Annotated in this window: 83 protein-coding genes (1 of these 83 cut by a window edge); 35 read left to right on the top strand and 48 right to left on the bottom strand. The window is 72.2% G+C overall.

Annotated features, from left to right (window positions below; translation table 11 throughout):
* Positions 1 to 152: 152 nt before the first annotated feature.
* Complete coding sequence (locus ASE27_RS10895) at positions 153 to 1,349, bottom strand: acetoin utilization protein AcuC (RefSeq protein ID WP_235534330.1); 1,197 nt, start codon at positions 1,347 to 1,349, stop codon at positions 153 to 155.
* Positions 1,350 to 1,621: 272 nt separating this feature from the next.
* Here ASE27_RS10895 and ASE27_RS10890 point away from each other — a divergent pair, with 272 nt between their 5' ends.
* Complete coding sequence (locus ASE27_RS10890; RefSeq protein WP_056649729.1) at positions 1,622 to 2,998, top strand: TrkH family potassium uptake protein; 1,377 nt, start codon at positions 1,622 to 1,624, stop codon at positions 2,996 to 2,998.
* A gap of 72 nt (positions 2,999 to 3,070) precedes the next feature.
* A complete protein-coding gene (locus tag ASE27_RS10885; protein WP_056649726.1) occupies positions 3,071 to 3,742 on the top strand; it encodes a TrkA family potassium uptake protein in 672 nt (223 codons plus the stop codon).
* Between the two features lie 164 nt (positions 3,743 to 3,906).
* Here ASE27_RS10885 and ASE27_RS10880 read toward each other — a convergent pair whose 3' ends face one another.
* The 22 genes from ASE27_RS10880 to ASE27_RS10775 form a co-directional block, all read right to left on the bottom strand.
* A complete protein-coding gene (locus ASE27_RS10880) occupies positions 3,907 to 4,554 on the bottom strand; it encodes a hypothetical protein (RefSeq protein ID WP_157257540.1) in 648 nt (215 codons plus the stop codon).
* A gap of 133 nt (positions 4,555 to 4,687) precedes the next feature.
* Positions 4,688 to 5,419 (bottom strand): ABC transporter permease, encoded by a 732-nt coding sequence (locus ASE27_RS10875; RefSeq protein ID WP_056650029.1) that lies wholly within the window; start codon positions 5,417 to 5,419, stop codon positions 4,688 to 4,690.
* A 95-nt stretch (positions 5,420 to 5,514) separates the two neighbouring features.
* The gene (locus tag ASE27_RS10870; RefSeq protein WP_056649720.1) at positions 5,515 to 6,291 is read right to left on the bottom strand and encodes an ABC transporter ATP-binding protein; all 777 of its coding nucleotides are present in this window, start codon (positions 6,289 to 6,291) and stop codon (positions 5,515 to 5,517) included.
* On the bottom strand, positions 6,278 to 6,931 hold the full coding sequence (locus ASE27_RS10865) for a TetR family transcriptional regulator (protein WP_082608805.1): 654 nt from the start codon (positions 6,929 to 6,931) through the stop codon (positions 6,278 to 6,280). The genes ASE27_RS10870 and ASE27_RS10865 overlap by 14 nt, the downstream gene beginning before the upstream one ends.
* A 280-nt stretch (positions 6,932 to 7,211) precedes the next feature.
* A complete protein-coding gene (locus ASE27_RS10860) occupies positions 7,212 to 9,035 on the bottom strand; it encodes an Ig-like domain-containing protein (protein ID WP_056649713.1) in 1,824 nt (607 codons plus the stop codon).
* 89 nt (positions 9,036 to 9,124) lie between these two features.
* A complete protein-coding gene (locus tag ASE27_RS10855; RefSeq protein ID WP_056649710.1) occupies positions 9,125 to 11,401 on the bottom strand; it encodes a glycoside hydrolase family 127 protein in 2,277 nt (758 codons plus the stop codon).
* 170 nt (positions 11,402 to 11,571) lie between these two features.
* A complete protein-coding gene (locus tag ASE27_RS10850; RefSeq protein ID WP_082608804.1) occupies positions 11,572 to 14,292 on the bottom strand; it encodes an immunoglobulin-like domain-containing protein in 2,721 nt (906 codons plus the stop codon).
* Positions 14,293 to 14,528: 236 nt separating this feature from the next.
* Positions 14,529 to 19,406, bottom strand: coding sequence for a family 43 glycosylhydrolase (locus tag ASE27_RS20900; protein WP_162259225.1), 4,878 nt, complete (start codon positions 19,404 to 19,406; stop codon positions 14,529 to 14,531).
* A gap of 334 nt (positions 19,407 to 19,740) precedes the next feature.
* The gene (locus ASE27_RS10840; protein WP_157257536.1) at positions 19,741 to 23,640 is read right to left on the bottom strand and encodes an alpha-L-arabinofuranosidase C-terminal domain-containing protein; all 3,900 of its coding nucleotides are present in this window, start codon (positions 23,638 to 23,640) and stop codon (positions 19,741 to 19,743) included.
* 261 nt (positions 23,641 to 23,901) lie between these two features.
* Positions 23,902 to 25,011: a sugar ABC transporter permease YjfF gene (locus ASE27_RS10835; RefSeq protein ID WP_231907654.1), complete on the bottom strand. Its 1,110-nt coding sequence runs from the start codon at positions 25,009 to 25,011 to the stop codon at positions 23,902 to 23,904.
* Complete coding sequence (locus tag ASE27_RS10830) at positions 25,008 to 26,150, bottom strand: ABC transporter permease (protein WP_082608803.1); 1,143 nt, start codon at positions 26,148 to 26,150, stop codon at positions 25,008 to 25,010. Before ASE27_RS10830 ends, ASE27_RS10835 begins: the two co-directional genes overlap by 4 nt.
* Positions 26,147 to 27,685 (bottom strand): sugar ABC transporter ATP-binding protein, encoded by a 1,539-nt coding sequence (locus ASE27_RS10825; RefSeq protein ID WP_056649702.1) that lies wholly within the window; start codon positions 27,683 to 27,685, stop codon positions 26,147 to 26,149. The genes ASE27_RS10830 and ASE27_RS10825 overlap by 4 nt, the downstream gene beginning before the upstream one ends.
* A 149-nt stretch (positions 27,686 to 27,834) precedes the next feature.
* Positions 27,835 to 28,824 carry an ABC transporter substrate-binding protein gene (locus tag ASE27_RS10820; protein WP_056649699.1) on the bottom strand — a complete coding sequence of 330 codons (990 nt, stop codon included), beginning with the start codon at positions 28,822 to 28,824 and terminating at the stop codon, positions 27,835 to 27,837.
* A 557-nt stretch (positions 28,825 to 29,381) separates the two neighbouring features.
* Positions 29,382 to 30,890: an L-arabinose isomerase gene (gene araA, locus ASE27_RS10815; RefSeq protein ID WP_056649696.1), complete on the bottom strand. Its 1,509-nt coding sequence runs from the start codon at positions 30,888 to 30,890 to the stop codon at positions 29,382 to 29,384.
* 93 nt (positions 30,891 to 30,983) lie between these two features.
* Entirely contained in the window at positions 30,984 to 31,814 is an 831-nt protein-coding gene (locus ASE27_RS10810; protein ID WP_082608802.1) for an L-ribulose-5-phosphate 4-epimerase, read from the bottom strand.
* A gap of 22 nt (positions 31,815 to 31,836) precedes the next feature.
* On the bottom strand, positions 31,837 to 33,450 hold the full coding sequence (locus ASE27_RS10805) for a xylulokinase (RefSeq protein WP_056649692.1): 1,614 nt from the start codon (positions 33,448 to 33,450) through the stop codon (positions 31,837 to 31,839).
* A gap of 164 nt (positions 33,451 to 33,614) precedes the next feature.
* The gene (locus tag ASE27_RS10800) at positions 33,615 to 34,685 is read right to left on the bottom strand and encodes a LacI family DNA-binding transcriptional regulator (RefSeq protein ID WP_235534328.1); all 1,071 of its coding nucleotides are present in this window, start codon (positions 34,683 to 34,685) and stop codon (positions 33,615 to 33,617) included.
* Positions 34,682 to 35,539, bottom strand: a complete 858-nt coding sequence (gene proC / locus ASE27_RS10795) for a pyrroline-5-carboxylate reductase (RefSeq protein ID WP_056649686.1) — start codon at positions 35,537 to 35,539, stop codon at positions 34,682 to 34,684. The genes ASE27_RS10800 and proC overlap by 4 nt, the downstream gene beginning before the upstream one ends.
* Positions 35,540 to 35,664: 125 nt before the next feature.
* The gene (locus tag ASE27_RS20240; protein ID WP_056649683.1) at positions 35,665 to 36,354 is read right to left on the bottom strand and encodes a hypothetical protein; all 690 of its coding nucleotides are present in this window, start codon (positions 36,352 to 36,354) and stop codon (positions 35,665 to 35,667) included.
* A 123-nt stretch (positions 36,355 to 36,477) separates the two neighbouring features.
* On the bottom strand, positions 36,478 to 39,720 hold the full coding sequence (locus ASE27_RS10785) for a family 43 glycosylhydrolase (RefSeq protein WP_235535417.1): 3,243 nt from the start codon (positions 39,718 to 39,720) through the stop codon (positions 36,478 to 36,480).
* Positions 39,721 to 39,915: 195 nt separating this feature from the next.
* The gene (locus tag ASE27_RS10780) at positions 39,916 to 44,484 is read right to left on the bottom strand and encodes an Ig-like domain-containing protein (protein WP_235535416.1); all 4,569 of its coding nucleotides are present in this window, start codon (positions 44,482 to 44,484) and stop codon (positions 39,916 to 39,918) included.
* A gap of 243 nt (positions 44,485 to 44,727) precedes the next feature.
* Positions 44,728 to 45,282 carry a potassium channel family protein gene (locus ASE27_RS10775; protein WP_082608800.1) on the bottom strand — a complete coding sequence of 185 codons (555 nt, stop codon included), beginning with the start codon at positions 45,280 to 45,282 and terminating at the stop codon, positions 44,728 to 44,730.
* A gap of 115 nt (positions 45,283 to 45,397) precedes the next feature.
* On the opposite strand from ASE27_RS10775, the gene radA reads away from it, so the two are divergent.
* Together radA and disA are read left to right on the top strand one after the other, a co-directional pair.
* On the top strand, positions 45,398 to 46,894 hold the full coding sequence (radA, locus tag ASE27_RS10770; protein WP_056650016.1) for a DNA repair protein RadA: 1,497 nt from the start codon (positions 45,398 to 45,400) through the stop codon (positions 46,892 to 46,894).
* A gap of 76 nt (positions 46,895 to 46,970) precedes the next feature.
* The gene (gene disA, locus ASE27_RS10765; RefSeq protein ID WP_056649680.1) at positions 46,971 to 48,056 is read left to right on the top strand and encodes a DNA integrity scanning diadenylate cyclase DisA; all 1,086 of its coding nucleotides are present in this window, start codon (positions 46,971 to 46,973) and stop codon (positions 48,054 to 48,056) included.
* 430 nt (positions 48,057 to 48,486) lie between these two features.
* On the opposite strand, the gene ASE27_RS10760 is transcribed toward disA, so the two are convergent.
* Positions 48,487 to 49,335, bottom strand: coding sequence for a hypothetical protein (locus ASE27_RS10760; RefSeq protein ID WP_157257534.1), 849 nt, complete (start codon positions 49,333 to 49,335; stop codon positions 48,487 to 48,489).
* Between the two features lie 122 nt (positions 49,336 to 49,457).
* Between ASE27_RS10760 and ASE27_RS10755 the strand changes: the two genes are divergently transcribed.
* Positions 49,458 to 50,414, top strand: a complete 957-nt coding sequence (locus ASE27_RS10755) for an A/G-specific adenine glycosylase (protein WP_082608799.1) — start codon at positions 49,458 to 49,460, stop codon at positions 50,412 to 50,414.
* A 58-nt stretch (positions 50,415 to 50,472) separates the two neighbouring features.
* On the opposite strand, the gene ASE27_RS10750 is transcribed toward ASE27_RS10755, so the two are convergent.
* Both ASE27_RS10750 and ASE27_RS10745 read right to left on the bottom strand, forming a co-directional pair.
* Positions 50,473 to 51,000 (bottom strand): amino-acid N-acetyltransferase, encoded by a 528-nt coding sequence (locus tag ASE27_RS10750; protein ID WP_056649671.1) that lies wholly within the window; start codon positions 50,998 to 51,000, stop codon positions 50,473 to 50,475.
* A gap of 37 nt (positions 51,001 to 51,037) precedes the next feature.
* Positions 51,038 to 52,042 (bottom strand): sugar-binding transcriptional regulator, encoded by a 1,005-nt coding sequence (locus ASE27_RS10745; RefSeq protein ID WP_056649669.1) that lies wholly within the window; start codon positions 52,040 to 52,042, stop codon positions 51,038 to 51,040.
* Between the two features lie 240 nt (positions 52,043 to 52,282).
* Between ASE27_RS10745 and ASE27_RS10740 the strand changes: the two genes are divergently transcribed.
* The 3 genes from ASE27_RS10740 (at position 52,283) to glpK (ending at position 56,667) form a co-directional block, all read left to right on the top strand.
* Positions 52,283 to 54,031, top strand: coding sequence for a glycerol-3-phosphate dehydrogenase/oxidase (locus ASE27_RS10740; protein ID WP_056649666.1), 1,749 nt, complete (start codon positions 52,283 to 52,285; stop codon positions 54,029 to 54,031).
* Positions 54,032 to 54,245: 214 nt separating this feature from the next.
* Positions 54,246 to 55,007 (top strand): MIP/aquaporin family protein, encoded by a 762-nt coding sequence (locus ASE27_RS10735; protein WP_056649663.1) that lies wholly within the window; start codon positions 54,246 to 54,248, stop codon positions 55,005 to 55,007.
* 142 nt (positions 55,008 to 55,149) lie between these two features.
* Positions 55,150 to 56,667, top strand: a complete 1,518-nt coding sequence (gene glpK, locus ASE27_RS10730) for a glycerol kinase GlpK (protein ID WP_056649659.1) — start codon at positions 55,150 to 55,152, stop codon at positions 56,665 to 56,667.
* 84 nt (positions 56,668 to 56,751) lie between these two features.
* Here the strand turns inward: glpK and ASE27_RS10725 are convergent, their stop codons facing one another.
* On the bottom strand, positions 56,752 to 57,144 hold the full coding sequence (locus ASE27_RS10725) for a hypothetical protein (RefSeq protein WP_056649656.1): 393 nt from the start codon (positions 57,142 to 57,144) through the stop codon (positions 56,752 to 56,754).
* 95 nt (positions 57,145 to 57,239) lie between these two features.
* Between ASE27_RS10725 and ASE27_RS10720 the strand changes: the two genes are divergently transcribed.
* A complete protein-coding gene (locus ASE27_RS10720; protein ID WP_056649653.1) occupies positions 57,240 to 58,538 on the top strand; it encodes an alpha/beta fold hydrolase in 1,299 nt (432 codons plus the stop codon).
* A gap of 79 nt (positions 58,539 to 58,617) precedes the next feature.
* On the opposite strand, the gene ASE27_RS10715 is transcribed toward ASE27_RS10720, so the two are convergent.
* Positions 58,618 to 60,117 carry an XRE family transcriptional regulator gene (locus ASE27_RS10715; protein ID WP_082608798.1) on the bottom strand — a complete coding sequence of 500 codons (1,500 nt, stop codon included), beginning with the start codon at positions 60,115 to 60,117 and terminating at the stop codon, positions 58,618 to 58,620.
* Positions 60,118 to 60,254: 137 nt separating this feature from the next.
* Here ASE27_RS10715 and ASE27_RS10710 point away from each other — a divergent pair, with 137 nt between their 5' ends.
* Complete coding sequence (locus tag ASE27_RS10710; protein ID WP_082608797.1) at positions 60,255 to 62,210, top strand: phosphoenolpyruvate carboxykinase (GTP); 1,956 nt, start codon at positions 60,255 to 60,257, stop codon at positions 62,208 to 62,210.
* A gap of 103 nt (positions 62,211 to 62,313) precedes the next feature.
* Here ASE27_RS10710 and trpS read toward each other — a convergent pair whose 3' ends face one another.
* Entirely contained in the window at positions 62,314 to 63,450 is a 1,137-nt protein-coding gene (gene trpS, locus ASE27_RS10705) for a tryptophan--tRNA ligase (protein ID WP_056649650.1), read from the bottom strand.
* A gap of 322 nt (positions 63,451 to 63,772) precedes the next feature.
* Here trpS and ASE27_RS10700 point away from each other — a divergent pair, with 322 nt between their 5' ends.
* Positions 63,773 to 64,642 carry an SMP-30/gluconolactonase/LRE family protein gene (locus tag ASE27_RS10700; RefSeq protein ID WP_056649648.1) on the top strand — a complete coding sequence of 290 codons (870 nt, stop codon included), beginning with the start codon at positions 63,773 to 63,775 and terminating at the stop codon, positions 64,640 to 64,642.
* Between the two features lie 123 nt (positions 64,643 to 64,765).
* On the opposite strand, the gene ASE27_RS10695 is transcribed toward ASE27_RS10700, so the two are convergent.
* Together ASE27_RS10695 and ASE27_RS10690 are read right to left on the bottom strand one after the other, a co-directional pair.
* Positions 64,766 to 65,623: a fumarylacetoacetate hydrolase family protein gene (locus tag ASE27_RS10695; protein ID WP_056650003.1), complete on the bottom strand. Its 858-nt coding sequence runs from the start codon at positions 65,621 to 65,623 to the stop codon at positions 64,766 to 64,768.
* Positions 65,624 to 65,672: 49 nt separating this feature from the next.
* Positions 65,673 to 66,677, bottom strand: a complete 1,005-nt coding sequence (locus ASE27_RS10690) for a C-terminal binding protein (protein WP_056649645.1) — start codon at positions 66,675 to 66,677, stop codon at positions 65,673 to 65,675.
* A gap of 90 nt (positions 66,678 to 66,767) precedes the next feature.
* Between ASE27_RS10690 and ASE27_RS10685 the strand changes: the two genes are divergently transcribed.
* The gene (locus tag ASE27_RS10685) at positions 66,768 to 67,535 is read left to right on the top strand and encodes an SDR family NAD(P)-dependent oxidoreductase (protein WP_056649641.1); all 768 of its coding nucleotides are present in this window, start codon (positions 66,768 to 66,770) and stop codon (positions 67,533 to 67,535) included.
* 51 nt (positions 67,536 to 67,586) lie between these two features.
* Positions 67,587 to 67,940, top strand: coding sequence for a nuclear transport factor 2 family protein (locus ASE27_RS10680; RefSeq protein ID WP_056649638.1), 354 nt, complete (start codon positions 67,587 to 67,589; stop codon positions 67,938 to 67,940).
* A gap of 71 nt (positions 67,941 to 68,011) precedes the next feature.
* Here ASE27_RS10680 and ASE27_RS10675 read toward each other — a convergent pair whose 3' ends face one another.
* The 9 genes from ASE27_RS10675 to ASE27_RS10635 form a co-directional block, all read right to left on the bottom strand.
* A complete protein-coding gene (locus ASE27_RS10675; protein WP_235535415.1) occupies positions 68,012 to 69,040 on the bottom strand; it encodes an acyl-CoA desaturase in 1,029 nt (342 codons plus the stop codon).
* 72 nt (positions 69,041 to 69,112) lie between these two features.
* Complete coding sequence (locus ASE27_RS10670) at positions 69,113 to 69,733, bottom strand: hypothetical protein (RefSeq protein ID WP_056649633.1); 621 nt, start codon at positions 69,731 to 69,733, stop codon at positions 69,113 to 69,115.
* Positions 69,734 to 69,875: 142 nt separating this feature from the next.
* Positions 69,876 to 70,373, bottom strand: a complete 498-nt coding sequence (locus tag ASE27_RS10665) for a DUF1269 domain-containing protein (RefSeq protein ID WP_056650000.1) — start codon at positions 70,371 to 70,373, stop codon at positions 69,876 to 69,878.
* 111 nt (positions 70,374 to 70,484) lie between these two features.
* Complete coding sequence (locus ASE27_RS10660; RefSeq protein ID WP_056649997.1) at positions 70,485 to 71,234, bottom strand: cation transporter; 750 nt, start codon at positions 71,232 to 71,234, stop codon at positions 70,485 to 70,487.
* A 5-nt stretch (positions 71,235 to 71,239) separates the two neighbouring features.
* Entirely contained in the window at positions 71,240 to 71,572 is a 333-nt protein-coding gene (locus ASE27_RS10655; RefSeq protein WP_056649628.1) for a helix-turn-helix transcriptional regulator, read from the bottom strand.
* A gap of 83 nt (positions 71,573 to 71,655) precedes the next feature.
* Positions 71,656 to 72,579 carry an SDR family NAD(P)-dependent oxidoreductase gene (locus ASE27_RS10650; protein WP_082608796.1) on the bottom strand — a complete coding sequence of 308 codons (924 nt, stop codon included), beginning with the start codon at positions 72,577 to 72,579 and terminating at the stop codon, positions 71,656 to 71,658.
* On the bottom strand, positions 72,576 to 73,901 hold the full coding sequence (locus tag ASE27_RS10645) for an enolase C-terminal domain-like protein (protein ID WP_235534321.1): 1,326 nt from the start codon (positions 73,899 to 73,901) through the stop codon (positions 72,576 to 72,578). The genes ASE27_RS10650 and ASE27_RS10645 overlap by 4 nt, the downstream gene beginning before the upstream one ends.
* Positions 73,898 to 74,716 carry an SDR family NAD(P)-dependent oxidoreductase gene (locus ASE27_RS10640; protein ID WP_235535414.1) on the bottom strand — a complete coding sequence of 273 codons (819 nt, stop codon included), beginning with the start codon at positions 74,714 to 74,716 and terminating at the stop codon, positions 73,898 to 73,900. Before ASE27_RS10640 ends, ASE27_RS10645 begins: the two co-directional genes overlap by 4 nt.
* Positions 74,713 to 76,461 (bottom strand): hypothetical protein, encoded by a 1,749-nt coding sequence (locus ASE27_RS10635; RefSeq protein WP_056649626.1) that lies wholly within the window; start codon positions 76,459 to 76,461, stop codon positions 74,713 to 74,715. The genes ASE27_RS10640 and ASE27_RS10635 overlap by 4 nt, the downstream gene beginning before the upstream one ends.
* Before the next feature lie 219 nt (positions 76,462 to 76,680).
* Here ASE27_RS10635 and ASE27_RS10630 point away from each other — a divergent pair, with 219 nt between their 5' ends.
* Positions 76,681 to 77,409: a GntR family transcriptional regulator gene (locus ASE27_RS10630; protein WP_082608794.1), complete on the top strand. Its 729-nt coding sequence runs from the start codon at positions 76,681 to 76,683 to the stop codon at positions 77,407 to 77,409.
* 19 nt (positions 77,410 to 77,428) lie between these two features.
* On the opposite strand, the gene ASE27_RS10625 is transcribed toward ASE27_RS10630, so the two are convergent.
* Positions 77,429 to 77,920 (bottom strand): hypothetical protein, encoded by a 492-nt coding sequence (locus ASE27_RS10625; RefSeq protein ID WP_056649623.1) that lies wholly within the window; start codon positions 77,918 to 77,920, stop codon positions 77,429 to 77,431.
* The gene (locus tag ASE27_RS10620) at positions 77,917 to 78,468 is read right to left on the bottom strand and encodes a hypothetical protein (RefSeq protein ID WP_056649620.1); all 552 of its coding nucleotides are present in this window, start codon (positions 78,466 to 78,468) and stop codon (positions 77,917 to 77,919) included. Before ASE27_RS10620 ends, ASE27_RS10625 begins: the two co-directional genes overlap by 4 nt.
* A 285-nt stretch (positions 78,469 to 78,753) precedes the next feature.
* On the opposite strand from ASE27_RS10620, the gene ASE27_RS10615 reads away from it, so the two are divergent.
* From ASE27_RS10615 to ASE27_RS10565, 11 genes are all read left to right on the top strand, one after another.
* Positions 78,754 to 79,815, top strand: a complete 1,062-nt coding sequence (locus tag ASE27_RS10615; RefSeq protein WP_056649617.1) for a GNAT family N-acetyltransferase — start codon at positions 78,754 to 78,756, stop codon at positions 79,813 to 79,815.
* Between the two features lie 433 nt (positions 79,816 to 80,248).
* Entirely contained in the window at positions 80,249 to 82,528 is a 2,280-nt protein-coding gene (locus tag ASE27_RS10610) for a peptidase C14 (RefSeq protein ID WP_235535413.1), read from the top strand.
* 62 nt (positions 82,529 to 82,590) lie between these two features.
* On the top strand, positions 82,591 to 84,858 hold the full coding sequence (locus tag ASE27_RS10605) for a peptidase C14 (RefSeq protein WP_235535412.1): 2,268 nt from the start codon (positions 82,591 to 82,593) through the stop codon (positions 84,856 to 84,858).
* A 703-nt stretch (positions 84,859 to 85,561) separates the two neighbouring features.
* A complete protein-coding gene (locus tag ASE27_RS10600) occupies positions 85,562 to 86,869 on the top strand; it encodes a Gfo/Idh/MocA family protein (RefSeq protein WP_056649614.1) in 1,308 nt (435 codons plus the stop codon).
* Between the two features lie 156 nt (positions 86,870 to 87,025).
* Entirely contained in the window at positions 87,026 to 88,297 is a 1,272-nt protein-coding gene (locus ASE27_RS10595) for a sugar ABC transporter substrate-binding protein (protein WP_056649611.1), read from the top strand.
* A gap of 78 nt (positions 88,298 to 88,375) precedes the next feature.
* Positions 88,376 to 89,389: a carbohydrate ABC transporter permease gene (locus ASE27_RS10590; RefSeq protein WP_235535411.1), complete on the top strand. Its 1,014-nt coding sequence runs from the start codon at positions 88,376 to 88,378 to the stop codon at positions 89,387 to 89,389.
* Positions 89,386 to 90,318 carry a carbohydrate ABC transporter permease gene (locus ASE27_RS10585; RefSeq protein ID WP_231907789.1) on the top strand — a complete coding sequence of 311 codons (933 nt, stop codon included), beginning with the start codon at positions 89,386 to 89,388 and terminating at the stop codon, positions 90,316 to 90,318. Before ASE27_RS10590 ends, ASE27_RS10585 begins: the two co-directional genes overlap by 4 nt.
* 5 nt (positions 90,319 to 90,323) lie before the next feature.
* Positions 90,324 to 91,430: an NAD(P)-dependent oxidoreductase gene (locus ASE27_RS10580; RefSeq protein WP_235534315.1), complete on the top strand. Its 1,107-nt coding sequence runs from the start codon at positions 90,324 to 90,326 to the stop codon at positions 91,428 to 91,430.
* A complete protein-coding gene (locus tag ASE27_RS10575) occupies positions 91,430 to 92,584 on the top strand; it encodes a dihydrodipicolinate synthase family protein (RefSeq protein ID WP_235535410.1) in 1,155 nt (384 codons plus the stop codon). The genes ASE27_RS10580 and ASE27_RS10575 overlap by 1 nt, the downstream gene beginning before the upstream one ends.
* A gap of 7 nt (positions 92,585 to 92,591) precedes the next feature.
* Complete coding sequence (locus tag ASE27_RS10570; protein WP_056649608.1) at positions 92,592 to 93,617, top strand: hydroxyacid dehydrogenase; 1,026 nt, start codon at positions 92,592 to 92,594, stop codon at positions 93,615 to 93,617.
* 159 nt (positions 93,618 to 93,776) lie between these two features.
* On the top strand, positions 93,777 to 94,352 hold the full coding sequence (locus ASE27_RS10565; protein ID WP_082608792.1) for a tRNA (cytidine(34)-2'-O)-methyltransferase: 576 nt from the start codon (positions 93,777 to 93,779) through the stop codon (positions 94,350 to 94,352).
* Between the two features lie 44 nt (positions 94,353 to 94,396).
* On the opposite strand, the gene ASE27_RS10560 is transcribed toward ASE27_RS10565, so the two are convergent.
* Positions 94,397 to 94,816, bottom strand: coding sequence for a hypothetical protein (locus ASE27_RS10560; protein ID WP_056649605.1), 420 nt, complete (start codon positions 94,814 to 94,816; stop codon positions 94,397 to 94,399).
* A 237-nt stretch (positions 94,817 to 95,053) separates the two neighbouring features.
* Here ASE27_RS10560 and helR point away from each other — a divergent pair, with 237 nt between their 5' ends.
* The 6 genes from helR (at position 95,054) to ASE27_RS10530 (ending at position 102,190) form a co-directional block, all read left to right on the top strand.
* Positions 95,054 to 97,213, top strand: coding sequence for an RNA polymerase recycling motor ATPase HelR (helR, locus tag ASE27_RS10555; RefSeq protein WP_056649602.1), 2,160 nt, complete (start codon positions 95,054 to 95,056; stop codon positions 97,211 to 97,213).
* A 118-nt stretch (positions 97,214 to 97,331) separates the two neighbouring features.
* Positions 97,332 to 98,318 carry an aldo/keto reductase gene (locus ASE27_RS10550; protein ID WP_056649599.1) on the top strand — a complete coding sequence of 329 codons (987 nt, stop codon included), beginning with the start codon at positions 97,332 to 97,334 and terminating at the stop codon, positions 98,316 to 98,318.
* A 144-nt stretch (positions 98,319 to 98,462) separates the two neighbouring features.
* The gene (locus ASE27_RS10545; RefSeq protein ID WP_139107608.1) at positions 98,463 to 99,020 is read left to right on the top strand and encodes a hypothetical protein; all 558 of its coding nucleotides are present in this window, start codon (positions 98,463 to 98,465) and stop codon (positions 99,018 to 99,020) included.
* A 139-nt stretch (positions 99,021 to 99,159) separates the two neighbouring features.
* Complete coding sequence (locus ASE27_RS10540; protein WP_082608833.1) at positions 99,160 to 99,879, top strand: YcnI family protein; 720 nt, start codon at positions 99,160 to 99,162, stop codon at positions 99,877 to 99,879.
* An 8-nt stretch (positions 99,880 to 99,887) separates the two neighbouring features.
* Positions 99,888 to 101,567: a copper resistance CopC/CopD family protein gene (locus tag ASE27_RS10535; protein WP_056649594.1), complete on the top strand. Its 1,680-nt coding sequence runs from the start codon at positions 99,888 to 99,890 to the stop codon at positions 101,565 to 101,567.
* Positions 101,564 to 102,190 carry a DUF1775 domain-containing protein gene (locus ASE27_RS10530; RefSeq protein ID WP_056649591.1) on the top strand — a complete coding sequence of 209 codons (627 nt, stop codon included), beginning with the start codon at positions 101,564 to 101,566 and terminating at the stop codon, positions 102,188 to 102,190. The genes ASE27_RS10535 and ASE27_RS10530 overlap by 4 nt, the downstream gene beginning before the upstream one ends.
* A 68-nt stretch (positions 102,191 to 102,258) precedes the next feature.
* Here ASE27_RS10530 and ASE27_RS10525 read toward each other — a convergent pair whose 3' ends face one another.
* Both ASE27_RS10525 and xylA read right to left on the bottom strand, forming a co-directional pair.
* Entirely contained in the window at positions 102,259 to 103,734 is a 1,476-nt protein-coding gene (locus ASE27_RS10525; protein WP_056649588.1) for a xylulokinase, read from the bottom strand.
* Between the two features lie 46 nt (positions 103,735 to 103,780).
* Complete coding sequence (xylA, locus tag ASE27_RS10520) at positions 103,781 to 104,962, bottom strand: xylose isomerase (RefSeq protein ID WP_056649586.1); 1,182 nt, start codon at positions 104,960 to 104,962, stop codon at positions 103,781 to 103,783.
* 93 nt (positions 104,963 to 105,055) lie between these two features.
* On the opposite strand from xylA, the gene ASE27_RS10515 reads away from it, so the two are divergent.
* A complete protein-coding gene (locus ASE27_RS10515) occupies positions 105,056 to 106,363 on the top strand; it encodes an ROK family protein (protein WP_056649582.1) in 1,308 nt (435 codons plus the stop codon).
* 144 nt (positions 106,364 to 106,507) lie between these two features.
* Positions 106,508 to 107,281: an ABC transporter ATP-binding protein gene (locus ASE27_RS10510; protein WP_056649579.1), complete on the top strand. Its 774-nt coding sequence runs from the start codon at positions 106,508 to 106,510 to the stop codon at positions 107,279 to 107,281.
* A gap of 95 nt (positions 107,282 to 107,376) precedes the next feature.
* Here the strand turns inward: ASE27_RS10510 and mgrA are convergent, their stop codons facing one another.
* Both mgrA and ASE27_RS10500 read right to left on the bottom strand, forming a co-directional pair.
* Entirely contained in the window at positions 107,377 to 108,420 is a 1,044-nt protein-coding gene (gene mgrA, locus ASE27_RS10505; RefSeq protein WP_056649576.1) for an L-glyceraldehyde 3-phosphate reductase, read from the bottom strand.
* A gap of 44 nt (positions 108,421 to 108,464) precedes the next feature.
* Positions 108,465 to 109,514 carry a LacI family DNA-binding transcriptional regulator gene (locus tag ASE27_RS10500; protein WP_056649573.1) on the bottom strand — a complete coding sequence of 350 codons (1,050 nt, stop codon included), beginning with the start codon at positions 109,512 to 109,514 and terminating at the stop codon, positions 108,465 to 108,467.
* A 238-nt stretch (positions 109,515 to 109,752) separates the two neighbouring features.
* Here ASE27_RS10500 and ASE27_RS10495 point away from each other — a divergent pair, with 238 nt between their 5' ends.
* Positions 109,753 to 112,755 (top strand): discoidin domain-containing protein, encoded by a 3,003-nt coding sequence (locus ASE27_RS10495; RefSeq protein WP_082608790.1) that lies wholly within the window; start codon positions 109,753 to 109,755, stop codon positions 112,753 to 112,755.
* Between the two features lie 80 nt (positions 112,756 to 112,835).
* Here the strand turns inward: ASE27_RS10495 and ASE27_RS10490 are convergent, their stop codons facing one another.
* A complete protein-coding gene (locus tag ASE27_RS10490) occupies positions 112,836 to 113,906 on the bottom strand; it encodes a LacI family DNA-binding transcriptional regulator (RefSeq protein WP_056649570.1) in 1,071 nt (356 codons plus the stop codon).
* A gap of 295 nt (positions 113,907 to 114,201) precedes the next feature.
* Between ASE27_RS10490 and ASE27_RS10485 the strand changes: the two genes are divergently transcribed.
* A protein-coding gene (locus ASE27_RS10485) for a discoidin domain-containing protein (protein ID WP_056649567.1) crosses the window boundary here: on the top strand, positions 114,202 to 115,343 show its 5' portion. 1,096 nt of this gene lie beyond the right edge of the window; the window shows 1,142 of its 2,238 coding nt (coding positions 1–1,142); the start codon lies at positions 114,202 to 114,204; its stop codon lies off the right edge, out of view.

Raw genomic sequence — 115,343 nt, 5'->3', positions numbered from 1 at the left:
GAACCGACCAACACGAGAAAAAGTCCGTCCCTTAGCCTACCTGCTCCCAGGCTGTCGCCAGAAATCGAGCGAGGGTGACGTCGTCGGGCGGGGGGCGGAACACCCTGGCGGGCGCTCGCCCGCCGCCCGGTTCCGGGGCTCCCCGAACCGCCTCAGTCGAAGTGCGCGTCCAGTCCCAGCAGGGGAAACACGGCCTTGCGCGTCGCGACGACCGCGCGGTCGACCTCGTCCTCGGGGTCGTAACCCCGCCCCCACGACGTGAACGCGACCTCGCCGTCCCCCATGAGCGCGGCGGTCTCGCGGTGGGCTACCGCGGTGATGTGGTCGCGCCACGCGACCGGCACGGGCGTGGACGGCGCCACGGGCGCGTGGACGACCTCCGCGACGACGTTGGACCACGCGAACGGGACGACCGACGTGACCGAGTAGCCCCCGCCGCCCAGGGCGACCCAGCGCCCCTCGGCGAGCTCGTGCGTCAGCTCGTGGATCCAGCGCACCGCCGTGCGCTGGGCGTCGATGCTCACGTCGAGGTCGCTCAACGGGTCGTGGCCGTGCGCGTCGCAGCCGTGCTGGGACACGATCACCTGCGGCCGGAACGCGCGCAGGACGGGCGGGACGACCGCGTCGACGGCCCGCAGCCAGCGCGAGCCGTCGGTCCGGCGCGGCAGGCCGAGGTTGACCGCGGTGCCCGACGCCGTGGCGCCGCCCGTGTCCGTCGCGTGGCCCGTGCCGGGGAACAGCGTCGCGCCGCTCTGGTGGACCGAGACCGTCAGGACGCGCGGGTCGTCCCAGAAGATCGACTCGACGCCGTCGCCGTGGTGCGCGTCGAGGTCGACGTACGCGACGCGCTCGGCGCCGTCGTCGAGGAGGCGCCGGACCGCCGCCGCGGCGTCGTTGTAGATGCAGAAGCCGGACGCTGCCCCGCGCTGGGCGTGGTGCATGCCGCCCGCGATGTTCACGGCGTGCAGCGCGTGCCCCGACCAGACCGCGCCCGCGGCCTCGTACGAGCCGGACAGGATGCGTGCCGCGGCCTCGTGCATCCCGGCGAAGACCGGGTCGTCCTCGGTGCCCAGCCCCAGCGCGGCGTTCTCCACCCCTTGCTCCGAGGCCGCGTGCACCGCGGCGACGTATGCCGGGTCGTGCACCAGGTCGAGCACCTCGTCGGTGGCGGGCGACGTCCCGACGACCTCGACCCCCGGGGCGTCGAGCAGACCCAGCGCGCGCACCAGGCGCATGGTCAGGTCCAGACGCGTCGGGGACATGGGGTGCCCGTGCCCGAAGTCGTACCCCAGCAGGTCCGGGCTCCACACGACCTGCGCGACGAACGGCACGGTGTCGGTTCCGGTCACGTGCGCTCCTCGGTCGGCGGTCCTCGTCCGGACGGCGGGTGCTCCGTCGCACGGCCCGTACCGCGGCACGCGTGGTGTCGGCGGCAGGCAGGAAACACGGTAGCGCCCGCACGGCCCGACGGCGCCACGCGGTTCAGCCGGTGGGCAGGGGCCGTCCTGTGGCAGAGTTGGGCGACACATCGGCACGCACGGCGACCGGACGACCCCGCAAGGGCCTCCCCCGCCACCCGTCCACCCGGACGAGGACGCACGGACAGCGAGACGGAGGACCGATGCCCCAGGGGGTTTCCGGGCGCTTCTTCGCAGGACGAGAGCTGGTCGACCGCCTCGCCCGCCACTCCCCGGCCCGCCTCGCGGTCACGGTCTTCGCGGCGGTGATCTCGCTCTTCACGCTGCTCCTCATGGCCCCCTGGGCCACGACGTCCGGGAAGTCGGCGCCGCTGATCGACGCGCTCTTCACCGCGACGTCGGCCGTGTGCGTCACGGGCCTCGTGGTCGTCCCGACGGGGACCTACTGGTCCACGTACGGGCAGGTCGTGATCCTCGTGGGCATCAAGATCGGTGGTCTGGGCGTCATGACGCTCGCCTCGATCCTCGGCATGGCCGTCTCGCGGCGCATCGGCCTGACGCAGAAGCTGCTCACGGCCTCGGAGACCAAGACGACCCGGCTCGGCGAGGTCGGTTCGCTCGTGCGCGTCGTCATCATCACCTCGACCAGCATCGAGCTGCTCATCGCGCTGCTGCTCCTGCCGCGCTTCATCGTGCTCGAGGAGACGTTCGGCGAGGCCGCCTGGCACGGCCTGTTCTACGGGATCTCGGCGTTCAACAACGCGGGCTTCATCCCCACGGCCGAGGGCCTGACGCCCTACGTGGGCGACTGGATGCTGCTCATGCCGATCATCATCGGCGTGTTCATCGGCTCGCTGGGCTTCCCCGTGATCCTCAACATCATGCGCAACCGGCGGCGCGCCTCGAAGTGGAACCTGCACACCAAGCTGACGCTCACCACGAGCGCGGTCCTGGTCGTGGTGGCCGTGGTCCTGTTCGCGGCGTTCGAGTGGACCAACGCCAAGACGCTCGGCCCGCTGAGCCTCAACGAGAAGATCCTCGCGTCGCTGTTCGCCGGGGTCATGCCACGGTCCGCGGGCTTCTCGACGATCGACATCAACGGCATGCACGAGTCGAGCTGGCTCATCACCGACGCGCTCATGTTCGTCGGTGGCGGCAGCGCCTCGACGGCGGGCGGCATCAAGGTCACGACGCTCGCGGTCATGCTGCTCGCGATCGTGTCCGAGGCGCGCGGCGACCGCGACCTCGAGGCGTTCGGTCGGCGCATCCCGCGCGAGACCCTGCGCCTGGCCGTGGCCGTGTCGTTCATCGGCGCGACGGCCGTGCTCGTGGCGAGCCTGCTGCTGCTCGAGATCACGGGCTGGACGCTCGACGTGATCCTCTTCGAGACCATCTCGGCGTTCGCGACCGTGGGCCTCTCGACGGGCGTGACGGCCGACCTCCCGACCGCCGGCAAGTACGTCCTCGTCGTGCTCATGTTCATCGGCCGCACCGGGACCATGACGCTCGCGGCCGCGCTCGCGCTGCGCGACCGGCGCCGCGTCATCCGCTACCCCGAGGAACGCCCGATCATCGGCTGACCCCGCCCCCTGCTCCCCCTGGTGCGGTCCCGGCTCACGGCCGGCCCGCGCCTCCCGACGAAAGGTCCCCAGGTGCCCGACAAGAAGGCCCCCGAGAAGAACGCCGGCGTGCTCGTGATCGGGCTCGGCCGGTTCGGCTCCGCGATCGCCGCGACCCTCGACCGGCTCGGCCAGGACGTGCTCGCGGTCGAGCGCTCACCCGAGCTCATCGCGCAGTGGTCGGGCCGCATCCCTCTCGTCGAGGCCGACGCCTCGAACCCCACCGCCCTGGAGCAGCTCGGCGCGCGCGACTTCCCGGTCGCGGTCGTGGGCGTGGGCACCTCGCTCGAGGCGAGCGTGCTCATCACGGGCAACCTGGTGGACCTGGGCACGCCCCAGATCTGGGCCAAGGCCATCTCGGCCGAGCACGGGCGCATCCTGCAGCGCATCGGCGCGCACCACGTGGTGTTCCCCGAGGCCGACGCGGGCAGCCGCGTGGCGCACCTGGTCTCGGGCAAGCTGCTCGACTACATCGAGGTCGAGGACGGCTTCACGATCGTCAAGATGCGGCCCCCGAAGGAGACGCAGGGCTTCACGATCGAGCAGACCAAGGTCCGCGACCGCTACGGCGTGACCATCATCGGCGTGAAGTCGCCCGGCCAGGACTTCGTCTACGCCGAGCCGACCACGCGCATCTCCGCGAACGACCTGCTCATCGTCTCGGGGCACGCGGAGCTGCTGGAACGGTTCGCGGCGCGTCCGTAGCCACGCACGGGGCCCGCGTTCTCCCCACCGAGCGATCAGTTGTCAGAAGCCCACCAGGGTATGTCCCGGTGGGCTTCTGACAACTGATCGCTCGGCGTCGTCCGGGTCACGTGCCGGCGGACCGGTCCTGGGGCCGCGAGGGCACGCAGGCCCGACGACGTCGCTCAGCTCGCGCGGGTCCGGCGCCGTCTCAGGGCCGCGCCTCCCGCGACGAGGCCACCGGCGATCGCCAGGGTGCCCACGACCGTGACGCCCGTGGAGGCCAGCGGGCCGGGAACCGTGCCGGGGGTCCCGCCCTCGGCCGTCGTGCCGTTGCCCGTGGTCGTCCCTCCGCCCGTTCCGCCGCCGTCCGTGCCGCCGACGGCGCTCCGGACGTCGAACGACGCCGACCGGACCGAGGCTCCGCTCACGGGGTCGGTCACCACGACGTAGTGGGGGCCCGGGACCGTCGAGAGCGGGACGGTCGTGACGAGCTCGATGGTCCCGTCGGCGCGCGCCGTCACGGTCCCGAGGAACGTGGGCGTCGAGTGGAGGTGCACGTCGTACGTCACGAAGGGCACGAATGCCCGGCCCCGGACCACGAGCGTCCCGCCCGGGACGGGGTTCTCCGCGACCGCGTCGACCGCAGAGAGCGTGGTGATCCCCGTGATGCCGACCTGGAGGCTCACGCCCTCCGGTCCGTGGTCCCCGACCGGGACCGGCGGGGAGGCGACCGCGGGAAGCCCTCCGAGGACGATCCCGCCTGCCACGACCAGTCCTGCCACAGCCCCTGCGAACGTGCGGGCTCCAGCCCGCGGGTCCACGATCCGCACTTGCGCACTCCCTTGTCGCCTCGCGCCCCCGAGCGCGCCCATCCTCCCACGTCCTGGGGCCCCTGCGGGCGCCTCAGCGGGTGAGATTCGGCGAACCGTGGTACAGGGCAGCGCCGAGGCCTCCCGGCCAGGCCTACGCGGTCCGGCGCCTCAGCGTGAGCGTCCCCAGGACGATCGCGCCCAGGATGAACCCGACGATGACCGCGACGGCACCGCGCACGTCGGCGAACCCGCCGCCCGCAGCCACGTCCTGGAGCGCCGAGACGCCGTACGTCAGGGGCAGGACACGACTGATGGCCTCGAGCACCGCGGGCATCTCGTCCCGCGGCATGAGCAGGCCGCACGTGATGAGCTGCGGGAACAGGATCACGGGCATGAGCTGCACGGCCTGGAACTCCGAGCGGGCGAGCGCCGAGGCCGCGAGCCCCAGGCACGACCCGAGGATCGCGTCGAGCACCGCGACGAGCACCACGAGGCCCACGGGCCCCGCGACGTCCATGCCGCACACCCACACCGCGAACGCCACCACGACCAGGGCCTGCACGGTCGCGAGGAGCGCGAACGCGAGCGCGTACCCACCCACGAAGTCGCCCTTGCCGAGCGGCATGGTCATGAGGCGCTCGAGCGTCCCCGACTGCCGTTCGCGCAGCGTCGTGACGCTCGTGACGAGGAACATGATGATCATGGGGAACAGCCCCACGAGGATGGGGCCGAACTGGTCCAGGACGGGCGTCCCGTCGAACATCCAGGCGATGAGCCCGAGCAGCACGCACGGCAGCACGACGAGCAGCGCGATGGTGCGCGGGTCGTTGCGGATCTGCCGCAGGACCCGGCCCGCGGTCGCGAGGGTCAGGCCCGGGCTCAGGGCACGGGGTGCGTGCTGCACCGGCGCAGCACGCTCGCCCTCTCGCCTCGACGTGCCCGTCGCGAGCGTCGCCGCTTCCCGTGCGTCGGGCGCGCTCATGACGCCTCCCCTCCGAGGTGACGCGGACTCCTGGCGGCCGCTGCGCCGTCGGGCACGGGGGTCTCCTCCACGAGGCGCAGGAACGCGTGCTCGACGTCGTGTGCGCCCGTGCGCTCGAGCAGGCCCGGCAGGGTGTCGTCCGCGAGCAGGCGACCGTCGCGCAGCAGGAGGAGCCGGTCGCAGCGCGTCGCCTCGTCCATGACGTGCGACGACACGAGCAGCGAGGTCCCGGCGTCACGCAGGCGCGCGAACAGGTCCCACAGGTCGCGGCGCAGCACGGGGTCGAGCCCGACGGTCGGCTCGTCGAGCACGAGCAGCTGCGGGTCTCCGAGCAGCGCGGCCGCCAGCGAGACACGCGAGCGCTCACCGCCCGAGAGCGTGCCGACCCGGCGCCGGGCGTGCCGCGCGAGGTCCACGGCGTCGGTCACGCGCGCGACGTCGCGCGGACCCACGCCCAGGATCGTCGCGAAGTAGCGCAGGTTCTCGGTCACGCTGAGGTCCGCGTAGACGCTGGGCGACTGGGTCACGTACCCGACCCGGCGCCGCAGCACGGGGTCGCCGGCCGCGCGGCCCAGGACCTCGACCTCGCCGCCCGTGATCTGCTGGACCCCGACGAGCGCGCGCATGAGTGTGGTCTTGCCGCTGCCGCTCGGCCCGAGCAGGCCGACGATCTGACGGTCGGGAACCGTGAGGTCGAGCCCGTGCAGGACCGTGGTCCCGCCGCGGTCGACGCGGAGGCTGCGAACGCTGATGACCGGGTCAGTATTCCCCATGTGAGGAATTCTGCTCCTCGGGAGGTCCCGGCGCAAGACCCTCGTCCACGCCCTCGAGATACCGCTGGATCGTCGGGGCGATCGACCGCACCAGCTCGTCGGGGGACATCGACGCCACGGGCTCGAGGCGCAGGAGGTGCCGGGCGACCAGCACCCCGAGCACCTGGCTCGCGACCAGCCCCACGCGCCGCGCCGCGACCTCGCGCGGCAGGAGCGCGGCGACCTGGTCGAACACCGTGCGCTGGAGATAGCGCGGCAGCTCCTGCACGTGCCCGTCGGCCGACAGCAGCCCGGACAGCACGAGCCGGAGCTGGACCTGCCCGTCGGGCGCGTCCCAGACCGCGAGCACGGTCCGCGCGAGCCGCTCCCCCAGGCCCTCGATCCCGCCCTCGGCGAACCGGCCGGCGAGCGCCTGCGGGTCGGCCCCCGCGGGGACGAGCGAGGCCGCGAAGAGCTCGCCCTTGCCGTCGAAGTAGTGCCGGATCAGCCCGGGATCCACCCCGGCCGCGCGTGCCACGCCGCGCATGCTCACGGCGTCGTAGCCCTTGGCGGCGAACTCCTCGCGCGCCGCGGCCACGATCGACGCCCGGGTGTCCTCGCCCGCGGGCCGTCGGCCCCGCCGCACCGCACCAGCACTCATGCCTCGATTCTGCCCGACGGCGGAGCGCACCCGCGCTCCCGGGTGCGCTGCGGCGTCGGGCGGGAGAGGACGACGACGCCCGGCCCGCCGCGACGCAAGGAGACGTCGCGGCGGGCCGGGCGTGGCCCCGGTGCACCGGCCGGCCAGAGCACGGCCCGGGGCAGCCGCGGGACGAGACAGCACCGCCTCGCCCCGCGGCGGTCATCGGGTCGTCGGGTCAGCCGGTCACCCGCAGTCGAGGGCCGCGTACGGCGCCTCGAACGTCGCGGAGGTGCCGTCGTCACCACCCGTGCTCGCGGTGATCGTGACGACCCCGGCCTCGACCGAGCCCGTCGACCGGCACGTCCTCACCGTTCACCGCACGCACCGAGACCGTGACCTTGCCCGCCACGCACTTCGCCGTGGCCGAGACCTCGACCGCGAGGTCGGGGTCGGGCTCGCCCAGGGCGGGCAGCTCGATCCGCTGTCGGACCTCCTGGTTGCCCGCGGCGTCGGTCGCAGCGAACTCGATGACCTGCGGCTCCTCGGTCAGGGCACGCGTGAACGGCTCCTGGTAGGTGCCCCAGAACGTGCCCGGCCCCTCCCACTGGATCCGGTCCACGCCCGACCCGGCGTCCGTGGCGGTGAGCGTCACCTCGACGCTCGACCCGAGGTTCTTGACCGTGGCGACCGTGACCGGCGCGGTCGCGTCGACCTTGAGCTCGCGCGTCGCCTCGCCCACGTTGCCCGACGCGTCGGTCGCGCGGGCCGCGACCGTGCGCACCCCGTCCGTGTCGACCGTGACCGGACCCGTGTACGCGGCCCAGGCACCGCCGTCGACCGAGACCTCGACCGCGGGGGCCGGGTCGCGGTTGTCGCTCGCCGCGACCGTCACCCGCACGGGCTCGACGTACCAGCCCGAGGTCGCCGACCCCGGCTCGACCGACAGGAAGACCGTGGGTGCGATGGTGTCCTCGGCGTCGTCCGGGGCCACGACAAACACGGTCGCCTCGGCCGGCAGGTCGGTCCCCTCGACGTCCCCCTCCACGAAGAAGAGCCCGCCCGCCTCGGCGTACTGCGACGGCTCGACGGCGTCCCACTCGACTCCCGTGCGGCTGTCGCGCGAGCCGTCCTCGAACGCGGCCGTGACGCTCGACGGCAAGGTCGGCGCGGTGCCCGCGAGCGTCACGACGCTCACGTAGTCGACCTCGGTCACGTCGCCGGGCTCGCCGTCGCGCACGTAGACCGTGCCCTGGACGGGCTCGACGATCCCCTCGGCCACCCCCGTGACGCCGAAGCTGCCCTTCTCGGCGACCTGCTCGGCCGTGACGTCGGCCCAGTCGACAGCGACGGACGCGACGCGCCCGTCCTCGTAGATCGCGTCGACGTCCTCGGGCAGGTCCGGCAGCTCGCCCACGAGCGTGGGGACGTGCACGGGCGAGACGTCGATGGGCGCGTTGGGGTCGACCGGCTCGGGCTCCTCGGTGCCGCCCGTGCCCCACAGCTCCCACTCGGTGACCCCGACGGCCGAGTACGTCGCGACCGTGGCTCCCTTGAGCGCGTTGAACGTCGCCCTCACCTTGGTCGTGGTCACGGGCTCGAAGGTCGTCTCGTTCGGCGCGAGGCGCGCCGTCCCGTAGGTGCTGGGGTTGACGACGTCCTTGTACGTCGAGGTCGCCTCGTCCCAGTACTGGATCTTCCACGACCCCGGGACCCGGACGTTGTCGCCGTTGGCCCCCTCGCCGTCCGACCAGAACGACAGGACCGAGCGGTCGACCCGGACGGGTGCCTCCCACGCGTACTCGAGCCACTGCGTCGCGGGGCGGTTGCCGTCCCACGTGGCCCACGCCTTGTCGTACGAGCCCGTGTGCGCGACCTCTCCGTCGTTGACCGCGTCGATCGCGTGCCAGCTCGCTGTGTAGCTCGCCTCGGGAGTGCCGAGGAGGGCCACGTTGGCCGGAGCCTCCGCGGCGGCCGTCACGGCCGGGAGGGAGGAGCCCACCGCGGCGACCGCGATCCCTGCGCCGCCCAGCGCCCCGGCCCCCACGAGCACGCCCGCGAGCGTCGCCGCCGTCCACCGTCGCGGACGGGAGAACCCGGCCGCCCCTCGTCCTGCTCGTGCCATGACCGTCCCTCGTCCCGGGGCCCGCAGGCCCGTTGCGTCGTGCCTGTGCGTGGTGTCCGGCGCCGCGTCGCGGCGCCCCTCGTGGGCGCTCACGCGATCTTCGCCTTGCCTGCCGCGACCAGGACCTTCTGGCTGTCGCGGCGCGTCAGCAGGCCCTCGGCCACGAAGGTCTCGGCCGTGCGCTGGACCGTCGCGAGGAACGCCGCACGGTCCGCGAACGAGCCCTCGGCCCAGACGACGTCGAGGAACGACGTACCGTTCGCGCGGCGCGCGTTGGCCACGCCCGAGTCGGTGCCCGCGAACACGATCCTGGGCTCGGAGCGCTCGAAGTACATGTGGTAGAGCGCGCTGCCGCCCGAGTACGCCGGCTCGAAGGTCAGGTCGCCGAGCTGGAACACGTTGTCCCCGAGTGCCTTGGCCGCGGTGTCCAGGCTCCCGTCGAGCCGCATGCTGGCGTACAGCGAGAGCTTGAGGAATTTCGTGGCCGCGCTGCGGGCCAGCAGGACCACCGGTCCGTAGTGCAGGACCTGGATCGCCGGGTTGTCGATCGTGGGCTCGACGCGCAGGGAGAGCGGCATCGAGATCTCGACGCGGTCGCCGCTCGTCCACGTGCGGCTCACCGTGACGTAGGTGCCGGGCGTGGCCGCGAGGTCCTGCGCCTCACCGTTGACCTTCACGGTGAACCCGCGCTGGATCCAGCGCGGGACCCGCAGCCGCAGGTCGAGCGGACCCGAGCCGTTGACCACGAGCGTGCTCGCCCCGACCTTGGGGTACTCGGTCTGCTGCACGATCTCGAAGCCCTGCTCGGACCAGTCGAGCGTCGAGGCGACGTAGAGGTTGACGTGCAGCACGGGGTTGCCGGGGGCGTCCTCGGCCGACCGGAAGTAGATCGAGTCGCGGTACTTGACGTGGTTCTCGAGGCCCGTGCCCCCGCAGCACGTGCCCGTGTTGTCGTACTCGCGGCGCGCCCCGGGGTGGACCGGGTACATGTACGTGACCTCGGGGCTCGTCGAGGACTCGGCGTTCTTGCGCGAGCCCAGGATGTGGTTGAGCACCCCGGTCTCGTAGTAGTCCATGTACTTCGGGTCGAGCGTGTGGAAGTAGAGCAGGCGCGAGACCTTGAGCATGTTGTACGTCGCGCAGGTCTCGGCGTTGCGCGTGCCGATGTCCCCCGCGACGGTGTTCGCGGGGCCCCACAGCTCGCCCTCGCCGTTGCCGCCGTGCGCGTAGGTGCGCCCCGGGACGACCATGCCCCAGAAGTTCTTCACGGCGTCGAAGTACTTCTGCTCGTGCGTGTGCGAGTAGACCTTGAGGTAGCCCGGGAACTGCGGGATGTGCTGGTTGGCGTGCTTGCCGTTGAGCGTGTCGGTGCCTGCGGCCGAGGCGTTCACGAGCGCGTTGAGGTCGAACAGCTTCGCGGTCGCGAGGAAGTCCTCACGACCGGTGATCTGGTGGAGGTCGGCCATGACCTCGTTCATGCCGCCGTACTCGCCCGCGATGTAGATGGCCCACATGCGCTCGAGCTGGTCCGCGGGGAGCTTGCTCAGGCGGCTGTGGACCCACTCGCCCATCGACGTGACGATCTCGAGCGCCTGGGCCGAGCCCGTGAGGTGGTAGGCCTCGAGCAGTCCGGCCATGATCTTGTGGCACGTGTAGTACGGCGCCCAGATCTCGCCGTACGGCGCGTACTTCTCGAGCTGGCTGAACTGCCACTCGCCGTACGCGGCGAGGAAGCCCGGGTGGCTGTAGCGGCCCGTGGCCGCGAGCGCGGCCTGGACCTCGCCCAGCCCCGCGACGATCGCGTCGACCTTGTCCTTGAAGACGGCCTCGCCCGTGCTCCCGTAGGCGAGCGCGACCATCGACAGGAAGTGGCCAGCGTAGTGACCGCGCAGCAGGTTCGCGGTCTGGGTGTTCGCCCGGCCCGGGTAGTCGTCAGGACCCCAGGCGTCCTCGTTGGCGTGCCCGAACCCCTCCCACCCGCCGGGGGCGTTGGCCCCCTTGGTGTCGAGCCCTGCGGTCCGACGGAAGACCGCGAGGATCCGGTCGACCGGGTAGGCCCGGGCGAGGTTGAGCGCCTGGTCCTGCGCCCGCGTGAAGACGCTCGGCTCGAGTGTGACCTGCGACATCGAGAACGGCTGTGCCGTCCATCCGTCGAGGGCGACGCTGCGGTCGAGCGACCGCAGGAAGCGCCGGCTGACCGGCGGGGCGGGGTTGACGAACGGTGCCGGTGCGGCGACGGCTGGTGCCGCGACCGCGAGGTTCCCTCCTGCTCCGGCAAGGGTCGCAGCACCGGCTGCGGCCCCGAACGTCAGCGCGCCGAGCCGTAGGACGGATCGGCGCGAGTAGGTCGAGTCGTGCTCTGACATGTCGTGTCACTCCTCATCGAGTTTCGATTCTTCGAGCTGGTGGTGCTGCAGGACCCGACCGCCGGTGGCATCGAGCAGACGACGGGCGCAGGAGGGAAACCTCGCCCACTGCCGGTCAGGCCCTGTCCGGGCCGGGCGGGGGCACGTCGCCCCCGCCCGGCCCGGAAGTGCTAGCCGCAGTCGAGGGCCGCGTACGGCGCCTCGAACGTGGCGGTGACGGGCGAGGCACCCGTCGTGCTCGCGGTGATCGTGACGACCCCGGCCTCGACCGAGCCCGCACGCGTCGCGTCGACCGGCACGTCCTCACCGTTCACCGCACGCACCGAGACCGTGACCTTGCCCGCCACGCACTTCGCCGTGGCCGAGACCTCGACCGCGAGGTCGGGCTCGGGCTCGGGGTCGACGGGGGCCGTCACGGTGACCGTGGCGGTGGCCCGCGTCGTGATCGACGGGCCGAACGACCCGCTGACCGCGAACGTGCCGGCCTGCGCCCAGGATGCGGGGTCGACCGCGTCCCACGTGACCGCGAGGTCCTTGGTCGCACCGTCGCCGTACGTCGCGGCGACCGTGGCCGGCAGCACGGGCGCGGTGCCCGCGGCCGTCGTGACCGTGACGGGGGCGGCCGAGGCCACGAACGCGTCGGGCTGGTAGTGCGCGAGCAGGCGGTCGTACTCGGCCTGCGTGACCGGGAGCACCGTGCCGTGGCGAGGGCTCACGGGCAGCGTCGCGGGCTCGGACTTGGTCCAGACCCCCGAGTCGAGGTCCGTCGACTCGAACGGGACGTAGCCCTTGCCGCCGTGGTAGCTGGGCTGATCCATGAAGACGTACCACTTCTCCTCGGTGTTGGACTTGAAGACCGTGGGTCCCTCGCCCGCCGTGAAGGTGCCGCCGTAGCCGTTGGGCTGCCCCACGCCGATGTTCTCGGTGATGAGGTCCCAGCTCGTGGCGCGCAGGTCCGTGGACTTCTCGCTCCGGACCGTCATGTACTTCTCGTCCTTGATGAAGCGGTAGTACGTGTCGCCCACCTTGGTCACCGAGGCGTCGATGATGCCGAGGCCCGTGCCGCGCTTGTTGTCGACCCAGATCCGCGGCTCGCTGAAGGTCACGAAGTCACGCGTCGTGGCGTACATCATGCGCTGGTAGCTCGTGGCGATCTTGCGGTCGCTGCTGTCGGTCGTCGGGTAGAGGGCCGAGGCCCAGTACACGACGTACTCGCCCGCGGCCTCGTCGTAGAACGCCTCGGGGGCCCAGGTGTTGCCCGCGTAGTCGCTCGAGACCTTGACCATGCGCTGGTCGGACCAGCTCACGAGGTCGGTCGACTCCCAGACCATGAGGCTCAGCGAGCCGCGCTCCTGCGCGTTGCCGAAGTTGTTGCCGCCGTAGATCTTGAGGTCGGTCGCGACGAGGAAGAACTTGTCGCCCTCGGGCGAGCGGATGACGAACGGGTCGCGCAGACCCTTCTCCCCCAGGCCCGAGCGCAGGACGGTCTTGTCGTCGTTCAGCTCCTGCCACTTGAGCGGGTCGTTGCCCTGGCTCGCGGCGAAGTAGATCTCCTCGCCGTCGGCCGTGCTCTCGCCCTTGAAGTAGGGGAAGAAGTACGCCGCGGGCTCCTGGGCCTCGGGGGCCCGGCGGACCGTCGCGGTGCGGGGCTGGGTCGAGGTCGCGGTGCCCTTGGTCGCGGTGACCGTGAGGGTCACCTCGGTGTCGCCCGCGCCGTGCGCGGGGCGGTGCACCACTCCCGTGTCGCTCACGGTGCCGGGCGCCGAGGACGTCCACGTCAGGGTCGAGCCCTGCGCACCCTTGGTCGGGAGCGTGAGGTTGCCACGGACGTCGGCGATGTTGGTCACGACGGCGTGCTGCGCGTCCCAGGCGGCCGCCTGGGCGTCGTCGAGCGCCGGGGGGACGACCACGGTGAAGGTCCGCGGGAGCGTCACGGCGCCGCGCGTGACCGAGGCCGTCAGGGTCACGCTCGCGGCCGGCCGCCCGGCGGCGGGCTGGGTGACCTTGCCCGACGACGTCACGACGTCCGCGTGCGAGGTCGCCCACGCGATGGTCGAGCCCTGCGCGCCCGTGACCGGGAGCGTGAGGTTGCTCGTGACGGCGCTCGTGTCGCCCAGGTCGAGGGCGGCGGCGTCGGCTCCCGCGGCCGCTGCCGAGGTCTTCTGCGCGAGGGCCGCGACGTCGTTCGCGGGCAGCGCCCGGTCGTAGACGCGGAAGTCGCGGACCTGGCCCTTGAGGTACTTGTCGCCCGAGTAGAGCGACCGGCCGATGTAGTTGGCGGTCGTCGTCCCGGCGCCGATCGAGGCGGGGGTCGTGGTGACCGCGGTGTTCTGCGCGACCTGGACGCCGTCCTCGTAGAGGGTCCCGGTCGTGCCGGTCTGCGTGTAGGTCAGGTGCTTCCAGACCCCGCGCGCGAGGTTGGTGCCCTTGGTCGTGTTCTGCTCGGTCGACCAGTTGCCGGACGCGATGCCGGTCCGGTAGGCGTTGCCCGTGGTGAACAGGTAGCCGTTGCCGTTCGAGCCGCTCGTGTTGCCCATACCCCAGATGAAGTAGGGCGTGGCCTGGGCCGTGTCGACCAGGACGTCGAGGTCGACCGTGACCGAGGTCAGGTTCTTGAGCAGGCTGTCGGGGAGCCGGACGTGGTCGTCGGCCCCGTCGAGCGTGATGCCGTTCGCGCTGCGCGCGGCCCCGTTGACCGTGGCGGCCCCGAAGGTCGAGCCCGGCGCCGAGTTCGCGGCCGACGTGCCGCTCGCCTCGTCGAGCTTGTACCAGGCGACCAGCCCGGCCTCGGGCAGGACGGGATCGGCGGCTGCCACAGCGGTGGTCGTCAGCCCGGTGGTCAGGGCGACGGCGACGCTCGCTGCAACGAGACGTCCCCTGGTTCTTCTCACGATGTGCTCCTTCGGTTCGTGGTGCGGCGGTGCGTGTGGTGCGGGCAGGGCGTGTGGTGCGGGCAGGGCGTGTGGTGCGGGCAGGGCGTGTGGTGCGGGCAGGGCGTGTGGTGCGGGCGATGCGGGTCGTGCGGGCAGGGCGGGCGCCGTCGGCGCCCTGACCGAGAAGTGAGCAGACGCCCCTGATCGGCCCTCAGGAGGGGCACCTGCTCACTTCTCGGCGGGGGCCAGGTGGGTCAGCCGCAGCTGGTCGCTGCGTAGGTGACGTCGTAGGCCGTGGTGACCGGGGCGCCGTCGAGCACGGCCTGGGCCGTGACCGTGACCTTCCCGGCCGCGAGCGTCACCGCGCGGGCCGAGAACGTCTGCGACGCGAGCTTGCCCGGCGCGACCTGGAGGAAGGTCTTGGTCCCGAGCGGCGTGGTGACGACCACGTCGACGGGCACCTCCTCGGTGTTCCGCACGAGCACCGTGAGCGCGGCCTTGCCGGCCACGCACTTGGGCGCGACCGTGACGTCGACCTCGACCTGGGCGGGCTCGGTCACATCGAGCGGCGGCACGCTCTCGAGCGTCGGGACGACCTTCTGGATGAGGCCGTCCTCACCGAACGTGAGCCGGTCGATGGTCGTCTCGCGGTGGTTCCCGTCGCCGCCGGGGATCGCGAAGCGGTGGTAGGCGATGTACCACTCGTCGGTCCCGGGGACCTGGACGATCGAGCTGTGCCCGGTCCCGAGGATGCCCTGGGACACGTCCTTCTCGAGGATCACGCCGCGGTAGGTCCACGGCCCGTCGATGCTCGTCGACGTCGCGTACCCGACCCGGTAGTTCTCCGAGCCCGTGTCGTCGATCGAGTAGGTCAGGTGGTAGGTCCCCTCGCGGTAGTTGAGGAACAGGCCCTCGCGGAAGTTCGTCAGACCACCGAACTTCGTGATGGTGTCCTGCTTGACCGAGACCATGTCGTCGTTCAGCTCGGCGTACAGCGGCGCGTTGCTGCCGTTGCCCCAGAACAGGTAGAACGTGCCGGTCTGCGGGTCCTCGAACGCCGCCGGGTCGATCGCCTGCCCCGTCGTGACGGCCTCCCCGTTGGTGATCATGGCCGTCGGCTGCGCGGTGAAGGGCCCCTCGGGGCTGTCCGCGACCGCGACACCGATCGTCTTGCGGTTGTAGGTCGGGTTGTGCCCCGAGAAGTAGAAGTAGTACTTCCCGTCGCGCTCGATGATGGTCGGCGCCCACGCGTTGCCCGTGGCCCACGGGACGTCGCCCGCTGCGCCGTCGAGCGTGAGGAACGGCTCGGCCGAGCGCTCCCAGCTCGCGAGGTCGGTCGACTTCCACACGTAGAAGTCCTTGCCGCCCCAGCCGGGGGTGCCGTCCGTGGTCGCGTAGATGTAGTACACGCCGTCGAAGACCGCGATGTTCGGGTCCGCGTACAGGCCGGGCAGGACCGGGCTCCGCATCTCCTTGGCCTGGACGGTCCACGTGCGCGCGGCCCCGTCGGGGCCCGTCACGGTGTAGGTCACGGGCTGCGTGAGGTCCTGGACCGAGCCGTTGGCGGGTGTCACGGTCGCACGGTCGGACACGACCAGGCGAGGTGCGAGCGCGGAGCGGTCCGTGCCGGGCACCACCGGGAGCGTGACCGTGCTGGACCCGCCGTCGACGATCGCGGCGACCTTGAGCTCGGCGAGCTCGGCTCCCGTGACGGCCGAGTGGTCCTGACCGAGGTCCTTGACCTCGTCGGCGCTCAGGGCGTGGTCGTAGACGCGGAAGTCGCGGACGTCGCCCTTGAGGTACTTGTCGCCCGAGTAGAGCGAGCGGCCGATGTAGTTCGCGGCCGTGGTGCCGTTACCGATCGACCCGGGGGTCGTGGTCACGTTGGTGTTCCGCGCGACCTGGATCCCGTCCTCGTAGAGGGTGCCGGTGGTGCCCGACTGCGTGTACGTCAGGTGCTTCCACACGCCGCGGGCGAGGTTCGAGCCCTTGGTCGTGTTCTGCTCGGTCGTGTAGTTCCCCGAGGCGATGGCCGTGCGGTACGCGTCCCCCGTCGTGAAGAGGTAGCCGTTGCCGCTCGACCCGCTCGTGTTGCCCAGGCCGTAGATGAAGTAGGGCGTGGACTGGGCGGTGTCGATGCGCACGTCGAGCGAGACGGTGATCTCCGTCAGGCCCTTGAGCACGTCGTTGGGCAGCTTGACGTGGTCGTCGACCCCGTCGAGACGCACGCCGTCCGTGCCGTTGCGCGCGGCCCCGCCCACGACGGTCGCGGGACCGACGGCGCTGCTCGGCGCCGAGTTCACGGCCTGCGTGCCGCTCGTCTCGTCCAGGCGGTACTGGACCACCAGGCCCGGGATCTCCTTCGTCACGTCGATCGTGACGGTCGCGGTGCGCGACCCGTCGGCCGTCGTGGCGGTCACGGTCGTGCTGCCCGCCGCGACGCCGCGCACGGTGCCCGCGGAGGGCCCGTTGGAGACGACGGTCGCGACCGACGGGTCGGCGCTCGTCCAGGTGATGGTGCGGGCCGTGGCGTTGGCGGGGGTCACGGTCGCGGTGAGCGAGCGTGCCGATCCGACCGTGACCTGCGTCGAAGTGGGCGAGACCACCAGGCCCGTGACGGGGACGTCGCCCTCGACCACGGTCACGACGGCCTTGGCACGCACGCTCACGCCGGCGCCGAGCGAGCCCGTGACCTCGAAGGTCCCGGCCTGCGCGTAGCTCGCGGGGTCGATCGCGTCCCACGTGACGGCGGTCTGGGTGGTCGTGCCGGCCGCGGTGCGCGTGGCGACCGTGGCCGGTAGGACCGGCGCGTCACCGACGCTCACGACGGCCGCGACGTCCTCGGCCGACTCGACGAACGCGTCGGGCTGGTAGCCCTTGAGCAGCGCGTCGTACTCGGTCTGCGTCACGGGCAGGACCGTGCCGTGGCGCGGGCGTGAGGGCATCTCGTAGCCCGTGGACATCTTCCACTCGTCGGCGTTCAGGTCGGTCGTCTCGAAGGGCACGTAGCCGCGGCCGCCGAACTCGTCGATGAACAGGTACCACTTCTCCTCGGTGTTCGACTTGAAGATGGTCGGGCCCTCGCCCTGGTTGATACCGCCGCCGAGCGAGTTGGCCTTGCCGATGCAGTCGGTGATGAAGTCGTAGCTCAGCGAGCGCAGCTCGCTCGCCTTCTCGCCCAGCACGAACTTGGAGCACGGCGTCGTGGACGTGTTGTTCCGCTCGTCCTTGGTGAAGCGGTAGAACTCGCCGTCGTGCTCGATCACGGTCGAGTCGATGACCGAGTAGCCCGGGTCGACCCACACCTGCGGCTCGGTGAACGTGTAGAAGTCGCGGGTCGTGGTGTACATCATGCGGTTGTACGTGTTGGCCGTGTGGCCCGGGTCGTCCTCCTCGTAGAGCTTGGAGGCCCAGAACACGACGTAGGCGCCGATCGTCGTGTCGTAGTAGGCCTCGGGGGCCCAGGTGTTGCCCGCGGTCTCCGGGGAGACCTGGACGAGGCGCTGGTCGGTCCAGTTCACGAGGTCTGTCGACTCCCAGACCATGATCGACTTGGATCCCGTGCGCTGGGACGCGTCCCAGTTGCCGTTGCCGTGGATCTTGAGGTCGGTCGCGATCTGGTAGAACTTGTCGCCCTCGGGCGAGCGGATGACGAACGGGTCGCGCAGGCCCGTCTCCCCCAGGCTCGACGTCAGCACGGGCTGGTTGTCGTTGAGGTTGCGGTACTTGAGCGGGTCGTTGCCCTTGCTCAGGCCGAAGTAGACCTGCTCACCGGTCGCGTAGCCCTCACCGATGAAGTAGGAGAACAGGTAGCCCGCGAAGTCCTGCTGCTCGGGGAGCGCGGGGACCGTCGCGGCGAACGCGCGCGTGGCCGTGGCCTGCCCCTTGCTCACGGTCGCGGTCAGCGTGACCGTCTGGTCGGCCTGGCCGTGCGCGGGGCGCGTGACCTCGCCCGACGGCGTGACGACCGTGGGGGCCGTGGTCGCCCAGGTGACCGTGGTGCCCTCTGCTCCCGTGGTCGGCAGCGTGAGGTTGCCGCGGACGTCGTCGAGGTTCTTGACCTCGAGCGCGGCGACCGCGGCGTCGACGACGCCCTGGTCGCCCGTGCCGGGCACCACGGTGACGTCGAACGTCCTGGTGGCGCTCTGGCCGCGCAGCGAGAGCGTCGCGGTCAGGGTCGCGGTGTGCGCCTGACCGACGGGCTGGGTGATGACGCCCGACGACGTCACGACGCTCGCGTCCGACGTCGCCCAGGTGACGGTCGAGCCGCCCGTGCCCTTCGCGGGCAGCGTGAGGTTCTTGGCCACGGCGCTCGTGTCCCCGAGGGACAGGGCGCTGACGTCGGCGGAGAGCGACGCCGCGGCGTTCGCGGTGCTGAGGTCGGCGACCTCAGCGGCCGTGAGCGCGCGGTCGTAGAGGCGGAAGTCCTTGATGCGCCCCTTGAAGAGGTTGTCGGCCGCATAGGCGGACTTGCCGAGGTAGTTGGCGGTCGTCTTCCCGTTGCCGATCGAGCCCGGCGTGTGGGTCACGGCCGTGTTGACGCCGACCTGCGCGCCGTCCTCGTAGAGGCGCCCCGTGCCGGCGCCCTGCGTGTAGGTGACGGTCTTCCAGACGCCACGCGCGAGGGCCGCGGACGGCGACTTGGCCGTGTTCTGCTCGGCACCCCACGCGGCGTTCGAGACGGACGCGCGGTAGTTCGCGTTGCCCGAGGAGAAGAGGTAGCCGCTGCCCGACTGCGGTGAGCCCACGGCCGTGTTGCCCAGGTTGTAGAAGAAGTAGTTGCCGCTCAGCGACGAGTCGATCCACACGTCGGCGCTGACCGTCACGGCCGAGTATCCGGCCAGGAGGTCGTCGGGGAGGTCCACGTAGCTCGAGCCGCCGAACGTGAGCCCCTGCCCGTCGGTCCAGTCTCCGCCGCCGACGAGCGTGCCGTCACGGCCCGAGCCCGAGGCGTCGTGGGCGACCGTGCCGCTCAGCTCGTCGAGCTTGTACCAGAGCTTCAGGCCGTCGGCCGTGGGGGTGGGGGCCTCTGTGGCACTCGTCTCGGTGGCGGCCGGCACCGCCGGGGCGAGCGCCGTCGTCGGGCGTGCGGGGGCCGGGTTCAGGGCCGCTGCCGGTCCTGCCAAGGCCATCGGGGCGAGCAGAGCGATGCTCAGCGCGCCCCCGAGGGCGCCTCTCGCCCCGCGGGGGGCCCTCCGTCGGGCCGAGGGCGCGGTCTGCGCCGGGTCGTGTCGGGTGGTCATGTGGTTCGTGGCCTCTCGCCGTCTCGTCGTTGAGCGCCCCCTGCTGGGGACCGTCGGGCCGGTCGTGCCGGCCCGACGGTCCCCCGCGTCCTTGTGGTGCGGGTGGTGCGGGTGGTGCAGGTGCTGCAGGTCGTGCTCGTGCTGTCACCGGCCCGGGTGGACCGGAGGGGTCACGCCGGGGCCGCGAGGTGGTCCCGCGACCCCGGCGGAGCTGGTGCGGTCGTCAGCCGCAGGTCGTGGCCGGGTACTCGACGTCGAACGTGGTCGAGCGGGCCCCCGGCCCCGTGCCGATCGTGCCCACGACCGTCGCGGTCCCCGCAGGGACCGAGACCGCGCGCGAGCTGAACGACTGCGACGCGCTCTTGCCGGGTGCGACCGACGCGAACGTCTTGGTCCCGAACGGCGTCGTGAACGCGACGGTCACGGCTTCGTCCTCGCCGTTGACCGCACGCACCGAGAGGTTCGCGCGGCCCGCGACGCACTGCGCCTTGGCCGTGACCGCGAGGTCCACGGGCTCGGCCTCGGTGCCGGCCGCCTGCAGGCGCAGGAACGTGACCGAGTAGGCCGGGAACGTGTAGTCGAACGCGTTGGACGCCCCGTCCCAGGTCCGCTCGACGGGCACGATCACCCGCGGGTTCGCCTTGGTGTTGGTGTCCGTGGGCGCGCCGACCATCTCGGTGACCGTGGCCTGGGCCGCGATCTCCTGGCCCGCGACCGTCACGGCCGTGTCCGCCGCGGTCGCGGTCGGGTTGACGACCTTGACCACGAGGTCGCCGGACTCCTCGTCGCGCGTGACGACCTGGTAGAGCGACTTCGCGGCGGGCTGCTCGTACGAGATCTGGAGCTGGCCGTCCAGGTAGAGCTCGATGGTGCTGCCCTGGACCACGACCTTGACCTTGTAGCCCTGGCCCGTCTCGACGCTCTTGTTCTCGACCGCGGCGATCTCGGCGGCGCTGCCGCCGTCGGCCCGCTGGAGGACCGAGCGGGTGTTGTTCCAGCCGCCGATGTTCCACCAGTAGTAGTCGTTCGGGCCGCCCGCGGCGAAGCCCACCAGGAAGCCCTCGGACCCTGCGATCTTGCGGGCGTCGAGCTCGAGCGTGTAGTTCTTCCAGTCCTTGGCGTACGCGCCCGTGACGATCGAGCGCGCGTCCGTCACGGACGTCGAGGACTGCGTGTAGACGCCGTCCTGCGCGGCCCACGTCCCGGTCACGGGAGACCACTGGGTGGCGTCGTCGAACCCGTCCTGGAACAGGACGTCGCCGCTCGCGTTGTCGGTGACCTTGACGTTGTCGTACGACGCGCTGGTCGACCACGTGGACAGGAAGACGCCCCCGTCCAGAAGACCGGCCGCGTCGCCCGTGCCTGCCGTGTGCACCGACGGGACGACCTCGTCACCCACGTTGTTCGCGAACAGCTCCTGGACGTAGTAGTTGGGCGTGCCCCACGACTCGTCGTTGTCGAACCAGATCGCGTCGGGCGACCACTGCACGTACGACTCGTTGGAGAGCAGCGGCGCGTACGACGCGAGCTCGACGACGTCGGAGTTGCGCTCGAGGCCCGTCATGAAGGCGGCCTCGGACAGCGCGTTGAAGAACGTGTTGCCGCGCGACGCGTACTCGCCGAGGAACACGTGCGGGCCCTCGCGGTCGTAGTCGTCGTAGCGGTCGGCGTTCTCGAGGAACCAGCTCGGGTCGTTGTAGTAGTGCTCGTCGACCAGGTCGACCTCCTGCGCACGGTTGAACTCCCAGAGCTCGTCGAACCGCTGGCCCGTGTCGTCCGGACCCGAGTTCGAGATGATCTGGACGTCGGGGTACGCGGCGCGCACGGCGTCCTTGAACTTCGGGAAGTTCGCCTCGAACGTCTTGGTGTTCTCCTCGTTGCCGAGTCCCAGGTACTTCAGGCCGAACGGCTCGGGGTGGCCGAGCTCGGCGCGCACCGCGCCCCACTCGGTCGTGACGTCACCGTTGGCGAACTCGATGAGGTCGAGCGTGTCCTGGACCCAGCGCTGGATCCGGACGTCGTCCTTCATCTCGGGGATGGTGCTGCCGCAGCCGTTGGCGCCGACCGACAGGACGGGCAGGGGCGTCGCGCCGAGGTCCTCGGCGAACGTGAAGTACTCGTAGTACCCGATCCCGTACGACTGGTTGTAGCCCCAGAAGTTCCAGTTCGTGGCCCGCTCCTCGACCGGCCCGATGGTCTCCTTCCACTGGTACGTGCGCCGACGGTCGGTGCCGTTGCTCTCGAGGTAGGTGTCGAACGTGCCCGCGTTGGTCACGCAGCCGCCCGGGAACCGCAGGAACTGCGGGTTCATGGCGTCGATCTTCTCGGCGAGGTCCTTGCGCAGGTGGGTCTTGCCGTTGACCGGCCCGACCCAGGTGTCCTGCGGCATGAGCGAGACCATGTCGAGGCGCACGGTGCCTGCGGCCCCCGCGAGGACCGCGAGGCGCCCGGCCGAGGTGGTCTCGGTCGCGGTGAGGGTCACCGAGTACTTCTTCCAGGTGTCGGTGCCGGCGACGGTCACCTTCCCGGTCGCGTAGGTGGTCCCCGCCGCGGCGTCCTCCACCTGCACGGTCAGGTCCTGCCCGACGGCGGAGCGCGCCCACACCGTGAAGTCGTACTTCTGGCCCTTCTCGAGGAAGAGGCCCGTGTTGAAGCCCGCGTTGCGCACGCCCGCGCCGGCCGCGGTCGCGTCGAGCCGGAGGTAGTAGCGGTTGCTGTCGTTGAGGCGCTGCGCGTCGGTCACCACCGTCGTGGTAGCGGTGCCGCCGTTGCGGTTGACCCGCTCCCAGGCCGTGAGCCCCGTGAAGGACGAGTTGTCCGACGAGTTGAACTCGAACGAGCGGTTGCGCACGAGTTCGGCATACAGCCCGCCGTCCGCGGCGTAGTTGATGTCCTCGTAGAAGATGCCGTACAGGTCGTCGCTCATCTCGACGGTCTCGCCCGCGGCGTCGATCGCGAGCGTGTGCTCGGCCGACGACAGCGCGGTGAGCGTGAGCCTGACGGCCGCGTCCTCGGCGCCGAGCACCAGGGCTCCGTCTGCGGCGCGCACCCCCGCGAACTCCCCGGCAGCGGCGCCCGGCACGCGCAGCGCGAGCTTGCCGCCGCCCACGTCGGTCAGCCGCACCTGGGCCGGGGCGGCATCGGCGGCCCCGAGCGTGATCCGCCCGTCGCTCGCGACGACCACCGGCAGACCGGTGCCCGCCTGCGCGAGCGTCGCGGCGCCGTCGGGCCCGCCGGCGACCGCCGTGGCCACCAGGCCCAGCGGCGACGCCGGGCGCTGCGCGACGAACGACAGGCCCGTGTCCGTCAGGACGAGGTGCTTGTGGTCGGCCGGGCCGTCGAGCGAGAACGTGCCCGTCGGGACGACGTCCTGGCCCTCGGCCGCGTCGACCGCGACGTAGTCGAACGTCGCGGCGTGCGTCGAGCCGTCCTGCGCCGCGAGGGCGTAGAGACCGACCTGGGTGACGTCGAACGTGACCGTCGTCGAGCCCGCGGGCTTCCAGTCCCCCGCGGTGGCGTCCCAGTAGGACACCGCGAGCGTGTCACCGGTGCGCTGCATGCGCAGCGTCTCGCCCGTCGAGCCCGCACGGTCGGTGAACGACGCGGCCGTGAACTTCCCGCCCGTCTCGTTGTCGAGCTCGATCGCGCGCGCCGAGGGCGACAGGCTGCCCACGTACGTCAGACCTGCACGGACGTAGTTGTCCATGTCCTTCCACGCGATGAGGCCCGCGCCCTGGTAGACCTTGCCGACCGGGGCCGACACCTTGGTCACGACCGTGAAGTCGCCCACGGGGACGTCCACCATGAAGACGTTCTTCGCGGTGTTCGCCTCCTGATAGGTGTCGCCCGTCTGGGACGTCAGGGTCAACGACCCGGGCGTCGTCGCGAGCGACCACGCCGACGGGACCGGGTTGACGACGTCCCAGGCCGAGCCGAGCTCGGCCGTGTCGAACTGGTCGACCCAGGCGCCCGCCGGAAGGACCGGCTCGGTGGCCGCGAAGGCCGCCGGGGTGACCGCGAGGGCGGTCGTCGCCCCCAGCGCGAGGACCGCGACGGAGGCCGCCCACGGTCGTGCCGTCCTGCCGCGGGATGTACTGCGGGCAGGGGAATCAGAGATGATCACAGTGCTCCAACCTTGCTGCAACGAGGAAAGGAGCGATGCCGGGTGCAGCCCGTGCGCTCCATTGCTGTACGGGTCAACCCGGCGGGTGCGCCCTCCCGGTCGTCCGAGCCGGCCCCGGGTACCAGCCGGGACCGGCTCGACCGGGAGGGTGCCACCTCCGGGCCGTTCTCGGTCCGTCTGCCTCGACGGACCGGGCTGTGGTGCCTCGCACGGGTCCGGCTCCAGGCCCGACCCGCGCGAGGCAGTGGTGCTGGACGGGCGCTAGGTGGCGCTGCCGCGTCCCTGACGGAACGTCATGGCCCGCTGCAGCAGGACGAACGCGAGCAGGACCACGCCGATGAAGACCTTGGTCCACCAGGAGTCCAGGCCCTCGCGGGCGATGAGCACCTGGATCAGGCCGTACACGAGCACGCCCGCGACCGACCCCAGGACGAACCCGCCGCCGCCGGTCAGGAGCGCGCCACCGATCACGACCGCCGCGATCGCGTCGAGCTCCATGCCGATGCCCGTGAGGTTGAAGCCCGACTTGGTGTAGAGGGCGAACAGGATGCCCGCGATCCCGGCGCACGTGCCGCTGATCACGTAGACCCACACCTTGGTCGAGCTGCCCTTGAGGCCCATGAGGTTCACGGCCGTGCCGTTGTCGCCCGTGCCCAGCCCGTAGACCGTGCGACCGAAGCGCGTGTAGTGCAGCAGGTAGATCGCGATCAGCAGGACCACGAACGCGATGACCATGCTCAGGTTGATGCTCCAGGCCTCACGGCCCTCGCCGAACTTGATCTTCCACGAGGCCAGGGCCGCGAAGCCCTCGTCCTTGATCGCGAGCGACTGGACGCTCACGACGTTGGCCAGGCCGCGCGCGAGGAACATCGCGGCGAGCGAGGCGATGAAGGGTTGTATGTCGAAGTACTGGACCATCACGCCGATCAGCAGGCCGAACGTCGTGCCGATCAGCACGCCCAGGACCAGGACTACGGGGAGCGGCGCCCCGACGATCAGGAGCTTGGCCACGACCAGGCCCACGAGGGCCACCACGGCACCGACCGACAGGTCGATCCCGCCCGTGATGATCACGAACGTCATGCCGATCGCCAGGACGATCAGGTACGAGTTGTCGACCAGCAGGTTGGAGAAGAGCCGCATGCTCAGGAAGTCGCGGCGGTCGGTGCTGTAGCGCGCCTGGCCCACGATCAGGATGACCGCGAGGGCCACGAGCGTGCCCGTGACGGGCAGGAGCCGGCGGTCCGAGAGCTTGCGGACCACGGGGTTGGTCATGAGGCGCGCGACGAAGCCCGTGTCGTGGCCTCCGCGCGGGCCCTTGCCCTGCTGGGGGTTCTTGGACGCCCGGGGCGCCGTCTGGACGGTGCTCACGCTGCTGCCCCCTTCGCGCTCGTGGTCGCCGTGCCCGCGCCCAGGGTGGGGCGCTTCCTCGGTAGTCGGGACGCGAGGAGCGAACGCAGCCGCTCGGAGGCCGCGATGCACACGATGATCAGCACGAGCGCCTTGAACAGCGGCGTGATCTGCGAGCTGATGTGGAAGATGACCACGGCTCGCTCGAGCGTCGAGAGCAGGAGCGCACCGACCACGACGCCCGCGAGGCTGAACTTGCCGCCGTCGAGCTTGGTGCCGCCCAGGACGACGACCATGATCGCGTCGAGCTCCTTCATGAGGCCGATGTTGTTGGCGTCGGCCGCCATGGTCGGGGCTCCGTAGACGATGCCCGCGAGCCCGGCGAGCAGGCCGCACAGCAGGTAGACGAACCACGTGATGTTGCGCGACTGGACGCCCGCGAGGCGGCTGGCCTCGCGGTTGATGCCGATCGACTCGACCAGCATGCCGAGCGCCGTGCGGCGCACCAGCAGCGCGACCAGGGCGAACACGACCCCGGCGATGACCACGGGGGTCGGGATGCCCAGGATGAAGCCCGAGCCGATCGACTTGAAGGGCGGGCTCGTGGTCGTGGTGATCTGGCCCTTGGTGATGAGCATCGCGATGCCGCGGCCCGCGACCATGAGGATCATGGTCGCGATGAACGGCTGGATGCCCAGGACCGTGACGAGGAAGCCGTTGAACGCACCGATCACCGCGGCGACCAGGAGGCCGATCGCGACCGCGGCGAGCGCCGTGCTGAGCGTGCCCCCCGTGCCGCTCGCGTCGATGTAGGTCAGCGACACCGCGAGCGAGATCGCCATGACGGCGCCGACCGAGAGGTCGATCCCGCCCGTCGCGATCACGAGGCACATGCCGATGCCGAGCAGGAGCGGGGTCGCGCTCGCCCGCATGATGTCGATCAGCTGGCCGAACAGGTGGCCGTCCATGATCGTCACGTCGAGGAAGCCGGGGCTGCGCAGGCCGCACGCGAGGAGCATGACGACCAGGGCGACGACGGGCCAGAACAGGTGGTGGTGCGTGACACGGCGCAGCGCGCCCTGGGCACCCCGCGGTGCGGGGCTGCCGGACACCGGCGGCGACGCCGACGGTGTCGTCGGAGTCGTGGTGGTCGTGCTCATGATGCGCTCCCGCTCGCTGCGATCGTCTCGAGGATCGTGGTGGACGTGACGTCGGGTCCGTTGGTGATCTCGCCGATCTTCTGGCGGTCACGCATGACGACGACGCGCTGGCTCAGGCGCAGCACCTCGTCGAGCTCGGACGAGATGAAGACGACGCCCATCCCGTCGGCGGCCAGCTCGGCGACGAGCCGCTGGATCTCGGCCTTGGCACCCACGTCGATGCCGCGCGTGGGCTCGTCGAGGATGATGAGGCGCGGCGCGGTCGCGAGCCAGCGGGCCAGGAGGACCTTCTGCTGGTTGCCGCCCGACAGGTTCTTGATGAGCATGTTCGGGTTCGCCGGGTAGACGTTGAGCGCCTTCATGTAGCGGTCGACGACCGCGTCCAGCTCCTTGGCCGGGATGGGGCGCCACGGGCCACGGCTCGCCTGCATCGCGAGGGCGATGTTCTCGCGGACCGTGAGGTCCCCGATGATGCCCTCCTTCTTGCGGTCCTCCGAGGAGAACGCGACGCCTCGCTTGATCGAGGTCAGGGGGGCCGCGCTGCGCGTCGTGCCGTCGAACGTCAGCTTCCCGCTGCCCGCCTTGTCGGCGCCGTAGAGCAGGCGGGCGACCTCGGTGCGGCCCGAGCCGAGCAGGCCCGCCACGCCGACGATCTCGCCCGCGTACACGTCGAGGTCGAAGGGCTCGACCGAGCCGTCACGGCCCAGGGCCACGGCCTGGAGCAGGGGGGCCTCGTCGTGCTCGGAGACGACGCGGTGCGCGCGCGCCTCGACGTCCGCGAGGGCCTCGCTCGACCGGCCGATCATCGCGGAGATGAGCTCCATCCGCGGCAGCTCCTTGGTCAGGTGCTCGGAGATGAGGCGGCCGTTGCGCAGGATGGTCAGGCGGTCGGTGATCTCGTAGATCTGGTCGAGGAAGTGCGACACGAAGAGGATCGCGACGCCCTTGTCCCGCAGCGAGCGGATCACGTCGAAGAGCTCGGCGACCTCGGCCTTGTCGAGGCTCGAGGTGGGCTCGTCGAGGATCAGGACCTTCGCGTCGACGACCATGGCCCGCGCGATCGCGCAGAGCTGCTGCACGGCGATCGAGTGGGAGGACAGGGCCGACGAGGGGTCGATATCCAGGTTGAGGAGGGCGAGGTACTCGCGGGCCTTGCGGCGCGTCGCGGGCCAGTTGATGAAGGGGCCGAACCGGATCTCGTGCCCGAGCATGATGTTCTCGGCGACCGAGAGGTTCGAGCAGAGGTTGACCTCCTGGTACACGGTGCTGATGCCCGCGTCCTGGGAGTCGCGGGTCCGCGTGAACCGGTGCTCGGCACCGGAGACCACGATGCGTCCCGCGTCGATCTGGTAGACCCCCGTGAGGGCCTTGATGAGGGTGGACTTGCCGGCGCCGTTCTCACCCATCAGGGCGTGGACCTCACCGGGGCGGAGGGTGAGATCGACGCCGTCGAGGGCCTTGACGCCCGGGAACTCGATGGTGATCCCGGTCATCTCCACCACGGGCGCCGCGGTGGCGGCGGTCGTCGTTGACATGGTTGTTCTTCCGTCCTGGGGAAGGTGCTGGAGCTCAGGCACCGGCCGGCGGGGACGTGGTGCACGTCCCCGCGCGCGGTGTGTGCGGCCCGCCCGGGTCGCCGCGCCGCGTGGGGGCGGCGACCGGGCGGGCCGTCAGGTGCTGCTCGTCAGAACGAGCGGGCGTCGATGATCTCCTGCGTGATGGTCTGGTCGAACGCCTGGTCGACCACGATGGTCTCCTTCTCGACGTCCTCGCCCGCTGCGACCTGCTTGATGAGCTCGAGGAGCTGGTCGCCGAAGGCCGGGTTGCACTCGACCACGAAGTTGAACTTGCCCTCAAGGAGAGCGGTCAGGCCGTCGTGCACGCCGTCGACCGTGACGATCTGGATGTCCTTGCCCGGGACCTTGCCCGCGGCCTCGATGGCCTCGATGGCGCCGAGGCCCATGTCGTCGTTGTGGGCGAAGATGAGGTTCATGTCGGGGTAGGCCTGGAGCGCGGCCTCGGTGGCCGCCTTGCCCTCGGCGCGCGTGAAGTTACCGGTCGCCTCGCCGACGATCTGGTCCTCGACGACCGAGCGGAAGCCCTCCTGGCGGTTGGTCTGCGCGCCCGAGCCCATGGTGCCCTGGAGCTCGAAGATCTTGGCGTCGGGAGCGTTCTCCGCGACCCACTCGCCGGCCGTGACTCCCTCGGCGGTGAAGTCCGCGCCGATCCAGGTCACGAAGGGGTCCTCGACCGTGGTGTCGACCGTGCGGTCCACGAGGACGACGGGGATCTCGGCGTCCTTGATCTCCTGGAGGACCTCGTCCCAGCCGGTCTCGATGACCGGGGAGAACGCGATGACGTCGACGTCCTGGTCGATGAAGTCGCGCAGGGCCTTGATCTGGTTCTCCTGCTTCTGCTGCGCGTCGACGAACGTGAGGTCGATGCCGTTCTCGGCCGTCAGGTTGGCCTTGACCGACTCGGTGTTGGCCGTGCGCCAACCGCTCTCTGCCCCGAGCTGGGAGAACCCGACACGGATGTTCTCGCTGCCGCCGCCTGCGCCGTCGGTGCTGTCGGCCGAGTCGGTCCCGCCGCCGCTGCACGCTGCGAGGGCGAGGACTGCTGCACCGGCCAGGATGCCCGTGAGACGGACGCGTGCCGTGGACTTGTTGAACATGGTTCTCCTCCTTGAGATGCGGTCCTCGGCGCCGTGCCGGGACCACGTCGGCCCGTCGTTGGGCTGTTGGTTCGTGGTCGTGCGTCTTCGGTTGTCGAGCTGCTCCGCTCACGTTCAGATGTGATCGCTCACACCCCCTGGGAAGAGATGTTAGCGCTCACACGCGGAAGTTGGAAGTCCTGAGGGTCACGTTTCCATCACGAGAGGTGACGCCGGTCTCGAAAGAGCGCGGAGACCTGGACCTTTGCTCCGGCGGCTGATCCTCGTGCCGCGTCGGAGACGCCGCGAGGCGAGGGGGCGGCGCAGGGCGCCGCGCGGCGCGAGGTCCGCACGGGACGTCGACGGGCGTCGGGAGCGCCGGCGGGCAGAGCGCCCACCCGGTGGCGCCCCCGACCCCGACCCGGCCGGGCCGATCCGCCGCCCTGCACCCCCCAGGGGCAGGACGGCGGGTCGGCCGCGGGGGCCGCGGCAGGAGCCCACGACGGGCCGTCAGGTCCGTCGGGGCCCCTCGCGCCGGCCGGGCCGCACAGGGCCCGTCCGCCGGGTCGCAGAGACGGTCAGAGCCCCTGCGCGACCCGGAAGTAGACCTGGTTCCAGCGCACCTGGTCGCGGAAGCCGCGGCGCGTCGTGCCCTCGTCGATCACGAGCAGCTCGGTGCGCGCGATCTCCGCGAAGACCTCGAACGCGTCGAGGCCCGCGGCGGTCGAGAGCACCGTGTGGTGGGCGCCGCCCGCGGTGAGCCACGCCTCGGCGGACGTCGCGAAGTCGGGGCGCGGCTCCCACACGGCGCGCGCGACCGGCAGGTGCGGCAGCGGGGCGCTCGCGGGGACGACGTCGACCACGTTGGCCGTGAGGCGGAAGCGGTCGCGCATGTCCGCGAGCGAGACGACGACGCCCACGCCGGGGTCGGCGTCGAACACCATGCGGACCGGGTCCTCCTTGCCGCCGATCCCGAGCGGGTGGATCTCCACGCGCGGGGTCGACGTCGTCAGGGACGGGCAGACCTCGAGCATGTGCGCGCCCAGGATCTTCTCGCTGCCGGGCGTGAGGTCGTACGTGTAGTCCTCCATGAGCGAGGCGCCGCCGGGCAGCCCCTCGCCCATGACCTTGGCGGCACGGACGAGCACGGCCGTCTTCCAGTCGCCCTCGGCGCCGAACCCGTAGCCCTTCGACATGAGGCGCTGGACCGCGATGCCGGGGAGCTGGCGCAGGTCGCCCAGGTCCTCGAAGTTGGTCGTGAAGGCCTTGGCGCCGACCGACTCGAGGAACGTCTCGAGCGCGATCTCCTGGCGGGCCGCGTAGCGCAGCGACGCGTGCCGGTCGCCGTCCTTGCGCAGCTCGGGGGCCACGTCGTAGAGGTTCTCGTACTCGGCCACGACGGCGTCGACATCGGCGTCGGACACCGCGTCGACGGCCTCCACGAGGTCGTTGACGCCCCACGTGTTCACGCTCACACCGAAGCGCAGCTCGGCCTCGGTCTTGTCACCCTCGGTCACCGCGACGTTGCGCATGTTGTCGCCGAAGCGGACCAGACGCAGCTCGTGCGTCGCGGCCCAGCCCGCGGCGCCGCGCACCCAGGAGCCCACGCGTGCGGTGACGGCCGGGTTGGAGACGTGACCGACGACCGTCGTGCGCGCCACCCCGAGGCGCGTCGCCATGTACGCGTACTCGCGGTCGCCGTGCGCGGCCTGGTTGAGGTTCATGAAGTCCATGTCGATCGAGTCCCAGGGGAGCTCGACGTTCGCCTGCGTGTGCAGGTGCAGCAGGGGCTTGCGCAGCGCGTCGAGGCCCGTGATCCACATCTTGGCGGGGCTGAACGTGTGCATCCACGTCACGACGCCGAGCACGCGGTCGTCCGCGTTGGCGTCGAGCATCGCGCGCCGGATCGAGGCCGAGTCCTTGAGGACGGGCTTCCAGACGACGTTCGCGGGGACGTCGGACGACGCGTCGAGGGCGCGCGCGACCTCCTGGGACTGCTCGGCGACCTGACGCAGGGTCTCGTCTCCGTAGAGGTCCTGGCTACCGGTGAGGAACCAGATCTCGCGGTCCGCGTAGGGCTTGCTCATAAGGTCCACATCTCTCGTGTCGGTGGGAACGGTCTTCGCGTCGGTGCGGAGCCGCAGTGCTGCTGGTCGTGCGGGGTGCGCGCCGGTGGCCCGTCAGCGCGCCGGCTGCTGCCCGTAGACGTGCTGGTAGCGCGCATAGAGCGAGTCGACGTCGGACTGCTCGATCCGGGTCGGGTCGCCGAGCTGGCGGCTGACGTGCACGGTCCGGGCGACCTCCTCGCACATGACGGCCGCCTTGACCGCCGAGCGGGCGTCCTTGCCGATCGTGAACGGGCCGTGGTTGCGCATGAGCACCGCGGGGCTGCGCGAGTCGCGCAGCGTCTCGACGATGCCGCGCCCGATCGAGTCGTCCCCGATGAGCGCGAACGGGCCGACCGGGATGTCCCCGCCGAACTCGTCGGCCATCATCGTCAGGACGCACGGCACGGGCTCGGCGCGCGCGGCCCAGGCCGTGGCGTACGTCGAGTGCGTGTGCACCACTCCCCCGACCTCGGGCATGTGGCGGTAGACGTAGGCGTGCGCCGCGGTGTCCGACGACGGCGCCCGGTCTCCCTCGACGAGGTTCCCGTCGAGGTCGCAGACGACCATCGACTCGGGCGTGATGTCGTCGTACGACAGCCCGGACGGCTTGATGACGAGCAGGTCGCCGAGGCCGTCGGTGGCGCCGGTGCCTGCCGCGCCCCCTGTGCTGTCTGGACCTTCGACGTCCCCCGCGCGCACGCGCTCGGAGACGTTGCCCGCGGTCCACACCACGAGCTCCCACCGGGGGAGCTCGGCGTGCAGCGCCGCGACGCGCTCCTTGGCGGCGTCGACCGCGGCACGCAGGTGGGCGGGGACGGTGCGGCCGGTCGGCGCGGTGGATCCCGCCTGAGCAGCGGGTTCGGCCGGCGCTGTCGCGTCGGTCGTCGCGGGAAGGGTGCTCATGGGTGGTTCTCCTTCGTCGGGGTCAGAGCGCGTCGACGGCCGCGCGCTCGACCGCGAGCCCGGCGTCGTAGCGGTCGAGGTAGGCCGCGAAGCCCGCGGCGTCGTCCGGGTCGGGGGCGACGGTGTCGAGCTCGGCCGTGGCGAACACGTGCTCGCGGAGGTAGGTGTCGAGGGTCTGCTCGTCGCCGGCCGCCACGGCGCGCGCGTAGGCCGCGAGCAGCGCGATGCCCCAGGCCCCGCCCTCCCCCGCGGTGCGTCCCACGGTCACGGGGGCGCCGATCGCCGCGGCGAGGAGCCGCTGGGCGACGCCCTCGGTCCGGAAGATCCCGCCGTGCGCGAACATGGCGTCGAGCGCGACGCCCTCGCCGTCGAGCACGCGCATGCCGAGGGCGAGCGTGCCGAACGCGCTGTAGACCTGCGCGCGCATGAAGTTGGCCAGGGTCAGCCGGCTGCCGGGCGTGCGGACGAACAGCGGCCGTCCCTCCTCGAGGCCCGTGATGGGCTCGCCCGACAGGTAGTTGTACGCGAGCAGCCCGCCGCCGTCGGCCTCGCCGTCGAGCGCGGCGCGGAAGAGCGCGCCGAACACGTCGTCGGCCGCGGCGGGCGTCCCGAGCGCGGCCGTGAGCTCGCCGAAGAGGTCGGCCCAGGCCGCGAGCTCGCTCGCCCCGTTGTTGCAGTGGACCATCGCGACGAGGTCGCCCGCGGGGGTCGTGACCAGGTCGAGCTCGTGGTGGCGGGTCGCGAGCGCGTGCTCGAGCACGACCATCGCGAAGATGCTCGTGCCCGCGCTGACGTTGCCCGTGCGCGGGGCGACCGAGCTCGTCGCGACCATGCCCGTGCCGGCGTCCCCCTCGGGCGGGCACAGCGGCACGCCCGGCAGCAGCGCGCCGCTGGGGTCGAGCCAGGCCGCGCCCTCGACCGTCAGGCTCCCGGCGTCCTGCCCGGCGACGAGGACCTCTGGCAGGAGGGACTCGACCGCGAGCCCGGGCCGTCGTACCCCGACGAGCTCGTCGAGCTGCGCGAGCATGCGGCGGTCGTAGGTCCGCGTCGTCGGGTCGACGGGGAACATGCCCGAGGCGTCGCCCACACCGAGCACCGAGCGCCCGGTGAGGATCCGGTGGACGTAGCCCGCGAGCGTCGTGAGCGAGGCCACCTGCGCGACGTGGGGCTCGTCGTCGAGGATCGCCTGGTACAGGTGGGCGACGGACCAGCGCAGCGGGATGTTGTGGTCGAACAGCTCGGAGAGCTCCGCGGCCGCCCTGCCCGTGGTCGTGTTCCGCCAGGTCCGGAACGGGACGAGCAGCTCGCCCTGCGCGTCGAACGCGAGGTAGCCGTGCATCATGGCCGAGACGCCGATCGCGCCGAACGTCGTGGGGCGCACCCCGTAGCGGCGCTCGACGTCGGCGACGAGCTCGGCGTAGCAGTGCTGCATGCCCTCGCGCACGGACTCGAGCGAGTAGGTCCACGTGCGGTCGGCGTACTCGTTCTCCCACTCGTGGCTGCCGCTCGCGAGGGGCGTCCCGTCCGGGCCGACGAGGCACGCCTTGATCCGGGTCGAGCCGAGCTCGATCCCGAGCGCGGTGTTCCCGGTGGCGACCGCCTCGCGGAGGTCGTCCACCCTGTCCTGCTGCACCATTGCTGTCTTCTCCTCGTCGCGTCGTCGCGCCTTGCCATGCCCTGCTTCTGAATGTTAGCGCTCACACGGAGTGGTGGCCAACCCCTCGGTGCAACCTCGTGGGGCGGACGGTGTCCGCGGGCGGCGCAGCACGGCACCACCCTCCGGTGGGCCCCGCGCCTGCCTCAGGCGCTCGGCGGTCCCGAGCTCGCCCGGACCACCAGGTCCGGCGGGATCTGCGTGGACTCGCGCGTGGACCCGGCGAACGCGTCGAGCAGCAGCCCCATGCAGCGCCGGCCCAGCTCGGCGAAGGGCTGGCGGACCGTCGTGAGCGGCGGGATGAAGTGGGCCGAGCCCTCGACGTCGTCGAACCCGACGACCGACACGTCGCGCGGGACCACGACCCCGGCCTCCCAGAAGGCCTGGAGCACACCGAGGGCGAGGTGGTCGTTGCCCGCGAAGACCGCGGTCGGCCCGTTCCCGTCCGCCACCCGGCGCGCGAGGTCACGACCGACGTCGTAGCCCGCGTCGGACGACCACGAGCAGCGGATCATCTCGCGGTCGATCTCCGGGACGCCCCGGGCGGCGAGCGCGTCGTTCCAGCCCTTGGCACGCTCGCGCGCGTCGAACCAGTCGAGCGGTCCGGCGAGGTGGACCACTGAGCGGTGCCCCAGGTCGAGCAGGTGCTCGGTGGCGACGCGCGCGCCGAGCCGCTGGTCGACTGCGATGGGCAGGATGCTCGCGGCCCCCGTCCCGGGCGCCCCCGCGTGCACCTCGTTCGGCTCGCGGGCCGCGATGAGGATGATCGGCACGGGCGCCCGGAACGAGTCGACCGCGGCCGCGACGTCCGTCTGGGGCGCGATGACCACGATGCCCTCGACCGCCTGGGCCATGAAGTGCTCGAGGACTGTGTGCATGGTCTCGGCGTCGTAGCGACGGATCGTCGCGACCGACACGAAGTACCCCTCCTCGCGCGCCGCGCCCTCGACCGCGATGAGGGTGCTCGTCGGCCCGTAGAGCGCCGAGCCCGTCGTGACCACGCCGATGGTCCCGGACCGCGCCGTCACGAGCGCGCGCGCCGCGCTGTTGCGCCGGTACCCGAGCGTCGCGATCGCGTCGAGGACCCGTTCGCGCGTCTGCGGGCGCACGCTCGGGTGGTCGTTGAGGACCCGCGAGACGGTCTGGTGCGAGACGCCCGCGAGCTCGGCGACGTCCGACATCGCGGGGGGTCGTGTGCGCCCCACGTCGGCGCTCATGCCTGCGCCTCCAGGGCTGCGGCGAGCTCCTCCGAGCGGTCGCGCGCGGCCTCGAGCGCCGTGAGGAACGCGGCCCTGACGCCGCCGTCGTCGAGCGCTCGCAGTGCCGCGACCGTGGTGCCGCCGGGCGAGGAGACCTTCTCGCGCAGGATGACCGGGTGCTCGCCCGTCTCGTCGAGCATGCGGGCCGAGCCCAGCACGGTCGCGGTCGCGAGCTCGAGCGCCACGGCGCGGGTCAGGCCCAGCAGGACCCCGGCCTCGGCGAGCGCGTCGACGACGTAGAAGACGTAGGCGGGCCCGGATCCCGAGAGCGCGGCCACGGCGTTCTGGTCCTTCTCGGCGACCCGGACCACGAGCCCGGTACGGCTCAGGAGCCGCTCGACGAGGGTCACGTCGTCGTCACCCGCTGCGGCGCCGCCGCTGACAGCGCTGACACCCGAGCCGATGACCGAGGGAGTGTTCGGCATGACGCGCACCACGGCAGTCCCTGCCGGGAGCCTGTCCTCGTAGAAGCGCGTCGAGAGCCCGACGACGACACTCACCACCACGGTCCCCTCGCCCAGGTGGGGCGAGACCTCGGCGAGCAGCGCCGCGACGTCCTTGGGCTTGACGGCGACCACGACGAGACCCGCCTCGCGCACCGCGGCGGTGTTGTCCGTCGTGGTCGTGACGCCGTGGCGCCCCTCGAGCTCCTGCGCCCTCTCGGCGCGACGCACGGTCGCGACCACGTCCGCGGGCTGCCACCCCGCACGGAGGGCTCCGGCGAGCACGGTCTCGCCCATGACGCCGGTCCCGAGGACCGCGAGACGGGTGGGGCTGCTGGGGCTGTCGACCTGGTGGGTCGTCGTGGACATCGTTGTTCCTGCTTCCTGGTCGTGCGTCCCGGCCCGGTGGGCCGGCCCTCCTGCAGCCCTCCGTGGGAGGCCCGCACGGCGTCGGCCGGTCGGTCGGACCGTCCGGCGCAGCGGCCCCTCGCGGGCTACAGCGGGAACGCTGTGTAGAACTTCTCGATCTGGTCGACGGGTCCCGTCGCCTGCAGCACGGCCGTGCCGTTGCGCCAGGTGACGGTCGCCGTCCCGGCTGCCGCGGCGACCGGGGTGACGGCATAGGTTCCCACGGGCTTGCCGTCGACCTCGACGTCGCCCGTGGTCGTGGGTTCGCCCCCCGCAGCCACCGCGGCCTCGAGCAGCTCGTCGTAGGCCACCTCTGCCTCGTCGTCGTTGCCCCATTGTCCCGCGAGGACCGTCACGGTGCTCGCCGCGTCACCCTCGCCGTCCGCGTAGGTCAGCTCGTGCCCCTCGATCGCCCCCGCGTCGCCGTACGCGTCGGTCAGCGCCTCCGACCGGAGCGCGAACTGGAGGACGGCGTCCGGGAGGACCTTGGCGAACTCGGTCGAGGCGGAACGCTCGACCGGTTCGATCGTGGGGGTCGGCGGCGCCTCGGTCACCGTGACCTCCGCAGGCGCCTCGGCCTCGCCCGCCCGGGCGAACCCCGGCCACACGAGAGCAGCGAAGCCCACCACGCCCGCGAGCAGGGCGAGCAGCACGCCCAGGGCGACGAGGCGCCGTCGGGCGTAGACGGCCGACGAGGGCGCGCGACCGTGCCTGCTGTCCCGCAGACCCGGACCGTCCTGCGACGCCGGGCGCTGCCGACCCGTCTGCTGGCTCATGACGCTCCCCTCGATCCGACCGGTGCTCGCGCCAGCCTATGGCGTGCCACGCCAGTGACCGCGCAGCCGCGCGGAAGCGTCGACCGCCGCGGCCCGGCGGGGGGCCGGGCCGCGGTGGTCGCCTCAGCCGCAGGCCAGGGCCGCGTAGGGCACCTCGGACGTGCTCGTCACGTCCTGGCCGTCGACCTGCCCGGTCGCGACCACCGTCACGACCCCCGCCTCGGCACCGGCGGAGCGGGCCGAGAAGGTCTGCGCCGCGGACTTCCCCGGGGCGACCCCGACGAACGACTTGGTGCCGAAGGGGGTCCGGACCTGCACCGAGACCGGTGCGGGCTCGTCGTTGACGACCCGCACCGCGAGCTGCGCGGTACCGTCCACGCACCTCGGGGTCGCCGTCACGCTCACGGCGACCTCGGGCGCCCCGGGACCGGTGCCCGGGTCGTCGGCCATGACCCGCAGCTCGGAGACCGCGACGGCCGAGTAGCTCGTCCCGTCACCGTCCGCGTGGATCACGGCGCGCAGCCGGGACGTGGTGACCCGGTCGAACGTCACGGTGTTGAGCGCCGTGGTGCTCGTGCCGTAGCCCGAGGGGTTCGCGACGTCCTTCCACGCCCCCTGTCCCGAGGCGTCCCAGTACTGCAGCGACCACGAGGCGGGCTGGGCCACCCCGTTGCCCGTCCCCTGCGGGGAGTCCTGCCAGAACTGGATCTCGGCCCCCGTGAGGACGATCGGCCGGGCCCAGTCGTACTGGAGCCACTGGCTCTCGGGACGCTCGCCCGACCACGTGCCCCAGAGCTGGCCCTGGCTCGGGTTGCTCGGCACCAGACCGTCGTTGATCGCACCCAGGGAGTTCCAGCCGGCGGTGTAGGACGCGCTCGGCGTCGCGATGGGCGCGACGTTGCCGGTCAAGGGGCCCGAGACGTCGGCCGCGATCGTGAGGCGCTGGGCCGTCCCGGCGTTGCCGGCCGCGTCGATCGCCCGGAACGACACGTCGTGCTTGTTCGAGTCCGGGGCGGCGACGGGACCGGTGTACTCGGTCCACGCGCCGGTCCCGACCATGTACTCGATGCGCGCCACTCCGGACGTCGCGTCGGTCGCGGTGACCGTGACCGTGCGGGCGGTCTCGTCGAGCACCCCGGTGCTGACAGGAGCCGTGCGGTCGATCGCGACGGTCTGGGTGCTCTCGGTCGAGACGTTCCCTGCGTTGTCCGTGGCGCGCGCGGCCACGACGTGCTGGCCGTCGCCGCCCACCGCGACGTCGACGAACCGGACGCTCGGTGTGCTCGACCACGCGGCGTCGTCGACCCGCGTGGCGAGCGTGACCCGGCCCCCGCCGTCGTCGGTGCCCGTGACCCGGACCGTGACGTCGGAGCGGTACCACCCGTTCGTGCCCGCCGAGCCGCTGACCGAGAACGCGACCTCCGGGGCCGTCTCGTCCCCCTCGGTGTCGGCCGGGTCCACGACGGTCACGGTGCCCGTGACCCGCCCGGCGGCATAGCCGAGCACCGAGCCCTCGACCGTGAAGGTCCCCGCCTGTGCCACCGAGGACGGGTCGACCGCGTCCCAGAACACGGGGAGCGCGAGCGTCTCGTCGGGGTCGCCGGGGTAGGTCGCCGTGACCGTGCCCGGCAGCTCGGCCTCGCCGATCTCGACCGTCAGGGCCGGCCCGTCGATCGCGGCGGGCTGGGCCGCGAGCACCTTCCACTCCTCGACCGCGACGCCCGAGAACGTGCTGCCGTTGGTCGAGGCGTCCAGGACGGCGCGGAGCTGGGTCGTGGTCACGGCGTCGAACGTCGTGCTCTGGAAGCCGTTGGTCGAGGTCCCGTAGGCGCTCGGGTTGCGGACGTCGGTCCACGCGCCCGCGGTCGCGTCCCAGTACTGGATGCGCCACGCGGCCGGAGCCGCGACGCCCACGCCCGTGCCCTGCGGCTGGTCGTTCCAGAAGTCGATCTGCGAGCCGTTCACCCGCACGGGCGTGGCCCACGTGTACTGGACCCACTGCTGGGCCGGGTTGTTCCCCGTCCAGGTGCCCCACATGTCCGGGGGCAGGGGGTTCGGGCGCACGATCTCGTCGTTGAGCGCCTTGATCCAGTACTGCGTGGGCACGGGGTCGTTCGACACCGTGACCCGGGCCTCCTGGGCGACGTTCGCGCGCGGGGTCCGGTCGGCCGTGCGGGCCGGGGTCGGCACGACCTTCTCGATCCGGGCCGGGGACCGGGAGTCGTCCCAGCGCAGCGTGTCGATCGCGACCGAGCGACGGAAGTGGTTCCCGCCCACGGCGTCGGCCGTGTGGTAGACCAGGCGCCACTCGCCGTCGTACTCGACGATCCCGGGGTGGCTCGTGGTCGAGGAGACCGGGTCGAGGATCGTCCCGCGGTACGTCCACGGGCCGGCGGGCGACGCGGCCGTCGCGTACCCGATGCACGCGTGGTAGTTCGCCGGGGTGCACGACGACGTCGCACCGGCGTTGTTCCCCGCGTACGCCATGTAGTAGGTCCCGTTGCGCTCGAAGGCCCACGCCCCCTCGAAGAATCCCGTCAGGCCGCTCACGGCAGTGACCGAGCCCACCGGGGTCTTCATGTCCTGGCCGAGCTCGAGCATGCGGAGGTTGCCGAAGCTCCCCCAGTAGACGTAGACCTTCTGCGACGCGCCCTCGCCGTCCACGAGGATCGTGGGGTCGATGTTGTGGATCGTGTTCGCGGTGGGCACCTTCTGCGAGATGATCGGCGCGCCCACGTGGTCCGTCCAGGGGCCGGTCGGCGAGTCGGAGACCGCGACCCCGATCCCGAACTTGTCCTCCGCGGTGCTCGCGGCCTCGTGCACCGGCACGTACCAGTAGTAGCGGCCGTCGGCACCGGGCACGACCTGGCCCGCGTAGGCCCGGCCCGGGGTCGCCCACGAGAAGACCTGCTCGGGACGCATGAGCGACGGGTGGTGCGTCCACTCGCCCGTCGATCCCGTGGCAAGGGCGTCGTCGGTCACGAACGCGCCCCACTCGTTCATGATGAAGTCGTTCGTGGTCGGGCCCGCCTCGTCGTGCCCCGTGTAGACGTAGAGCTGGTCCGAGGCCGTGTCGTTGCCCGGCGCACCTGCGGGCACCACGAGCGGCGCGGGGTCGGCCGAGTAGTACGAACCGTCGCCCAGGATCGGGTTGTGGGGGCTCGTGAAGGTGTACGACGCCGGGGCCGCGGCGGCCTGCGGGACGGGTGCTCCGCCGTCGGGCTGCGTGGCCGCGGTGGCCTGACCCGCGCCGAGCGCGAACGCGGTCGAGGCGACGACAGCCACGACGGCCGCTGCCGCGGTGACGGACGGGCCACCGCGCGCGGTCCTGCGCGGTGGTTCGAGGAACGATCTGGTGGGGCTCACGGTGCTCTCCGGTCTGCTCGGCCCACCCTCGCCGGGCGACCGGAGGGACACGTCGGCGTGTCCTCCGCGAGCGCCACCCGGGCGGGCAGGAGATGAGGGGCGCGCACCCCGAGGGTTCCCTCTCCCCCGGGGTGCGCGGTCTGGCACCGTCGGGGGCGGCGTTTGCAGCCGCCGCCCCCGACGGTCGTTCGCTGGCTACCCGCAGCTGACGGCGTCGAACGCCTGCTCGACCTCGGTCGTGACCTGGGCGCCGTCGACCGTCGCGGTCGCGACGACGCTCACGGCCCCTGCCTCGATCGCGTCCTTGCGGGCGCTGAAGGTCTGGCTGGCGGACTTGCCCGGCGCCACGCCGGCGAAGGTCTTGGCGCCGAACGGCGTCGTGACCTTGACGTCCACCGGGACCTCCTCGTCGTTCACGACCCGGACCGTGAGCCCTGCGACCTTGCCCACGCACTGCGACCTCGCGGTCACCGTGACCGCGACGTCCGGCTCGGGCTGGCCCTCGCCGGTGCCGACCGTGACGGTCGCCCTGGCCCGCTTGTCGGTGCCCTCGACCGCCCCCGTGACCTCGAACGTGCCGTCCTTGGCGTACTTCCCGGGCTCGACCGCGTCCCAGGTCACCGCGATCCCGCTCTGCTGCGAACCGTCGTTGTACTGGACCGTGACCGAGGCAGGGAGGACCGGCGCGGTACCGACCGCGGTCGAGACCGCGGTGTCGGCGATGGTGTTGATCTGGACGGCGTCCGGGCCACGCACCCAGACGGTCGCCTGGGCGACCAGGGTCGTCCCGGACACGAAGCCCTGGACCGTGAAGTCGCCGATCTGCTCGACCTGCGCCGCGTCCACGGCGCCCCAGGCGACACCGTTCTCGACGACCGAGCCGTCCGCGTAGGTCACCGCGACGGTGCCCGGCAGCTGGGGCAGGGTCCCGACGGCGGTCCGCACGTGGACGTCCGCGGCCGAGACCGCGGGAGCCGCGAAGACGCGCCACTCGGACACGCCCACGGCAGAGTTGCTCGTGCCCGCTGCGTTGGGCAGGGCGGTGAAGACGGCACGCAGCCGGCTCGTCGTGACGGCGTCGAACGTCACCTCGTTGGTCTTGAGGCGCTCGGTACCGTACGCCGACGGGTTCGTCACGTCCTTCCACGCGCCCCCTCCGGCCGCGTCCCAGTACTGGAGCTTCCACGCCTTGGGCACGGCCACGCCGTCACCACCCGTTGTCGTGTCGGTCCAGAAGTCGATCGACGCCTTGTCCACCCGGACGGGGGCCTCGAAGTCGTACTGCAGCCACCGGCTCGCGGGGCGAGAGCCCGACCAGGTGCCCCACAGGTCCGTGCCGGCACCACCCGTGAAGAACGACGGCTTGCCGTCGTTGACCGCGTCGACGTTGTTCCAGCCCGCGGTGTAGTCCGCGGTCGGGGTGGCCGTGGAGGCGACGTTGATCTCGCCGTCCGAGAGCGCGGTCGCCTGGACGACGACGTCCTTGGTCGACGTGAGCTCGCCGTCCGACACCGTCAGGCGCAGGGTGTAGGCGCCGGACTTCGTGAAACGCACGACCGACGTCGTGGCCTTCGGGTTGTCGAACACCGCGCTGCCGCCCTCGGGAGCCGCCTCGACGGACCAGCCCGACGTGATCTGACCGTTCGGCAGACCGTCGTCCTGGGCGGTGCCCAGCAGGCGGGCCGAGCCGGCCTGGTTGTACGTCGAGTCCGTCCACGCGTCGGCCTTGGGCGCCTGGTTGGTCGAGGCGGGCGCCTCGACCCCGGTCGAGAAGGCCTGGACCTCCTTGATGCCGGTCCTGGTGCCCGCCGCGTGGGTCACGGTCACGCGGAGCTTCGAGGTCGTGACCTCGGGGAACTGCACGTGGTTGAAGTTGCCCTGCGGGAACAGCGGGGCACGCGACTGCGCCGGCACGGGCTTCCACTGCGTCCCGTCGAGGTACTCGACCGTGTAGAGAGCCGGGGCCGAGTAGCCCGCGACGGTCGCGGTCGAGGACGAACGGTAGAAGTAGACGCGCACGTCGTCGACCTTCTGGGCCGAGCCCAGGTCCACCTCGAGCGAGTCCTTGGCGTTCGGCGAGCCCGCGGTGCCCCAGAAGGGCTCGTTGACCGTCGTGCCGTCGACGGCGCCTGCCGGACCACGGCCGTTCGCGGAGAACGAGGCCGTGACGGGCTTGCCCTGGGCGAGGTTCGTCGAGCCGGCCGAGGCCGGGGAGACGTCGGCGCCCGCCTTGGCCATCATGTCCACGACGCGAGCGTCCGCGGCGAACACGACGTCCTGCGGAGCCTGGACCCGACGCTGCTCGGCCGTGGTCACCGTGACGCCGGCGGGGGCGTCGACCGTGCCCGTGGACGGGTCGTAGGTCACGTGCGCGAGCTCGTCGACCGTGAACGCGAGCTCACCGTCGAGGAAGACCGAGTACCCCTCGGGGACGTCGGCGCCGTAGTGCTTCTCGCCGCCCGGCGCGTCCCACGTGATCGTGAGGTCCTTGTCGCGGTAGCGGACGTTGTTGACCGTGAAGTGGTCCCAGTCGATGTCGATGGGGGCGAGCTCGATCTTGTCGTCCGAGCGCGGGCGCAGGCCCATCGCGTCCTCGATCATGGTGAAGTTCGTCGTGCCGAGGATCGTGTGGTGGATCCACGAGCGGTAGCCGATGTTCTGCGGGTCGGCCGTGCCGTTCGACCAGAACTCGTTCTGGTCCGGGTACCGGTTGTCGCCGTTGTTCTGGTAGTGCGACCAGGCGTTCCAGTAGAGGAGCTTCTTGTAGAGCTCGGCGTCCACGTAGTCGTTCGGGTAGTCGCGCAGGACGCTCGAGAGCATGCGGAACGACACGGTCGAGTTGATGACCGAGAAGTTGTTGCTGCCCGGTCCGCCGTAGGCCGCCTGGTCCGCCTGGTTGGCCGTGAAGAACGGGAAGACGGGGTACTGCTCGTCGTCCGCGAAGAGACGCAGGGCCTCGACGTACGGCTGGTCGTAGTCCGCGTCACCCGGCTTGGGCATGAGGCCCACGCTGAACGGGTAGTAGTTGTTGATCTCCTTCCACGGCACCAGCGCGTCGGTCGCGACGTGACGGTGCTTGAGGAGGTTGCCCTTCAGGCCCACCTCGTCGGGCGTCTCGCGCGCGGGCTCCCAGAGGTACTCCAGGACGGCTGCCTTGATCTGCGCGGCGAAGGCGTCCATCTCGGCCGCCTTGGTCTCGTTGCCCGCGGTCCGGTAGGCCGCGGCCGACGCCTTGGCGTTGGAGTACAGGTAGGCGTTCTCGGTGCGGTCCATGTTGCCCGCGCGCCAGTGGAACGACACCGCGTCGGCGTCGTTGCCCGTCATGGCGCCCCAGTTGTACTCGATGAGGCCGTTGCCGTCGTTGTCGAAGGAAGCCTGCAGGTCCTTGACGTCCCGCTCGGCGTACTGCGCCAGGTTCTGGGCGATCACGGTCGGTCCGCCGTGCAGCTGGTACGAGCGCCACGCGGCCTCGGAGATGTACTGCGTGTAGCTGTTGGACCAGTTCGCGGGGTCACCCGGGTTGTCGACGTACTTGCCGCTCTTGGCGACCTCGCCCGCGGAGACCCAGGGGCCGTACGAGTAGACGGGGTCACGGAAGTACTTGAGGTCGTCGATGAACATGCCCGTGGTCAGGACGATGTTGTTGTTGTAGCCCAGCACGCCCTCCATCGAGGTGGGGAACTGGAAGTCGTTGCCCGGGATGTTGGCGTCGAGGAAGTTGAAGCGCATCAGCCACCAGCGGTAGAAGAGCGTCTTGTCGATGTTGTCCTCGGGCGTGTCCAGGTAGGGCACGTTGTCTGCCCACCACTGGTTGTAGGCCGTGACGTGCGCGGTGTAGGCGGCCCCCGGGGTCGCCGCGCGGAACGCGTCGTAGTCGGTGCGCGACTCGGGGATCTCCTCGGTGACGAACCCGAGCTGGACCTTGGTGCTCGCCGAGCCCGTCGCGGGGACGTCGAGCGTGCGCGTGATCGCGCCGTCGGCCGGGGAGAAGCCGTCTCCCGAGAGGCGCGGGAAGACCGTGGTCAGCTTGTTGAACGCCTGGACCGAGCCCGTGAGCTCGTCGCCCTCGGGGGTCTTGGCGAACGACGACGCGGCCGAGATCCGGACCTGCTTGGCCGTGCCGTTCGTGCTCGAGACCGTGAGGTTCGTGACGGCCACGTTGGCGTCGGTGATGAACTTGGTCTGCACCACGCGCAGGCCCTGTGCGGTGTTGTTGAACGTGCTGCGCCAGTAGCTGGGGGTCTGCTTGCGGGCCGACGCGTCCTCGGTGAGGGTCACGTTCGACCCGTTGACGTTCACCGTGATGGTGTACGCACCCTGGCCGCCCGCGAGCGACTCCCAGTACGCGACCTCTCCGCCGAAACCGAGCGTGGCGGGCTGGTGGGTCTTCATGAAGACCGCACGGCCACGGCTGAACAGCCACTGGTTCGCGTCGCCGTTCGAGCCGCCCGGCGTGTTGCCCGTGCGGGCGAGCATCTTGTCGATCCAGAAATCCTTGTCGGTCCCGCTCCCGGCTCCGGCCGCGACGTCGGCGTCGAAGATCGCCTGGAGCTGGTTGCGCACGTGGTAGCCGGTCCCCTCCGCAGGGACGGGCTTCGCGTCCCCGCTGAACACGGGGTACCCCACGTCCGCGTTCGGAGCGGCCTGGGCCAGCGAGGGGACGATGAGTCCCGTCGTGGCGACGGCAAGGGTCAACGTGCTCGCGATCGTCAGCCGGGCTCTGCCGCCCGGGACGTGCTGGGGTCTGGTCGCTCGCTTCTTCACGGGCGTACACCTCTCCTCGTCGAGATGGTTCGGTCCCCGGAAAGATGGCACACAGAAACGCTGAACGCAATGGTTTTCGGTGATTGGTCCGGTTCTGCTTGCTTGATATGAGCGCTCACATGCACCCCTGCCCAGGCTGTGACCTGCGGCGATGTGCTGGAAGAGCGTCTTGGGAGCGTCACAACGGCGCTCAGCGCCGAAACTTTGCCGGTGTGTTTTTTCGGTGGGCCCCGCGTCGTTGCGTCAGCGCTCGTGAGGTCCGGCCGCGGACTCGCCGGGCTCGCCGTGGGCCTCACGCCACCGTGCGCGCGACTCGAGCCGCTGGGTCGCGACCGCGACGAGGATGCCGATGACCGCGAGGTCGAACAGGATCTGGACCATCGTGACGACCCGCGCCGCCTGCCCCACCGGGTGGATGTCCCCGAACCCGACGGTCCCGAGCGTGACGACCGTGAAGTAGAGGGCGTCGGTGCGCGTCTCGATCCCGACGAACTCCGCGTCGCTGTGGATCGCGAGGAGGTAGTAGGCGATCGCGAAGAAGATGATGATGGGCGACAGCAGCCCGACGACCGACTGGACCCGCACGCTGGGTTCACGGCCCGCACGCAGCTGGCGGCGCACCTGGAACGTGACGAGGTAGCAGAGCCCGACGAACCCGACCACGAAGAACAGGATCTGCGTCCACTCACGCTCGGAGTCCCCGAGGGGCACGCCGTAGAAGAGGAGCAGGCACGCCGCGAGCGAGCCGAGGGTGGTGATGACCGTCCACCACGGGCTGTCCTTCCGGAGCCGTCGCATGGGTACATGATGAGCAGCCGCGCTTCAGCGCGCGACCGGACACACCTGCGCTCGCCGGACCTGGGCCCGCGGTGCGTGTCGGTGCGTGTGGGTGCCTGTCGCTAGCGTGGCGCCCGTGACGACATCGACCTCCGCGGGCTCGCGCGCCGCGAGCAAGCGCCCGGCCCGGCCCGCCTACCGTTGCGGCGAGTGCGGCTGGACCACGGCCAAGTGGGTCGGTCGCTGCGGCGAGTGCCAGGAGTGGGGCACCGTCACGGAGGAGGCCGCAGCGTCGGCAGGGCCGCGCACCGCGGCAGTCGCGCCCACGCGCTCCCCCGCCCGCCCCATCGGCGAGATCGACGTGGAGACCGCGCGGGCCACGCCCACGGGAGTCGCGGAGTTCGACCGCGTGCTGGGCGGCGGGATCGTCCCGGGGGCCGTGGTGCTGCTCGCCGGGGAGCCTGGAGTCGGCAAGTCGACGCTCCTGCTCAAGGTCGCGAGCAACGTCGCGGCCGGGGTGAGCGACAAGGCCGTGTCCCCGGAGGACGCCCCTCGCCCCGCCCCGAAGCCCCGCACGGTCCTGTACGTCACCGGCGAGGAGTCGGCCGGGCAGGTCAGGCTGCGTGCGGAGCGTGTCGGGGCGCTCGCCCCTGGCCTGCTGCTCGCGGCCGAGACGGACCTCGCGACGGTCCTGGGGCACATCGAGGCGACCGACCCGGACCTCCTGGTGGTGGACTCGGTGCAGACCATCGCCTCGGCCCAGGTCGACGGCGCCCCCGGCGGCGTGAGCCAGGTCCGCGAGGTCGCCGCCGCGCTGATCGCCGCGGCCAAGGAGCGCGACCTGCCCGTGATCCTCGTCGGGCACGTCACCAAGGACGGTTCGGTCGCCGGGCCCCGCACGCTCGAGCACCTCGTCGACGTCGTGTGCCAGTTCGAGGGCGACCGGCACTCCCGCCTGCGCCTCGTCCGCGCGATCAAGAACCGCTACGGCCCCACGGACGAGGTCGGGTGCTTCGACCTCTCGGAGACGGGCATCGTGGGACTGGCCGACCCCAGCGGGCTGTTCCTCTCGCACTCCGGGGCCGGCGTGCCCGGCACGTGCATCACCGTGACGCTCGAGGGCCGCCGGCCCCTCGCCCTCGAGATCCAGTCGCTCGTGGTCCCCAGCTCGTTGGCCAACCCGCGGCGCACCACGAGCGGGATCGACTCGAGCCGTCTCGCGATGATCCTGGCGGTCATGCACCGGCACGCCGGGGTCCGCCTCGTCGACCAGGACGTGTACGTCTCGACGATCGGCGGCGCACGGGTCAGCGAGCCCGCGGCGGACCTGTCCATCGCACTGGCCACGTTCTCGGCCCGCGAGGACCAAGTCATGCCCCCGGGAACCATCGCGATCGGCGAGGTCGGGCTGGCCGGGGACATCCGGCCGGTCGCGGGCCTCGACCGCCGGCTCGCCGAGGCCGCGCGGCTCGGCTTCACCCGGGCCGTGGTGCCGCACGGGTCGTCTCCCAAGCCCCCGGCGGGCATGACGGTCCTGCCGGCGCAGCACCTGGGAGAGGCCGTCGAGCTCGCGCGCGGCGGCCACCTGCCCCCGCAGCAGGAGCGCTCCCGGTTCGACGTCGGGCAACCGTGATCCCATCGTGACCTCCAGTTGTCCCCGAACGGCGTTTTCCTGCCCCTGAGACAACCTGGCAGCGTAAGATGCCCACGTGGCCAACTCCCCTGTGCATCCTGACGACCTGCTCCGGGAGACCCTCGCCGCAGTGGCCCCCGGTACCGAGCTCCGCGACGGGCTCGAGCGCATCCTTCGAGGTCGGACGGGCGCACTGATCGTGCTGGGCCTGGACAAGGTCGTCGAGACCATGTGCTCGGGAGGGTTCGTGCTGGACGTCGGCTTCTCGGCGACCCGGCTGCGCGAGCTCTCCAAGATGGACGGCGCCGTGGTCCTGGACCGCGACGCGAACCGGATCCTGCGCGCGGCCGTGCAGCTCCTCCCGGACCCCACGATCGAGACCACCGAGTCCGGCACGCGTCACCGCACGGCCGAGCGCGTCGCCAAGCAGAGCGGCTTCCCGGTCATCTCGGTGAGCCAGTCCATGCGGATCGTCGCGCTCTACGTCGGCGGCCTGCGCTACGTGCTCGAGGACTCGGACACCATCCTGTCGCGCGCCAACCAGGCGCTCGCGACGCTCGAGCGCTACCGCGCCCGCCTCGACGAGGTCAGCGGGACGCTGTCCGCCCTCGAGATCGAGGACCTCGTCACGGTCCGCGACGTGTGCGCCGTGGTCCAGCGCCTCGAGATGGTGGGGCGCATCTCCGAGGAGATCGCCGGCTACGTCGTCGAGCTCGGCACCGACGGCCGCCTCCTCGCGCTCCAGCTCGACGAGCTGATCGGCGGGATCGGCTCGGACCGCGAGTCCGTGATCCGCGACTACGTCGAGCTCAGCCGCAAGGAGCGCTCGCTCGCGGACGTCAAGAACGCGCTTGCCGCTCTGGACCAGACCCAGCTGCTCGACCTCACGATCATCGGCCGGGTCCTCGAGCTGCCCGGAGGTGGCGAGGCGCTCGACGCCGCGGTCGCACCGCACGGGTACCGCCTGCTCTCCAAGGTCCCCCGCCTGCCGGGCACCATCATCGACCGCCTGGTCACGCACTTCGGCGGGCTGCAGAAGCTGCTCGCGGCCAGCATCGACGACCTCATGGCCGTGGACGGCGTGGGCGAGCAGCGTGCCCGAGCAGTCCGTGAGGGCCTGTCACGGCTCGCGGAGTCGAGCATCCTCGAGCGGTACGTCTAGGACCGAGCGGTAGCTGCGGGAACTCTTCTGGTCGCTTGCCTCGCAGCCGACCAGTTGTCAGAAGTGGGCCGGTGCAAACCCCGGCCCAGCTCTGACAACCAAGCCGACCCGACGAGCTGGCAGCCAACCCACCCGACCACCCGATCAGTTGTCAGAAGTGGGCCGGCGCAAACCCCGGCCCAGCTCTGACAACCAAGCCGACCCGACGAGCTGGCAGCCAACCCACCCGACCACCCGATCAGTTGTCAGAAGCGAGCCGGTGCTTACCCCGGCCCAGCTCTGACAACCAAGCATCGAACGCAACGGCCCAGGTGGCGCGGGCGTACGCGCAGCGCACACGTCGCAGGCAGGGGGCCAGGCAGGGGGCGCTGCCCGGGAGCACGACGGTCCGTGCCCCGGGTGTGGGCGTGCGCGCGGGAGCTGCCCAGCGCTACGGAGTGGCCCCGTCAGCGGGAGGAACCGCCCCGTCCGCAGGAGCAGTCCCGTCATCCGGGGCCGTCTCCCCGGTCGCAGCCGGGTCTCCCTCAGCAGGAGGCACCGCCCCGTCGGCCGGCGGCACCGCGCCGTCGACGGGCGCCTCGGTCGCGGGTGGCGTCTCGACCGGCGGCGGTGGCGGCGCGAGGAGCGTGAACACCACGGGCGCACTCGTCAGCCCGGCCACCTCGGTCGACGCGACGACCGCGCTGTAGTCCCCTGCTCCGGGTGCCGGCAGGTCGGCGGGGCACTCCGCGGCCGACCGCACGCGGGCCCAGTCCACGGTCTGGGGATATGCGTCGCCGGGGGCCATGAGGAGCACCTTCTTGGCGGGCGGGCAGTCGACCGACGACCAGATGCGGTCCTCGCCCGAGGTCACGACGAGCTCGAGCGAGGCGGGGGACGCGTCGACGAAGCAGGGCCGCCGGCCGACGTGCGTGAGCGTGAGCGAGAAGGACGGGTTCTCGCCGTCGGCGTACGAGGCCTTCGACACCGTGAGCCCGAGCGTGAGGTCCTTGACCTCGCACTTCTTGTAGCCGCCGGTCGCGACGGCCTGCGGCGGGGGTGGCGCGACCTTGCCGTGGGGCTCGTCGGCGAGCAGTCCGGTGCCGAACGCGATCGCCGCCTTGACGAGCATCACGACGCCGACGACGATCACCGCGAGCAGGACGAGCGCGACGACCCGCCGCACCCTCAGGGTCCGGGAGGTGGGCCTGCCCGACGACGTCCCGCCCGCCCCGTCTGCCGGGCGCCCCTGGACCGGGGTCGCCCCGGTCGGTGGCCGGGTGCCTCGCGGCGTGCTCACGTGCGGCTCCGTTCGACGGTCGGCGCGGGGCGTTCCCGCACTGGGGCAACGGTACGTCCCGCGCGGGACGGTTCGGTCACTGCCACACCGCGCCCTCGCGCATCGGCGAGAATGGTCGGATCATGCCGCTCTCCTCCACCACGCTCGACGCCGCCGCTCCCCGCACCGGAACCCGCGCCGCCCTGGCGAGCCTCCCCGCCCCGGACCCGCACGCGGACCTGCGCGACGCCGTCGGGCGATGGTTCGCTGCGAACGCCCGCGACCTGCCGTGGCGGCGCGACGACTGCTCCCCCTGGGGCGTCCTGGTCAGCGAGGTCATGCTCCAGCAGACGCCCGTGGTGCGGGTCGAGCCCGCGTGGCGCGCCTGGATGGACCGCTGGCCCGAGCCCGCGGACCTGGCCGCGGCCTCGACGGCCGACGTGCTGCGCGCCTGGGGGCGCCTCGGCTACCCGCGCCGGGCCCTGCGCCTGCAGGACTGTGCGCGCGCCGTCGTCGAACGGCACGGGGGCCGCGTCCCGCAGGACGCGGGCGAGCTGCTCGCGCTGCCGGGCGTCGGCGAGTACACGGCCGCGGCGGTGACGGCGTTCGCGCACGGTCGGCGGGCCGTCGTCGTCGACACGAACGTGCGGCGCGTCCTGGCGCGCGCGGTGTCGGGGACGGCGCTGCCTGCGCCGTCGTACACCGCGGCCGAGCGTCGGCTCGCGACCCTGGTCGCGCCGACCGAGGACGACGACGCGGCCCTGTGGGCCGCGGCCTCGATGGAGCTGGGCGCGCTCGTGTGCACGGCACGCTCGCCGCGCTGCGACGAGTGCCCGGTCGCGGACCTGTGCGCGTGGCGTGCGGCGGGCTGCCCGCCGGACGAGCACGCAGCCCGACGGCGTACCCAGGCCTGGGAGGGCACCGACCGGCAGGCGCGGGGCCGGGTCATGGGCGCGCTGCGCGCGGCGGACGGTCCGGTGCACCGCGACGCGGTCGCGGGACTGTGGCCGGACGCTGCCCAGCTCGGGAGGTGCGTCGCGAGCCTCGTCGAGGACGGGCTGCTCGAGCAGGACGGCGACGTCTACCGTCTCCCGGCCTGAGCCCGCCGGCCCTCCGGACGACGGACGACGACCTCCGGGCGGCGAACGCCCGGGCGCCTCAGAGCGTGATGAGCATGCGCGTGTTGCCGAGCGTGTTGGGCTTCACGCGGGCGAGGTCGAGGAACTCGGCCACGCCGTCGTCGTGCGAGCGCAGGAGCTCGGCATAGACGTCGGGCGAGACGGGCGTCCCGTCGATCGCCTCGAACCCGTGCGCCCGGAAGAAGTCGACCTCGAACGTCAGGCAGAAGACCCGTCGGAGCCCCAGGGCGCGGGCGCGGTCGAGGAGCTCGACCACGAGCTGGTGCCCCACCCTGTGGCCGCGCCAGGCCTGGTCCACCGCGAGCGTGCGGATCTCGGCGAGGTCGTCCCACATGACGTGCAGCGCGCCGCACCCGACGACCTCGGAGGCGCCCGGCTCCCCCACGTCCGCGACGACGAACTCCTGCACGGCCTCGTAGTAGCCGACCATCTCCTTGGCCAGGAGGATGCGGGCCTGCGCGTAGGGCTCGACGAGCCCGCGGATGGCCCGCACGTCCGCCGGAAGGGCAGGGCGGAGCGTCAGGGTGGGGGTCGAGGTGCTCGTCACGCGCCCAATCTACGCCGCGACGCGGCCCGATGCGTAATCATGCACCCGAATGCATACTCTCATTGCGCGTGCGTGCGACCGCGATCCGGCCCGTCTCCTGCTCGATCAGGTGCGATGCCGTGATCTCGTCGACGACCAGGTGCGTGACGACCCCGGCGCGCAAGGCCGCACGCAGCGGCGCGACCTTGTTGTCCCCCGCGACCGCGCAGATGCGCTGCGGGATCCGCCGGAGCTCGTCGGGCCCCGGGCCCGTGGCGCGCTCGTTGAGCGCGATGTCGCGGTACGTGCCATCGGCCCGCAGGAACACCGTGCACACGTCCCCCACGACCCCCTCGGCGTCGAGCACCGCGATGTCCTCGGGCTCGAGGTAGCCCGCCGAGTAGACGTGGCTCGGGACGCCACCCGAGACGGCGCCCACGGAGAACAGCGCGACGTCGGCCCGCCGCTGGACGTCCAGCACGCGCCGGACCGACCGCTCGCGCCACATCGCCTGCTTGGTCTCGGCGTAGTCGAAGAACGCGGGGACTGGGAAATGGTGCACGTGCGCGTCGAACGCCTCGCCGAACCCGGCGATCAGGTCACCCGCGTAGTGCACCCCGGAGGTCCGGGTGTTCGCGGCCCCGTTGAGCTGCACGACGGCGGACCCTCGGGTCGGCTTGCGGCTCAGGTGCCGGGAGATCGCCGCGAGCGTCGTGCCCCATGCGATGCCGAGGATCATGTCGGAGTCGAACCACGAGCCGAGCAGGCGTGCGGTCGTCAGGGCGACCTGGTCGAGCCGGTCGACCTGCTGCGTCGAGTCCGGGACGGGCACGACGTAGGCGTCGATGCCGTACGTGGCCGAGATGTGCGCGCCCAGCCCCGGCGCCCGACTCTGCGTTGGCCGGAGCGTGATCTCCACCAGACCTGTCTCACGGGCCTTCTTGACCAGCCGCGAGACCGTCGACCGCGAGGTCCTCAGGTGCTTCGCGATCGCCTCCATCTTCATGTCCTGGAGGTAGTACATCGAGGCCGCCCGCAGGACGTCCTGCTCCCGATCCGCCATCTGCCGGTCTCCCACCACTGTTGCACGTTTGTGCACTGCGCTTGCGCGAACGTTCCTGACATGTTGACGTTAATACGTGCAGCGGCATTTCGACAGCGCTGTGCCACGGAACGGTGCCCGCTCGGGGACCGGGTCGTACCGCTAGCGCGGGACGCACACCCGTGGGAACGTCACAGTGAGACGTAGTTCCCGCTGTGTCCCTCGGGATGCACCAGTTCGACGACGAGAGAAGGCCATCGGATGACTTCCAGCAGACTCACCGCAGAGTCTCGCCAGCAGGCGCTGTCAGCGCTCGAGGCGAGCACCAGCGCGGACCAGGAGCTCGACGTCCTCGTGATCGGCGGAGGCGTGACCGGAGCGGGCATCGCCCTCGACTCCGTGACCCGTGGCCTCTCGACCGCGATCGTCGAGGCCCAGGACTGGGCCTCCGGGACGTCGAGCAGGTCGAGCAAGCTGGTCCACGGCGGGTTGCGCTACCTGCAGATGCTCGACTTCCACCTGGTCCACGAGGCGCTGACCGAGCGCGACCTGCTCATCAAGGACCTCGCGCCGCACCTCGTGCGCCCGGTCCCGTTCCTGTACCCGCTCGAGCACCGCGTGTGGGAGCGTGCCTACGTCGGCGCCGGGATCGCGCTGTACGACACGCTCGCGAGCATGGCCCCGGGCAAGCGGGCGCTGCCGCTGCACCGCCACCTCTCGCGCAAGCAGATGGAGCGCAAGTTCCCCGACCTCGCGCACGACGCCGCGATCGGTGCCGTCCAGTACTGGGACGCCTCGGTCGACGACGCACGCCTGGTCTCCACCCTGATCCGCACCGCGGCCTCCTACGGGGCACACGCCGCGTCCCGGACCCAGGTCGTCGAGCTGACCAAGGGCTCGACGGGCGCGGTCAACGGCGCGATCCTCGAGGACCTCGAGACGGGCAGGCGCATCACGGTCCGCGCCCGCGCCGTCATCAACGCGACGGGCGTGTGGACCGAGGACACCGAGGCCCTCGCCGGCACCGACGGCGGGCTGCGCGTCCTGGCCTCGAAGGGCGTCCACATCGTCGTCCCGCGCGAGCGCATCAAGGGCCAGGTCGGCCTGATCCTGCAGACCGAGAAGTCGGTCCTCTTCATCATCCCGTGGTCCCGCTACTGGGTCATCGGCACGACCGACACCCCCTGGGAGCAGGAGCTCACGCACCCGGTCGCCACGTCCGCGGACATCGAGTACATCCTCGAGCACGCGAACGCGGTCCTCGCCCAGCCCCTGACGCGCGACGACATCATCGGGACCTACGCGGGCCTGCGCCCGCTGCTCCAGCCCGGCACCAAGGAGGGCACCAGCTCGGCCAAGGTCTCGCGCGAGCACACCACGGCCTCCCCCACCCCGGGTCTCACGGTCATCGCGGGCGGCAAGCTCACGACGTACCGGGTCATGGCCAAGGACGCGGTCGACTTCGCGATCGGCCAGCGTGCCGCGGCCCTGCCGTCGATCACGGACAAGATCCCGCTGCTCGGTGCGGTCGGCCTCGACGCGGTCCGGCGCCAGGCGCGGCCGTGGGCCTCGAAGTTCGGCTGGACCCCGCAGATGGTCGACCACCTGCTCCACCGCTACGGCTCGAACCTGCGAGACATCGTCGCGCTGTGCCAGGCCGACCCCTCGCTCGCCAAGCCGCTCGAGCACGCCCCCGCGTACCTGCGGGCCGAGATCAGCTACGGCGTGACCCACGAGGGCGCCCTCCACCTGGAGGACCTCCTGCTGCACCGCACGCGCCTGAACTACGAGGTGCTCGACCGCGGTCTCGGCGCACTCCCCGAGATCGCCGACATCGCCGCCCCGCTCCTCGGCTGGACTGCCGAGCAGAAGGCCGCGGAGATCGCTTCCTACACGGCACGCGCCGGAGCCGAGGAGGCCGCCGAGCAGGAGCCCGACGACGCCGCGGCCGAGCGCACGCGCCTCGCAGCAGACGACGTCGCACCGCTCAAGCCGCTCGACGCCTCCTGACGAACCCGCCCTCCTGACCACCGGAGCCCCAAGCTCCCCGAGAACAACTTCATCCGCCGGTCCCCGGCCCGCTCGGCTCGCGCCGGGCGACGTCGGGGCTGGCACACCCCCCCAACCTCACGGGTGCGCACCTCGCGGCGCACACCGGGGCCCCGCCGCACGGATGCGCCGGGGTGGTTGCGACAACGAAGTCCACCAAGAAAGAGAGAAGCTGATGGACACACTCCTCCTCAACGCCTTCTGGTCCGAGATACTCGGCACCGCGACCCTGATCCTGATGGGCGCTGGCGTCGTAGCCAACGTGATCCTCCCCAAGACCAAGGGCTTCAACGGCGGCTGGCTCCTCATCAACTTCGGATGGGGCCTTGCCGTCTTCACTGGTGTCTACGTCGCCTACAAGTCGGGGGCTCACCTCAACCCGGCCGTGACCATCGGTCTGTTCACCGCGGACCGCCCCTTCTTCTCGGTCACCGGCCCCGAGGGGATGGTCACCGCGACGATCGAGCCGACCGTGAGCAACATGTTCATGTACTTCGGCGCGCAGATGATCGGTGCGATCCTCGGTGCCGTGCTCGCGTTCATCGCCTACAAGAAGCACTTCGACGAGGACGCTCCCGCCGCGACCAAGCTCGCGGTCTTCTCGACCGGCCCCGAGCTCCGCTCCTACGGCTGGAACTTCATCACCGAGGTCATCGCGACCTTCGTGCTCGTGTTCTTCGTCGTGGCGTCCGGCAACACCCCGTCGGGCCTCGGCCCGCTCGCGGTCGCGCTGGTCGTGGTCGGTATCGGTGCGTCCCTCGGTGGTCCCACCGGGTACGCGATCAACCCTGCTCGTGACCTCGGCCCGCGCATCGCCCACGCCCTCCTGCCCATCAAGGGCAAGGGTTCGAGCGACTGGGCCTACTCGTGGGTCCCGGTCGCCGGTCCCCTCGTCGGCGGCGTGCTCGCCGGCCTCCTCGGGGCAGCCTGGGGCTGACCTGCTCCCTCCGCGTGACCGGGACGGGGCGACCCGCCCCGGTCACGCGACCACCCGCCGTCGGGCACGGCGACCCTTCGTGAACTCCCGCCGCGCAGCGCGGCACCCGCTCAACCACACCGACGTGAAGGACTGACACACCATGGCCGACTACGTTCTCGCCATCGACCAGGGAACCACCAGCTCCCGGGCCATCGTCTTCAACCACTCCGGGGAGATCGTCTCCTCCGGCCAGCTCGAGCACGACCAGATCTTCCCGCGAGCCGGCTGGGTCGAGCACAACCCCGAGCAGATCTGGAACAACGTGCGCGAGGCCGTGGGTCTCGCACTGACCCGCGCGAACGTGACCTACACCGACATCGCCGCGGTCGGCATCACCAACCAGCGCGAGACCGCGGTCGTGTGGAACCGCAAGACGGGCAAGCCCGTCTACAACGCGATCGTCTGGCAGGACACCCGGACGCAGAAGATCGTCGACGAGCTCGGCGGCGAGGCGGGCCCCGAGAAGTACAAGGCGATCGTCGGCCTGCCCCTCGCGACCTACTTCTCCGGTCCCAAGGTCAAGTGGATCCTCGACAACGTCGAGGGCGCCCGCGAGGCGGCCGACGCCGGCGACCTCGTGTTCGGCAACACCGACACCTGGGTCCTGTGGAACATGACGGGCGGCGTCGACGGCGGCGTGCACGTCACCGACGTGACCAACGCGTCGCGCACCATGCTCATGGACCTCGACACCCTGAGCTGGCGCGAGGACATCGCCGCCGACATGGGCATCCCCCTCTCCATGCTCCCGGAGATCAAGTCGTCCTCCGAGGTCTACGGAAAGGGTCGCCCCGGCGGGCTCCTCCCCGGCGTCCCGATCGCGGGCATCCTGGGCGACCAGCAGGCCGCGACGTTCGGCCAGGCGTGCTTCGAGGTCGGGCAGGCCAAGAACACGTACGGCACGGGCAACTTCATGCTGCTCAACACGGGCACCGAGAAGGTCATGAGCGAGAACGGCCTGCTGACCACGGTCTGCTACAAGATCGGCGACCAGCCGGCCCGCTACGCGCTCGAGGGCTCGATCGCCGTCACGGGCTCGCTCATCCAGTGGCTGCGCGACAACCTGGGCATGTTCTCGGACGCGCCCGACGTCGAGTGGCTCGCCCGCAAGGTCGACGACAACGGTGGCGCGTACTTCGTGCCCGCGTTCTCGGGTCTGTTCGCACCGCACTGGCGCTCCGACGCCCGTGGTGCGCTCGTGGGCCTCACGCGCTACGTCAACAAGAACCACATCGCGCGCGCCGCGCTCGAGGCCGTCGCGTTCCAGACCCGCGAGGTCCTGGACGCCATGAACGCGGACTCGGGCGTCGACCTCACCGAGCTGCGCGTCGACGGCGGCATGGTGCAGAACGAGCTGCTCATGCAGTTCCAGGCGGACCAGCTCGGCGTGGACGTCGTGCGGCCCAAGGTCGCGGAGACGACGGCGCTCGGTGCCGCGTACGCCGCGGGCATCGCGGTCGGGTTCTGGCAGGGCGAGCAGGACGTCATCGCCAACTGGGCCGAGGACAAGCGCTGGAGCCCGTCGATGGACGAGGGCGAGCGCGAGCGTCTCTACCGCAACTGGAAGAAGGCCGTGAGCAAGACCCTCGACTGGGTCGACGAGGACGTCGAGAAGTAGTCCTTCTCGCAGCCTCGCCGGAGCCGGCGTGACCAGGAGGTCACGCCGGCTCCGGCGTGTCAGGAACCAACCGGCTCCGGCGTGTCAGGAACCGACCGGCTCCGGCGTGTCGCCCGGTCGGACGATGCGCCCGTCGTCGCTCACGAGGCCGACCGCGACCCCGGTCGCCGCAGCGATGCGCAGGCACGCAGCCTGCGCCGCGCGCGCCTGGGACCAGCCGAACGCGACGTAGAGCAGCTCACGCCCGATCGAGTAGTCGGCCAGGCGGGGATCGTCGACGTCCTCGTCGGCGTCCGGCCCGTTCATCGGCGGGAACTCCTGGGCCAGCGCGTCGTAGAACGTCCGGAGGGCGACGGACGTGACCGCGGGGTCCGTGTAGTCGTGGTCCTCGCCCCACTCGGCCTGCTCCTCGAACCATGCCTCGAACCCGTCGTCGTCCACGGTCTCCGTGGCGAACACGGCGATGTCGTAGCTCATGCCTGCCTCCTTCTCGATCCTGAGGTTGCACGCTACGGATCGCCTCCGACACACCCAGCCTCCAGGACCGGCTCGCGCTCGATAGGCTCGTCGCCATGACCTCCGTGAGCTGCACGATCCCCGGGATGCACGTCACCGACCACGTGGTCGAGGTCCCCCTCGACTGGTTCGACGAGACCGACTCACGCCGGATCACGGTCTTCGTGCGCGAGCTGGTCGACCCGGTCCGGCGGCGCGAGGACCTGCCCCTGCTCGTGTTCCTCCAGGGCGGCCCGGGCGGCAAGGGGCCACGGCCCACCGGGCCCGAGGGGTGGGTCGGGACCATGCTCGCGACGCACCGCGTGATCCTGCTCGACCAGCGCGGCACGGGCCGCAGCTCGGCCGTGCGCGGGCGCCACCTGGCAGCGCTCGGCGACGCGGCCGCGCAGGCCGAGTACCTCTCGCACTTCCGCGCGGACTCGATCGTGGCCGACGCCGAGCACGTGCGCCGCACGCTGTTCGGCGGTCGCCGCTGGGAGTCGCTCGGGCAGAGCTACGGCGGCTTCCTCACGCTCACGTACCTGTCACGCGCCGCCGAGGGCCTCTCGGCCTGCTACGTCACGGGCGGGCTCGCGGGCATCGAGGCCGACGCGACCGAGGTCTACCGCCGCACCTACCCGCGCACCGCGGCCAAGAACGCTCGCTTCGCGTCGCGCTTCCCCGACGACGTCGCACGCCTCGCGCGCATCGCGGACAGGATCGCGGTGGGGGACGTCACTCTGCCCGACGGCGACACGCTCTCGGTGCGACGCCTCCAGACGCTCGGCATGGACTTCGGCATGAAGCCGGGCTTCGAGCGTGTGCACTGGCTGCTCGACGAGGCGTTCGACCACGACGACGAGGACCTGAGCGACACGTTCCTCAGCGAGGTCCGGGACCTGACCTCGTACTGGACGAACCCGCTGTACGCGGTGCTGCACGAGTCGATCTACGCCTCGGGCCGCGGGGCCACGGGCTGGGCCGCCGAGGGGGTCCGCGCCGAGCACCCGGAGTTCTCCCCCGAGGCCCGGCCGCTGCTCTTCACGGGCGAGATGATCTACCCCTGGATGTTCGAGGAGATCGCGGGGCTCCGCGCGTTCCGCGGGGCGGCCGAGGAGCTGGCCCGCCGCGAGGAGTGGACCGTGCTGTACGACCTGGACGTGCTCGCGGCCAACGAGGTCCCGGTCGCCGCGGCCGTCTACTACGACGACATGTTCGTCGACGCCCACCTGTCGCTCGACACGGCCTCGCGCGTCGGGAACGTGCAGGCGCTCGTCACGAACGAGTTCGAGCACGACGGGCTGCGCACGGGCGACGTCCTGGAGCGGCTGCTGCCGCTCGTCGACCAGCAGGGCGGGCCGCTGCGCGACGTGTGACGACGTGCGACGCCGTCAGCGAGGCGGGCGCGACGTGGGCGGGCCAGGGCAGGCAGGGCGAGCGCCGGCCCGGCCCACCTCACTCCGCGCCGGGCGTCGGCGCGTGCTTCTCGAGGAACGCGTAGACCTCTGAGGCGTCAACCCCGGGGAACGACCCCGAGGGCAGTGCCGACAGCACGTGCTGGTGCATGCGCGCGCTGGGCCACGCGACCTCCTCCCAGCGGCGCGCGAGCTGGGCCTGGGGCCGGCGGCAGCAGGCCTCGTCGGGGCAGGTCGAGGCGCGCCGCGCGGTCGTCTCGCGTCCCCGGAACCACTTGGCCGAGGCGAACGGGACCCCGACCGTGATCGAGAACTCGCCCGTCGTCGTCGTGCCCGTCTGCGTGCTGCACCAGAACGTGCCCGCCGGGGTGTCCGTGTACTGGTAGGACTCGGTCGCCCGGTCGCGGCGCGCGAAGGCCTCGCGTGCCGCCCACCGGCGGCAGACCAGCTGCCCCTCGATGGCCCCCGTGACGTCGGCCGGGAACGGCAGACCGTCGTTCGCGTAGCCGCGGTAGAGGGCGCCGTCGTCGCCCACGCGCATGAAGTGCACGGGGATGCCCAGGCGCGACGTCGCGAGGTTCGTGAAGCGCTGCGACGCGGCCTCGTGCGAGACGCCGAACGCGTCGCGGAAGTCCTCGACCGCGAGGTCCTTCTCCTTCTTGCGCTGCTCGAGGAACTCGACCGCTGCGGACTGGGGCATGAGGCAGCACGCCGCGAAGTAGGTGATCTCGACGCGCTGGCGCAGGAAGTGCGCGTACGACGTGGGCCGCTGGTGCCCGAGCACGCGGTGCGCGATGGCCTGCAGACCGAGCGAGCGCAGGCCGTGGCTCCCGGGGATCGAGGCCGGCGGCAGGTAGATGCGGCCGTTGCGCAGGTCCGTGACGGTGCGGGTCGAGTGCGGCAGGTCGTCGACGTGGAGCAGCGTGAAGCCGAGCTGCTCGGCCATGCGAGCAACGGTGCGGTGGGTGAGCGCACCCACGCGGTAGCCGGCCCGGCGCGTCATCTCCTCGGCGAGGTCCTCGAGCTCGGGGATGTAGTTGTTGCGCGACTGGCGCTCGAGGCGCAGCTCGGTGTTGGCGCGGCGTGCCTCCTCGGGCGTCGCGATGGCCTCCGACGCGCGCCGGGCGAGCTCGCCGTGCAGCCCCACGAGGTTCTCCAGGACCGGCATGGGCAGCTTCTGGGAGGCCTTGACCGACGGCAGCCCCAGGGTCGCGAAGAGGGGGCCTCGCTGGGCCCGGTCCAGCTCGATCTCGAGCGCGGCCCGGCGCGACGGCGGCTCGTCCGCGAGCAGGTCCGTCACCGTGACGTCGAGCGCGCCCGCGAGCGCCTGGAGCAGCGAGAGCCGGGGTTCACGCTTGCCGTTCTCGATGAGCGACAGGAGGCTCGCGGTGGTCCCCACCTGCGCACCGAGGGCGTCGAGGGTGAGCTCCCGACCGGTCCGGAACCAGCGGATCCGGCGGCCCAGCGTGATGAGGTCGGTGGTCGCGGGAGCCAGGACCTCGGGGGTCGTGGGGATCTTGCGGTCTTCGTCGACGGCCATTCCTTGACTCTATGTCAAGAACCGCAATTCTTGACACGGTTCTGGGTGGAAAACTGCGCCGTTCCGGGTCGAAGGTGGAAACAGCAGGACACACGCCCACCGGGCGAACGCCCCCGCCCAGGACCGGAGACCCGATCATGACCGTGACCGCCAACCCTCGCCGCACCCACCTCGCCGCCCTCGCCGAGGAGCTGCCCGACGTGCTCGCCACGCCCCTGGCCGGTGCGGCGTTCGGCCCCGGTGCCCGATCCGCCGTCGTTGCGGACCGCGACCCGCGCGCCTGGGTCCGCGAGATCGCCGACCTGACCGAGCCCGACTCGGTCGTGTGGTGCGACGGGTCCGCGGCCGAGAAGCAGCGGCTGATCGACCTCATGGTCGACGCGGGCACGCTCCTGCCGCTCGACCCCGAGCTGCGACCGGGCAGCTACCTCGCCCGGTCGAACCCGAGCGACGTGGCCCGCGTCGAGTCCCGCACGTTCATCTGCTCGCAGGACGAGGCCGACGCGGGGCCCACCAACAACTGGCGCGAGCCCGACGTGATGCGCGCCGAGCTGCGCGGGGTGTTCGACGGCTCGATGCGGGGTCGGACCATGTACGTCGTGCCGTTCTCGATGGGACCGGTCGGCGGCCCCATCTCGCAGGTCGGCATCCAGGTCACCGACTCCCCGTACGTCGTGGTGAGCATGGGCGTCATGACGCGGGTCGGCAGCGACGTCCTGGCCCTGATCGACGCGGGCGCGCCGTTCGTGCCGGCCGTCCACTCGGTGGGCGCGCCGCTCGTGGTCGACCGCCCCGACGGTTCGGTCGACCTCCACGAGGACGTCGCGTGGCCCTGCAACGACACCAAGTACATCGCGCACTTCCCCGAGACCCGGGAGATCTGGTCGTACGGCTCCGGGTACGGCGGCAACGCCCTGCTCGGCAAGAAGTGCTTCGCGCTGCGCATCGCCTCGGCCATGGCACGCGACGAGGGCTGGCTCGCCGAGCACATGCTGCTCATCCGGGCCACGTCGCCCGAGGGGCGCGCCTACCACCTCGCCGCGGCGTTCCCGTCGGCGTGCGGCAAGACGAACCTCGCGATGCTCCAGCCGACCGTCCCGGGGTGGAAGGTCGAGACCATCGGCGACGACATCGCGTGGCTCCGCCCCGGTCCGGACGGGACGCTGCGCGCGATCAACCCCGAGGCAGGGTTCTTCGGCGTCGCGCCCGGCACGGGCATCGACACCAACCCGGTCGCGGTCGCGACGTTCGCCCGCGACACGATCTTCACCAACGTCGCCCTGACCGACGACGGCGACGTCTGGTGGGAGGGACTCACCCCCGAGGCCCCCGAGCACCTGATCGACTGGCGCGGTGACGACTGGACGCCCGCCGACGGGGCCGCGGGCACGCCCGCCGCGCACCCCAACTCCCGGTTCACGGTCGCAGCCGCCCAGTGCCCCACGATCGCCGACACCTGGGAGGACCCCGCGGGCGTCCCGATCGACGCGATCGTCTTCGGCGGGCGTCGCGCGACCAACGTGCCGCTCGTCGCCCAGGCCTACAGCTGGGAGCACGGCGTGTTCATGGGAGCCACCATCTCGTCCGAGCGCACCGCCGCGGCCGAGGGCGCACTGGGCGAGCTGCGCCGCGACCCCTTCGCGATGCTGCCGTTCTGCGGGTACAACATGGCGGACCACTGGGCCCACTGGCTGAGCGTCGGGGCAGGGCTCGACCCGGCCAAGCGGCCCAAGATCTTCCAGGTCAACTGGTTCCGCAAGGGGGCCGACGGCTCGTTCCTGTGGCCCGGGTTCGGGGAGAACTCGCGCGTGGTCGAGTGGATCGCCCAGCAGGTCGACCGGTCCCGCGGCCTGCGGACGGACGCGGGTGCGGTGACGAGCGCCGTCGGGCTGCTGCCTGCCGAGGGTGCGCTGGACGTCGACGGGCTCGACCTCCCGCAGGGTGCCCTCGAGGCGCTGTTCGAGGTCGACGCCGCGTCGTGGCTCGCGGAGACCGAGCTCACGAGCGAGTTCTTCGACACGTTCGGCGACCGGGTCCCGGACCAGCTGTGGGCACAGCTGGCGCGGCTGCGGTCGCGGCTCGGGGCCGAGTGAGGCGGCGCCCTCCTCGCCGAGGGTGACGCATGCGCCCGCCGCGGGAGACCAGTGGTCTCCCGCGGCGGGCGCTCCCGTGCGCACCGGGGCCGGTGGGGACCCGTCAGCGGTAGACCATGCCCATGAGCCCGCGCACGTCCTCGAGCGTGCGGTCGGCGATCTCGTTGGCCCGCGCGTTGCCGCGCGCGAGGATGTCGAGCACGTCGGGTCCGTCGCCCGCCGCGAGCGCCGCACGCCGCGCGCGGATCGGGCGCAGGTGCTCGACGAGCGCCTCGGTCACGAGCGCCTTGAGCCTCCCGGCCCCCGCGGACCCGATCTCGTCGGCGATCTGCTCGGGGGAGCGCCCCGTGCACAGCGACGCGATCGTCAGGAGGTTGGCGACCTCGGGCCGGGCGTCGGGCTCGTAGGTGATGACCCGCTCCGCGTCGGTCTTGGCCCGCTTGACCCACCGGGCCGTCTCGTCCTCGCTCGCCCCGAGCGGCAGCGTGTTCCCGCGGCTCTTGCTCATCTTGGTCCCGTCGGTCCCGAGGATCGTGGGCGAGGGCGCGAGCAGCGCGTCGGGCTCGGGGAAGTACGGGTTCGCGGCGGCGTACCGCTGGTTGAAGCGGCGCGCGACGGTACGCGTCATCTCGAGGTGCGGCAGCTGGTCCTGCCCCACGGGCACCAGGTTGCCGTGGCAGAACAGGATGTCGGCGGCCTGGTGCACGGGGTAGGTCAGCATGAGCCCGCTCATGGCCCGACCGCCCGTGGCCGCGGTCTCGGCCTTGACGGTCGGGTTGCGGTCGAGCTCGGCGACGCTCACGAGGCTCAGGAACGGCAGCAGGAGCTGGTTGAGCGCGGGGACGGCGCTGTGCGCGAAGACCGTGGTCCGGTCAGGGTCGATCCCGGCCGCCAGGTAGTCGAGCAGGATCTCGCGCACGGTCCCGCGCAGGTCTCCGGCCTCGTCGCGGTCGGTGATGACCTGGTAGTCGGCGAGGATCAGGAAGACCTCGACGCCTGCCTGCTGGAGCCGCACGCGGTTCGCGATGGTCCCGAAGTAGTGCCCGATGTGCAGCGCGCCCGTCGGTCGCTCGCCCGTCAGGACGCGGAACTCCGCGGGGTTCGCGGCGATCCGCGCCTCGACCTCGAGGCTGCGGGCGCGCGCCGCGTCGAGGGTCCCGACGGCGGAGCCCGCCTCGGACGGACGGGTCCCCTGGGCAGGGGTCGTGGCTGCGGCGTGGGCCGCGGTGGTGAGGGTCATGGTGCTCCTTGGTTCAGGAGCCGCCCTCGCTCGCCGGAGGCGACGGAGGGCCGACCCGGGCTGCACGCAGGGCAGCTCGGGGACACGACTGGTCACGGCTGCGAGGGCAGCCACCACCAGTTGCGCGTTGTCATGGGCTCAAGGCTACTCCCGACGCCCCTGGGCAGAGCACCGGTGCGCTGCCGAGCGGACCCGCCCGGGTCGACCACACCCGTCCCCGGGTACGTCGCCGCGCTCGGTTCACGGCACCGTCCGACGGCTCTGGCGCAGGAGCCGACGCAGGCCGTCCTGCACCGGTTCCCGGGTCCGGGACAATAGCCCCATGCGTGCCGAGAACATCACCGGTCCCGTCGCCCACCACGGCGAGGGGCCCGTGTGGTCCCCGACCTGGGGCGGGCTGCGGTTCGTCGACATGATGGCCGGCGACCTCCTGACCCTCCAGCCCGACGCCACGGTGGCCCGCCGCCACGTGGGCGACTACGCGACCATGGTGCGCCCTCGCTCCCGGGGAGGCTACGTCGTCGGGCTGGAGCGTGGGCTCGCGCTCGTGGACGACGAGTCCCCCGACTCCCCCGTGCGCCCCTTCCCCGAGCTGTGGAGCGACCCGACGGTCCGCCTCAACGACGGCTCGGCGACCCCGGACGGCGCGTTCTACGCGGGGTCCATGCCGTTCGACGACCGCGCGGGCGCGGGCGCCCTGTACCGCGTCGAGCCCGACGGCGCCGCTCGCCTCGTGCTGTCGGGCGTCACGTGCTCGAACGGGCTGGGCTTCTCCCCCGACGGGACGCTCGCGTACTACGTGGACACGCTCACGTGCCGCGTCGACGTGTTCGACTACGACCCGGGCGCGGACGAGCCGCTCGCGAACCGTCGGGCACTGGTCGAGATCCCGCGCGAGGACGGGCTGCCCGACGGGCTCACGGTCGACGCCGAGGGCGGCGTGTGGGTCGCGCTGTGGGGCGGCAGCGCGGTGCGCCGCTACGCCCCGGACGGCTCGTTGACCGAGGTCGTCGAGCTGCCCGCCTCGCACGTCACGGCGTGCACGTTCGGCGGCGCGGGCCTCGACGAGCTGTACATCACCACCTCGCGGCTCATGATCGGCGAGCCCTTCGAGCCCGAGCTCGACGCGGGGTCGGTGTTCCGCGTGGTGCCCGGGGTCGAGGGCCTGCCGGTCCTGCCCTTCGCGGGGTAGGCACGCGGCGCCCTGCGCAGCGAGGCGGGAGAGGTGCCGGTGGACGCCGGCACCTCTCCCGCCTCACGAGCGCAGAGCACGCCCGGGCGACCGGTGACGGACGCCCGGCCGACCCTCAGGTCGTCACACGACCGCGTCGCGGACCTTCTGCTCGCAGCGGCCCAGGCCCTCGATCTCGACGGCCATGACGTCGCCGTCGACCAGGTAGGGGAAGCGGCCCGAGAGCGCGACCCCCTGCGGCGTCCCGGTGTTGATGACGTCCCCCGGCTCGAGCACCATGTACTGCGACAGGTGCCACACGAGGAAGTCGACGTCGAAGATCATGTCGACCGTCGACGAGTCCTGGCGGACCTCCCCGTTGACCCACGAGCGCAGGCGAAGGTTCGTGGCGTCGACCTGGTCGGCCGGGACGAGCGCGGGACCCATCGGGTTGAAGGTCTCGCAGCTCTTGCCCTTGGACCACTGACCGCCCGAGACGGTCATCTGGTAGTCGCGCTCGGACACGTCGTTGGACACCGTGTACCCGGCGACGTGCGCCGCGGACTCCGCGGGCGAGGCGAGGTAGCGGGCCTTCTTCCCGATGACGACCGCGAGCTCGACCTCCCAGTCGACCTTCTGGGCCCCTGGGGGCAGCAGCACGTCGTCGTCGGGGCCGACCACGGTGTTGGAGTGCTTCCAGAAGATGATCGGGACGGTCGGCGGCTCGGAGCCGGACTCCGCCGCGTGCGCGGCGTAGTTCATGCCGATGCACACCACGGCCGTGGGCCGGGCGACCGGGGCCCCGACCCGCAGCGCGTCGGCGTCGACGACCACGGGCAGCTCGCCCGCCTCGAGGGCGGCCCGGGTGCGCGCGATCCCGTCGGCCGCGAGGAACTCGCCGTCGACGTCGCGGGTCAAGGAGTCGAGCGAGTAGGTGGTGCCGTCCGCGGTGCGGACGACGGGACGTTCGTGGCCGGGGAGGCCGAGGCGCATGAGCTGCACGTGCTGCACGGGGTGCTCCAGGAGGTCGTCTTCAGGGATGAACAGGACGTCAGCGTGCCAGGGCGCGCGCGTAGTCCGGGTTGACGATCGAGCCGACGGGACGGCCCGCGAGGAACTCGATCGCGTTCTGCGCGGTGTGCACGGGCAGGTCGGCCATGGCCTCGGGCGAGAACCAGGCGGCGTGCGGGCTCAGCAGCACCTGGTCGAGCGTGCGCAGGCGTGAGTCCGCGGGCAGCGGCTCGTGCGAGAACACGTCGAGCGCCGCAGCCCCCAGGTGGCCCCCCTCGAGCGCGTCGGCCAGCGCCTCCTCGTCGATCAGGGGGCCACGGCACGTGTTGACCACGACGGCGCCCGGCTTCATGGTCGCGATCGACGACGCGTCGAGCAGGTGCCGCGTGGCCTCGCTGAGCGGGGCGTGCAGGCTCAGCACGTCGGCCTCGGCGATGGCCTGCTCGCGCGAGACCGGCAGGTAGCCGGCCGCGGCGACGTCGACGTCGGGCACGAACGGGTCGTGGACCAGGACGCGGTAGCCGAGCGCCGCGCAGCTGCGCGCCACGAGCGAGCCGATCCGGCCGTAGCCGATGACCGAGACCGTGGTCGCGGACAGTCGCGCGGCCATGGGGCGCGGGGCGGTCGCTGCCCAGACCCCGCTGCGCACGGCACGGTCGTAGCCGACCAGCCCTCGGCTCAGCCCGAGGACCATCGCGACCGTGTGGGACGCGACCTCCTCGATGCAGTAGGTCGGGGTGTTCGCGACGGCGATCCCGCGCTCGGTCGCGGCGGCGACGTCGACCATGTCGTAGCCGATGCCCATGCGGCTGATGAAGCGGACGCCCTCGATCTCGTCGAGGACTCGGGCGGTCAGGGGCGCCCACTGGACGACCAGGGCGGACGGGCTCGCGCCTGCGGCCGCGGCGTCGCGGACGAGGTCGATGACGGCGTCCTCGGTCCGGGCCGCCCCGCGCACGACACCGAGGCCGGCGGCCGTGACGGTGTCTTCGCAGGCGGTGCCCGGGAGGTCGCAGTCGGTGATGACGACGGTGTCGGGGTTCATGAGCGGAAATGCTATAGCATCTAGCAACCCGGAGCCAGCGTGCATGGACAGGTGCTTGCGCTCCCCACAATTTGCTATAGCGTTTGGCCCATGGCTCGACGACTTGCGCTGATCACGGGCGCCAGCTCCGGGATCGGTTCCGCGACCGCCCTCCAGCTCGCCCGTGACGGATACGACCTCTGGCTCACCTACGCCCACGACGAGCTCGGGGCGCGCACGACCGCGGACCTCGCGACCGAGCTCGGCGCGACGTGCCACGTCTCGCGCCTCGACCTGCGCGACGTCGCGTCGGTCGAGAAGCTCGTCACGCGGGTCGACCGGCAGTGGGGCATGCTCCACGTCCTGGTCAACAACGGCGGCATGTGCCCGTACCGCGCGCTCGACGACATCGAGCTCGACGAGTGGGACGCCGTCATGGAGACCAACGCGCGCGGCACGTTCGTCCTCTCCCGCGCGGCGCTCCCTCTCCTGCGGGCCGCCGCAGCCCCCGAGGGCGAGCCTCCCGTCGACCGCAGCATCGTCAACGTGGCCTCGATCGCGGGCCAGCAGGGCGCGCTCAAGACCGGGGTGCACTACGCCGCGAGCAAGGGTGCGCTCCTCGCGATCACGCGCAGCTTCGCGCGCCTCCTGGCCGCCGAGGGGATCCGCGCCAACGCGGTCACGCCCGGCCCCGTCACGAGCAACATCACGAGCCAGCTCGACGACGTGGGTCGCGCGGCCCTGACGTCCTCGATCCCGCTCGGCAGGTTCGGCACGCCCGACGACGTCGCGTGGGTCATCGCGTCGCTCGCCTCCCCACGGGCCGGGTTCGTCACGGGAGCCACGTACGACATCAACGGCGGCGTCCGGATCGACTGACCCGGCACGACCCGGCCACCACCCGACGACCTACGACGAGACGAGCACCGCATGACCGAGCGCACCGCACCCCCGAGCGAGACGGCCCACGCCGTGGTCACCGAGCAGGTCGCCGCGTTCAACGCGCACGACCTCGAGCGGTTCCTCGCGACCTACGCGCAGGACACCGTGGTCGTCGGCGTCACGCCCGCGCCGATCGTCGGCAAGGACGCGCTGCGCGCCTTCTACGGTCCCCGCCTTGCGACCGGAGATGTGCACTGCACAATCGATGCCTCGGTGACGTACGGTGAACGATGGGTGGTCGCACGCGAGATCGTGACGACCTCGAACGGGTCGGGCGAGACCATCGCCACCTTCGAGGTCCTCGACGGTGTCATCACCCGGGCGAGCATGCTCAAGGCCTGACGCCCCCACGAACGCGGAGCCCGGTCGGTCACCCCCCTTGATCGACCGGGCTTCGCTCTGTCCGGTGAGCACTACCTCCCGAGCGACGCCGTCAGCGGGCACGTGAACGGCTCCTGGGCGCGCAGGCCCACGTGGTTGAGGTAGCTCACCACGATCCCGTAGGACCGGAACAGACCCACCTCGGTGTAGGGCACGCCCGCGACCTCGCAGTAGGTGCGCACGATCGGCTGGACCTTCTTGAGGTTGGGCCGGGGCATGCTCGGGAACAGGTGGTGCTCGATCTGGTAGTTCAGCCCACCCATCACGGCGTCGACCGCGTACCCGCCGCGCACGTTGCGCGACATGAGCACCTGGCGCCGCAGGAAGTCGAGCGTCATGTCGTGCGGCACGATCGGCATGCCCTTGTGGTTCGGGGCGAACGACCCGCCGAGCAGCACGCCGAACAGCGCGAGCTGCACCCCCAGGAAGGCGGCGGCCTTGCCCGGTGGCAGCAGCACGAACAGCACACCCACGTAGACCGCCAGCCTCCCCAGGACGAGCGGCGCCTCGACCCCTCGATGCGGTACGGCGTCCTTGCGCAGCACGGTCCGCACGCTCGCGACGTGCAGGTTCAGCCCCTCGAGCGTCAGCAGCGGGAAGAAGAACCACCCCTGGTGGTGGGCGAGCCACGCGCGCCACCCCGTCCTCGCCGCCAGGGCAGCGGGGGTGAACGAGATGACTCCGGGCGAGATGTCGGGGTCCTCGCCCTCCTGGTTGGGGGCCGAGTGGTGGCGCTCGTGCTTGGTGCGCCACCAGCCGTAGCTCAGGCCGACGAACCCGCCCGCGAGGACCCGGGCCGTCCAGTCGTTCCACCCGCGCGAACGGAAGATCTGCCGGTGCGCGCTGTCGTGGCCCAGGAAGGCGATCTGCGTGACGACCACGGCCATGGCCGCGGCGACGACGAGCTGCCACCACGAGTTCCCGACGAGGGCGACCGCGACCCAGATCCCGGCGAAGGCGAGCAGCGCCAGGACGAGCCGCGTCCAGTAGTAGCCGTACCGCCGTCGGAGCAGCCCGGTCTCACGGACGAGCCGGGCCAGGGTGGAGTACTCGTTCGTCACCCGAAGCACGACGGGCCGCGCCCTCGGGAGGTCTGTCGGCGCCACGTCCATGGGGTCCTCATCGCTCCGGGGTCACTCGAAGCGGATCTCGTCCGCCTCCACGAGGACGGCACCGGCGCGTCGATCCTCTTCTCGCTGCAGGTCCGCGACCTCCGCGGCCAGGCGGTCGTGCTCGGCGACGAGGTCCCGGCTGACATCACGCAGGACGCCGGCGATCTCGCGGGCGAGGCCACTCCGGAGCACGGCGAGGCTCGTGTGGCCGATCAGCAGGCGACGGTCCGAGACGGTCAGCTCGACGCCCTCGTATCCCGCGTCGGCGAGGCGTCGTCGGACGTCGTCGCTCTCGATCGCGTCCTGCTCCTCGCGCGTGACGCGGCGCGAGAACACCGCAGGGACGGTGTAGGCGACCGGCTCACGCGCCGTCCCCAGCTCCGGGGGCAGAGCGGTCGCCAGGACACCGGTCAGCCGGAGGGCGTCGGGGTCGGGTGGCTGCTCGGGGTCGCGGCCGCGCGCGTGCGCGTTCTCGCCGACGTGCCCTCGCTCGTGCCCGCCCTCGTTGTCCCAGTCGCGTGCCGCCGCGTCGTCCTCACGCTCCGCGAACGAGCGTTCGACGTCCTCCGGCAGCGTCGTGAGCGCGCCCTGTCCCCCGCCGCGCCCTGGTGCAGCCGGTCCGTGCGTCTCGTTGCCAGGCATAGTTCGACGCTACGCCTCATCGGGTGCGCCGACGGGTCCTCGCCGGTGCAGGTTGCGTGTGGGTCGGGCCGCCTCGCCGGGCACGACGACGGCCCCGGTCCGTGAAGGACCGGGGCCGTGCGTCTCGCGCGTGCGGAGGTTCTCAGACCGCGTCGTCGAAGGCCGCGCGGAGCTTGGCCTCCTCGTCGGCCGACAGGTTCGTCTGGATGAGCTCGCCGTGGATGCCCTGCGCCTGGAGCGCCTCGTGGACCCGGTCCATGACAGCCCCCGACGTCATGACGAACAGCGCCGACGTGCCCGGCGTGACCTTGGACCGCACCGAGTCGATGAAGTCGTCGTCGATGCCCACGTCGGTCAGCGAGCCGGCCAGTGCGCCCGAGGCAGCACCGATCGCGACGCCGATGAGCGGGATGAAGAAGATGATCCCGAACAGCAGGCCCCAGAACGCGCCGCCGAGCGCACCGATGCCCGTCGTGTTGTTGGACTGGTGCGTCTTGGGCTTCTTCTTGCCCTCTTCCCACGACACGATCGCCGCGTCCTGCACCTGGATGAGCTCCTGCTTCTGCAGCCCCAGCAGCGCGTCCTCCGCCTGCTGTGCGCCTTCAGGAGTCTCGAACTTCCACACCGTCAGTGTTGCCACCACAAGCCTCGTTCCGTCGTCGTCGGTTCTCGGAGGACGCCGTCCCGGTCCGGGCGCGGGTCCTCCTCGACCGTAGGTGCGCTTGCCCGAGGCCGCCATCGGAGACCGGCGTCAGTCGGCGCAGCACGAGCACCCGTCGCGGTCGGGCGTCGCGCCGCCCGCGGCACGCGCGTCCGTGCCCGACGACGGAGCCCCCTCTCCCTCGGCGTGCAGCGCCGCGACGGGCGAGCAGCACGCGTCGCCGCGCCAGGCCTCGACGCCTTCCTTGATCGCGACGGCCGCGATGACGAGGGCCGCGACCGGGTCGGCCCACGTCCAGCCCAGCGTGGTGTTGAGCAGCAGGCCCACGAGCAGCACGGCCGAGAGGTAGGTGCACAGGAGCGTCTGGCGCGAGTCCGCGACGGCCGAGGCCGAGCCCAGCTCGCGTCCCGTGCGCCGCTCGAACCAGGAGAGGAACGGCATGATCACGAGGCTCACGGCCGCGAGCACGATCCCGACGGTCGAGTGGTCAGGATCGGATGCCCCGAGCAGCGTGCGCACGGCGTCGACGCTGACGAACAGCGCGAGACCGAAGAACGACACCGCGATGAGGCGCATCGCGGTGCGCTCGCGACGGTGCGGGTCGGGGGCCGCGAACTGCCATGCGACGGCTGCGGCCGACAGCACCTCGACGACCGAGTCGAGGCCGAAGCCCACGAGCGCGGCCGAGGACGCGAGGCGACCGGCCGTGATCGCGACGACCGCCTCGACCACGTTGTAGGCGATGGTCGCCGTGACGATCCAGCGCACGCGACGCTCGAGGAGGGCCCTGCGGGCGGGTGCGATGCCCTGCCCGTGCACCTCGTGGGCGGAGGTCGTCATGCCGGTCATGAGCAGGTGCACCCGTCGGGCGAGCAGCACGTCGGGTCGACCGTGACGACGAGCCGGAGCAGGTCGTCGAGCGCGGGCGCGAGGTGGCTGTCGGCGAGCCGGTACCAGGTGCGTCGGCCGTCGGGGATCGCCTCGACGAGCCCGCACCCGCGCAGGCACGCGAGCTGGTTCGACATGACCTGGCGCGAGACGCCCAGGGCGTCGGCCAGGTCCGAGGGGTACGCGGGCGCTTCACGCAGGGTCAGCAGGATGCGCGTGCGCGTCTCGTCGGACAGTGCGTGCCCGAGCCGCGCGAGCGCCGCGGTGTGCGTGAGGGTGACGGTCTCCATGGACAGGACAGTACACGGAAACCTGAATCCAGAAGATGATGTATCGCCAAGGCAGCCGGGTCGTCAGGGTCCTCCCGGTCGACTCACCCCAGCCCGTACCGCGCGTCGAGCTCTGCGTCGTGCGGCAGCGTGCCGAACGACGCGGTCCAGGCGCCGTCGGCCGCGATCGACTGCCCGGACACGTAGGACGACTCGTCCGACAGCAGGAACGCGACCACGGCCGCGATCTCCGACGACTCGGCGATGCGCCCGAGCGGCGGGCCCTCGGCGAGCCCGCGCTCCTCGGCCGCCGGGTCGGCGGCGTTCGCGATCTGCGCGTCGAGGTGCGGCGTGCGGACCCCGCCGGGCGCGACCGTGTTGGCCCGGATGCCGTAGCGCCCGTACGTCACCGCGACGCTGCGCGCGAGGGCGTCGATCCCGCCCTTGGTCAGCTCGTAGGCCGCGTGGTCGACGAACGAGGACCGCCCGTGGATGGACCCGACGTTGACGATCGACCCGCCGCTCACCTGGTCGGTGAACGCCTCGACCGCCGCGGCGGCCCCCCACAGGTAGCCCAGCCCGTTGATCTCGACGACGTCGCGCGCCGTGCGCTCGATCGCCTCGGCACGTCCGGGGTCGCCCATCGCGTGCAGCGGCGTGGTCTGGGTGATGCCCGCGTTGTTGACCCAACCCGCGAGCGGCGCGAGGGTCCGGGCGACGCGCGCGGCTTCGCGGTGCGCCTCGCGGTCGCGCGAGTCCGCGAGCACGACGGCCGCGCAGATCCCTTCCGCGACGGTCCCCGAGCCGGGGGTCCGCTCGAGCCCGACGACGGCCCAGCCGTCCGCGGTCAGCCGCGCCGCGATGGCCCGGCCGATGCCCTTGCCGCTCCCGGTCACCACGACGCTGCGGGTCGCGGCTGGTCCTGGCACGGAGGCTTGTCCGGTCGGGTTCTGGGCGGACACCGGTCCTCGCTCGTCGTCGTGCCCGACGGCGGAGCCCGCCCGGGGCGTGCTCGTCGGGTCGGTCATCGGTCCTCCTGGTCGCCGAGCATGCGGTTGTCGTCGGTCGAGCATGCGGTTGTCGTCGTTCCGGGGCCCGTTCCGGACGCCAACCGCATGCTCGGCCGCGAGGGCTCGGTCTCGAACGTGAAGTACGCGGGCGAGAGCGTGAAACCCAGGCCGGGGGCCTCGGGCGGCAGCGCCGTGCCGTCCGAGAACGTCGGCCCGCCCTCGACGAGCAGCGGCGCCGGGTCGTAGGGGTTGCCCTGCGGCGAGCGCTCGAACGTCTCGACCCCGATCCCCGCTGCGCCTCCCAGGTGGACGCTGACCTCGGGGTACACGTGGCTCGACGTCACGAGCCCCGCGTCCTGCCAGGACCGGACCAGGGGGTCGGCGGCGGTGATGCCACCGATCCCGACCACGTCCACGCGCGCCACGTCGAGCGCGCCGAGCGCAGCGAGCCGCGCGAAGACCTCAGGGTCCGTGACCTCGTCGCCGATCGCGAGCGGCAGTCCCGTGACCTCACGGATGCGCGCTGCGCCGTCGGCGTCCTCGGGCAGCACGGGGTCCTCGAGCCAGGCGAGCGCAGGCGCTCCGGCCCCTGCGGGACCGCCGATCCCCCACGCGTCCAGGTCGGCGAGCGCGTCGTCCGCGTCACGCCAGCCGAAGCCGACGTCCACGACGACGCCGCTGCGGCCCGCCTCCGTCTCCCGGCCCGTCGCTCCTGGCAGCTCGTCGCGCAGGATCGCGAGCAGGCCGCGCATGAGGTCGCGGTCGGGAGAACGGGAGATCTTGAGCAGCGGCCAGCCCTCGCGGGCGCGGTCGAGCACCTCGTCGGCGACGTCGCGCGCCGTGCGACCGGGGGTCGGGTAGGCCGCGACCAGGATCGCCGGGCGGGCCGCGGGCACGACCGGGCCGGAGTCCAGGAGCCGCCACACCGGGACTCCTGCGACCTTGCCCGCGACGTCCCACAGGGCGACGTCGACCAGCCCGATCGCCCGGCGGACCAGGCCCACGCGCCCCACGATCGCCGATCCGCGCAGCGCGGCGTCCCACGCCGCGCGCACCCCTGCGGCCGGGTCGTCGACCGGGAGGTCGCGGCCCACGACGTGCGGTGCGACGAGGCGCTCGACGATCTCGGCCATGGGCGCCTCGCGCGTCAGGGCGTAGGAGACACCCGTGACCTCGGCGCCGTCGGGCAGCACCGCACGCACCTGGACCCCCACGTACTCGCGGCGCGTGACCGTCATGGCCCCGAGCTGCAAGGGCTGCGGCAGGGCGACGACGGTCGTCGACGTGCGGACGTCGGTGATGCGCGCGAACCCGCCCCGGCTCATGGCTCGGCTCGTCATTCCGGCTTCTTCGCGAGCGGGACGCCGTAGTCGATGATGAACCCGCCGTCGACGTAGATGGTCTGGCCGATCACGTACTGCGACTGGTCGGACACGAGCCAGCTCACGGCGTTCGCGATCTCCGAGGCGTCGGCGAGGCGGCCCGCGGGGATGCGCGCGAGGATCGTCTCCTCCTTGAGCGTCCCGGCCGCGACGCCCTGGCGGAAGACGCCCGTGTCGATGTACCCGGGCGCGACCGCGTTGACCCGTACCCCGCGCGCGGCCCACTCGGCCCCCGCGGTCGAGGTCAGGCCGATCACGGCCGCCTTGGTCGTCGAGTACGGGGCCCGGCCCGCGGAGCCGCGCGCCGAGACCGACGAGATGTTGACGATCGCGCCGCGGCCCGCGGCGAGCATGTGCCGGCCCGCGGCCTGGAGGCAGGTGAAGACGCCGTGCAGGTTGACGTCGACCACGGCCTTCCACTCGTCCCAGCTCAGGTCCTCGATGCCGCGGTGGCGCTGGATCCCGGCGTTGTTGACCAGGACGTCGATGCTGCCCGTCGCGGCGGCGACCGCGTCGAACGCCGCCCCCACGGCCGCGTGGTCGGTGACGTCGAGGGGCATCCAGACCAGGCTCGGCTCGGCGGGCAGGGCCACGAGGTCGAGCGCAGGCAGGTCGTGCTGGACGACGTCCGCGCACACCACGCGGTAGCCGTCGGACGCGAGCCGCTCGGCGATCTGTCGGCCGATGCCGGCCGCGCCGCCCGTGACGATCGCGGTGCGGAGCGGGGTGCCGGCCGGGGTGCCGGACGTGGTCGTGGTGCTGGGGATGCTCACTGGTCCTCCGTGGAAGTCTGCGCTGGTGCCGGCGTCGTCGCCGCCAGGGTGTCGATGAGGTGGTTCGCGTGCTGCTCGAGCCGCGCGAGCGAACCGGGCGCGAGCGGCGACTGCCACGCCTGGTAGGCGCCGCGCACGTAGGCCTGGTCGGTCGGCAGGTAGACGAAGCCCGGGCCGTTGGTCAGGTTCGCGACGACCACGGGATGGTCGCCCGCGTGCTCGCGGACCGTGCGCTGGAAGCGCGAGTACGCCTCGCCCGGGTGCGCGACGAGGAACCCGTCGCCGATCTGCCACACCCACGTGGGGTGCTCGACGGTCGGGCCGGTCACGTAGCCGTCGCGCAGGTTGCGCGCGCGGCGCAGCCGCTCGTCGCGGCTGCGCGGGTCGATGTCGGCCCACTCGGCCTCCATCTGCGCGAGGCTCGGCAGGTCGCGCAGGTCCAGCACGACGGCGTCGCTCACCGCGCGCAGGACGCGCGAGCCCTCGACGGGGCGCGGCTCCCACATGCCCAGCGGTGCTCCGGACTGCACGACGTGCGTGAGCTCGAGGGCCGTGCCGGGCGGCGGCAGCTCGGCGAGCGCCGCGAGGACCGCGTGCCCGAGCGAGAGACCGTGCCGGTCGGCGACCGCCACGTCCCCCGTGTACTGCTCGCGCGGGGCCAGCTCGCCCGAGGCGCCCTGGAAGAACGCGACGGGGGCCCCGGTCGACTCCTCGACGAGGTCGCGCATCGCGCCCACGTAGTCCGGGGAGACCAGGGTGTTCTGCCACGCGAGCGTCGTGGGATGGCACGCGTAGTTGACGATCGTCGCGAGAGGCGTCGTGTTCGGCAGGGGCTCGCGGGCGGCCGCGCAGGCGGGGCAGCGGCTCGCGTCGGCGGTCGACGGCGGGTGGTCGTGCCCGGTCGGTGCAGGGTGGTCGTCCGCGGTGTGTGGCTCGACCCGGCTGAGCCGGCCGATCACGACCGTGTCGTCCGTGGCGGCGCGCGGGACCGACGGGTTGAACCCGATCACGGGAAGCCCGAAGTCCTCGGTGACGTCCACGGTGGCGCCGGAACCGGCGGACGTCGCGGCACCGGACGCGGCGGGCCCCGTGTCAACGGGCTCGCCGTGCGACCCGCCCGCGCCGAGGATCAGCTCGCGGTCGGCCGCGAGCGCGCAGCGCCCCGTGGTCCACTCGAGCGTCGCGGGGGCGAGCGTGGCCACGGCCTCGCGGCCCGCGTCGACGGCCTGCGCCGCGAGGTGCTCGAGGTAGGCGGGGACGAGCTCGCCGCCCTCGAGGTCGGCGTCGTGGCTGCACAGCACCGGGCCCGCGTGGGTGTGGGACAGCGAGATGAGCAGCCGCTCGGGCGGCAGGTCGAGGCCCGCGAGGACCGCGTCCCGGACGCCGCGCTCGTCGTCGACGCGGCGCCACCACGTGGCGTCCACGGTGATCATGACCAGAGGGTCGGTCCGGGGCGCGCCGGTGCGCTCGGGGTGAGCGGCGCCGTCGGGCGTGCCGACCTGCGCGGGGTGAGCGGCGCCGTCGGGCGTGCGGTGCGCGGGCGAGACGCCCGAGCCGGGCGCCTGGTCCTCGGCGAGGGCGATCGCGGTGAGGGTCATCGCGCGGTGGGTGCCCCGGGAGGCGTTCCAGTCGGCCGGACCCCAGTTGCGGGCGCGGATGCCCACCGGTGGCGTCACGTCGCGGCGTGCGACACCTGCCAGACCGCGGAAACCAGGCACCTTCACCTGGTCGTGCAGGGACACCATGGATCCTCCTCGAGCCTGTGCGTGAACCCTCGAATGCTATAGCATGTAGTGAGGGGGCAAGCCGTCCGGTGGCCCTTCGCCTCGATGGTGGCACAACGGTGCGCCCCGCGCAGACCTCGCCCCGACCACGCACCGCGGGCGAGCAGCCGGGCCCGGTTCGCCGACCGCTATCCTTCGGGGCACCTCCCGGATCGGACCGCAGAACACTACGGAGAACCCATGGCGCTCAAGAGCGTGCCCGACCTGAACGTCGCCGACCGCGTGACCGTCGAGCTGCGAGAGGCCATCTTCAGCGGCGACCTCGCGCCCGGGTCCCGACTCGTCGAGCGCAAGCTCGCCGAACGCCTCGGCACGAGCCACATCCCCGTGCGCGAGGCCCTCACCCGCCTCACCGAGGAAGGGCTCGTCGAACGCCTCCCCCACCGCGGGGCGCGCGTCGCCGCGCTCACGAGCCGCGACCTCGAGGAGATCTCGAGCCTGCGCACCCTGCTCGAGCAGTTCGTCGTCGTGCGCGTGCAGGCCGAGTGGGACGCCAAGACCGAGGCCCGCCTGCGCAAGACCGTGCAGCAGATGGTCGACGCGGCCGAGCGCGGCAGCTCGGCCCGCGTGTTCGAGCTCGACCGACGCTTCCACGAGCAGCTCTGGGAGCTCGCCGACCACCGCATGCTCATGACCATCACGTCCCAGCTCCGTTCCCGGATCACAGGCTTCCTGCGCGCCGCGAACGTGGCCCTGGACCCCGAGGCGCGCGTCGCGCACGCCGAGACGCACAACCTCATCATCGACGCGATCGCGAGCGGCGACCCCGAGCGGGCGCGGACTGTCATGGCCGAGCACATCGGTGAGGCTGCGGCGCGGCTCGAGAGCCACACCGAGGAGGGCGAGGCAGAGGCCGGCCCTGCTCCGGTGGCTGGGGCCGTGGCCGGGGCCGTCGAGGCCGCGCGCTGACGCGACGGGCTGTGCGGGGTCAGGCCTGCAGGTAGCGGAGCAGCAGCCGGCCGACCAGCGCTTCGTACGCGTCACGCGCGAAGACCAGGTGCACGGGCGGGGTGAACGGCACGTCCTCGACCCCCTCGTCGGCACGGTCGCCCGGGACCTGCCAGCCGAGGTCGCGCCACTCGACGACACCCTGACCGATCACGAGCCGCGCACTCACCGCGCCGCACCCGAGGTCCGCGCACACCGGGCAGACGAGCAGCGGGACACGACCGTCGGCGAAGACGCTCACGTCGTCGGGGGCTCCGCCGCCGAGCAGCGCGTCGAGGTACTCCGACGCGGTGGCCGGCAGGAACGGGCTCAGGTCGACCAGCGGGGCCGCGAGCCCTCCCGGTCCCTCCGCAAGGGACACTCGATCGACGAGCCGGGTGAGCGTCTCGCCGTCGACGGTCCACTCGTCGCGGTACGCCAGCGTCCCGGGGTCGGTCGGTTCCATGACCGTGCGGATGCCGAGCTCGTTCACGCGCGCTCCGACAGCAGCGCGGCCTCGCGCCGGGACGCTACGAGGGCGAGCGCACCGCACCCGACCGCGAGCACCAGGAGCAGCGGTCCCTGTGCGCGGTACAGGACGAGCGCGACGATCGGGCTCGTCACGACCAGCGCGATCCCCGGGCCCCGGAGCAACGGGTTCCCGGTGCGACCGTCGAGCAGGAGCAGCCCGATGCCCAGCGCGAAGGCAGGACCGGCGAACCGGAGCATCATCGGACCCGAAAAGTACGCCAGCAGGACGAGCACGAGCAGGACCACGCCGTACCGGTCCTTGCCCTCGGTCACCCATGCCGGTCCACGCCTCGTGCGACGCGCGGCGACGACCCACAACACGAGGTACACGAGGGACGGGACGAGCATCCCCGGCCAGAACCTCCAGGGGTCGCTCCAGAGGGACACGGCGAGGACGGCGAGCCCTGCGGCCGTCCCCGTGAGCGGGAGGGACGTGGCGCGTCGCTGGGCTCGACGCCTGGCCTCGGTCGCTGCGAGGAGCGAGGCGGCGTCGACGGTGGTCGTCGTCATGGGAGCACTGTGGCGTGCCGCGCACACCCCGTCAACAGGGGTGGGGCAGCGAAGGGACGGCTCGCGTCGGTGCGGGTCGTGGCGGTCGAGGGATGGACACGTCGTGCGAGGTCCAGCCCGACCTCGCACGTGCTTCGTTGCCGTGCATCGTTCACTCGAGAACGTGGTTGCGAGACTATTCTTGCTATAGCAAAGCGTCAAGCCGACAGGGCCAGTCGAACCTGGACCGCCTCGCGCACCCGTCCCCACCTGCGACGACATCCCGCAGGCTCATCGAGGAGCCCCATGGAATTCCGCACCGCGACCCCCGCCGACGTCCCGTCGCTGTACACGCTGTGGGCTGCGGCGTTCGACGCCCCGCTCATGGTCCCGGTCTACGAGACCGACGCCGACCGGCTCGACCGCACGATCGTCGCCGTCCTCCCAGGGACGGGCGCAGAGCCGGACCGCGTCGTCGCCTCGGTCTGCTGGAGCCCGCGCACGCTCATGGGCCTCCCCGGCCCCGACGGGGCAGCCACCACGCTGGCCGTGGGTGGCGTCTCGAACGTCGCCTCGGCGCCCGACGTGCGCGGGCGCGGCCTGGTCCGCCTCGCGCTCGCCGAGGCCGTCACGCGCATGGAGGCCGCGGGCATGGACGCCTCGCTGCTGTTCACGGGGACGCCGGGCGTCTACCGCCCGAGCGGCTGGGAGGTCTTCGAGGTCCCTGTCGTCTCGGGTCCGCTCCGGCCCGACGGCGCCGCTCGCCCCGGGCAGCCGGGCCCGGCCGGGCAGCCGGGCGCGACCAGGCTCGCGGTCCGCCACGAGCGGGCGGCGCGCGCAGCTTCGGCCACCCCCACCACGTTCCCCGCCTGGAGCACCGACCTCCCGTGGCAGGACCTCGCGACCCTCCACGACGCGTTCCACGACGCGCCCGTGACCACGCGCCGGACGGCCGAGCACTGGCAGCACCGGGTCCCCCTCTGGTACTCGGCCGCCGAGCTCCTCACCGCTCGACGCCCCGACGGCACGATCGCGGGCTACCTGGTCGCGGAGACCGAGGGCGAGACGCTGCGCGTGCGGGAGCTCGCCGTCGGGCCCGACGACACGTCGGCGGTCGAGGCGCTCGCACGAGCGACCCGAGCCCTGGCCCGCGTGTGCGGTGCGACCCGCGCCGAGGTGCGCCTGCCGCGCACCCCGGCGACCACGGTCCTCACCGATGCGCTCCTGGCCACCGAGGGCCGCGAGAGGACGTCGGACGCGACGGGCATGCTGCGACCGGTCCTTCGCGGAGCGGCGGAGATCGACGCCCTGCGCGCCGCGACGAGCGGCCCGGCCGCCGGCTTCCACTGGCCCGGCGACTACCTGTGAAGCACGGGGCGCCGACGTCGCCGCCCGACCTTGCCACCCGACGCGCGCCGAGATGCGCCCAAGGGGGGCCGCGGAGCCCCGCCGAACCCCCGTCGGACGCATCTCGGCGCAGCGGGCACCCCGCCGGCAGCGTCCCACCCCGCCCCGCCCCGCCCCGGAAGGACCCGACGGACCTGGCGGCTCGTCATCAACCTCTTGACATTGCTATAGCACCGGCCTAATCTCCGGGAAATGCCCGATTCATCCGGACGCAACGAAGCGCATCCATCCTGCTGTCGCGGCCTGCCGCACACAGCCTGAACCGTTCCCTCGCACTCCCGTCCCCGGTCACCGCAGCCCCGGCCCGGCGGACTCCACCCGCACTCCCCCGTTGCCGCGCGTCGGCCACGCCTGAACGGACCCGTCTCATCGACTCGTCCGAAGGGTGACCCACGTGAAGACCCCCCTGACTGCCCGCGAGAGCGCGGCAGCGCCACACCTCTCCCCCGACTCCGACACCACCGCCCCCTCGCGCCGCGGCCTGCTGCGCGTCGCCGGCATGGGCGCGCTGGCCGCGACCGCGTTCGCGCTGTCCACGAGCACGGCGCCCGCGGCGCTCGCCGCGCCGCTGGGCCTGAGCAAGGACAGCGAGCCCGACGACGAGCTCACCGTCGCGACGTCGGTCGCCCAGCTCGTCGGCTGGCGCGCCAAGAAGATCGACCACGGCACCGTGGTCCGGCTCCTGGGCCACACGACCCCCGGCGACGGCGCCGCACGCCTCGTCCGCTACGACGCGAAGAGCACCGCGACCCCCAACGGAGGCACGGTGCTGGCGCCGCAGGACCTCGGTGCGGCCGGGCTGGGTCCTGGGCGGTGGCACACGCTCCACACCGGCACGGCCGACTTCCGCTGGTTCGGGATCTTCGGCGCCGACGCCCGCACGGGCAGCGCCGACGATGCGCTCGACGCGCTCGTGAACGACCCGACCGTGAGCCGCATCGAAGGGCACACCGAGCTCAACTTCGTGCGCCGCCACACCTACGCGCGCTCCGACCTCGAGCTCGACTTCGGCGGCCGGACGATCACGACCGAGGGCATCGAGCGCAACGCGCACGACAACCCGTTCGGCGCCGTCATGTTCTTCCAGGGGACCGTGACGGACGTGACCCAGCAGCGCACGCTCGTCGAGACCATGCCCGACCAGCGCGACGTGTTCGAGGTCGCGGACTCGACCGCGTTCGCGGTCGGCGACTGGTGGACCGTGCAGGTCGACCCCCGGCCGGGCGGCGGGCGCGACGAGCGCGAGCTCCAGCGGCTCGTGCAGGTCACCGAGGTCGTCGATGCGGCGCACGTGCGCGTCAACTACCGCAACGGCTGGGAGCTCGCCCCGGGCCGCGTGCTCGAGTGGCGCAAGGTCGTGCCCGTCGAGCAGGTCCACGTGCGGAACATGACGTTCGTCGGGGCCGGCCCCTACGACGGCCCACTCAACGGGGAGCTGCCCGACGACCGCGAGCTCAGCGGCTCGCACCCGGTCGCGTACGAGTTCGCGGTGCGCTGCGACGTCTCGGACGTGCACGGCTCCAGGACGTGGTGGCCCGTCATCATGCGCCGCTGGAACACGTTCTTCGCGACCGAGCGCTGCTCGGTCGCGAACCCGCCCACGGTCTTCTACGGCGGCGCGGGCTACCTCACGCAGCAGATCTACTGCCTGTACGGACGCGTCGCGGACTGCCGCTCGCACAACGCGCGCCACCTCAACGACCTCACGGCCTCGGCCTACTGCCTCGTCGAGAACTGCCACGGCGACGGCGACGACCAGGGCGGCAACCCGTTCACGACGCACGGCCAGTACGAGCACGACCTGGTGTTCCAGGGCAACAGCGGCCTCATGGACATCGCCAACTCGGGGGCGCAGTGGGGCATCAGCGCCAAGCGCATCACGGTCAAGGGACACGTGGCCTCGTGGTTCACGGTGAGCACCAAGATCACCGACCTGACGCTGGAGGACGTGCACGTGGTCGCGCGCTCGACGTTCGACCAGCAGGGCAGCCTCACGGTCAACGCCGACGGCGTGCAGATGCGTGGGTGCACCGCGTCGTTCTTCGCGGTCGCGCAGCGGTCGAACCTGTCGAAGCGGCCCAACGTCATCGAGGACTGCGACTTCTCGCTGCCGGTCGCCAGCGTGCTGCACCAGACGCCGGTCGCGAACCCGGTCCACTTCGTCCGGACGAGCTTCACCGGGTTCGACGGCACGATCCTGCGCGGCGCGGGGCCCGTGACGTTCACCGACTGCACGTTCGTCGGCTCGACCGACGAGGCCTCCCCCGCGGCCCCCGCGCTCGTCGGGTCGGCCGACGTCACGATCAGCGGCGGGACGCTCACCGGCACGGGCATCCAGCTCAGCGGGGTCCGCGACCAGAGGCTCACGGTCCGCGGGGCGGAGCTCTCCGGCACGACGACGGCAGGCGCCCTGGTGTCGCGGGCTGCGGGCCCGGGCACGGTCCAGGTGGACCTGCGCGGCGCGACGCTCGCCACGAGCGGGACCACCGCGCACGTCGCGCTGACCTCGGGCGCCGACGCGCTGACCGCGGTCGCGACGCGCTTCAGCGGCGGCCGGTACGACCTGGCCCCGGCCACGCGCGTGCTCCAGTCCGGCTGCGTCGAGCAGGGCGTCGACCGCACCGGCTTCCCCGAGGGCGACCACGTCCTCGTCACCGACTCCCTCGCGCTGTGAACCGCACGAGCACTCCCCCTCCCAGCCCACCCGGAAGCACCCCTGATGAAAGGCCTCTGCAGATGACGAACCTCCTCACGCCCGGACAGACCCCCGACGGGCCGGCGACGGCACCGACCTCGCCCCTCCAGGGCCCCACGGTCGAGGCCCCTTCGCGCCGCAACCTGCTACGCGTCGCCGGGATCGGCGGCCTCGTGGCTGCCGGCGCCCTGATGGGCACCCAGTCGGCCGCAGCCGGCACGCCCGCTGCCGCGGCGCCGTCGGGCGTGCTGCCCATGAAGAAGGACGAGCCCGACGACGAGGTCCTCGTCGCGACGTCCGTCGCCCAGCTCGTGGGTTGGAAGGCCAAGAAGATCGACGACGGGACGGTCGTCCAGCTCCTCGGCCACGCCACGCCGGGTGACGGTGCGGCGCGCCTGGTCCGCTACGACGCGAAGAGCGAGGCGGCCGCGAACGGCGGCACGGTGCTCGCGCCGAAGGACATCGGAGCCAAGGGGACGAACCGAGGGCGATGGCACACGCTCCACACGGGCACCGCCGACTTCCGCTGGTTCGGGCTGTTCGGGAAGGACACCCCGGCCGACGACGCGCTCGACGCGCTCGTGAACGACCCGACCGTGAGCCGTATCGAGGCGCACTCCGACCTCAACTTCGTGCGCCGCCACCGGTTCACGCGCTCGCACCTCGAGCTCGACTTCGGCGGGCACACCATGACGACCGAGGGCATCGAGAAGGCCGGGCAGGACGACCCGTTCGCGGCCGTCCTGTTCTTCCGCGGCACCGTGACCGACGACGTCCGCACCCACAAGCTCACGGCCGTCATGCCCGAGCTGCGCGACGACTTCGAGGTCGCCGACTCCTCGCAGTACGCCGTGGGCGAGTGGTACGCGCTCGAGGTCAACGCGCTCGCGGGCAAGTGGGAGCGCGAGCTGCAGCTCCAGGTCCAGGTCACGCAGATCGTCGACGCGACGCACGTGCGCGTCAACTACCTCAACGGCTGGGAGCTCGCCGCGGGGCGCACGCTCACGTGGACCAAGGTCGAGCCCGTGCAGCAGGTGCACGTGCGCAACCTGTCGTTCGTGGGCGTCGCGGGCGGCGACCAGTACACGGGATCGCACCCGCTCGCGTTCGAGTACGCGGTGAGCTGCGACGTCGAGAACGTGCACGGGGTCGCGACGTTCTGGCCCCTGGTCATGCGCCGGTGGTCGACGTTCTTCACGACGTCGCGCTGCTCGCTCGCCAACCCGGCCTCGATCACGTGGGGCGGCGCGGGCTACCTGACGCAGCAGATCTACTGCCTGTACGGGCACGTGTCCGACTGCCACACGTCGAACTGCCGCCACCTCAACGACTGGACCGCCTCGGCGTACGGCCTCGTGGAGAACTGCCACGGCGACGGCGACGACCAGGGCCCGTTCGTGACGCACGGCCAGTACGAGCACGACCTGACGTACGTCGGGAACTCGGGGCTCATGACGTTCGCGAACTCGGGTGCGGCGTGGGGCTCGTCGGCCAAGCGCATCACGGTCAGCAAGCACGTGTGCTCGTGGTTCGTGGCGCGCGTCAAGGTCACCGACCTGACGCTCGAGGACGTCCAGGTCATCCGCAAGGAGGGACTCGCGGGCTCGGGCATGCTGTGGGTCAACGCCGACGGCGTCCAGCTGCGCGGGTGCCAGGCCGACGACACCCTGATCGTCTCGCAGGCGTCGAGCCGCTCGAAGCGTCCCAACGTCATCGAGGGATCGCGCTTCAACGTGCTGCCGGGTACGCCGATCACGCAGGCCACCGTGACCAACCCGGTCCACCTGGTCCGCACGACGCTGAACGGGCTGGAGGGTGCGTCGTTCGCGGGCTCGGGGCCGGTGGTCCTGGACCAGTGCACGCTCGAGGCCGCCGAGGGCAAGGGCACCGTGACGGCGTCGGGAGACCTGACGATCCGTGGCGGCGTGGTGCGCAACGTCGCGGTCGTCGCGGCGGGCGCCGCCGAGCAGACCATCCGGGTCGGCGACGGGGCCCGGCTCGAGGGATCGCCCGCGGGCGGCACCTTCCTGAGCCGGGCGAAGGCGGACAAGCCGGTCACCTGGAACCTGGACGGTGCACGATCCACCGCGCCGACGGGTGACACTGGTCACGTGAAGCTAGACGCAGGTATCAATCGATGGTCGGCCGTGGGCTCCACCTTCACGGGTGGTCGCCTCCAGCTCGCCGACGGCGCATTCGGCACGGGGTCCTACCTCCTGCACTCGGGCAACGTGGAGAGCGGCGTGCAGCGCGTCGCGATCCCGGCCGACGGCCCGACGGTCTCGACGACGGGCACGCTCGTGGTCTGACCCCCTGCCCGTCCCGCCGGCCGCACCCCGACAGCACGAGGGGTGCGGCCGGCGTCGCACGGGCATCAGGGCAGCGACGGGACGTTCACCGACACCGAGCTGCCGGCCCCCGACCTCCGGCGCCGAGAACGGGGTTCCGCGCCCTCGACCACGAGGTTGCGGTCGTTCTCCGTGGGAAAGCGACCGCAACCTCGTGCTCGGCACCGGCGGACCGGCCCGGTGGCAGCGGCAGCCGCCGGTCTCGGCCCGGTCGTCGACCATGCGGTGGGCGGCTGCCGAGCATGCGATGGGCGTCAGAAATCCCACGCATCACGACGCCAACCGCCTGCTCGGCACCGAGAGCACGGCCGGCGCGACCAACCTCCGGCGCCGAGCACGAGGTTCCGCGCACTCGACCACGAGGTTGCGGCCGCTCTCAGCGGGAAAGCGACCGCAACCTCGTGCTCGGCACCGAGCCGCCGACCCTCACCACCGGCCCCGCCGGCCTCGGAGGAAGGTCCGGGTCGCGGAGCCCGCACGGCAGCCCGGTCCCAGACCGCACGAAAGATAACGACTCGGTCGCAAGTTGACCTGACGGGCTGTCAGGGCGCAGGATCATCTGTCATAGTTGCTATAGCAAATAGCAAATGAAGCCGTACTCGCCCGGCCCCTCACCGCACCACCCGCTCTCCCCGCAGCCCCCGCAACGAAGCAAGGACCGCTCGTGACCCGCAATGATGCACCCGTGACCGTCGCCCTCGTGGGCGCCGGCAACCGTGGTCAGACCTACGCACGCTGGATCGCCGCGCACCCCGACCGTGCCCGCCTGGTCGCGGTCGCCGACCCGCGCCCGTTCCAGCGCTCGCTCGTGGCGTCCGGCTCGGCAGCGGCGAACCCCGACGCCGCCCCCGTCGCGGAGTTCGCGGACTGGGAGTCCCTGGTCGCAGCGGGCGACGGGACCACGGGCGCCCCCGCCCGCCTCGCCGACATGGTCATCGTCGCGACCCAGGACCGTGAGCACCGCGACCCGGTCGTGGCGCTCACGGCGCAGGGCTACGCGATCCTGGTCGAGAAGCCGCTCGCACCGAGCCCCGAGGAGTGCCGCGACGTCGTCGACGCGGTCGAGGCCTCGGGCGTCCTGTTCGGCGTGTGCCACGTCATGCGCTACATGCCGTACACGGACCTCATGAAGTCGGTCGTCGACTCGGGCGTCCTGGGCGAGGTCGTCAACGTGCAGCACCTCGAGCCGGTCGGCTGGTGGCACGACGCGCACTCGTACGTGCGCGGACCGTGGCGCTCGGAGAAGACGTCGAGTCCCATGCTGCTCGCCAAGTCGAGCCACGACCTGGACTGGATCCGCTACGTCACGGGCAAGCGGATCACGACGGTCGCGAGCTTCGGCTCGCTCAAGCACTTCCGGCCCGAGGAGCGTCCCGAGGGCGCCGCGGACCGCTGCCTGGACTGCCCGCTCGAGCCGACCTGCCCGTACTCGGCTCCCCGCCTGTACCTGGGCACGCTGCGCGAGAAGGGGCCGATCTGGCCCGTCACGGTCGTCACCGACGGCACCGACGAGGCCTCGGTGATCGAGGCGCTGCGCACGGGCGACTACGGGCGGTGCGTCTACGCCTCGGACAACGACGTCGTGGACCACCAGGTCGTCGCGATGGAGCTCGAGGGCGGCGGAGCGGCGACGTTCACCATGACCGCCTTCTCGGAGCAGGACCACCGCAAGACGCAGATCTTCGGGACCCACGGCTGCCTCGACGGCGACGGCGAGAAGATCCGGGTCACCGACTTCCGGGACGGCTCGGTCACGGTCCACGACTCGGGTCACCACGGCGCGACCAACGCGGCCGACGACCACGGCGGCGGCGACTCGGGCGTCATGGACGCGTTCGTGCGCGCGGTCGCGACGGGCGACGCGTCGCACGTCCGCTCGGGCGCCGTCGAGTCCCTCCAGAGCCACCTCGCCGTGTTCGCGGCCGAGGAGTCGAGACACTCACGCACCGTCGTGGAGGTCCCGGCCCGCTAGCAGCACGTCCCGTCCGGGCGGGCAGCAGCCGCCCGGACACCGAAGCAGCACCTCGCAGGGAGCAGCGAAGCACCCGAAGCACCACCGCACGACCCCCGAAACATCCAGCAAGCATCCAGCACGGTAGTCATCGTTCGACGTCAAAGGAGCACGAAAATGACCATGCCGAAGAAGCACGTGGTGACCGCGATCGCCGCGATCGCCAGCCTCGGCGCCCTCACCGCGTGCAGCGGTGGCGGCACGACCGGCAGCTCGACCCCCGTCCCCTCGGACGGCGCGGCCTCGGGCTCGGTGACCATGTGGACCTACCCCGTCATCGCCGACGAGGCGGCCCACAAGAAGTTCTGGGACGAGCAGATCGCCGAGTTCACGGCCGAGAACCCGGACGTCGACGTCAAGGTCGAGATCTACCCGTGGGCCGGCCGCGACGAGACGCTCGCGACGGGCATCGCGGGCGGCAAGGGCCCCGACGTCGTCTACCTGATCCCCGACCAGCTCCCCAAGTACGCGAAGTCCCTCGCGGCGGTCGACAACTACATCACCGACAACACGGGCGACCTGCGCGAGAACGCCGCGAAGTCCGTGAGCATCGACGGCGCCATGATGGGCGCGCCGCTGATCATGAACTCGAAGCCGCTCGTGTGCAACGCCGCGGCGTTCGACGCGATCGGCGAGTCGGGCAACTACCCCGCCACGTGGGACGACCTGATGACCCTGGCCCCGAAGTTCAAGGACGCCGGGTACGACGTCACGAACTACTGGGGCGCGGTCGACGCGACGCTCAACGAGTCCTTCTACCCGCTGCTGTGGCAGGCGGGCGGCTCGGTGTTCTCCGAGGACGGCACGAAGGTCGCGTTCGACTCCCCCGAGGGCGTCGAGGCGCTCCAGTTCGTCACGGACCTCGCCGAGGGCGGGTTCGTCGAGAAGGACCTGCTGACGACCATCCCGGCGTTCGAGCAGACCCGCACCGCGCAGGGCAAGATCGCCTGCACGTGGCAGCAGGGCCCCGGCGACGTCGCGAGCTTCTGGGGCGAGGAGAACACGGTCGTGCTCCCCTCCCTCAAGCAGGCCGAGTCGATCGGCTACGGCACGGTCGGCTCGCTGGCCCTCATGAAGAAGGCCGAGAACCTGGACGCGGCGGGCAAGTGGCTCGCGTTCGCCACGCGCCCCGAGGCGTCGGCCGAGTACGCGAAGGCTGCGGGCTGGTTCACGCCCTACACCTCGCAGACGGGCCTGTACGGCGACGACGCGACCATGGCGGCCCTCGAGGCCACGCTCGACGCGACCACCTCGGGTGACCTCAACGAGAAGTCGCGCGAGGTCATGGGCATCCTCGCCCCGGAGATCCAGGCCGCGCTCATCGGCCAGAAGACCCCTGAGCAGGCCATGAAGGACGCGGCCGCTGCCGCGAACCCGCTCCTCGGCTGATCTCGCACCACACCCACCGGGCCGGGAGGCCGCCGCTGACGCGGCCCCCGGCCCGGTGAGGCGAAGGAGAAGAACCTCATGACAGCAACCACCCCGTCCGGAGACGTCCTCGGGACAGGCGTCCAGGGCTCCGTGCCCGACGGCGCCACGCCCGTCGCGCGGAGCACGTCCGGTGGGTCCTCAGGCCCGTCGGGCGGGACCGGCCCGACAGGCCCATCAGCGTTCCGCCGCACCATGGCCCGCCGCGAGGCCCGTATCGGCCTGCTCTTCGCGCTCCCGGCCTTCCTGCTCTTCCTCGCCTTCCGCTTCGGACCGGCGATCGCTGGCGTGGGGCTGAGCTTCTTCGACTACACGATCGGGGACACGGCCCAGTGGACCGGCCTCGACAACTTCGAGCGCATGGTCAACGACCCGATCTTCTGGTCCGCGATGCGCGTGACCCTGATCCTCAGCGTCCTGATCGTGCCGCTGTCGCTCGCGATCTCGACCTTCATGGCGCTCCTGGTCCGCCGTTCGTTCCGTGGGTCGGGCTTCTACCGCTCGGTGTTCTTCCTGCCCGTGGTCACGAGCCTCGTGCTCGCTGCGACCGTGTTCACGTGGGTCTTCTCGACGGGCGGACCGTGGTCGCAGCTCATGGGACTGATCGGCCTGTCGACCGACTCGTGGCTCGGCAGCACGACCCTGGTCCTGCCGGCCCTGGCGCTCGTGTCGATCTGGTCGCGCTTCGGGTACGGGATGCTCATCCTCCTGGCCCGCATGCAGGACCTGCCGCGCGAGCTCGAGGAGGCCGCGGCGCTCGACGGCGCGAACGCCTGGCACCGCTTCTGGCACATCATCATGCCGCAGCTCAAGCCGACCCTGTTCTTCCTGGCGGTCATCGAGACCACGGCCTCGTTCCAGATCTTCGACCTCGTCTACACCATGACGGGCGGCGGACCGGCGCGCGCGAGCTACAGCCTCGTCTACCAGATCTACGACCAGGGCTTCAAGTACTTCGACCTCGGCTACGCCAGCACGCTCGGCGTCGCCCTGTTCATCATCACCATCGTCGTTGCGTTGGTGCAGCGTCGCCTCATCGGGAGGGACAAGTGACCACGCTCGCCACCCCCGGCACCCCGGGACACCCCGGGACCGCTGCCGGTACCACCAGCCCGACCGACCTCACGCCCAAGGTGCGTCGCAGGCGCAGCAAGAGCTCGGGCATGGACCTGACGCTGCGCGGCAAGATCGTGCGGTACGTCGTGCTGAGCCTCGCCGCGGTCGTCACGATCTTCCCGTTCTACGCGATGGTCGTCCTCTCGCTCAAGCCTGCGGCGGCGATCCAGTTCCCGCAGAGCCTGATCCCCACGAACCTGGGCTTCGCGGCCTACGAGCGCGTGCTCGGCGCGGGCAACATCTGGACCTGGTTCGGGAACACGCTCATCTACTCGGTCGTGTCCGTGGTGCTGGTCCTGGCGTTCTCCGCGATGGCCGGCTACGCGTTCGCCAAGAAGAAGTTCCCGGGCCGCGAGGCCATGTTCTGGTCGTTCCTCGCGATGGTCATGGTCCCGTACCACGTGACCCTCATCCCGACCTTCATCCTCATGGCGCAGGTCGGCGGCCTGGACACCTACTGGGGCCTGATCCTGCCGACGCTCGCGAACGCGCAGGCCGTGTTCCTCATGCGGCAGTTCATCATGGACATGCCGGACGAGCTCTTCGAGGCCGCCAAGCTCGACGGCGCCTCCGAGTGGCGCATCTTCACGCGCATCGTGCTGCCCCTGTGCAAGCCGATCCTCGCGACGCTCGGCACGTTCGTCTTCCTGTGGCACTGGAACGACTTCCTGTGGCCGCTCATCATGGGCCAGGGCACCGACCACTGGACCCTGACCGTGGGTATCGCGTCGCTGCAGCAGCAGGACGTGCCGCTCAACATGATCCTCGCCGGCGCGACCATCTCCTTCGTGCCGATCTTCGCCGCCTACCTCGTGGCCCAGCGCTACTTCCAGGAGGGCGTCACCATGTCCGGAATCAAGGGATAGCACTCGTGTCTTCGACCTCACCCAGCCCCCTGCCCGCCGCCGCCGTCGCACCTGCCGGCCCCTCCGCCGTCGGGCGTCCCGCCGGTCCCTCGTCGCTCGCCGAGCTCGAGGACCTGCTCACCACCCCCTCGCCCGCGCTCGTCGCGGACATGGCCGCCCGCTCGGGCGACCTGGTCGTCCTGGGAGCGGGCGGCAAGATGGGCCCAAGCCTCACGGTCCTCGCGCGACGCGCGCTCGACGCCGCGGGCCGCACCGGCGACGCGGTCCACGCAGTCTCCCGCTGGTCGGACCCGGCCCAGGCCGACCACCTGCGCGACGCGGGCGTGAACGTCGTGACGGCGGACCTCATGACGGGCGACCCCGCCGTCCTCGCCGGCCTGCCCGACGGCGCGGACGTCGTCTACATGGTCGGCGCCAAGTTCGGCACGTCGTCGGCCCCCTCGCTCGCATGGGCCGCGAACGCCGCGCTCGTGAGCGACGTCGCGCGCCGCTACGCGGACTCGACCATCGCGGCCTTCTCGACCGGGAACGTCTACCCGCTCGTGCCCGTGTCCTCGGGCGGCTGCTCCGAGGACGACCCGACCGGGCCCGTCGGCGAGTACGCCATGAGCTGCCTCGGGCGCGAGCGCCTGTTCCAGCACGCGGCCCTCACGCGCGGCACCAAGGTCGCGAACATCCGCCTCAACTACGCGGTCGACCTGCGCTACGGCGTGCTGTGCGACGTCGCGGCGCCCCTCCTCGCGGGCGAACCGGTCGACCTGACGACGAGCCACGTCAACGTCGTGTGGCAGGGGTACGCGAACGAGGTCGCGCTGCGCGCGCTCGGCCACGCGTCGTCCCCCGCGTTCACGGTCAACCTCACGGGCCCGGAGACCGCGTCGGTGCGTCGCCTCGCGGGGCTGCTCGGTGCGGGCCTGGGCCGCGAGGTCTCGTTCACGGGCACCGAGGCCGGCACGGCGCTGCTCAACGACGCGAGCCTGTGCCACGAGCTGTTCGGCTACCCCGACGTCTCGCTGCGCACGCTCGTCGACTGGCAGGCGCAGTGGCTCGCGGCGGGACTGCCCACGAGCGGCAAGGCCACCAAGTTCACCGTGCGCGACGGGAAGTTCTGATGGGTTCGACCGCCCGCGCCATGAAGCCCGACTCGCTCGCGCTCCTGCGTGCCGGCACGGTCATCCCGGCCCAGCCGCTCGCGCTGACCGCCGACCGCCGGTTCGACGAGCGCCGCCAGCGCGCCCTGACGCGGTACTACCACGCGGCCGGGGCCGGCGGCGTGGCCGTGGGCGTGCACACGACGCAGTTCGAGATCCGCGACGTCGGGCTGTACCGGCCCGTGCTCGAGATGGCGGCCGAGGTCTCGCGCGAGACGACGGGCGGGAACGCGCCCGCGGGATCCTCGGTCACCGGCCCGCGCCCGCTCGTCCAGGTCGCCGGAGCCTCGGGACCGACGGCCCAGGCCGTGGCCGAGACCCAGGTCGCCGCGGAGCTCGGCTACGACGCGGTGCTCCTCGCACCGCGTGTCGCGGGGCTGAGCGGCACGCGCGAGGAGGTCGAGCGCTACCTGCTCGACCGTGCGCGGGCCGTGGGCGAGGTCCTGCCCGTGATCGGCTTCTACCTCCAGGAGGCGATCGGCGGGCCGCGGCTCTCGGTCGACTTCTGGCGCGAGTTCGCCGCGATCGAGGCCGTCGTGGCCGTCAAGGCCGCGCCGTTCAACCGGTACCGGACCATCGACGTGCTGCGCGGCGTGGCCGAGTCCGGCCGCGCCGACCAGATCTCGCTCTACACGGGCAACGACGACGCGATCATCGCCGACCTGGTCTCCGAGGTCGACTTCCCGGTCGCGGGGAGCACGAGCCCGTACACCGCACGCTTCGTGGGCGGCCTGCTCGGTCAGTGGGCCGTGTGGACGCGCGGCGCGGTCGAGACCCTGCGCCTCGCCCAGGCCGCGCGCGGCGTCACGTCCGACGGCACGCTCACGGTGCCCGACGACGCGGCCCTGCGCCTCCTGGTCGCCCGTCAGACCGGGCTCACCGACGCCAACGCCGCGGTGTTCGACTCCACGAACGACTTCGCGGGGGTCATCGCCGGGGTGCACGAGGTGCTGCGCCGCCAGGGGCTGCTCGAGGGAATCTGGTGCCTCGACCCCGCCGAGACGCTGTCGCCCGGGCAGGCCGACGAGCTCACGCGCGTCACGGCCGCGTACCCGTGGCTCGGCGCGTCGGACGACGCGTTCATCGCCGAGCACCTCGACGCGTGGCTGGCATGATTCCCCGATGAGCCGCACCGCGAGCGTCGTCAGCGTCTCCCCCGCGCTGCGGGCCGAGTTCTTCACGCCCGCGGCGTGGGAGACGCTGGGCACCCTGACCGACGTCCTGCTCGTCGACGACCCGGCCACGCTGGGGGCGACGCTCGACGCCCGGACAGGCGCTGCGTCGTCGGGCCCCTCGCGGGCGGAGGTGCTCGTCATCTCGTGGGGCACGCCGCGCCTCGACGCCGCGCTGCTCGATCGCATGCCGGGCCTGCGGCTGGTCGCGCACACGGGCGCGAGCGTCAAGCCGTTCGTCACGCCCGAGCTGTTCGCGCGCGGCGTGCGCGTGACGCAGGCCGGGCAGGGCATGGCGCAGTCGGTCGGCGAGGTGTCGGTCGTGTTCGCCATGGCCCTGCTGCACCAGCTCCCGCGGTTCCACCACGGTCTCGCGTCGGGCGCCTCGTGGGAGGACGCCGAGGACGCACCGCCCAGGTACGAGATCGCCGGCACACGTGTCGGCGTGATCGGCGCGTCCCGGACCGGGCGGGCGGCGATCACCATGCTGCGCGCGCTCGGGGCCGAGGTCGTGGTCGCGGACCCGACGCTGTCGGCCGCGGACGCCCGGGCCCTGGGCGTCGCGCTGGTGAGCCTCGACGACCTGCTCTCGACGAGCCGCATCACCATGGTCCACGCGCCCACGCTGCCCGAGACGCACCACCTGGTCGGGGCGCGCGAGCTCGCGCTCATGCCCGACGGCGCCGGTCTCGTCAACACCGCCCGGTCGTGGCTGACCGACGAGGACGCGCTGCTGCGCGAGGTCGCGAGCGGACGGATCGACGCGGCGCTCGACGTGTTCGACGCCGAACCTCTGCCCGTCGACCACCCGCTGCGGACCCTGCCGAACGTGCTGCTCACGCCGCACCACGCGGCCGCGACGGTCCAGGGCCGGCTGCGCCAGGGGGCGATCGTGGTCGAGGAGATCGGGCGCTTCCTCGCGGGCGAGCCGTTGCAGCACGAGGTCGACGCGGCCGCGCTCACGCGGACGGGCTGAGGCCCTTCCCCCGATCGGTTGTCAGAAGTGAGCCGGGGCATACCCCGCTCCGCTTCTGACAACGTGGCGCCGCACCGACTGGTTGTCAGAAGTGAGCCGGGCCCTACACCGGCTCACTTCTGACAACTGGTCTCCCGCGGCGGTGGGAGAATCGAGACCATGCCCGACGACGCACCCACCACTTCCGCGCCCGCACCTTCGCCCGGGGTCACCGGTGCCGAGGACTGGCGACCGCACCTCGGCACCGACGCCGAGCGCCCGGCCCCGACGCTCCCCCACCTCGTGTTCTTCGAGCCCCGCATCCCCGGCAACACGGGCAACGCGATCCGCCTCGCGGCCGTGACCGGCGCCCGCCTGCACCTGGTCGAGCCGCTGGGCTTCGACCTCGACGAGCCCAAGCTCCGCCGGGCGGGCCTGGACTACCACGACCTCGCCGCGATGGAGGTGCACGCCGACCTCGAGGCCGCGCTCGCGTCGATGCCCGAGGCCCGCGTCTTCGCGTTCACGACCAAGGCCACGACCCGGCACACCGACGTCGAGTACCGCCCGGGCGACATGCTGCTGTTCGGCCCCGAGCCCACGGGACTGCCCGACGAGGTCCTGGCCCACCCGCGCATCACCGACCAGGTCAAGATCCCCATGCTGCCCGGGCGACGGTCGCTCAACCTCACCAACAGCGCGTCGATCGCGATCTACGAGGCGTGGCGTCAGACGGGGTTCGCGGGCGGGGTCTGACCCACGGGACTCGGTCAGGTCGCCAGGAGGAACGGCTCGACGGGTCAGCCGCCGACGATCGAGAGCCGACCGGACTGGACGTCCTGGACGATCACCTGACCCGGTGCGCCGACCTGCGGGAAGGCGTTGGCGACGATGACGGCCCCCGCGACGACGCAGGCCACCACGACGACGAGCCACCGGGAACCGGGGCGCTGGTGGGACCCGGCAGCGTACTGCCACGTCGAGAGGTCGAGGTTGCCGAACCTGTCGACCGCGTGCGCCTGGAACACCTGGGCCAGGATCCTCAGCACGTACGAGACCCCGCCCAGCAGGATCCCGACCGCCAGGAGGGGGAAGACCCGGCGACCGCGGGGCCTCGCGGGCGCGGGCTCAGCCGTCTCCGTGGCCGGGGAGTCCTCGCCCGGATCGAGGTCGTCGAAGGTCTCGGCGTCGACGGGGACCAGCTCGATGGGATGCACCATCCGTGCATCCTGGCGGAAGGGACGCCCTGCGGGCCGGAGGGGCTGGGAACGGGGAGTGTTCACCCCTTCCACTCTCAAGATATAGCGCACGGGGGGCCTTGCGGCAAGGCCCCGGTGCTCCCGCAGAATGGTCGATCTCAGCCGCGAGCAGTGGGATGGAGAACCTCGGTCATGCGCGCTTCCTCGTCAGTCTCCCGGTCGCCCCGCACCCGCACGAACCCGATCGGAGCCCTTCGCGTGCCCTCTCAGGACGACAGCCCGTTCGACCTTCCCGAACGCCTCTCCGCGAAGGCCGACCCGGCGCTGATCGCCGCCGACGAGCGGCACCTCGCCGCGATCGCCGCGACCCTCGAGCACTCGGTGGCCGACCTGTCGGGACGCCTCGACGCCGCGCGCCGGGCACCGGGCGGGTCCGGCACCGAGGCGCTCGAACGGGACCAGGAGATCCACCGGCTCAGCTCCCGGCTGCGACTCCTGCAGAGGTACGGGATCGACCTGTGCCTCGGGCGCCTGGTGCCGGCCGACGGGTCCGAGCCCGTCTACGTCGGGCGCCTCGGCCTGACCGACGCCGCCGGCCGGCGCCTGCTGGTCGACTGGCGGTCGCAGCCCGCCGAACCGTACTTCGCGGCCACGCGCGCGCACCCCATGGGGCTCGCGAGCCGCCGCCGGTATCGCTGGACGGGCGGGCGGATCAGCGACTACTGGGACGAGTCGTTCACCGCGGACGGTCACGACGACAGCGTGGCGCTCGACGACGAGTCGGCCTTCATCGCGAGCCTCGGGACCAGCAGGTCTCCCCGCATGCGGGACGTGCTGGGCACCATCCAGTCCGACCAGGACGCGATCGTGCGTGCCGACTCGCGCGGTGCCCTGGTCGTCGACGGTGGCCCGGGCACGGGCAAGACGGTCGTCGCGCTGCACCGCGCGGCATTCCTCCTCTACTCCGACCCGCGTCTGGGCCACCACCACGGCGGCGTGCTGTTCGTCGGACCGCACGAGCCCTACCTCGCGTACGTCGCCGACGTGCTGCCGAGCCTCGGCGAGGAGGGCGTGCAGACGTGCACGCTGCGCGACCTCGTCCCCGAGGGGGCGGCGGCGGTGCCAGAGACCGACCCCGAGACGGCCCGGCTCAAGGCGTCGGCACGCATGGTCGCGGCGGTCGAGCCCGCGGTGCGGTTCTCCGAACGACCACCGACCGAGGGCATGGAGGTCGGGACCCCGTGGGCCGACGTCTGGCTCAGCACGGCCGACTGGGCGGAGGCGTTCGCGTCCCCGGACCCCGGCACCCCGCACAACGACGCGCGCGACGAGGTCTGGGAAGCGCTCCTGACGATCCTCGTCGACAAGCACACCGACGAGACCGAGGACGTGCCCGAGGAGCAGGTCCGCCGGTCGCTGCGCCAGAACAGGGACCTGGGCACGGCGTTCAACCGGGCCTGGCCGCTCATCGAGGCGACGGACCTCGTCGCGGACCTGTGGTCGGTGCCGGCCTACCTGCGGATGTGCGCCCCCTGGCTCACGCCCGAGGAGGTCCGGGCCCTGCAGCGCGACGACGCCCAGGCCTGGACCGTCGCCGACCTGCCGCTCCTCGACGCGGCGCGCCAGCGCCTCGGCGACCCCGAGGAGTCGCGCCGACGACGCCGGAACCGGGCCGCCGCAGCGGCTGAGAGCGCACGAATGGCCGACGTCGTCGACCACCTGATCGCGACCGACGACTCCGAGCTGCACGTCATGTCGATGCTGCGCGGGCAGGACCTCCAGGGCGCGCTGGTCGACCCCTCCGCGCTCGAGACCGCGCCACCGGACCTGCTCGCAGGACCGTTCGCGCACGTCGTGGTGGACGAGGCGCAGGAGCTGACGGACGCCGAGTGGCAGATGCTGCGCCTGCGTTGTCCTTCAGGGAGCTTCACGATCGTGGGCGACCGCGCGCAGGCCCGGCACGGGTTCACCGAGTCGTGGGACGAACGGCTCGCACGGGTCGGGCTCGACCGGGTCCGCTCGGCCTCGCTGAGCATCAACTACCGGACCCCGGAGGAGGTCATGGCGGAGGCCGAGCCGGTCATCCGGGCCGCGCTCCCCGACGCCAACGTGCCCACGTCGGTCCGTCGCTCCGGGGTCCCGGTGGTGCACGGGCGCACGGCAGACCTGGACTCGATCCTGGCGACCTGGCTCGCGACGCACGACGACGGCACCGCGTGCGTGATCGGCTCCCCCACGGTCGCGGGCACGCCGCGCGTCCGCTCGCTGACCCCGGTCCTCGCCAAGGGGCTCGAGTTCGACCTGGTGGTCCTGGTCGACCCGGGGTCGTTCGGCGAGGGGATCGAGGGAGCGGTCGACCGCTACGTCGCGATGACGCGCGCGACCCAGCAGCTCGTGGTCCTCGCTGACGGTCGCTGACGCCTGCTGCCCCGCGGACGCCGCGCGCCAGGGAGGTACCGCCAGGAACTCCCTGCCTCCGACCGGTGCCCGTAGCGTCGAGGTGGACCGATCGTCAGCACGACCTCAGGAGGACGGCATGGAGAAGCGAACGCTGGGCCAGGGGCTCGAGGTGTCCGCGCTCGGGCTCGGCTGCATGGGCATGAGCCAGAGCTACGGGCCCAACCCCGGTGGCCGGGACGAGATGATCGCGGTGCTGCGCGGCGCCGTCGAGCGGGGCGTGACGTTCTTCGACACGGCCGAGGTGTACGGGCCGTACGTGAACGAGGAGCTCGTGGGCGAGGCGCTCGAGCCGCTGCGCGACCAGGTGGTCCTCGCGACCAAGTTCGGCTTCGACATCCGTGACGGGAGGTCGGTCGGGGTGGACAGCCGTCCCGAGCAGATCCGCCGCGTCGCCGACGCGTCGCTCGCTCGCCTGCGCACGGACCGGATCGACCTGTTCTACCAGCACCGCGTCGACCCCGCGGTGCCCATCGAGGACGTCGCGGGCACTGTCGCGGAGCTCGTCGCCGAGGGCAAGGTGGCGTACTTCGGGCTCTCGGAGGCCGGCGCAGCCACGATCCGCCGCGCCCACGCGGTGCACCCCGTGACCGCGCTGCAGAGCGAGTACTCGCTGTGGACCCGGGAGATCGAGGCCGAGATCCTGCCGACCCTCGACGAGCTCGGCATCTCGCTCGTGCCGTTCAGCCCGCTCGGCAAGGGGTTCCTCACGGGCACCGTGGACACCTCGACGGAGTTCACCCCGGGCGACGTCCGCACCCTGATCCCGCGTTTCAGCGAGGAGAACAGGGCCGCCAACCAGGCGCTGGTCGACCTCGTCAAGGAGGTCGCCACGGCCCACCGCGCGACCCCCGCCCAGGTCGCGCTGGCCTGGCTGCTGGCCCAGCGGCCGGACATCGTCCCCATCCCGGGCACGCGTCGGCTGTCGCGCATCGAGGAGAACCTCGGCGCGACCACGCTCGACCTTCCCGCGGCCGACCTCGCGGCGCTGGGCGAGGCCGCCACGCGCCTGGGCGTCGCCGGGGCGCGCTACAACGAGGCGATGCAGAAGATGACCGGGCTCTAGAGCCGGTCGCGTCCGGACGGCCCGACGCGGGGCGTCCGGACGCTCGCGGACGGCCAGGACGGCCGGGACGACCGTGCGGCCGTCGGTACGGACGTTCGTGGACAAGGGGTCCCTCTCCGGCGATCCGCCCGCTACAGTCGTCGCGTGCTGTCGCCGGGTGTCGGTCTGCTGCGCGGGGTTCGAGCAGGGTTGCTCGCCACCGCGGTCGTCGGGCTGTCCCTGGTCTCGCACGGGCTGGCCGGCGGTGCGCCCCCGGGGGCCGTTCCCGTGGTCGTGCTCGTGATGGTCACGGCCGTGCTGCTCCGCTCGCTCGTCGGGCGTCGGGTGGCGCTCCCGTACCTCCTGGGCGTCCTGGGTCTGGGCCAGCTCGCCTTCCACTACACGTTCGAGCAGTGCGCCCTGCTCTCGAGCGCCTCCGCGCCGGCGCACGCGCACGCCTCGGACCGCCCCGAGGTGATGCTGGCCGCCCACGTGGTGGCGACGCTCGTGGTCTCGGTGTTCCTGACCCACGCCGACCGCGTGCTGTGGGCACTGTGGTCGTGGCTCACGATGCGCTCGGTCCCCAGGGCCGTGCCTCTCCCTCTCGCCCGCGGGCGCAACCCCCTCTTCCTCCCTCTGGTCGTTCCCGTCCTCACGGCCCCGGGCCGTGGGTCGGTCCGGGGCAGAGCCCCTCCCGTCGTGGTCCTCGCAGCAGCACCTTGACCTCGATCGCGGCCCAGCCGCGATCCGCTCCCTGCCGCCCGGGCACGTGCCCGGCGACAGCCGGCGCCGCGACGGCTCTCGTCCGTGCGGCGCCCCGAGCGACCCTGCGTCCCACCACGGAAGGCCTGTGCCTCAGATCATGAAGCGTCCACTCCAGCTCCTCACCGTCGCCGCGGCGACGACCACGCTCCTCGCGCTCGGTGCGAGCGGCGCGTCCGCCCACGTGTCGGTCGACCCCGACACGACCACCGCGGGCTCCTACGCCCTGCTGACCTTCGGCGTCCCGCACGGCTGCGGGGAGTCCGCGACCACGAAGGTGTCCATCCAGATCCCCGAGCCGATCACGAGCGTCACCCCCACGGTCAACCCCGGCTGGGACGTCGAGAAGGTCATGGTGACGCTCGCGACCCCGATCGACGACGGTCATGGCGGCCAGCTCACCGAGCGCGTGGGCGAGATCGTCTACACCGCGAGGGCCCCGCTGCCCGACGGCTACCGGGACGCCCTCGTCCTCTCGACCAAGCTCCCCGACACGGTCGGCGAGACCCTCGTCTTCCCGACCGTCCAGACCTGCCAGGAGGGCGAGTCCGCCTGGGTGCAGGTCGCGGCCGAGGGCGAGGACCCGCACGACCTCGACCTGCCCGCACCGGTCCTGACCGTCACGGCTGCGGAGGACGAGGCCGCGCACGGCGACACCGAGACGGTCTCCGACGAGTCCGCGACCGTCGAGGCCGTGGCGGCGCCCGCCGAGCCGTCCTCGACGCCCCTCGTCCTGTCGTGGGTCGCCGTCGTCCTCGGCGCCGCGGGGCTCGCCCTGGGCGGGGCCGCGTTCGTGCGCGGCCGCCGCAGCCAGGGCTGAGATCGGCCATGGACCTCTCCCGCGCTGCGCGCGGGGCGGTGGCGTTCGTCGTGGCGGCCGTGGCCGGGGTGGTGCTGATGCTCGCATCGGCCACCCCGGCCACGGCCCACGCCGTGATCGTCGACACCGATCCTCGGGACGGCACCGTCCTCGAGGAGCCCCCGGCCCGGCTGACCCTGACCTTCAACGAGCCCGTCCAGGTCGTCCCCGACGGCATCGTCCTGCTCGACGCCGCAGGCAGCACGCTCCCCATCACGGCCGGCGCCGTCGACTCCCGTGTCGAGATCGCGGTGCCCGGCGAGCTCGACGACGGGACGTACGTCGTGAGCTGGCGCGTCACGTCCGGTGACACCCACCCGGTCGCGGGCGCTCTCACGTTCTCGGTCGGTGCCCCCAGCACCAGCGTCGCGGCCGCCCCTGCCGACCCGGCCTCGCCCGCGGTGACCGTCCTGCGTCAGGTCGCGCAGGCCGTCGTCTATGCAGGGACGCTCGGGGTGGGCGGACTCGTGGTGTTCGAGCTCCTCCTGCTCGACGCGACTCCCGGGGCCATGCCCACGCTCCGCCGTCGGCTCCAGCGGACCCGTCGCCTGCTCGCGACCTGCGCCGGAGCGGCCCTGCTGGTGTCCGTCCCCGTCACTGCGCTGTGGCAGGGCGGCCGGGGCGCGAGCGCCCTGGTCGACTCGTCGTTCTGGCGTGCGGCGCTGACGTCCGAGTCGGCGCTGGCCGCCCTCCTCGGCCTGACGGGCCTAGCAGTGGCCGTCCTGGCGTGTCCCCGGGCGGGGAGTGCGACGCGCGCGCGATGGCCGCTCCCCGCGGCGCTCGGCGGCGCCGCGCTGGCGGTGACCTCGCTCTCGGTCGTGGGACACACCCGCACGTTCGGTCCCGTCTGGCTCGTGCTCGGCGCGGACGTCCTGCACGTGGTCGTCGGAGCCGTCTGGTTCGGCGGCATCGTGGGCCTCTGCCTCCTGCTGTCCAGGTCCTCGGGCGCGTCGGCCCAGCGCGCCGCCCGCACGGTCGTGCGCTTCTCGGGCGTGGGCGCTTGGCTCGTCCTCGCGCTCGCACTGACCGGGATCCTCCTCGCCTGGCGCATCCTCGGCTCGCTCGACGCCCTGCTGACCACGGGGTACGGACGAACGCTCCTGGTCAAGGTCGGCCTCGCGCTCGTCCTCGTGGTGATCGCCGCGTGGAACCGGTACCTGCTCGTCCCGCACATCACCTCCGACCCCGTCGGCCTGGGGCGCCTGCGCCGGACCGTCGCGACCGAGGCCGTGCTGCTCGTCGTCCTCCTGGGGGTGACCGGGGTGCTCGTCTCGCAGAGCCCGGTCCCGGCGAGCGCGACGCCGCCGGAGTCCGCCGCACCGCGGTCGCAGGTGTTCGACGAACCTCTGGGGACCGGGTCGCTCCAGGCCAGGGTCACCCCGGGCGCGCTGGGCATCAACTCGCTCGAGCTGACGCTGCTCGACGCCGACGGTGCCCCGCTCGAGCCCGTCGCGCTGCCGGAGGTCCGGACGACCCAGGCGGAGCTGGGGATCGGACCGTTCACCCCGACCCTGACCCGCACGGGTCCGGGGACGTACCTCGCCTCGATCGACCTCCCGCTGGCCGGGACGTGGGACGTGGCCGTCAGCGTCCGCACGTCGACGTACGACAACCCGGTCGTCTCGCTCCCCGTGGAGGTGGTCTCGTGACGCGCACCGGTCGGCCGCGGTCCTCGTCCGCCCGCCTCGTGGCGCGCTCGGCCGCGGTCCTCGGTCTGAGCGCTCTGCTCTGCGTGTCCGGGGCCCACGGAGCCTCGGCGCACGTCCTGCTCGAGACCGCGGCGCCGAACGGGGACGGCACGACCACGCTCACCTTCTCGTTCGAGCACGGGTGCGACGGGCAGCCCACCACGGCTCTCGACGTCTCGCTGCCCGACGGGGTCGAGGCGATCTCGACGACGCAGCCGGACGGCTGGTCCTCGACCCAGGACGGGGCCTCGGTGCGCTGGTCCGGGACCCCGGTCGAGGACGGCACGCCCGCGCGGTTCGAGCTGGTCGCCACGATCACGGGCGACGTCGGCCAGGCCTTCGTGTTCCCGACGACGCAGACCTGCACCGAGGGCTCGACCGACTGGGTCGACGTCGATCCCTCCGCAGCGCATCCCGCACCGAGCTTCGTCGCGACCAGCGCGACGCTCGTCCCGCGGCCGGCCCAGCCGGTCGCCTCGGCAGGTGGCGGCGCGAGCCTGTCGCAGACGCTCGCCGTGGTGGGTGCGTCGACGCTCGCGGCGGCAGCGACGGGCACCTGGTGGGTCCGCCGACGGAGGCGGTGAGCCACGAGACGGACGAAGGGCCGTCGTTCCTGGAGGAACGACGGCCCTTCCGGCCACGGCACCCGACCTCAGGTCAGGTCGCGCACCGCCGCGTACTGCGCACGGGTCCCGGGCTCGGGAGCCGCGTCGTAGTCGCTGCTCGACGACGTCTCCCACCTCGGGGCCTCTGCCGCACCCGACAGCACCCAGGCTGCCTGGCGAGCGGCGCCGTCGGCCACGTACTCGCCCGGCTCGGGGACCGAGACGGGCAGGCCGAAGACCTGCGGCGCGATGCGCCGGACCGCCTCGGACTGCGCGCCGCCGCCGATCAGCAGCAGCCGCTCGACCCGGACCCCCTGCTCGCGCAGGGCGTCGAGACCGTCGGCCAGACCGCACAGCATGCCCTCGACCGACGCCCGCGCGAGGTGCTCGGGCGTCATGGTGGACAGCCGCATGCCGTGCAGCGTGCCGCTCGCGTCGGGACGGTTGGGCGTGCGCTCGCCCTCGAGGAACGGGACGAGCACGAGCCCGTCGGCCCCCGCGGGCGCCTGGAGCGCGAGCCGGGACAGCCCCGCGTGGTCCACGCCCAGCACCCGCGCGGTCGCGTCGAGGACGCGGCTCGCGTTGAGGGTCACCCCGAGCAGCAGGTAGTTGCCCGTGGCGTCGGCGAAGCCGTTGACGAGCCCGCTCGCGTCGGCCGTGGCCGACGTGGCGATCGCCGAGACGACGCCCGAGGTCCCGATCGAGACCGCGACGTCGCCGGCGCCCATGCCGAGCCCCAGGGCCGCGGCCGCGTTGTCGCCCGCACCGGGCCCGATCAGGGCCCCGCCGCTCACCGCGGCACCGGCGACGGTGGCCGAGGCCACCCCGCCGTCCTCCCCCGGGCCGAGGACCCGGGGCAGCACCACGTCGGAGCGTCCGAGCGCGAGCTCGAGCAGGTCGGTGCGGTACGCACCGCGCCCGTCCTCGGCCGAGGCGTCGAAGTAGCCCGTCCCCGACGCGTCGGAACGGTCGGTCACGAGCGCGCCGAGGTCGGGCTCGAGGCCCTCGCTCCGCGGGCCGTAGCCGGCGATCCGCCACGTCAGCCAGTCGTGCGGGAGCGCGACGGCCGCGACGCGCGCGGCGTACTCCGGCTCGGCGTCGCGCAGCCAGCGCAGCTTGGTGACCGTGAGCGACGCGACGGGCACCGAGCCGACGGCCTCGGCCCATGCCTTGGCGCCGGCGCCGGGGTCCCCGGCACCGAGCTCACGGATCAGGTCGACCGCGGCACCGGCCGAGCGGGTGTCGTTCCACAGGAGCGCGGGACGGATCACCTCGCCGTCGGCGTCGAGCACGACCATGCCGTGCTGCTGCCCGCCCACGGCCAGGGCCGCGACGTCGTCGAGCCCGCCCGCGACGCGGACCGCGGTCCCGAACGCCGTCCACCAGGCGTCGGGCGAGACCTCGGTGCCGTCCGGGTGCGACGCCGAGCCGGAGCGCACGAGCGCCCCGGTCACGGCGTCACGGACGACGACCTTGCAGGACTGCGTCGACGAGTCGACCCCCGCGACGAGACCGCCGCTCATGCTGCACCCCCGCGCGTGTCCGCGGCCGGCACGATTGCGCCCCTCATCAGCCGATCAGGTGCTTGAGCGCGAGCTGGTTGAGGCGCACGAAGCCGAAGTCACGCTCGGCGGCGGCCTCGACGTCGAACTCCTCGTAGGCCGAGCGGTCCGCGAGCAGGTCGGCGACGGACTCGCCCGCACCCAGCGTGCTCTCGCCGAGCTCGAACACGCCCGAGTGCTTGAACGCGGCCTGGACCTCGGGGTCGGCCCGGTACTCGGCGGACTTGCGCGCGAGCATCGAGTAGGTCTCCATGTTGGCCTTGGCGGAGTCCCAGACGCCGACCTCGTTCTCGGTGCGCGAGGGCTTGTAGTCGAAGTGGCGGGGGCCCTCGTAGCGGGGTCCGCCGTTCGGGAAGCCGTTCTCGATGAGGTCGACCGTGAAGAACGCGGAGAGCAGGTCGCCGTGACCGAACACGAGGTCCTGGTCGAACTTGATGGACCGCTGGCCGTTGAGGTCGATGTGGAAGAGCTTGCCGGCCCACAGCGCCTGCGCGAGGCCGTGCGTGTAGTTCAGGCCCGCCATCTGCTCGTGGCCCGTCTCCGGGTTGAGGCCCACGATGTCGCCGTGCTCGAGCTGCGCGATGAGCGCGAGCGCGTGCCCGATCGTCGGGAGGAAGATGTCGCCGCGGGGCTCGTTGGGCTTGGGCTCGAGCGCGATCTTGATGTCGTAGCCCTGGTCCTTGATGTACGCGGCGGTGAGGTCGAGGCCCTCGGCGTAGCGCTCGTGCGCGGAGTGGAGGTCCTTGGCGCCGTCGTACTCGGTGCCCTCGCGGCCACCCCACATGACGAACGTCTTGGCGCCGAGCGAGGCGGTGAGGTCGACGTTGCGCAGCACCTTGCGCAGCGCGTAGCGACGGACGCCGCGGTCGTTCGAGGTCAGGCCGCCGTCCTTGAAGACCGGGTGGCTGAAGAGGTTGGTCGTGACCATCTCGATGGTCAGGCCGGTCTCGTCGGCGGCCTTCTTGACCTCGCCGAGGAGCTGCTCGCGCGTCGCGTCGTCCGAGCCGAAGGGCACGACGTCGTCGTCGTGGAACGTGAAGCCCCACGCACCGAGGTCCGCGAGCTTGCGGACGGACTCGGCCGGGTCGAGGTGGGGGCGGCTGGCTCCGCCGAACTGGTCCTGGCCGGTCCACCCCACGGTCCACAGGCCGAAGGAAAAGTTGATGTTCTGCTCGGTCGCGTCAGCCACGACAGTCTCCTCGTCGAGATGGGCCGGCTCCTCGAGCAGGCCGCCATTTGTTGTATGGATGAACTTATGTGGTCCTGTCGGTAAGGTCAAGACGTGAACCGCGACGAGTCCTCGACCAGCGTCAGGACGCCCACCAGGGGGCGCTCCACGGCCGCCCGCCAGCACACCCTGCGCGAGTACAACCTCGCCCTGGTCTCGCAGGCGATCTTCGACGCCACGACCCCCAGGTCGCGCGCAGACATCGCCGGGAGCACGGGCCTGACCCGCGCCACGGTGTCCGTCCTGGTCGACCAGCTCATCGAGGCACGGCTCGTGCGCGAGCTCCCACCCGCGACGCCCCTTCGGGCAGGCCGCCCCGCCGTCCCGCTCACGCCCGCCGAGCGGACCGTCGTCGGGCTGGGGCTCGAGGTCAACGTCGACTACCTGGGCGGCACGGTCCTCGACCTCACCGGTCAGGTCGTCGCGCAGGAGGTCGTCCCGGGCGACCTGCACGGCAGCGACCCCGCCGAGGTCCTCGGGCGCCTGGGCGCCCTGGCCCGCCGCCTCGTCGAGGAGGTCGAGGCCCAGGACATGCAGGTCGCGGGCGCACGGCTCGCCCTGCCCGGCCTGGTCGACGCGCGCGCAGGTCGCCTCCAGGTCGCCCCCAACCTCGGCTGGTCCTCGTTCCTGCCCGTCCCGCTGCTCGGCCTGCCCGAGCGCCTGCCGGTCCAGATCGCCAACGAGGCCAACCTCGCCGGGCTCGCCCAGCTCGTGGCCCCGGCCTCGCCGGGCGAGGGGGACCCGCGCGCGGGCTCGACGATCGCACGCGCACCGTCTCCCGGGCCCGACGACGTCGCTCCCCCCGTGCCGTCGTCGTTCCTGTACGTCTCGGGCGAGGTGGGCATCGGCTCCGCGATCGTGATCGACCGCGAGCTCTTCCTGGGCAACCGGGGCTGGAGCGGCGAGATCGGGCACGTCGTGGTCGACCCGCACGGGCCCCGGTGCCTGTGCGGGGCCACGGGCTGCCTCGAGCAGTACGCGGGCAAGGACGCGATGCTGCGCGCGGCCGGCATCCCCCTCGACGCACCCGTCGAGAGGTTCCTCGACGCGCTCGAGGAGGGCGCGCCGTCGGCCCTCGACGCCGCCGCCTCGGCCGGGACCGCGCTGGGGCGCGCGCTCGCGAACTTCGTCAACCTCATCGACATCGAGACCGTGCTGCTCGGCGGGATCTACACCGACCTGCTGCCGCACCTGCGCGAGCCCCTGACGGCCGAGCTCACGACGCGCGTCCTCGCGTCGCCGTGGACCGAGCTCGACCTGCGGCCCGCGCTCGTGGCCGGGCACGCAGCCATGATCGGCGGCGCGCGGACGGTGCTGCGGGACGTCGTCGCGTCGCCGTCGGCATGGACGACCAGCGACTGACGCACGCCCGTCGCGCGCGCGGTGGGGTGCAGGTGTGACCTGCGCCGCACCGGAGACCGGGAGAACGCGGGTACCGTCGTTCGTTGGACCATCGGGGACACCCACGCCCCCGCACCGGTTGACCCACCCTCGGAAGGACCGCGCATGACGACGACCCACACCCTCCAGGCGCGCGACCTCTGGGCCGGGCACGGCGGCGCCGACGTCCTGCGCGGCGTCTCGATCGAGCTCTCGGCGGGCCAGGAGCCCGTGGGGATCGTGGGCCCGTCGGGCGTCGGGAAGTCGACGTTCATCAGCGCGCTGCTCGGCGAGATCAAGCCCTCGAGCGGGACCGTGACGTGGGGCGGGCGCACCGTGACCCGCCTGGGCCGTCGCGACAAGAAGACCTTCAAGGCCGCCGTGCGGCGCGTGTCGCAGGACGGCCTGCCCGGGATCGACCCCGCGAGCACCGTGACGCACGTGCTCAAGTCCGGGCTGACCGACGCACGCAAGGGCGGGCGCCCCTCGGGCCAGTCGATCGAGGACCTGCTCGACCTCGTCGCGCTCGAGCACCGCTACACCGACCGGCCGCTGCGCACCCTGTCGGGGGGTGAGCGCCAGCGCGTGGCCCTGGCCCGGGCCCTCGCGACGCGCCCGGACATCCTGCTGCTCGACGAGCCGCTCACCGCGCTCGACCCGACCATGCGCGGCGAGATCGCCGGGCGCGTCAAGGACGCCGCGGCACAGCTCGGGACAGGTGTGCTCCTGGTGTCCCACGACCTCGAGCTCGTGCACCGCATGACGACGTCCGCGCACCTGCTGGTCGACGGGGAGTTCGTCGAGTCCGGCCCGCTCCAGCAGGTCCTCGCCGAGAGCGAGCACCCCGTGGTCCGTGAGCTCGCAGAGGCCGCCCCGCTCGCGGTCCAGCGCTGGAGCTGAGCGGAGCGGCCCGGTTCCCGGCCCCCCCCGGGGCGCCGGACCCATGGCCGGTCGGACGGCTCGACGCCGCCCGACCGACCGTCAGGACACCGTGCTCAGCGCGTCGTGCCGTCGACCGCGAACGGCTCGATCGCCGCGATCTCCTCGGCCGTGAGCGCGGGGGCGTCGAGCGCGGCGACGTTGTTCTCGAGCTGCGCGACGCTGCTCGCGCCCACGAGCGCCGAGGTGATGCGCTCGTCGCGCAGGACCCAGCTCAGGGCGAGCTGCGCGAGCGACTGGCCCCGTCCGGCTGCGATCTCGTTCAGCGCGCGGGCACGCTCGAGGTACGTCTCGGAGATCGCGGTGGGCTTGAGGAAGTGCCCGACGGCGGCGCGCGAGTCCGCGGGCACCTCGCCCGAGAGGTAGCGGTCCGTCAGCAGGCCCTGCTGGAGCGGCGAGAAGACGATGGTGCCGACGCCGAGGTCCTCGACGACGTCGAGCAGGTTCTCGCCGTCGTCGTGCCCGGCCTCGGGCAGCTCGACGTGCCGGTTGAACATCGAGTAGCTGGGCTGGTGGATGAGCAGCGGGGTACCCAGGTCGGCGAGGATCTGCGCGGCCTCGCGCGTCTGCGACGGCGAGTAGTTGGACACGCCGACGTACAGCGCGCGTCCGCTCACCACGGCCGTGTGGAGCGCGCCCATGGTCTCCTCGAGCGGGACCGTGGGGTCGAACCGGTGCGAGTAGAAGATGTCGACGTAGTCGAGGCCCATGCGGGCGAGCGACTGGTCGAGCGAGGACAGCAGGTACTTGCGCGAGCCGCCGTCGCCGTAGGGGCCGGGCCACATGTCGTAGCCGGCCTTGCTCGAGATCACGAGCTCGTCGCGGTAGGGGCGCAGGTCGCGCGCGAGGTGGCGCCCGAAGTTCTCCTCGGCCGAGCCGTAGGGCGGGCCGTAGTTGTTCGCGAGGTCGAAGTGCGTGATCCCCAGGTCGAACGCGCGGCGCAGGATCGCGCGCTGGTTGTCGAACGGGTTGACGTCACCGAAGTTGTGCCAGAGGCCCAGCGACAGTGCAGGGAGGGCGAGTCCGCTGCGACCGGAGCGCCGGTACGTCATGGACTCGTAGCGGTCGTCGGCAGCGAGGTAGCGGGGTGCAAGAGGCATGCTGCCATTCTGCACCCCGGGTCCGGTCGGGGTCTCCGGCTTTCTCAGGCCGAGTCGCGCACCACGAGGGTCGGGTCGAACACGACCGAGCGCACCTGGCGCTCGCCCTCGGCGATCTGCCCGATGAGGAGCCGCGCCATCTCGGCCGCCATCTCCTCGACGGGCTGGCGCACGCTCGTCAGGGCCGGGCGGCACAGGGGCGCGATCGAGCTGTCGTCGAACCCGACCACGGCGACGTCCTCGGGGACGCGCAGGCCACGGGCCTGGATCGCGTGCACGGCACCCTGGGCCATGTAGTCGTTCGCGGCGAACACGCCGTCGAGCCCGGGGACGGTGTCGAGGAGGCGTTCCATCGCGGCCTCACCGCCCTCGAGCGTGAACTCGCCCGAGACCTCGGGTACGTACGCGCGCCCGTGCCGCGAGACCTCGTCACGGAAGCCCGCGAGGCGTTCCTCGGCCGCGTAGAGGCCCGAGGGCCCCGAGATGACGGCGAGCTCGTCGCAGCCGCGCTCGATGAGGTGCTTGGCCGCGAGCCGCGCGCCGTCGCGGTTGGCGACGTCGACGAAGCTGATGGGCAGCGCAGGCTCGGGACGCGCGAACAGGACCGCGCGCTGGCCGGCCTCGACGAGCATGCCGGGCAGGGGGTCGTCGGCCTGCGCGGCGACGAGGAGCGCACCGTCGGCGTTGCCCTGGCGGAGGTAGGTCATGACCTGGGCGCGCGCGTCGTCGGTCTCGGCGAGCATGAGCACGGGGTGCAGGTCGTGGGGGCGCAGGGCGCGCACGAACGCGGCGACGATGCGGCCGAAGAACGGGTCCGCGAAGACCTGGCCGGTCATCTGGTTGCCCTCGATCTCCGGGTCCACGCCTGAGATCACGACCGCGACCGTGCCCGTCCTGCCCGTGACGAGCGAGCGGGCCGCGCGGTTGGGCACGTACCCCGTCTCGACGATCGCCTTCTCGACGACCGCCTTGAGGTCGGGCGCGACCTGGCGCTTCTGGTTGATCACCCGGGACACCGTGGCGCGCGAGACTCCCGCCACCCGGGCGACGTCCTCGAGCGTCGGGGGCGTCGAGACTCGGCCGTCCTCACGCATGGGGCGAGGCTAGCAGCGCGGAGCGCGCTCCTGGGACAGCCCCGGGCCCGACGGCGGAGCGCGGCCCTGCGCGTCGGGTCGCGCCCGGCTGTCGCGAAGATCGCGGGAGAGCGCTCTCTTGACGCCGGACCCGCTCCCCTGAATACTGGCCGACATCGTGAGAGAGCGCTCTCTCACGACGTGCGTCCTGCTCGGCGTAGAGCCTGGACGCGGTCGACGACGACCTAGGAGAGAACCGATGCCCTTCTCGCCCCTTCCCACCGTGCCGCCTGCGGCACCCGTCCCGCAGCGCCGGAGACGCCCGTCCCGCCGAGGAGCCGGAGCGGCCCTCGCCCTGGCGGTCGCGGCGGCAGGCCTCGCGGTCCCGCTCGTCCCCGCGGCAGCGGCCGACGGCCCCACGCTCCTGTCCCAGGGCAAGCCCGCGACGGCGTCCTCGACGCAGTCGCCCAACGGCTACCAGGCCGGCGAGGCGTTCGACGGCGACGGCGGCAGCCGCTGGTCGAGCCTGGCGGCCGACCCGCAGTGGATCCAGGTCGACCTGGGCCAGCGGGCCACGATCGACCGGGTCGAGCTCGACTGGGAGGGCGCCTACGGCAAGGGGTACCGGATCCAGACCTCCGACGACGGCACGAGCTGGACCACCCTGAGCACCGTGACGAACGGCGACGGCGGGGCGGACGTGCTCGACGTCGACGGCGCCGGCCGCTACGTCCGCCTGCTCGGCGACGTCCGCGGTACGGGGTACGGCTACTCGCTGTGGGAGTTCCGCGTGTTCGGCGAGCCCGCAGGCGGACCGGTCGACCCGGTGGACCCCGTGGACCCGGTCGATCCCACCAACCCCACGGCCTGCCTGACCGACGTGACCGCAGGAGCCACCGCGACGGCCTCGTCGCAGCAGGGCGACTCGACCCCGGCCAAGGCCGTCGACCAGAACACCAGCACCCGCTGGGGCTCTGTGCTCGACACGACCACGTGGACGGGCCAGGACGACGAGTGGCTCCAGGTGGACCTGGGCGAGGCCAACGAGGTCTGTGGCGTGAGCATCCTCTGGGAGGGCGCGTACGGCAAGGACTACGACATCGAGCTCTCGACCGACGGCTCCACGTGGACCTCCGCCGCGCAGGCGCGCAACCAGGACGGCGGGACCGACGTCGTCACGTTCGACACGACCTCGGCGCGCTACGTGCGCTGGCAGGGCGTCGCCCGCGGGACGACGTTCGGGTACTCGATGTACGAGCTCCGCGTCCTGACCCCCGGCGCCTCGATCGACCCGACGACCGACCTGTTCGGCCCGAACGTCTTCGTGTTCGACCCCTCGATGCCGGACTCCGCGATCCAGCACCAGATCGACACCGTGTTCGCCCAGCAGGAGCAGGACCAGTTCGGCCCCGGCCGGTACCAGTTCCTCTTCACGCCCGGTGAGTACGAGGTCGACGCGCGCATCGGCTTCTACACCTCGCTCTCGGGTGTCGGCCAGGACCCGACCGACGTGACCGTGAAGGGCGGCGACTGGGTCGACGCGCAGTGGTTCGGCGGCAACGCGACCCAGAACTTCTGGCGCTCGGCCGAGAACCTGTCGATCACGCCCGACGACGGCATGGCCCGCTGGGCCACGTCGCAGGCGGCACCGTTCCGTCGCATCCAGGTCAACGGCGGCCTGCAGCTCGACTCGTCGGCCTACGGCTGGTCCTCGGGCGGCTACATCGCCGACACGAACGTGACCGGCGTGGTCGAGTCCTGGACCCAGCAGCAGTGGTACGCCCGCGACAGCTCGGTCGGCGAGTGGAAGGGCGGCGTCTGGAACATGGTCTACTCGGGCGTCGAGGGCACGCTGCCCACGGCCGCGACGTGGCCCAAGCCCCCGGTGACCCGGCTCGACACCACGGGCACCGTCCGCGAGAAGCCCTACCTCTACCTCGACGGCGACGAGTGGGCCGTGTTCGTCCCCGAGCTGCGCGAGGGCACGACGGGCACCACCTGGAAGAACGGCCACACGGCCGGCACGTCGGTCCCGCTCGACGACTTCTTCGTGGCCAAGGAGGGCGACACCGCGGCCGAGATCAACGCGGCCCTGGCCGCGGGCAAGAACCTGCTCATGACCCCGGGCGTCTACCGCGTGGACCAGACGATCCAGGTCGACCGGCCCGGGACGGTCGTCCTGGGCCTCGGCTACGCGACGATCATCCCCGAGCACGGCGGCGTCGGCATGCACGTGGCCGACGAGGACGGCATCACGGTCGCCGGCATCCTGTTCGACGCCGCGGTCACCGAGTCCCCGGCGCTGTTCGTCGTCGGCGACGAGGGCGTCCACACCGACCACTCGGACGACCCGATCGTCCTGCACGACGTGTTCATGCGCGTGGGCGGGGCCGTCGCGGGCAAGGTCGACGCGGCCATGATCATCAACGCCGACGACACCATCGTCGACCACGTGTGGTCGTGGCGCGGTGACCACGGCGAGGGCATCGGCTGGGACCTCAACACGTCCGACTACGGGTTCGTGGTCAACGGGGACGACGTCTCGGCGTACGGCCTGTTCGTCGAGCACTACCAGAAGTACAACACCCTGTGGAACGGCGAGCGGGGCAAGACCGTGTTCTACCAGAACGAGCTGCCGTACGACGTCCCGGACCAGGCGGCCTGGCAGAACGGCGACACCCGAGGGTGGGCGGCCTACAAGGTCGCGGACGGCGTGAAGAACCACGAGGCCTGGGGCCTGGGCTCCTACTCCAACTTCACCTCCGACACCGAGGAGACCGAGATCGTCGTCGACGGCGGCTTCGAGGTCCCCCAGGTGGCCGGTGTCAAGATGCACAACATGCTCGTCGTCTCGCTCGGCGGAGAGGGCATCTTCGAGGCCGTCATCAACGGGGTCGGCCCGCGCGCCGACGGACCGGACACCATCCCGAGCTACGTCGCCTTCTACGGTGGTGTCGACGTGACGCCCGCCCCGGCGCTCGACGTGCAGGCCACGGCCGTCACGCGCTGCGTGGCCGGCAAGGTCCAGCTCGCGGTCACGGCGACCAACAAGGAGGGCGCGCCGGTCGACGTCGCGCTCGCCACGCCGTACGGCACCAAGACGTTCTCCCAGGTGGCGGGGGGCAAGCTCGCGGCGCAGAGCTTCAACGCCCGGGCGGCTGCGGTCGCGGCGGGCAGCACCTCGGTGACCGCGACGGGCACGGTCGACGGGGAGGCCGTCACGACGGTCGTGCCCGCGACGTTCGACGGGAGGACCTGCTGACCTCCTGACCGGGTGACCGACCGGCCCGCCCGGGTCCGCGACACGACGTCGCGGACCCGGGCGGGCCGTCGGCCGGCACCTCAGGCCGAGCCGCGCACCACGAGCGCGGGCTCGAACAGCACCGAGCGCACCGCGAGCGTCGGGTCCTCGATGCGCTCGAGGAGGAGCCGCACCATCTCGCCCGCCATCTCCTCGACCGGTTGACGCACGGTCGTCAGGGCCGGGCGGGCGCGCTGCGCGAGCGCCGTGTCGTCGAAACCGATGACCGCGACGTCCTCGGGGACGCGTCGTCCGGCCTCGTGCAGCACGTCGATCGCCCCCTGGGCCATGAGGTCGTTCCCCGCGAAGACCGCGTCGACCCCGGGCATCTGCTCGAGCAGCGTCCGCATCGCGGCGTCACCGCTCTCGATCGTGAAGTTCCCCTCGACCGACGGCACGTAGGCATGACCTCGCCGCGCGAGGGCGTCGCGGAAACCGGCGAGCCGGTCGCTCGCCGCGAGCACGCCGAGCGGGCCGGAGATCGCGGCCGGGGCCGTCCTGCCGTCGGCCACGAACCGCTCCGCCGCGAGCGCTCCCCCGTCCCGGTTGGCCAGGTCGACGAAGCTGATCGGGAGCGGCGCGGTCGGGCGCGCGAACAGCACGGCGGGGCGCCCGACCTCGACCAGGAGGGCGGGCAGCGGGTCGTCGGCGCGGGTCGAGACGTGCAGGACGCCGTCGGCGTTGCCCTGCCGGACGTACGAGACGACCTGCGCCCGGGCCGCGTCGTCCTCGGCGAGCATGAGGACCGGGTGCACGTCGTGCGGGCGCAGGGCCCGGACGATGCCCGCGACGATGCGCCCGAAGAACGGGTCGTCGAACACGTGGCCCGCGTAGCGGCTCCCGCCCGACCCGGGGTCGGTCACGGGATCCGTCTCGGGGTCCGTCCCGGAGATCACGAGCGCGACGCTCCCCGTCCGGCGCGTCACGAGCGTGCGGGCCGCCCGGTGCGGGGCGTAGCCCGTCTCGGCGACCGCGCTCTGCACGAGCTCCTGGAGGGCGGGCGCGACCTTGCGCTTGCCGTTGATGACGCGCGACGCGGTCGCACGCGAGACACCCGCGACGCGCGCGACGTCGTCGAGCGTCGGGCCGGCGGAAGGACGAGGTGCTGTCACAGGGGTGACGCTAGCACTGATGGGATAGCGCTTTCCCGGCTTCCGCAGACACGCCAACGCCCAGAAGCGAGGCAATCACTGGCTTCCTGGACCCCTCCAGCACCCGCGCCGGCTCCGGGAACTTCACCCCGGCCGCACGAACGTGGGAACCGTTCCCTTGACAGCCCTCCCGAACGCCGGAATACTCCGAATTCGGATGAGAGCGCTCTCCCGGATGGATCCAGCTCGACGAAGAACTGACTCCCGGAGCCTGCCGACGACGGCCAGGACTCCTGTCTCCCCCGAGAGGTAGAACATGAGACCCCCGCACACCCCTGCCAGACCGCAGCACCGGAGGCGGCGCAGCCTGACCGCGCTCGCCCTGTCGCTCCTCGTCGCGTCCGCGACCCTGGTACCCGTCGGAGCAGCCGAGGCGGCCCCGACCCTGCTGTCCCAGGGCAAGCCGGCCACCGCGTCGTCGGTCGAGAACCCCGACTACACGCCCGCCTCGGCGGCAGTCGACGGCAACCCCGGCACGCGCTGGGCCAGCGCCTGGTCGGATCCCCAGTGGATCCAGGTCGACCTCCAGCAGCGCTCGACGATCGAGCGCGTCGAGCTCCAGTGGGAGTCGGCGCACGCCAAGGCGTACCAGATCCAGGTCTCGGACGACGCCACGACCTGGACCGACGTCTACTCGACGCAGAGCTCGACCGGCGGTGACCAGACGCTCGCCGTCACGGGCGCCGGCCGCTACGTCCGGCTCCTCGCGACGCAGCGCGCCACGGGCTACGGGAGCTCCCTGTGGGAGCTCAAGGTCTTCGGCACGCCGGGCGCCGGCCCCGTCGATCCCGTCGATCCCGTCGACCCCGACTACGTGAACCCGGGCCACCCGAACGTGCCCGTGCCGGACTCGGGTCCGAGCACCGTGAAGGTCGTGGGCAGCAGCGGCGACTGGGACCTCCAGGTCGACGGCAAGCCGTACACGGTCAAGGGCTTCACCTGGGGACCGGCGTTCGCCTCGGCCGACCACTACATGGGTCCGCTCGTCGCCATGGGCGCCAACACGGTCCGCACGTGGGGCACGGGGGCCGACACCAAGCAGCTGCTCGACTCCGCGGCCGCTCACGACGTCCGCGTGGTCATGGGCTTCTGGCTCCTGCCGGGCGGCGGACCGGGCTCGGGCGGGTGCATCAGCTACACGACCGACGCCGGCTACAAGTCGACGACCAAGGCCGACACCCTCCGCTGGGTCGAGACCTACAAGAACCACCCGGGCGTCCTGATGTGGAACATCGGCAACGAGGCGATCCTGGGCCTGCAGAACTGCTTCTCGGGCGCGGTCCTCGAGGCCGAGCGCAACGCGTACGCCGCGTTCGTCAACGAGGTCAGCGTCGCGATCCACCAGATCGACCCGAACCACCCCACGACCAACACCGACGCCTGGGCCGGCGCCTGGCC

Origin of the sequence: Oerskovia sp. Root918 (genome assembly GCF_001428945.1) — a bacterium.
GTDB lineage: Bacteria > Actinomycetota > Actinomycetes > Actinomycetales > Cellulomonadaceae > Oerskovia > Oerskovia enterophila.
This window is presented reverse-complemented; position numbering and strand designations above follow the sequence as displayed.

Excerpts from the sequence above, each read along its gene's own strand:
- ASE27_RS10525 (WP_056649588.1), bottom strand. The coding sequence starts at position 103,734 with ATGAGCGGCGGTCTCGTCGCGGGGGTCGACTCGTCGACGCAGTCCTGC.
- ASE27_RS10710 (WP_082608797.1), top strand. The coding sequence starts at position 60,255 with ATGACCGTGACCGCCAACCCTCGCCGCACCCACCTCGCCGCCCTCGCC.
- ASE27_RS10725 (WP_056649656.1), bottom strand. The coding sequence starts at position 57,144 with ATGAGCTACGACATCGCCGTGTTCGCCACGGAGACCGTGGACGACGAC.
- ASE27_RS10535 (WP_056649594.1), top strand. The coding sequence starts at position 99,888 with ATGGACCTCTCCCGCGCTGCGCGCGGGGCGGTGGCGTTCGTCGTGGCG.
- ASE27_RS20900 (WP_162259225.1), bottom strand. The coding sequence starts at position 19,406 with ATGGCCTTGGCAGGACCGGCAGCGGCCCTGAACCCGGCCCCCGCACGC.
- glpK (WP_056649659.1), top strand. The coding sequence starts at position 55,150 with ATGGCCGACTACGTTCTCGCCATCGACCAGGGAACCACCAGCTCCCGG.
- ASE27_RS10865 (WP_082608805.1), bottom strand. The coding sequence starts at position 6,931 with ATGAGTGCTGGTGCGGTGCGGCGGGGCCGACGGCCCGCGGGCGAGGAC.
- ASE27_RS10685 (WP_056649641.1), top strand. The coding sequence starts at position 66,768 with ATGGCTCGACGACTTGCGCTGATCACGGGCGCCAGCTCCGGGATCGGT.
- ASE27_RS10775 (WP_082608800.1), bottom strand. The coding sequence starts at position 45,282 with ATGCGACGGCTCCGGAAGGACAGCCCGTGGTGGACGGTCATCACCACC.
- ASE27_RS10590 (WP_235535411.1), top strand. The coding sequence starts at position 88,376 with ATGACAGCAACCACCCCGTCCGGAGACGTCCTCGGGACAGGCGTCCAG.
- ASE27_RS10575 (WP_235535410.1), top strand. The coding sequence starts at position 91,430 with ATGGGTTCGACCGCCCGCGCCATGAAGCCCGACTCGCTCGCGCTCCTG.
- ASE27_RS10635 (WP_056649626.1), bottom strand. The coding sequence starts at position 76,461 with ATGGTGTCCCTGCACGACCAGGTGAAGGTGCCTGGTTTCCGCGGTCTG.
- ASE27_RS10870 (WP_056649720.1), bottom strand. The coding sequence starts at position 6,291 with ATGGGGAATACTGACCCGGTCATCAGCGTTCGCAGCCTCCGCGTCGAC.
- ASE27_RS10510 (WP_056649579.1), top strand. The coding sequence starts at position 106,508 with ATGACGACGACCCACACCCTCCAGGCGCGCGACCTCTGGGCCGGGCAC.
- ASE27_RS10800 (WP_235534328.1), bottom strand. The coding sequence starts at position 34,685 with ATGAGCGCCGACGTGGGGCGCACACGACCCCCCGCGATGTCGGACGTC.
- ASE27_RS10700 (WP_056649648.1), top strand. The coding sequence starts at position 63,773 with ATGCGTGCCGAGAACATCACCGGTCCCGTCGCCCACCACGGCGAGGGG.
- ASE27_RS10720 (WP_056649653.1), top strand. The coding sequence starts at position 57,240 with ATGACCTCCGTGAGCTGCACGATCCCCGGGATGCACGTCACCGACCAC.
- ASE27_RS10825 (WP_056649702.1), bottom strand. The coding sequence starts at position 27,685 with ATGTCAACGACGACCGCCGCCACCGCGGCGCCCGTGGTGGAGATGACC.
- ASE27_RS10630 (WP_082608794.1), top strand. The coding sequence starts at position 76,681 with ATGGCGCTCAAGAGCGTGCCCGACCTGAACGTCGCCGACCGCGTGACC.
- ASE27_RS10735 (WP_056649663.1), top strand. The coding sequence starts at position 54,246 with ATGGACACACTCCTCCTCAACGCCTTCTGGTCCGAGATACTCGGCACC.
- ASE27_RS10650 (WP_082608796.1), bottom strand. The coding sequence starts at position 72,579 with ATGACCGACCCGACGAGCACGCCCCGGGCGGGCTCCGCCGTCGGGCAC.
- ASE27_RS10605 (WP_235535412.1), top strand. The coding sequence starts at position 82,591 with ATGACGAACCTCCTCACGCCCGGACAGACCCCCGACGGGCCGGCGACG.
- ASE27_RS10680 (WP_056649638.1), top strand. The coding sequence starts at position 67,587 with ATGACCGAGCGCACCGCACCCCCGAGCGAGACGGCCCACGCCGTGGTC.
- ASE27_RS10890 (WP_056649729.1), top strand. The coding sequence starts at position 1,622 with ATGCCCCAGGGGGTTTCCGGGCGCTTCTTCGCAGGACGAGAGCTGGTC.
- ASE27_RS10550 (WP_056649599.1), top strand. The coding sequence starts at position 97,332 with ATGGAGAAGCGAACGCTGGGCCAGGGGCTCGAGGTGTCCGCGCTCGGG.
- araA (WP_056649696.1), bottom strand. The coding sequence starts at position 30,890 with ATGAGCAAGCCCTACGCGGACCGCGAGATCTGGTTCCTCACCGGTAGC.
- ASE27_RS10540 (WP_082608833.1), top strand. The coding sequence starts at position 99,160 with ATGAAGCGTCCACTCCAGCTCCTCACCGTCGCCGCGGCGACGACCACG.
- mgrA (WP_056649576.1), bottom strand. The coding sequence starts at position 108,420 with ATGCCTCTTGCACCCCGCTACCTCGCTGCCGACGACCGCTACGAGTCC.
- ASE27_RS10645 (WP_235534321.1), bottom strand. The coding sequence starts at position 73,901 with ATGACGAGCCGAGCCATGAGCCGGGGCGGGTTCGCGCGCATCACCGAC.
- ASE27_RS10615 (WP_056649617.1), top strand. The coding sequence starts at position 78,754 with ATGGAATTCCGCACCGCGACCCCCGCCGACGTCCCGTCGCTGTACACG.
- ASE27_RS10690 (WP_056649645.1), bottom strand. The coding sequence starts at position 66,677 with ATGAACCCCGACACCGTCGTCATCACCGACTGCGACCTCCCGGGCACC.
- ASE27_RS10820 (WP_056649699.1), bottom strand. The coding sequence starts at position 28,824 with ATGTTCAACAAGTCCACGGCACGCGTCCGTCTCACGGGCATCCTGGCC.
- ASE27_RS10855 (WP_056649710.1), bottom strand. The coding sequence starts at position 11,401 with ATGTCAGAGCACGACTCGACCTACTCGCGCCGATCCGTCCTACGGCTC.
- ASE27_RS10805 (WP_056649692.1), bottom strand. The coding sequence starts at position 33,450 with ATGGTGCAGCAGGACAGGGTGGACGACCTCCGCGAGGCGGTCGCCACC.
- proC (WP_056649686.1), bottom strand. The coding sequence starts at position 35,539 with ATGTCCACGACGACCCACCAGGTCGACAGCCCCAGCAGCCCCACCCGT.
- ASE27_RS10740 (WP_056649666.1), top strand. The coding sequence starts at position 52,283 with ATGACTTCCAGCAGACTCACCGCAGAGTCTCGCCAGCAGGCGCTGTCA.
- ASE27_RS10495 (WP_082608790.1), top strand. The coding sequence starts at position 109,753 with ATGCCCTTCTCGCCCCTTCCCACCGTGCCGCCTGCGGCACCCGTCCCG.
- ASE27_RS10715 (WP_082608798.1), bottom strand. The coding sequence starts at position 60,117 with ATGGCCGTCGACGAAGACCGCAAGATCCCCACGACCCCCGAGGTCCTG.
- ASE27_RS10595 (WP_056649611.1), top strand. The coding sequence starts at position 87,026 with ATGACCATGCCGAAGAAGCACGTGGTGACCGCGATCGCCGCGATCGCC.
- ASE27_RS10570 (WP_056649608.1), top strand. The coding sequence starts at position 92,592 with ATGAGCCGCACCGCGAGCGTCGTCAGCGTCTCCCCCGCGCTGCGGGCC.
- ASE27_RS10670 (WP_056649633.1), bottom strand. The coding sequence starts at position 69,733 with ATGCCTGGCAACGAGACGCACGGACCGGCTGCACCAGGGCGCGGCGGG.
- ASE27_RS20240 (WP_056649683.1), bottom strand. The coding sequence starts at position 36,354 with ATGAGCCAGCAGACGGGTCGGCAGCGCCCGGCGTCGCAGGACGGTCCG.
- ASE27_RS10620 (WP_056649620.1), bottom strand. The coding sequence starts at position 78,468 with ATGACGACGACCACCGTCGACGCCGCCTCGCTCCTCGCAGCGACCGAG.
- ASE27_RS10745 (WP_056649669.1), bottom strand. The coding sequence starts at position 52,042 with ATGGCGGATCGGGAGCAGGACGTCCTGCGGGCGGCCTCGATGTACTAC.
- ASE27_RS10830 (WP_082608803.1), bottom strand. The coding sequence starts at position 26,150 with ATGAGCACGACCACCACGACTCCGACGACACCGTCGGCGTCGCCGCCG.
- ASE27_RS10660 (WP_056649997.1), bottom strand. The coding sequence starts at position 71,234 with ATGACGACCTCCGCCCACGAGGTGCACGGGCAGGGCATCGCACCCGCC.
- ASE27_RS10655 (WP_056649628.1), bottom strand. The coding sequence starts at position 71,572 with ATGGAGACCGTCACCCTCACGCACACCGCGGCGCTCGCGCGGCTCGGG.
- ASE27_RS10810 (WP_082608802.1), bottom strand. The coding sequence starts at position 31,814 with ATGAGCACCCTTCCCGCGACGACCGACGCGACAGCGCCGGCCGAACCC.
- ASE27_RS10500 (WP_056649573.1), bottom strand. The coding sequence starts at position 109,514 with ATGCGTGAGGACGGCCGAGTCTCGACGCCCCCGACGCTCGAGGACGTC.
- ASE27_RS10560 (WP_056649605.1), bottom strand. The coding sequence starts at position 94,816 with ATGGTGCATCCCATCGAGCTGGTCCCCGTCGACGCCGAGACCTTCGAC.
- trpS (WP_056649650.1), bottom strand. The coding sequence starts at position 63,450 with ATGACCCTCACCACCGCGGCCCACGCCGCAGCCACGACCCCTGCCCAG.
- ASE27_RS10755 (WP_082608799.1), top strand. The coding sequence starts at position 49,458 with ATGCCGCTCTCCTCCACCACGCTCGACGCCGCCGCTCCCCGCACCGGA.
- ASE27_RS10565 (WP_082608792.1), top strand. The coding sequence starts at position 93,777 with ATGCCCGACGACGCACCCACCACTTCCGCGCCCGCACCTTCGCCCGGG.
- ASE27_RS10860 (WP_056649713.1), bottom strand. The coding sequence starts at position 9,035 with ATGGCACGAGCAGGACGAGGGGCGGCCGGGTTCTCCCGTCCGCGACGG.